General features: G+C 67.6%; 107 protein-coding genes, 2 tRNA genes and 1 riboswitch (2 of these 110 only partly in view). Of the genes, 67 read left to right on the top strand and 42 right to left on the bottom strand.

Features of this window, described 5'->3' with window-relative positions; genetic code table 11:
* On the bottom strand, nt 1-25 hold the 5' portion of the coding sequence (locus ACFY2X_RS04890; RefSeq protein ID WP_389932292.1) for a DUF72 domain-containing protein. Its footprint begins 827 nt before the window's first position; 25 of the gene's 852 nt are visible here — the first part of the coding sequence; the start codon lies at nt 23-25; the stop codon falls past the left edge of the window.
* Nucleotides 26-136: 111 nt separating this feature from the next.
* Between ACFY2X_RS04890 and ACFY2X_RS04885 the strand changes: the two genes are divergently transcribed.
* Nucleotides 137-976, top strand: a complete 840-nt coding sequence (locus ACFY2X_RS04885) for an alpha/beta fold hydrolase (protein ID WP_389932290.1) — start codon at nt 137-139, stop codon at nt 974-976.
* 88 nt (nt 977-1064) lie between these two features.
* Here ACFY2X_RS04885 and ACFY2X_RS04880 read toward each other — a convergent pair whose 3' ends face one another.
* Nucleotides 1065-2021 (bottom strand): helix-turn-helix transcriptional regulator, encoded by a 957-nt coding sequence (locus ACFY2X_RS04880; RefSeq protein WP_389932287.1) that lies wholly within the window; start codon nt 2019-2021, stop codon nt 1065-1067.
* Between the two features lie 76 nt (nt 2022-2097).
* Entirely contained in the window at nt 2098-3198 is a 1101-nt protein-coding gene (locus ACFY2X_RS04875; RefSeq protein WP_389932285.1) for an epoxide hydrolase family protein, read from the bottom strand.
* 222 nt (nt 3199-3420) lie between these two features.
* Here ACFY2X_RS04875 and ACFY2X_RS04870 point away from each other — a divergent pair, with 222 nt between their 5' ends.
* Both ACFY2X_RS04870 and ACFY2X_RS04865 read left to right on the top strand, forming a co-directional pair.
* Entirely contained in the window at nt 3421-4065 is a 645-nt protein-coding gene (locus ACFY2X_RS04870) for a TetR/AcrR family transcriptional regulator (protein ID WP_389932282.1), read from the top strand.
* Nucleotides 4066-4396: 331 nt separating this feature from the next.
* The gene (locus tag ACFY2X_RS04865; RefSeq protein WP_389932279.1) at nt 4397-6010 is read left to right on the top strand and encodes a serine/threonine protein kinase; all 1614 of its coding nucleotides are present in this window, start codon (nt 4397-4399) and stop codon (nt 6008-6010) included.
* A gap of 34 nt (nt 6011-6044) precedes the next feature.
* Here the strand turns inward: ACFY2X_RS04865 and ACFY2X_RS04860 are convergent, their stop codons facing one another.
* Nucleotides 6045-7505, bottom strand: coding sequence for a DNA-3-methyladenine glycosylase 2 family protein (locus ACFY2X_RS04860; protein WP_389932276.1), 1461 nt, complete (start codon nt 7503-7505; stop codon nt 6045-6047).
* 68 nt (nt 7506-7573) lie between these two features.
* Here ACFY2X_RS04860 and ACFY2X_RS04855 point away from each other — a divergent pair, with 68 nt between their 5' ends.
* Nucleotides 7574-8407, top strand: a complete 834-nt coding sequence (locus tag ACFY2X_RS04855) for an isocitrate lyase/phosphoenolpyruvate mutase family protein (RefSeq protein ID WP_389932273.1) — start codon at nt 7574-7576, stop codon at nt 8405-8407.
* A gap of 197 nt (nt 8408-8604) precedes the next feature.
* Here the strand turns inward: ACFY2X_RS04855 and ACFY2X_RS04850 are convergent, their stop codons facing one another.
* Nucleotides 8605-9525, bottom strand: coding sequence for a hypothetical protein (locus tag ACFY2X_RS04850; protein ID WP_389932270.1), 921 nt, complete (start codon nt 9523-9525; stop codon nt 8605-8607).
* Nucleotides 9526-10005: 480 nt separating this feature from the next.
* Between ACFY2X_RS04850 and ACFY2X_RS04845 the strand changes: the two genes are divergently transcribed.
* Nucleotides 10006-11355: a hypothetical protein gene (locus tag ACFY2X_RS04845; RefSeq protein WP_389932267.1), complete on the top strand. Its 1350-nt coding sequence runs from the start codon at nt 10006-10008 to the stop codon at nt 11353-11355.
* 12 nt (nt 11356-11367) lie between these two features.
* On the opposite strand, the gene ACFY2X_RS04840 is transcribed toward ACFY2X_RS04845, so the two are convergent.
* Nucleotides 11368-11994: a TetR/AcrR family transcriptional regulator gene (locus tag ACFY2X_RS04840; RefSeq protein ID WP_389932264.1), complete on the bottom strand. Its 627-nt coding sequence runs from the start codon at nt 11992-11994 to the stop codon at nt 11368-11370.
* 74 nt (nt 11995-12068) lie between these two features.
* Here ACFY2X_RS04840 and ACFY2X_RS04835 point away from each other — a divergent pair, with 74 nt between their 5' ends.
* The 6 genes from ACFY2X_RS04835 to helR all read left to right on the top strand — a co-directional run bounded on the left by ACFY2X_RS04835 (nt 12069) and on the right by helR (nt 19399).
* A complete protein-coding gene (locus ACFY2X_RS04835) occupies nt 12069-12458 on the top strand; it encodes an ester cyclase (protein ID WP_389932261.1) in 390 nt (129 codons plus the stop codon).
* A gap of 228 nt (nt 12459-12686) precedes the next feature.
* The gene (locus ACFY2X_RS04830) at nt 12687-13253 is read left to right on the top strand and encodes an RNA polymerase sigma factor (RefSeq protein ID WP_389932258.1); all 567 of its coding nucleotides are present in this window, start codon (nt 12687-12689) and stop codon (nt 13251-13253) included.
* Nucleotides 13246-14280 (top strand): CU044_5270 family protein, encoded by a 1035-nt coding sequence (locus ACFY2X_RS04825; RefSeq protein WP_389932255.1) that lies wholly within the window; start codon nt 13246-13248, stop codon nt 14278-14280. Before ACFY2X_RS04830 ends, ACFY2X_RS04825 begins: the two co-directional genes overlap by 8 nt.
* Nucleotides 14281-14355: 75 nt before the next feature.
* Nucleotides 14356-15198, top strand: coding sequence for a hypothetical protein (locus tag ACFY2X_RS04820; protein ID WP_389932252.1), 843 nt, complete (start codon nt 14356-14358; stop codon nt 15196-15198).
* Nucleotides 15199-15812: 614 nt separating this feature from the next.
* The gene (locus ACFY2X_RS04815; protein WP_389932249.1) at nt 15813-17048 is read left to right on the top strand and encodes a glycosyltransferase; all 1236 of its coding nucleotides are present in this window, start codon (nt 15813-15815) and stop codon (nt 17046-17048) included.
* Between the two features lie 200 nt (nt 17049-17248).
* Nucleotides 17249-19399 carry an RNA polymerase recycling motor ATPase HelR gene (gene helR / locus ACFY2X_RS04810; RefSeq protein WP_389932247.1) on the top strand — a complete coding sequence of 717 codons (2151 nt, stop codon included), beginning with the start codon at nt 17249-17251 and terminating at the stop codon, nt 19397-19399.
* A 447-nt stretch (nt 19400-19846) separates the two neighbouring features.
* On the opposite strand, the gene ACFY2X_RS04805 is transcribed toward helR, so the two are convergent.
* Nucleotides 19847-20092 carry a hypothetical protein gene (locus ACFY2X_RS04805; protein WP_389932244.1) on the bottom strand — a complete coding sequence of 82 codons (246 nt, stop codon included), beginning with the start codon at nt 20090-20092 and terminating at the stop codon, nt 19847-19849.
* A complete protein-coding gene (locus ACFY2X_RS04800) occupies nt 20093-20425 on the bottom strand; it encodes a DUF6247 family protein (RefSeq protein ID WP_389932240.1) in 333 nt (110 codons plus the stop codon).
* Nucleotides 20426-20942: 517 nt separating this feature from the next.
* Here ACFY2X_RS04800 and ACFY2X_RS04795 point away from each other — a divergent pair.
* From ACFY2X_RS04795 to ACFY2X_RS04785, 3 genes are read left to right on the top strand one after another with little or no spacing between them, the layout of a single operon-like run.
* A complete protein-coding gene (locus tag ACFY2X_RS04795; protein WP_389932237.1) occupies nt 20943-22472 on the top strand; it encodes a nitrilase-related carbon-nitrogen hydrolase in 1530 nt (509 codons plus the stop codon).
* A gap of 59 nt (nt 22473-22531) precedes the next feature.
* A complete protein-coding gene (locus tag ACFY2X_RS04790; protein WP_389932234.1) occupies nt 22532-23746 on the top strand; it encodes a sensor histidine kinase in 1215 nt (404 codons plus the stop codon).
* A gap of 44 nt (nt 23747-23790) precedes the next feature.
* Nucleotides 23791-24381 carry a response regulator gene (locus ACFY2X_RS04785; RefSeq protein ID WP_389932357.1) on the top strand — a complete coding sequence of 197 codons (591 nt, stop codon included), beginning with the start codon at nt 23791-23793 and terminating at the stop codon, nt 24379-24381.
* A gap of 64 nt (nt 24382-24445) precedes the next feature.
* Here ACFY2X_RS04785 and ACFY2X_RS04780 read toward each other — a convergent pair whose 3' ends face one another.
* Complete coding sequence (locus ACFY2X_RS04780) at nt 24446-24607, bottom strand: formyltransferase family protein (RefSeq protein WP_389932231.1); 162 nt, start codon at nt 24605-24607, stop codon at nt 24446-24448.
* Nucleotides 24608-25703: 1096 nt separating this feature from the next.
* Nucleotides 25704-25871 (bottom strand): hypothetical protein, encoded by a 168-nt coding sequence (locus ACFY2X_RS04775; protein ID WP_389932228.1) that lies wholly within the window; start codon nt 25869-25871, stop codon nt 25704-25706.
* 189 nt (nt 25872-26060) lie between these two features.
* Between ACFY2X_RS04775 and ACFY2X_RS04770 the strand changes: the two genes are divergently transcribed.
* Nucleotides 26061-26543 carry a hypothetical protein gene (locus tag ACFY2X_RS04770; RefSeq protein ID WP_389932225.1) on the top strand — a complete coding sequence of 161 codons (483 nt, stop codon included), beginning with the start codon at nt 26061-26063 and terminating at the stop codon, nt 26541-26543.
* On the top strand, nt 26540-27004 hold the full coding sequence (locus ACFY2X_RS04765) for a hypothetical protein (RefSeq protein ID WP_389932222.1): 465 nt from the start codon (nt 26540-26542) through the stop codon (nt 27002-27004). The genes ACFY2X_RS04770 and ACFY2X_RS04765 overlap by 4 nt, the downstream gene beginning before the upstream one ends.
* Nucleotides 27005-27109: 105 nt before the next feature.
* Here ACFY2X_RS04765 and ACFY2X_RS04760 read toward each other — a convergent pair.
* From ACFY2X_RS04760 to ACFY2X_RS04740, 5 genes are all read right to left on the bottom strand, one after another.
* Nucleotides 27110-27182: transfer RNA gene (locus tag ACFY2X_RS04760), tRNA-Ala, on the bottom strand.
* 225 nt (nt 27183-27407) lie between these two features.
* Nucleotides 27408-28148: an HAD-IA family hydrolase gene (locus tag ACFY2X_RS04755; RefSeq protein ID WP_389932219.1), complete on the bottom strand. Its 741-nt coding sequence runs from the start codon at nt 28146-28148 to the stop codon at nt 27408-27410.
* 28 nt (nt 28149-28176) lie between these two features.
* The gene (locus ACFY2X_RS04750) at nt 28177-28296 is read right to left on the bottom strand and encodes a DLW-39 family protein (RefSeq protein WP_253770211.1); all 120 of its coding nucleotides are present in this window, start codon (nt 28294-28296) and stop codon (nt 28177-28179) included.
* 153 nt (nt 28297-28449) lie between these two features.
* Complete coding sequence (locus tag ACFY2X_RS04745) at nt 28450-28860, bottom strand: VOC family protein (protein ID WP_389932215.1); 411 nt, start codon at nt 28858-28860, stop codon at nt 28450-28452.
* Nucleotides 28861-28949: 89 nt separating this feature from the next.
* Entirely contained in the window at nt 28950-29252 is a 303-nt protein-coding gene (locus ACFY2X_RS04740; RefSeq protein WP_389932212.1) for a GNAT family N-acetyltransferase, read from the bottom strand.
* 492 nt (nt 29253-29744) lie between these two features.
* Between ACFY2X_RS04740 and ACFY2X_RS04735 the strand changes: the two genes are divergently transcribed.
* Nucleotides 29745-30131: an STAS domain-containing protein gene (locus ACFY2X_RS04735; RefSeq protein WP_389932209.1), complete on the top strand. Its 387-nt coding sequence runs from the start codon at nt 29745-29747 to the stop codon at nt 30129-30131.
* 178 nt (nt 30132-30309) lie between these two features.
* The gene (locus ACFY2X_RS04730; protein WP_389932207.1) at nt 30310-30708 is read left to right on the top strand and encodes an ATP-binding protein; all 399 of its coding nucleotides are present in this window, start codon (nt 30310-30312) and stop codon (nt 30706-30708) included.
* Nucleotides 30709-30712: 4 nt separating this feature from the next.
* Here the strand turns inward: ACFY2X_RS04730 and ACFY2X_RS04725 are convergent, their stop codons facing one another.
* Nucleotides 30713-31180 (bottom strand): NUDIX domain-containing protein, encoded by a 468-nt coding sequence (locus tag ACFY2X_RS04725; protein ID WP_389932204.1) that lies wholly within the window; start codon nt 31178-31180, stop codon nt 30713-30715.
* 186 nt (nt 31181-31366) lie between these two features.
* Between ACFY2X_RS04725 and ACFY2X_RS04720 the strand changes: the two genes are divergently transcribed.
* Entirely contained in the window at nt 31367-32434 is a 1068-nt protein-coding gene (locus ACFY2X_RS04720) for a polysaccharide deacetylase family protein (RefSeq protein ID WP_389932201.1), read from the top strand.
* Here ACFY2X_RS04720 and ACFY2X_RS04715 read toward each other — a convergent pair.
* Nucleotides 32428-33882 (bottom strand): sensor histidine kinase, encoded by a 1455-nt coding sequence (locus ACFY2X_RS04715; RefSeq protein ID WP_389932354.1) that lies wholly within the window; start codon nt 33880-33882, stop codon nt 32428-32430. The genes ACFY2X_RS04720 and ACFY2X_RS04715 overlap by 7 nt on opposite strands.
* 2 nt (nt 33883-33884) lie before the next feature.
* Nucleotides 33885-34565 carry a response regulator transcription factor gene (locus ACFY2X_RS04710; protein WP_389932199.1) on the bottom strand — a complete coding sequence of 227 codons (681 nt, stop codon included), beginning with the start codon at nt 34563-34565 and terminating at the stop codon, nt 33885-33887.
* Nucleotides 34566-34690: 125 nt separating this feature from the next.
* On the opposite strand from ACFY2X_RS04710, the gene ACFY2X_RS04705 reads away from it, so the two are divergent.
* From ACFY2X_RS04705 to ACFY2X_RS04685, 5 genes are all read left to right on the top strand, one after another.
* Nucleotides 34691-34972 (top strand): metal-sensitive transcriptional regulator, encoded by a 282-nt coding sequence (locus ACFY2X_RS04705; RefSeq protein WP_389932196.1) that lies wholly within the window; start codon nt 34691-34693, stop codon nt 34970-34972.
* A 37-nt stretch (nt 34973-35009) separates the two neighbouring features.
* Nucleotides 35010-35222, top strand: coding sequence for a heavy-metal-associated domain-containing protein (locus ACFY2X_RS04700; RefSeq protein WP_389932193.1), 213 nt, complete (start codon nt 35010-35012; stop codon nt 35220-35222).
* Nucleotides 35219-36169 carry a hypothetical protein gene (locus tag ACFY2X_RS04695; protein ID WP_389932190.1) on the top strand — a complete coding sequence of 317 codons (951 nt, stop codon included), beginning with the start codon at nt 35219-35221 and terminating at the stop codon, nt 36167-36169. Before ACFY2X_RS04700 ends, ACFY2X_RS04695 begins: the two co-directional genes overlap by 4 nt.
* A 30-nt stretch (nt 36170-36199) precedes the next feature.
* Nucleotides 36200-38458 (top strand): heavy metal translocating P-type ATPase, encoded by a 2259-nt coding sequence (locus tag ACFY2X_RS04690; RefSeq protein ID WP_389932187.1) that lies wholly within the window; start codon nt 36200-36202, stop codon nt 38456-38458.
* A 283-nt stretch (nt 38459-38741) separates the two neighbouring features.
* Nucleotides 38742-39656 (top strand): polyprenol monophosphomannose synthase, encoded by a 915-nt coding sequence (locus ACFY2X_RS04685; protein ID WP_389932184.1) that lies wholly within the window; start codon nt 38742-38744, stop codon nt 39654-39656.
* 98 nt (nt 39657-39754) lie between these two features.
* Here ACFY2X_RS04685 and ACFY2X_RS04680 read toward each other — a convergent pair whose 3' ends face one another.
* Nucleotides 39755-40765, bottom strand: coding sequence for a coiled-coil domain-containing protein (locus tag ACFY2X_RS04680; RefSeq protein WP_389932180.1), 1011 nt, complete (start codon nt 40763-40765; stop codon nt 39755-39757).
* 259 nt (nt 40766-41024) lie between these two features.
* Between ACFY2X_RS04680 and ACFY2X_RS04675 the strand changes: the two genes are divergently transcribed.
* Nucleotides 41025-41603, top strand: a complete 579-nt coding sequence (locus ACFY2X_RS04675) for a CGNR zinc finger domain-containing protein (RefSeq protein ID WP_389932177.1) — start codon at nt 41025-41027, stop codon at nt 41601-41603.
* Between the two features lie 40 nt (nt 41604-41643).
* Here ACFY2X_RS04675 and ACFY2X_RS04670 read toward each other — a convergent pair whose 3' ends face one another.
* Nucleotides 41644-42318, bottom strand: a complete 675-nt coding sequence (locus ACFY2X_RS04670; RefSeq protein ID WP_389932174.1) for a GNAT family N-acetyltransferase — start codon at nt 42316-42318, stop codon at nt 41644-41646.
* 161 nt (nt 42319-42479) lie between these two features.
* Between ACFY2X_RS04670 and ACFY2X_RS04665 the strand changes: the two genes are divergently transcribed.
* Both ACFY2X_RS04665 and ACFY2X_RS04660 read left to right on the top strand, forming a co-directional pair.
* Complete coding sequence (locus tag ACFY2X_RS04665) at nt 42480-45614, top strand: BTAD domain-containing putative transcriptional regulator (RefSeq protein WP_389932171.1); 3135 nt, start codon at nt 42480-42482, stop codon at nt 45612-45614.
* A 52-nt stretch (nt 45615-45666) separates the two neighbouring features.
* Nucleotides 45667-46836 (top strand): FAD-dependent monooxygenase, encoded by a 1170-nt coding sequence (locus ACFY2X_RS04660; protein ID WP_389932168.1) that lies wholly within the window; start codon nt 45667-45669, stop codon nt 46834-46836.
* 45 nt (nt 46837-46881) lie between these two features.
* Here ACFY2X_RS04660 and ACFY2X_RS04655 read toward each other — a convergent pair whose 3' ends face one another.
* Nucleotides 46882-47523 (bottom strand): hypothetical protein, encoded by a 642-nt coding sequence (locus ACFY2X_RS04655; protein ID WP_389932165.1) that lies wholly within the window; start codon nt 47521-47523, stop codon nt 46882-46884.
* 180 nt (nt 47524-47703) lie between these two features.
* Between ACFY2X_RS04655 and ACFY2X_RS04650 the strand changes: the two genes are divergently transcribed.
* Entirely contained in the window at nt 47704-48600 is an 897-nt protein-coding gene (locus ACFY2X_RS04650; protein ID WP_389932162.1) for an ATP-binding cassette domain-containing protein, read from the top strand.
* A complete protein-coding gene (locus ACFY2X_RS04645) occupies nt 48597-50192 on the top strand; it encodes an ABC transporter permease (protein WP_389932159.1) in 1596 nt (531 codons plus the stop codon). The genes ACFY2X_RS04650 and ACFY2X_RS04645 overlap by 4 nt, the downstream gene beginning before the upstream one ends.
* A gap of 109 nt (nt 50193-50301) precedes the next feature.
* Here the strand turns inward: ACFY2X_RS04645 and ACFY2X_RS04640 are convergent, their stop codons facing one another.
* Complete coding sequence (locus ACFY2X_RS04640) at nt 50302-50904, bottom strand: neutral zinc metallopeptidase (RefSeq protein ID WP_389932156.1); 603 nt, start codon at nt 50902-50904, stop codon at nt 50302-50304.
* A 613-nt stretch (nt 50905-51517) separates the two neighbouring features.
* On the opposite strand from ACFY2X_RS04640, the gene ACFY2X_RS04635 reads away from it, so the two are divergent.
* The 3 genes from ACFY2X_RS04635 to ACFY2X_RS04625 all read left to right on the top strand — a co-directional run bounded on the left by ACFY2X_RS04635 (nt 51518) and on the right by ACFY2X_RS04625 (nt 54281).
* Complete coding sequence (locus ACFY2X_RS04635) at nt 51518-52165, top strand: DUF305 domain-containing protein (RefSeq protein WP_389932152.1); 648 nt, start codon at nt 51518-51520, stop codon at nt 52163-52165.
* 149 nt (nt 52166-52314) lie between these two features.
* Nucleotides 52315-52496, top strand: a riboswitch (cyclic di-AMP (ydaO/yuaA leader).
* A 215-nt stretch (nt 52497-52711) separates the two neighbouring features.
* Nucleotides 52712-53629, top strand: coding sequence for a CHAP domain-containing protein (locus ACFY2X_RS04630; RefSeq protein ID WP_389932149.1), 918 nt, complete (start codon nt 52712-52714; stop codon nt 53627-53629).
* Nucleotides 53630-53897: 268 nt separating this feature from the next.
* Nucleotides 53898-54281: an STAS domain-containing protein gene (locus tag ACFY2X_RS04625; RefSeq protein ID WP_389932145.1), complete on the top strand. Its 384-nt coding sequence runs from the start codon at nt 53898-53900 to the stop codon at nt 54279-54281.
* 40 nt (nt 54282-54321) lie between these two features.
* Here the strand turns inward: ACFY2X_RS04625 and ACFY2X_RS04620 are convergent, their stop codons facing one another.
* Nucleotides 54322-54822 (bottom strand): MarR family winged helix-turn-helix transcriptional regulator, encoded by a 501-nt coding sequence (locus tag ACFY2X_RS04620; RefSeq protein ID WP_389932143.1) that lies wholly within the window; start codon nt 54820-54822, stop codon nt 54322-54324.
* Between the two features lie 99 nt (nt 54823-54921).
* On the opposite strand from ACFY2X_RS04620, the gene ACFY2X_RS04615 reads away from it, so the two are divergent.
* The 3 genes from ACFY2X_RS04615 to ACFY2X_RS04605 are packed head-to-tail and all read left to right on the top strand — an operon-like array spanning nt 54922 to nt 57639.
* Complete coding sequence (locus tag ACFY2X_RS04615) at nt 54922-55764, top strand: NAD(P)H-binding protein (RefSeq protein WP_389932141.1); 843 nt, start codon at nt 54922-54924, stop codon at nt 55762-55764.
* Nucleotides 55765-55809: 45 nt separating this feature from the next.
* The gene (locus ACFY2X_RS04610) at nt 55810-57210 is read left to right on the top strand and encodes an MFS transporter (RefSeq protein WP_389932139.1); all 1401 of its coding nucleotides are present in this window, start codon (nt 55810-55812) and stop codon (nt 57208-57210) included.
* A gap of 18 nt (nt 57211-57228) precedes the next feature.
* A complete protein-coding gene (locus ACFY2X_RS04605) occupies nt 57229-57639 on the top strand; it encodes a MarR family winged helix-turn-helix transcriptional regulator (RefSeq protein WP_389932137.1) in 411 nt (136 codons plus the stop codon).
* Nucleotides 57640-57695: 56 nt separating this feature from the next.
* Here the strand turns inward: ACFY2X_RS04605 and ACFY2X_RS04600 are convergent, their stop codons facing one another.
* From ACFY2X_RS04600 to ACFY2X_RS04590, 3 genes are read right to left on the bottom strand one after another with little or no spacing between them, the layout of a single operon-like run.
* Nucleotides 57696-58136: an SRPBCC family protein gene (locus ACFY2X_RS04600; RefSeq protein ID WP_389932135.1), complete on the bottom strand. Its 441-nt coding sequence runs from the start codon at nt 58134-58136 to the stop codon at nt 57696-57698.
* Entirely contained in the window at nt 58136-59479 is a 1344-nt protein-coding gene (locus ACFY2X_RS04595; RefSeq protein ID WP_389932133.1) for a carotenoid oxygenase family protein, read from the bottom strand. Before ACFY2X_RS04595 ends, ACFY2X_RS04600 begins: the two co-directional genes overlap by 1 nt.
* Nucleotides 59472-60833, bottom strand: a complete 1362-nt coding sequence (locus tag ACFY2X_RS04590) for an MFS transporter (RefSeq protein ID WP_389932131.1) — start codon at nt 60831-60833, stop codon at nt 59472-59474. Before ACFY2X_RS04590 ends, ACFY2X_RS04595 begins: the two co-directional genes overlap by 8 nt.
* 162 nt (nt 60834-60995) lie before the next feature.
* Here ACFY2X_RS04590 and ACFY2X_RS04585 point away from each other — a divergent pair, with 162 nt between their 5' ends.
* Entirely contained in the window at nt 60996-63716 is a 2721-nt protein-coding gene (locus ACFY2X_RS04585; protein WP_389932129.1) for an ATP-binding protein, read from the top strand.
* Here the strand turns inward: ACFY2X_RS04585 and ACFY2X_RS04580 are convergent.
* Nucleotides 63691-64164, bottom strand: a complete 474-nt coding sequence (locus ACFY2X_RS04580) for a DUF2255 family protein (RefSeq protein WP_389932127.1) — start codon at nt 64162-64164, stop codon at nt 63691-63693. The two genes, ACFY2X_RS04585 and ACFY2X_RS04580, sit on opposite strands and share 26 nt — an antisense overlap.
* 72 nt (nt 64165-64236) lie before the next feature.
* On the opposite strand from ACFY2X_RS04580, the gene ACFY2X_RS04575 reads away from it, so the two are divergent.
* Nucleotides 64237-64419: a phosphoribosyltransferase family protein gene (locus ACFY2X_RS04575; RefSeq protein ID WP_389932125.1), complete on the top strand. Its 183-nt coding sequence runs from the start codon at nt 64237-64239 to the stop codon at nt 64417-64419.
* Here ACFY2X_RS04575 and ACFY2X_RS04570 read toward each other — a convergent pair.
* Complete coding sequence (locus ACFY2X_RS04570) at nt 64416-64541, bottom strand: hypothetical protein (RefSeq protein WP_389932123.1); 126 nt, start codon at nt 64539-64541, stop codon at nt 64416-64418. The two genes, ACFY2X_RS04575 and ACFY2X_RS04570, sit on opposite strands and share 4 nt — an antisense overlap.
* 251 nt (nt 64542-64792) lie before the next feature.
* Between ACFY2X_RS04570 and ACFY2X_RS04565 the strand changes: the two genes are divergently transcribed.
* From ACFY2X_RS04565 to ACFY2X_RS04500, 14 genes are all read left to right on the top strand, one after another.
* Nucleotides 64793-66595 carry a BTAD domain-containing putative transcriptional regulator gene (locus ACFY2X_RS04565; protein WP_389932121.1) on the top strand — a complete coding sequence of 601 codons (1803 nt, stop codon included), beginning with the start codon at nt 64793-64795 and terminating at the stop codon, nt 66593-66595.
* A gap of 34 nt (nt 66596-66629) precedes the next feature.
* Complete coding sequence (locus ACFY2X_RS04560; protein ID WP_389932119.1) at nt 66630-67784, top strand: sensor histidine kinase; 1155 nt, start codon at nt 66630-66632, stop codon at nt 67782-67784.
* Nucleotides 67738-68412: a response regulator gene (locus tag ACFY2X_RS04555; RefSeq protein WP_389932117.1), complete on the top strand. Its 675-nt coding sequence runs from the start codon at nt 67738-67740 to the stop codon at nt 68410-68412. Before ACFY2X_RS04560 ends, ACFY2X_RS04555 begins: the two co-directional genes overlap by 47 nt.
* 130 nt (nt 68413-68542) lie before the next feature.
* Nucleotides 68543-69982 (top strand): alpha/beta fold hydrolase, encoded by a 1440-nt coding sequence (locus ACFY2X_RS04550; protein WP_389932115.1) that lies wholly within the window; start codon nt 68543-68545, stop codon nt 69980-69982.
* Between the two features lie 127 nt (nt 69983-70109).
* The gene (locus ACFY2X_RS04545; protein ID WP_389932113.1) at nt 70110-70229 is read left to right on the top strand and encodes a lasso RiPP family leader peptide-containing protein; all 120 of its coding nucleotides are present in this window, start codon (nt 70110-70112) and stop codon (nt 70227-70229) included.
* A gap of 76 nt (nt 70230-70305) precedes the next feature.
* The gene (locus tag ACFY2X_RS04540; RefSeq protein ID WP_389932111.1) at nt 70306-72105 is read left to right on the top strand and encodes an asparagine synthase-related protein; all 1800 of its coding nucleotides are present in this window, start codon (nt 70306-70308) and stop codon (nt 72103-72105) included.
* Entirely contained in the window at nt 72105-72362 is a 258-nt protein-coding gene (locus ACFY2X_RS04535; protein WP_389932109.1) for a lasso peptide biosynthesis PqqD family chaperone, read from the top strand. Before ACFY2X_RS04540 ends, ACFY2X_RS04535 begins: the two co-directional genes overlap by 1 nt.
* Nucleotides 72359-72781, top strand: a complete 423-nt coding sequence (locus ACFY2X_RS04530) for a lasso peptide biosynthesis B2 protein (protein ID WP_389932107.1) — start codon at nt 72359-72361, stop codon at nt 72779-72781. The genes ACFY2X_RS04535 and ACFY2X_RS04530 overlap by 4 nt, the downstream gene beginning before the upstream one ends.
* Nucleotides 72778-73542: an ABC transporter ATP-binding protein gene (locus ACFY2X_RS04525; RefSeq protein WP_389932105.1), complete on the top strand. Its 765-nt coding sequence runs from the start codon at nt 72778-72780 to the stop codon at nt 73540-73542. Before ACFY2X_RS04530 ends, ACFY2X_RS04525 begins: the two co-directional genes overlap by 4 nt.
* A complete protein-coding gene (locus ACFY2X_RS04520) occupies nt 73542-76100 on the top strand; it encodes an FtsX-like permease family protein (RefSeq protein ID WP_389932103.1) in 2559 nt (852 codons plus the stop codon). The genes ACFY2X_RS04525 and ACFY2X_RS04520 overlap by 1 nt, the downstream gene beginning before the upstream one ends.
* On the top strand, nt 76100-77854 hold the full coding sequence (locus ACFY2X_RS04515; protein WP_389932101.1) for an ABC transporter ATP-binding protein: 1755 nt from the start codon (nt 76100-76102) through the stop codon (nt 77852-77854). The genes ACFY2X_RS04520 and ACFY2X_RS04515 overlap by 1 nt, the downstream gene beginning before the upstream one ends.
* An 8-nt stretch (nt 77855-77862) precedes the next feature.
* Nucleotides 77863-80583 (top strand): type 2 lanthipeptide synthetase LanM, encoded by a 2721-nt coding sequence (lanM, locus tag ACFY2X_RS04510; RefSeq protein ID WP_389932099.1) that lies wholly within the window; start codon nt 77863-77865, stop codon nt 80581-80583.
* Between the two features lie 13 nt (nt 80584-80596).
* The gene (locus tag ACFY2X_RS04505) at nt 80597-81385 is read left to right on the top strand and encodes a class I SAM-dependent methyltransferase (RefSeq protein ID WP_389932097.1); all 789 of its coding nucleotides are present in this window, start codon (nt 80597-80599) and stop codon (nt 81383-81385) included.
* A gap of 26 nt (nt 81386-81411) precedes the next feature.
* The gene (locus ACFY2X_RS04500; protein ID WP_389932095.1) at nt 81412-81804 is read left to right on the top strand and encodes a nuclear transport factor 2 family protein; all 393 of its coding nucleotides are present in this window, start codon (nt 81412-81414) and stop codon (nt 81802-81804) included.
* On the opposite strand, the gene ACFY2X_RS04495 is transcribed toward ACFY2X_RS04500, so the two are convergent.
* Nucleotides 81788-84751 carry a BTAD domain-containing putative transcriptional regulator gene (locus tag ACFY2X_RS04495; protein ID WP_389932093.1) on the bottom strand — a complete coding sequence of 988 codons (2964 nt, stop codon included), beginning with the start codon at nt 84749-84751 and terminating at the stop codon, nt 81788-81790. The genes ACFY2X_RS04500 and ACFY2X_RS04495 overlap by 17 nt on opposite strands.
* Before the next feature lie 1712 nt (nt 84752-86463).
* Here ACFY2X_RS04495 and ACFY2X_RS04490 point away from each other — a divergent pair.
* From ACFY2X_RS04490 to ACFY2X_RS04480, 3 genes are read left to right on the top strand one after another with little or no spacing between them, the layout of a single operon-like run.
* Nucleotides 86464-86931 carry a helix-turn-helix domain-containing protein gene (locus tag ACFY2X_RS04490; RefSeq protein WP_389932091.1) on the top strand — a complete coding sequence of 156 codons (468 nt, stop codon included), beginning with the start codon at nt 86464-86466 and terminating at the stop codon, nt 86929-86931.
* A gap of 54 nt (nt 86932-86985) precedes the next feature.
* The gene (locus tag ACFY2X_RS04485) at nt 86986-87303 is read left to right on the top strand and encodes a hypothetical protein (RefSeq protein ID WP_389932089.1); all 318 of its coding nucleotides are present in this window, start codon (nt 86986-86988) and stop codon (nt 87301-87303) included.
* A 7-nt stretch (nt 87304-87310) separates the two neighbouring features.
* On the top strand, nt 87311-87439 hold the full coding sequence (locus ACFY2X_RS04480; protein WP_389932088.1) for a hypothetical protein: 129 nt from the start codon (nt 87311-87313) through the stop codon (nt 87437-87439).
* Nucleotides 87440-87483: 44 nt separating this feature from the next.
* Here the strand turns inward: ACFY2X_RS04480 and ACFY2X_RS04475 are convergent, their stop codons facing one another.
* On the bottom strand, nt 87484-87975 hold the full coding sequence (locus tag ACFY2X_RS04475) for a hypothetical protein (protein ID WP_389932086.1): 492 nt from the start codon (nt 87973-87975) through the stop codon (nt 87484-87486).
* Nucleotides 87976-88099: 124 nt separating this feature from the next.
* On the opposite strand from ACFY2X_RS04475, the gene ACFY2X_RS04470 reads away from it, so the two are divergent.
* On the top strand, nt 88100-88618 hold the full coding sequence (locus ACFY2X_RS04470; protein ID WP_389932084.1) for a hypothetical protein: 519 nt from the start codon (nt 88100-88102) through the stop codon (nt 88616-88618).
* Nucleotides 88615-89802: an MAB_1171c family putative transporter gene (locus ACFY2X_RS04465; RefSeq protein WP_389932082.1), complete on the top strand. Its 1188-nt coding sequence runs from the start codon at nt 88615-88617 to the stop codon at nt 89800-89802. The genes ACFY2X_RS04470 and ACFY2X_RS04465 overlap by 4 nt, the downstream gene beginning before the upstream one ends.
* Nucleotides 89803-90067: 265 nt before the next feature.
* Here the strand turns inward: ACFY2X_RS04465 and ACFY2X_RS04460 are convergent, their stop codons facing one another.
* Entirely contained in the window at nt 90068-91102 is a 1035-nt protein-coding gene (locus ACFY2X_RS04460) for an IS630 family transposase (RefSeq protein ID WP_389932081.1), read from the bottom strand.
* Between the two features lie 331 nt (nt 91103-91433).
* Here ACFY2X_RS04460 and ACFY2X_RS04455 point away from each other — a divergent pair, with 331 nt between their 5' ends.
* The 3 genes from ACFY2X_RS04455 (at nt 91434) to ACFY2X_RS04445 (ending at nt 94050) form a co-directional block, all read left to right on the top strand.
* Nucleotides 91434-92858, top strand: coding sequence for a serine hydrolase domain-containing protein (locus ACFY2X_RS04455; protein ID WP_389932080.1), 1425 nt, complete (start codon nt 91434-91436; stop codon nt 92856-92858).
* A 26-nt stretch (nt 92859-92884) separates the two neighbouring features.
* Nucleotides 92885-93604: a MerR family transcriptional regulator gene (locus tag ACFY2X_RS04450; protein ID WP_389932078.1), complete on the top strand. Its 720-nt coding sequence runs from the start codon at nt 92885-92887 to the stop codon at nt 93602-93604.
* A gap of 89 nt (nt 93605-93693) precedes the next feature.
* Nucleotides 93694-94050, top strand: a complete 357-nt coding sequence (locus ACFY2X_RS04445) for a hypothetical protein (protein ID WP_389932076.1) — start codon at nt 93694-93696, stop codon at nt 94048-94050.
* A gap of 66 nt (nt 94051-94116) precedes the next feature.
* Here ACFY2X_RS04445 and ACFY2X_RS04440 read toward each other — a convergent pair.
* The 10 genes from ACFY2X_RS04440 to dnaA form a co-directional block, all read right to left on the bottom strand.
* Nucleotides 94117-94190, bottom strand: a tRNA-Ile gene (locus ACFY2X_RS04440).
* 137 nt (nt 94191-94327) lie between these two features.
* A complete protein-coding gene (locus ACFY2X_RS04435) occupies nt 94328-94999 on the bottom strand; it encodes a DUF3566 domain-containing protein (RefSeq protein WP_389932074.1) in 672 nt (223 codons plus the stop codon).
* A 59-nt stretch (nt 95000-95058) separates the two neighbouring features.
* The gene (gyrA, locus tag ACFY2X_RS04430; protein WP_389932072.1) at nt 95059-97545 is read right to left on the bottom strand and encodes a DNA gyrase subunit A; all 2487 of its coding nucleotides are present in this window, start codon (nt 97543-97545) and stop codon (nt 95059-95061) included.
* 42 nt (nt 97546-97587) lie between these two features.
* Nucleotides 97588-99531 carry a DNA topoisomerase (ATP-hydrolyzing) subunit B gene (gyrB, locus tag ACFY2X_RS04425; protein ID WP_389932070.1) on the bottom strand — a complete coding sequence of 648 codons (1944 nt, stop codon included), beginning with the start codon at nt 99529-99531 and terminating at the stop codon, nt 97588-97590.
* A 298-nt stretch (nt 99532-99829) separates the two neighbouring features.
* Nucleotides 99830-100354 carry a DUF721 domain-containing protein gene (locus ACFY2X_RS04420; protein WP_389932068.1) on the bottom strand — a complete coding sequence of 175 codons (525 nt, stop codon included), beginning with the start codon at nt 100352-100354 and terminating at the stop codon, nt 99830-99832.
* Entirely contained in the window at nt 100344-101516 is a 1173-nt protein-coding gene (gene recF, locus ACFY2X_RS04415) for a DNA replication/repair protein RecF (protein WP_389932066.1), read from the bottom strand. The genes ACFY2X_RS04420 and recF overlap by 11 nt, the downstream gene beginning before the upstream one ends.
* Before the next feature lie 98 nt (nt 101517-101614).
* Complete coding sequence (gene gnd / locus ACFY2X_RS04410; protein ID WP_389932064.1) at nt 101615-102556, bottom strand: phosphogluconate dehydrogenase (NAD(+)-dependent, decarboxylating); 942 nt, start codon at nt 102554-102556, stop codon at nt 101615-101617.
* Between the two features lie 32 nt (nt 102557-102588).
* Nucleotides 102589-103326, bottom strand: a complete 738-nt coding sequence (locus ACFY2X_RS04405; RefSeq protein WP_389932062.1) for a 3-keto-5-aminohexanoate cleavage protein — start codon at nt 103324-103326, stop codon at nt 102589-102591.
* 53 nt (nt 103327-103379) lie between these two features.
* Nucleotides 103380-104519 carry a DNA polymerase III subunit beta gene (dnaN, locus tag ACFY2X_RS04400; protein WP_389932060.1) on the bottom strand — a complete coding sequence of 380 codons (1140 nt, stop codon included), beginning with the start codon at nt 104517-104519 and terminating at the stop codon, nt 103380-103382.
* Between the two features lie 573 nt (nt 104520-105092).
* On the bottom strand, nt 105093-106841 hold the full coding sequence (gene dnaA / locus ACFY2X_RS04395) for a chromosomal replication initiator protein DnaA (RefSeq protein ID WP_389932058.1): 1749 nt from the start codon (nt 106839-106841) through the stop codon (nt 105093-105095).
* Between the two features lie 524 nt (nt 106842-107365).
* Here dnaA and rpmH point away from each other — a divergent pair.
* From rpmH to ACFY2X_RS04355, 8 genes are all read left to right on the top strand, one after another.
* Nucleotides 107366-107503 (top strand): 50S ribosomal protein L34, encoded by a 138-nt coding sequence (gene rpmH, locus ACFY2X_RS04390; RefSeq protein ID WP_184543430.1) that lies wholly within the window; start codon nt 107366-107368, stop codon nt 107501-107503.
* Nucleotides 107504-107613: 110 nt separating this feature from the next.
* Nucleotides 107614-107988, top strand: a complete 375-nt coding sequence (rnpA, locus tag ACFY2X_RS04385; protein WP_389932056.1) for a ribonuclease P protein component — start codon at nt 107614-107616, stop codon at nt 107986-107988.
* Entirely contained in the window at nt 107988-108266 is a 279-nt protein-coding gene (gene yidD, locus ACFY2X_RS04380) for a membrane protein insertion efficiency factor YidD (RefSeq protein ID WP_389932351.1), read from the top strand. Before rnpA ends, yidD begins: the two co-directional genes overlap by 1 nt.
* A gap of 4 nt (nt 108267-108270) precedes the next feature.
* A complete protein-coding gene (yidC, locus tag ACFY2X_RS04375; RefSeq protein WP_389932054.1) occupies nt 108271-109221 on the top strand; it encodes a membrane protein insertase YidC in 951 nt (316 codons plus the stop codon).
* Nucleotides 109222-109239: 18 nt separating this feature from the next.
* A complete protein-coding gene (locus ACFY2X_RS04370; protein ID WP_389932053.1) occupies nt 109240-109755 on the top strand; it encodes a protein jag in 516 nt (171 codons plus the stop codon).
* A 150-nt stretch (nt 109756-109905) separates the two neighbouring features.
* Nucleotides 109906-110616, top strand: a complete 711-nt coding sequence (gene rsmG, locus ACFY2X_RS04365; RefSeq protein ID WP_389932051.1) for a 16S rRNA (guanine(527)-N(7))-methyltransferase RsmG — start codon at nt 109906-109908, stop codon at nt 110614-110616.
* A gap of 251 nt (nt 110617-110867) precedes the next feature.
* A complete protein-coding gene (locus tag ACFY2X_RS04360) occupies nt 110868-111734 on the top strand; it encodes a ParA family protein (protein WP_389932348.1) in 867 nt (288 codons plus the stop codon).
* A gap of 71 nt (nt 111735-111805) precedes the next feature.
* Complete coding sequence (locus ACFY2X_RS04355; RefSeq protein WP_389932049.1) at nt 111806-112777, top strand: ParB/RepB/Spo0J family partition protein; 972 nt, start codon at nt 111806-111808, stop codon at nt 112775-112777.
* A 590-nt stretch (nt 112778-113367) separates the two neighbouring features.
* On the opposite strand, the gene ACFY2X_RS04350 is transcribed toward ACFY2X_RS04355, so the two are convergent.
* Nucleotides 113368-113503: the 3' portion of a threonine aldolase family protein gene (locus ACFY2X_RS04350; RefSeq protein ID WP_389932048.1), read on the bottom strand. 923 nt of this gene lie beyond the right edge of the window; 136 of the gene's 1059 nt are visible here — the last part of the coding sequence; its start codon lies beyond the right edge, outside the window — the gene reads right to left on this strand; it ends in the stop codon at nt 113368-113370.

Genomic DNA, 113503 nt, shown 5'->3' with positions numbered 1-113503 from the left:
TCGCGCATCCCACATGAAGCCGCATGGCTTCGACGCTATCCAAGGTCGGCAGGAGAAAGGACCGGTCGTGCCGCAGGGGTGAGCGCTCCGAAAGGCGATTGCCTTGGCCGGGATGCCGCTGGCAGGATCTTCGCCCATGCCTACTTTCTCCGCACATGACGGGACCGGCCTCGCTTACCACGTGTTCGGAGAGGGCGTCCCGGTGATCTGCCTGCCGGGCGGTCCGATGCAGGATTCCGTTTACCTCGGTGAGCTCGGCGGACTGTCGGCCCATCGACGGTTGATCATTCTGGATCCCCGGGGCACCGGCCGGTCCGCGATACCGGAGGATGCCGCCTCCTACCGCTGTGACCGGCTTGTCGATGATGTCGAGGCCCTGCGCGAGCACCTCGGTCTTGACCGGCTGGACCTGCTCGCGCACTCCGCCGGCACGAACCTCGCGGTGCTGTACGCGGCCCGGCATCCGGAACGCGTCGGCAGGCTCGCTCTGATCACTCCGAGCACCGTGGCCGTCGGTATCGCGGCCACCGGGGAGTCCCGGCTCGAAGTCGCGCGGCTCCGCAAGGACGAGCCCTGGTTCGGAGCGGCCTTCGCGGCTCTTGAAGCCATCGTGGCCGGCAACGCCACCGACGACAGCTGGAAGGCCATCGACCCCTTCTTCTACGGCCGATGGGACGCGACGGCACAGGCCCACCATGCGGCCCAGGACGGCCACCGGAACGAGCAGGCCGCAGCCGCCTTCGGGGCCGAGGGCGCCTTCGACCCGGACGCCACTCGCGCGGCACTGGCCGCGTTCACCGCGCCGGTGCTGCTGCTCGCCGGAGAGGTCGACCTGAACACGCCTCCGAGCGTCGCGTCCGAACTCGCCGAGCTGTTCCCGAACGCCGAGTTCGTCGTTCAACCAGGAGCAGGCCACTTTCCGTGGCTCGACGACGCCGACCGGTTCGTGGCGACGACCGCGGCGTTCCTCGGATGAAGGGTGCCTCACGCGGGTCCGATCGGCATGGGCGAGCACCATGTCGCCGAGCACGGCCAGGAGGCGGAACAGCCAGACGAATCGCCCTCTACGGCCAGGCGGCCCGCCGCAGGCGGGTGGTCAGCGTGCGCAGGTGCTCCACCAGTTCGGCCGGCTCGTGAACATCGAAGTCGAAGCCGAAGGTGGCCACCCACACCGCGAGATGGTCGAGGCTGTCCGAGCCGATGCGCAGGGTGCAGGTGTGGTCGTCGACGGGTTCCACCACACCGAGCGTGGGCGGCACCTCGTCGGCTACCTCCACGGCCGAGCCGTACATGGTGAGCACCGCCTGGTAGCGGTGGCGATTCGTGGTCATGCCCACGGCGAGGTAGTCGGCCAGGTCCTCGGCGGGCAACGGCCTCGGGCCGAACCGGGGCCCTGCGGGAACGCGTAGCGACAATCTGTCGGCCCGGAACCTCCGCCAGTCCGACCTGTCGGTGTCCCACCCGAAGAGGTACCAGCGCCGTCCGCTGCTGACCAGCCGGTACGGTTCCACATCTCGCACGCTCGCCGAGCCGTCATGTGAGACGTAGTCGAAGCGCAGCCGTTCGTGGTTGCGCACCGCCGAGGCGATCGCGGTCAGCGTCGACGGATCGACCGTGGGGCCGGACGTCGGCATGGTCACCACTGCCGAGCTGAGCGTGTCGACCTGGTAGCGCAGCCGCGAGGGCAGCACCTGGTCGAGCTTTGCCAGTGCCCGCACGGAGGTCTCGGCGATGCCCGTGATCGCGCCTGCGGCCGCCGTACGCAGCCCGATCGCCACCGCGACCGCTTCCTCGTCGTCGAGCAGCAGGGGAGGCAGTGAGGCACCGGCGCCCAGCTGGTAGCCGCCGCCGACGCCGCCGACCGCGTTGATCGGATAGCCCAGGATCCGCAGCTTGTCGACGTCGCGACGGACGGTCCGCGGGCTCACCCCGAGACGCTCGGCCAGCTCTGTACCCGACCAGTCACGGTGAGTCTGGAGCAACACGAGCAAACGGAGCAGCCGGGCCGAGGTTTCCAACACACGACGATGTTGACAGCGATCGCGGTCAGGAAACGACCGCGATCGCTGTCAACCTCAGACGAGGTTCCCGAAAGTCTCAGGTGAGGTTCCCGAAGAACCGCCGCACGTCCTCGGCGAACACTTCAGGCTCCTCCATGGCGAAGAAATGCCCGCCGCTGTCCTTCTGCGACCAATGCACGATGGTGTGGTCACGTTCCGCGTAAGGCCGGATGCCGTACTCGTGCGACCCGGCGAGCAGCACACCCGTGGGCACGGTGCCGCGCGGTTTGGGCACCCAAGCCATCGGGTCGTTCACCTGCTCGTAGTAGATCTGCGCCGAGGAACCCGCAGTGCCCGTCAGCCAGTAGATGCTGACATTGGTCAGGAGGCGGTCGCGGTCGATGGGCGCCCCGGCCCACCTGTGGAAGATCTCGGCGACCCAGGCCAGTTGCCCGGCCGGCGAGTCGGTCAGGCCGAACGCGAGCGTCTGCGGCGATCGCGACTGGATGGGAACGTATCCGGCGGTGGCCTCCTCCAACTCCGCCGAGCGCTGCCGCTCCACCTCGGACAACCGTGCGTCCTCCTCCTCGACTTCCGCGGAGAACGACAGGACGCCGTTGAGGTGGATGCCGATGACCCGCTCGGGGGCGAGGTGTCCCATCTCGGGGGCGATGAACGCGCCGGTGTCGCCGCCTTGAACTCCGTACCTCTCATAGCCGAGTAGGGACATGAGTTCGACGAACGCCCCGGCCATGCGCGCGGCCGTCCAGCCAGGCTCGGCCAACGGTGCCGAGAACGCGAACCCGGGAAGCGAGGGGATCACCAGATGAAACTCCATGGTCAACGGCTCGATCACATCGAGGAAGTCGGCGAACGAGCCGGGCCAGCCGTGCAGGAGCAGCAACGGCAGCGCGCCGGGATTGTCCGAACGGACATGCGCGAAATGGATGGTCTGCCCATCGATGACGGTCGTGAACTGCGGCAGCTCATTCAGCCTGCGCTCCTGCGCCCGCCAGTCGAAGCCCGTGAGCCAGTGCTCTGCCAGTTCCCTGGCGTAGGTCACCGGCGTGCCCCGGCTCCAGCCGACACCGGGCAGTTCCTCGGGCCAGCGCGTCCGGGTCAGACGGTCTCGCAGGTCGTCGAGATCGGCCTGCGTCATGTCGATACGGAACGGGACGATGGATGGGTTCTGTGTCATGAGCGCGACCGTAGGATCAATCGCGGTCAGGCAGTGTCCGCCAGGAGAACACCGGCCAGACACGCCGGACCTTCGTCGGCACCGGTGGCGGCCCGCTTCGCAACGGCGGCCGCCGGCGCCTCGACCCGCGAACTGGTGGTCCGCATGAGTCACACATGGTCTTCGGCCAGACCCAAATGCGCGGGAGCGCCGGAAGATGTCCGGCTGCTTTAAGGTGAGTGAGTGTCAAGGTCACAGCGGTTGCCCCGAGGGCGGAGCGCGTTGCCGCCCGAAGATGTGGAACGGCTGCAGCGCGAACGTCTCTGCCGGGCGATGGCCGAGGTCATGGCGGAGAAGGGGTACGTCGCCACATCCGTCGAAGATGTCCTCAAGCATGCCCGGGTGTCCCGCCTGAGCTTCTACCGGCTGTTCGAGTCCAAACTCGACTGCTTCATGGCCGCCTTCGACCATGCGTGTGAACTGCTCTCCAAACGGGTCATGGACGTGATTGGGACGTCCGAAATAGGTAGCGACCCGATGGAAGGCTACGAGCGGGCCATCACCGCCTACCTTGAAGCGCTTGAGGCAGAGTGGCCCTACACCCGCATCTACCTGGTCGAGGTCTACGCCGCAGGCCCGGAAGCCGTCGCCCACCGGCGCGAACTCAACGCGTTCATGGTCTCCTTCTACGCCGACGCCCTTGGGGTCACCGACGACCAGGGCCTGCTGACCTGCCGCATGCTCGTCGCCGCCACCAGCGCCCTGGTCACGATCCCGGCCGCGGAGAACGACCGGGAAGGTCTGCGCGCCGTGGCCCCCCAGTTGATCGCCCATGTCCGCACCCTCTGGAACTGCGGCGCCTTCGGCGCGGGCACAGGCCGCGCCTGACTCCGGGGGCCGCGACCGCCTTGACGGTGGGTTCGTGGCCTCGGATCCGCTCCATCGATCGACTCGACGGGTTGGCGACCTGTTACTCATTATAAAAAGACGATATTGTCTATTTACTCTTTGACCATGAACCCGTGAGAGACGAGGTATGGCTGTGGTCGCACCGCTGTCGTGTGCCGAACCCTGCCATATCGGTTCCTACCGGCTCGGAGCCGACGGCCGGAGCGCCGTCTGCTCAACTGGCGCGCCCTCGCTGGATCCGAACCACGCATGATCGCCGTTCAGAGGGTGACCGCACACAAGATCCCGCCCATTCGACGCTGGAGGACATGTGCCCGAGTGGATGGCTCTGCTGCCCTCGGATCCGGAGGCGGTGGGACCGTACCGTCTTGAGGGCCGACTTGGCGTCGGCGGCCAGGGCACGGTTTACGTGGGCAGCGCGGTTTCGGGGCGGCGAGTGGCGATAAAGTTGCTCCACCCCCACCTGGCCATCGACAAGACAGCCCGGTCCCGCTTTCTGAGCGAGGTCGAAATCGCCAAGCGGGTGGCCCTGTTCTGCACGGCAAAGGTGCTCGACAGCGGTTTCGTGAACGAACAGCCCTACATAGTCAGCGAATTCGTGGACGGGCCGTCGCTGCAGGAGTCGGTGCGCGACACGGGCCCGCGCAGCGGGGCGGCGCTGGAACGGCTGGCGCTCAACACCGCGACGGCGCTGGCCGCGATCCACCAGGCGGGTGTGGTCCACCGGGATTTCAAGCCGGGCAACGTCCTGCTCGGCCCGGACGGCCCGGTGGTGATCGACTTCGGGATCGCCCGGGCACTGGACATCAGCCGGTCGATCATCACCAGCCAGGCCGTGGGCAGCCCCGGCTACATGGCGCCCGAACAGATCGCGGATGACGAGATCGGGCCTGCCGTCGACCTGTTCGCCTGGGGGGCGACCATGGTCTTCGCCGCCACCGGGGAGAGAGCCTTCAGCGGTGAATCGATCCCCGCGGTCATCCGGTCGATCCTCCACGACCAGCCGGATCTGGACGGGCTGGACAGGCGGCTCGGCGCCATCGTCCGCGCCTGCCTGGCCAAGGACCCGGCCCGGCGGCCCACCGCCGCGGAGGTCGTGAACGGCCTGTGCGGCATGCCCGGCCCGGCCTGGCGAACCGGAGACCCTTCGGTCAGCGGACCCGACGACAAGGCGGATCAGGAAGGCAGAGAAGAGCCGGCGCCGACCGGCAACGCCGGGCGCCGCCGCTCCGTCCTGGTCGGTGCCGCGGCCCTGGTCCCGGCCCTGGTCACGATCCTGGGCATCGCCTACTTCGTCGTCCCCTCCGATCGGGGAGGAGAGAACTTCAACGCATCACGGGCGCCGCTTTCCAGCCTGTCCTCCAGTTCCGGCCCGCCCTCCAGTGGCATCCCGGTGTCACCCAGCCCGGCCGACGACACGGTGGGCCAGACCGAATCGCCGTCTGCCCATCCCCGGAAAACTCCCAAGGCCGATACCCAGAAAGTTCCAGAAGCCGATACGACGCGGCAGAGCCCACGACGCCCAGAGGACGCGCCGAAACCGAAGAGCACGAGGTCTGCGGCATCCGAGAAGCCACCCTCACCCCCGTACACGGAAAAGCCGTCCTCACCGCCAAGCACGAAGAAACCCTCCTCGTCTCCGGACACGGAAGAGCGGCCACCACCATCGGACAGAGAAGAACAGCAGCGATCGGGTGGAGAAAAGCAGCTTCCTTGGTACCCGAAGACCCTCGGGAGCGTGTCCGAAAGCGACATGAACGGCTACTGCCAGAATCAGGGATACGTCGGCAGCGGGGGCGGCCCGGGCAACTACTGGTGCTACGGCCCCGGTGGGATGCAGGTCAACATGTCGAGCGTGTGCCAGTGGGCTTACCCGGGCTACCCGAATGCCTGGGCGGAAGGAACCGCCTGCAAGTCCTCCTGAACGCCAGACGCCGAGCCACATGCGCCGAGGAAGATCAAGCCCTGGTCCGTCGGCTACGAGGCATGACCGACTGTCGCCGAGTTTCCGCGGAGTGCGCGATCCGCAGGTGCTGCATCGCGTAGGCCCGCCACGGCTGCCATCTCGCCGCGTGCCGCGTCATTTCCAGGGGGGTCTCGGGAAGACCCAGCCTGCGGGCCGCCGCGCGGATGCCGGGATCGGTGGCGACGAAGGCATCCGGATCACCCAGAGCCCGCATGGCGATGGTCTCGACGGCCGAAAAGGTGAGCAGGGGGACGTCCTTCAAGTCGGCGCGTGCCCGCCACCAGTCGCTGCCCGGGTCGAGGTCGAGCCGACCGCGGGTCATGGCCGCGAACATCTCGGAGAGCAGGGCCCGGAGCTCGGGCGGTCCGGGGAGCACTTCAGGGTCCAGCGCGGCCAATGCCAGGACGTCGGGGAACGCGTGGGTGAGCCTGCCTTCCGGGTCGTGGACCGGCTCTCCGTGATCGGTCACCATCCGGGCCAGGCCGCGCTTGAGCACGGTGCGCGCGACGGCCTCCGCGGCGTTCGGCCAGCGAGGGACGCGGATCCCCGGGTTCTTCGCCACCCAGGGCCTGAGCGCCGAGTCGCCACTCAGGATCTCGTCGACGGCGACCGGATCCGCGTCCAGGTCGAGCATCCAACGGCACCGGCTGATCGCGGTGGACAGATCACGGAAGTCGGTCAGTGTCAGCCGGCAGCCGATGTGATCGGGCAACGGGCGCAATGTGACGATGCCGTGCCCGTGGGGAAGCCGCAGGGTACGCCGATAGGCGCCCTCACGCCATTCCTCCATCGGGGATATGGCCGCCGCCGCGAGCCAGGCGAAGAGAGGCTCGGTGCACAGCGGCGCCCGGAACGGCAGCCGAAAGGACAGTGCGCCGGGGGTCGTCGCCACCCGACCTCGGCGGCGCACCTCGGTGGGGGTCAGCCCGAAGACCTGCCGGATGGTGTCGTTGAAGGTCCGGATGCTGGAAAAGCCCGCGGCGAAGGCCACGTCACCCATCGGGAGATCGCTGGTCTCGATGAGGAGGCGAGCCGTCTGGGCCCGTTGCGCCCGAGCGAGCGCCAGCGGGCCGGCGCCCAGCTCCGCGAGGAGTTGCCGCTCGACCTGCCGGGCGCTGTAGCCGAGCCGTACGGCCAGCCCCTGGACGCCTTCGCGGTCGACGAGGCCGTCGGCGATCAGGCGCATGGCCCGTCCCACGAGGTCGGCGCGGGTGTTCCACTGCGGGGAGCCGGGACTGGCGTCGGGGCGGCAGCGCTTACAGGCCCGGAAACCGGCCTGCTGGGCAGCGGCCGCGCTGGGCAGGAAACTCATGTTCTCGACCTTGGGCGGCACCCCGGGACAGCTCGGTTTGCAGTAGATCCTGGTCGTGAGCACCGCGGTGAAGAACCAGCCGTCGAAGCGCGCGTCCTTGGACTGTACGGCGCGCACGCACCGGTCGAAGTCGAGATCCACCCGGCGAGCCTATGGTGATGTCGCAAACCTGCCAGACCGGGCGGGGCACGAGCTGGTGGACTCTCGCCATGACCACTCACCTTGAGAAGGCCTTGCGGTTCCGTTCCCTGCACGTCGCGGGCAGCCCGCTGCTGCTGTGCAACTCCTGGGACGTCGCCAGCGCCCGTATCGTCGAGGCCGCCGGCGCTTCCGCGATCGCCACCACCAGCGCGGGAGTGGCCTGGAGCCTCGGCGCGCCCGACGGCGACCGGCTGAACCGCCGCCTCGCCGTCGACCTCGTCGCCCGCGTCACCGCGGCCGTCGACATCCCCGTGAGCGCCGATATCGAGACCGGATACGGCATCGAGGCCGACGGGGTCGGGCAGACCGTACGGGAGGTGCTTGCCGCCGGGGCCGTGGGGGTCAACCTGGAAGACGCCCTGCACGACGGCTCGGCGCCGCTGCGGCCGATCCGAGAGCAGGCGTCCCGGATCGCCGCCGCGCGCCGGGCCGCTGACGAGAGCGGCGTTCCGCTGTTCGTCAACGCACGTGTCGACACCTATCTCCGCTCCGTGGGCGACCCCGCTGCCAGGTTGGACGAGACGCTGGCTCGTGCCGCCGCCTACGTCGAGGCGGGGGCTGACGGCCTCTTCGTCCCCGGCCTCACCGACCTCCCGACGATCTCGACCCTCGTCGAGAAGGTGGGCGTGCCGGTGAACGTGCTCGCCGGGCCCGGCGCGCCCGATGCGACCGCGCTGGCGGAACAGGGTGTCGCACGGATCAGCCTGGGCTCCTCCGTGGCCGAGGCGGCCTACGCCGTCGCCAGAAGAGCGGCCCTCGAACTGCTCGGCACCGGCACCTACACGGCACTGACGGATGCTCTCGACTACTCCGAGGTCAACGGCCTGCTGGCGAAGATCTGACCGTTCCCACGACGAGACACCGGCCGGCGCTGCCGGCCACGGCCACTGCGCGATCTTCGGAAGTCTTCGCGAACTCCGAATGATCATGCAGTGGCCGTCGTCATGCTCCCCGAACCCCGAAGATCGCGAATCACCCTGGAGTACCAGGCCAGGCTTGCGCACGGTTCGGGTGTCCGCCGGCGGGGGCCAGGCTCACCTCATTCCTGGGGCGCCTTGCCGTTTGTCCACCACTCGTACGCCCTGTCCCCCGGGAGCACCCAAACCTCCACATCAGGCCTGGCAATCGTCCGCAGCAGGGTCGCCTTGCCGGTCGTCTTCGAGACCCGGTAGATCGCCACCCCCGTCCCGGTTTTCGATCGGACGATCACCTGTCCCGCCTGGTCGAAGTCGAGGTCGTCGATGTATTGCCCACGAGGCAACCGCACGGTCATCACACCGCTCGCGCGGCCGGTGCGCAGGTTGAGAAGGCGCAGTTTGCGATACTTGCGCCACGTACCGACAGGCACGGCCGCCGTGACGTAGTCATTCGCCAGCGCCATCGGCGACAGCCGCGTCTTCAGCCGCGTCCGGGCGCGCAGCCCTCGGTCGAACACCGTCAGCCGCTCCCCTTCCAGCAGCAGCCGCTTGCCGTCCGGGCTGAACCCCATGAAGCCCCACGCATCCGTCTTTCCCGGAGGCGGCAACACCTTGCCTTTCCGCAGGTCCACGAAGACCCCCACCCCCGGCGCCGAGGTCGTCGTGACCACGTAACTGCCGTCGTCCGACACCAGCGGCCATTCCTCGTCGATCGTGACTGCCGTGAGCTGCCGTGACACCACCCTTTCCTTGCCGTTCAGGGTCCGTTCGACGAACAGCCCATCCGATTTCCGGAAATAAAAGAAATGCCGCCCGTCCCCACTGACCAGAAACGGCGCCTGCTCACCGGCATTGATCGCGGCATCAGGTGCCTTGGCCAGCGCCTCCGGCACCTCCACCACGTCTCCGTTGCTCAGCACCAGTTCCCAGGTCTGTGTTCGCTGCGCGTACGCGATCGTGACCGGCGTGGCAGCCGCCGCAGGTTGTCCGATCAGTGTTGCGGTGGTCAGGAGAAGTGTCGCGAGAGCTGTACGAAGTCCCATGCATCATTAGATGTCAGAAATTTCCAGAATGTTGCCGACCTCTTCCGAGGTTCGAGACCGGCTACTACTCGCCGCACCCCTTCACTTCCCAGGACAGACGGATCACAGGCTTGGCCTGAAATGCGGTTGTTTCCTTAACTTCGTCACAAAACGTGAGCTTCAGCCCTTAATCGCCAGGTTCCAGCGATTCTTCCGGTCGATGCCGGTCGACAGCCCTCGCACATATGCGCTCACTGTCCGGCTCCTGTCGCCGATCAGGCAAAGCGCTGGACGACACTTTGCGCTCAGCGCCACAGATCGACCGCTTCGGTCATTCATCCTCGATTCGTGGTCGGCTACCGCATTCTCTGTGGTCCCCGACGGGGATGGAAGGAACCCTGCATGCCAGACACAAGAACTTATTCCACGGATTCAGGCGCACATGAGCCCAAGGCGATCGTCCGGCTTGAGGTCGGCATGATTGTCGGCGGACTTGTAGGAATGAGCTTTCTCCTGCCACATCCCCTGCTCTGGGGTGACGGCGGGTGGCGCTATGCATACCTGTGGGACTTGCTGGTCGCGGGAGAGCTGAGCGACAAGAAGTATTCGCTGATCGGCCCCTTGTTCTCGACCCCGCTCTGGCTGCTGGGCAGGCTATACCATTCCCCCGAATGGTGGTGCGAAAAGTACAATACTGTGATTTTCGCCATTGGATTGTTCGTCTTCTACCGGATGCTGCGCAATCACGTGTCGCGTCGCCTGCTCCGCCGATTCCTCCTGCTGCTGACCTTCGCCTCGATGTTCGCCAATCATTTGCTTTTCTACTGGGGCGAAGTGTTCACGGCGGTCCTGGTCGGCATCGGCACCGTCTGCCTGGTCGCGAAACGTCGCGGGTGGACGGCGATCGTGCTCGGGGTCGCCAACACCCCCGCCACCCTGCCCGCCATGATGCTGTTGACCGCCCAACGGATCTGGGACACGCGACGACTCCGATTGGTGGTGGCACTCTTCGCCGCCGTGGCGGTCGTCCTGCTCGAAGCCTGGATCCGCAGGGGCAGCCCTTTCGAAAGCGGGTACGGCGACGACAGGGGCCCTAAAACGATCATGCCGTTCTCGGGTCAGTCCTGGCTCAGTTATCCGATCTTCTTCGGGCTTCTCTCACTGTTGTTGTCGTTCGGGAAAGGACTGCTGTTCTTCGCACCCGGACTGTTCCTGCCCGTACGCCGCAGGCTTGCGGCACTTCCCGGCCGTGCCTCCGTGGATCTGACGGCGCTCTACAACATGTGGATCGCGTTCGTGGTGGGCTTGGTCCTGCTCTACTCCACCTACTGGTCGTGGAGCGGGTCGACCTTCTACGGCCCCCGCTACCTTCTGTTCGCCTCGCTGCCCGCGTGCCTGGCACTCGCGGTCCGCCTGCACCGGCAGGACTCCTCGATCCTGGCGAACACGATCACAGTGCTGGCACTCGGCCTTTCCCTCTGGGTCGGCGTCAACGGAGCCGTCTTCGGCGACGCCCCCGCCCGCGATGTCTGCCTGGCGCCGACCGGCCCCTATCTCGAAGCCCCGCTGTGCTACTACACGCCCGAGTTCAGCGCTCTTTGGGTCCCGTTCGTTTATGCCCAGAAGGTGACCGCCGGGCAGTACGCCTACCTGGTGTACGGCCTGTGGGTGGCCATCTACCTGATGACGCCTCCGACGCGGGCGCTGGCCGCACAACTTCTCACCCGGGCACGGCTCCTGGCGAAGGACTTTCGGGACGACCGCGCCGGGGCGCGGGTCTCCAAGGCGCCCGATCTGGTTCCGCTCGGCCAAGGCCGTCAGCTCGACCCCCAGGAAACGACCAGATCGTAGGAGAGCGGGTGGTCAGCGGGCCGTCGGCGGGGTGCCGACGAGTTTGACGAGGAACCGTTCGACCTGCTCTTCCAACGGCGGCCAGGGGTGGTCGGGCTGGTTGAGGCGCATGGAGACGGCCCCGTGAACGGCCGCTCGAAGGTCGAGCGCAACGGTGGCGGCCTCGTCGGCTGGGGCGAGGCCGGTGTCCATGCAGCGCTGGACCGCGGCGGTGGTGCGGTCGGCCAGCTGCTGCTTGAACGGCATGGCCGTGCGCTGGTTGATGGCGCTCTCGTGCAGCACCTTGTACAGGCCCGGGTGTTGGTACGCCCAGGAGCCGAGGACCAGGGTGCGGGCGCGGAGTTTGGCCACCGGGTCGTCGGAGGAGGCCTCTGCGTCGTCGACGGCTTGGGTCAGCTGGTCGTGGCAGCGATTGAGGACGGCGAGCGTGAGGGCGTCCCGGTCGGCGAAGTGGAGGTAGATCGAGGTCGCGGCGCTGCCGACCTCTCGGGCCACCGAGCGCATCGACAGGGCCTGGTCGTCGCCGAGCTCGTCGAGCAGCCTGGTGGCGGCCTCGATGATGTCCTCGCGCAGCCGGTCGCCCTGCCCTCGCCGGTTGCGGCCGCGTGTCTCGCGCGGGTCGGCTGGGGCGGTGCTCATGGACGGCATTGTATCCCGACATCCGTAGCGCTACAGTCGTAGCGCTACGGATGTTCAGTTATGGAGGTTCCCCCATGGCCACCGGCTCCAGGCTTGAGTCGAACAAGCAGATCGTCCTCGACTTCTACCAAGCCGCGTTCAACGACAAGGATTTCGACGCCGCCCTGCGGCTTGTCGGGCAGAGCTACAGGCAGCACAACCCGCTGATCGCCGACGGCCCCGGCGGCCTGCGGGTGCGCCTGGACCATCTGAAGGACGCGTTCCCCGCGTTGAAGGTCCAGGTCCGGCGCCTCATCGCCGAGGACGACCATGTCGTCGCGCACGTGCACGCGGTGCGCGTGCCCGGGCAGCGCGGCACCGCGATCATCGACATCTTCAAGCTTGAGAACGGAAAGCTTGTCGAGCACTGGGACGTCCTTCAGGAGATCCCGGAAGACGCGCTGAACCAGAACGGGATGTTCTGAGAACGGCCGTGCCGACACCATCTTGAGCAGCCTGCCGTGACGCACCGCGGGGAACCCCAGCCTCCGCGTTCGACCACTTCCTCCTGCGGGCTCCCTGGCAAAGTGAACCCGGGTGGCCCGCGGAGAAACATCGGCGTCGGCGTGAACTCTTCGGCGGAGCAGCGGTAAGTACAGGCGAATCTGCTCACTTGCCGCACTCAGGCACCGCGTGAAGGAGCTGACCAGTCCATGGCCCAACCGGCGATAGCCGAGGCCGCCGACGCCGACCTGATCCGCCGATCATTGCGGGAGCCGGAGGCGTTCGCCACGGTGTTCGACCGGCACGCGCCCGCTCTGCACCGCTACGCGGCCCGCAGGCTCGGTCATGACTCGGCCGAGGACGTGGTGTCCGAGACGTTCCTGGCGGCGTTCGAACACCGGCACCGCTACCAGCTCGGCCAGGCCGACGCCCGGCCCTGGTTGTACGGCATCGCCTCGAACGTGATCGGCAAACGGCGGCGGCGCGAGGTGGCCCGCTACCGCGCGTATATGCGCGGCGGCGTGGACCCGGCGGACATCACCGGCGGATCGGTGGAGGACGGGGTGGGCACGCTCGCGGTCAACAGGCCACTGGTGGCGGCGCTGGCCGGCTTACGCACCGGAGACCGGGACGCGCTGCTGCTGGTGGCGTGGGCGGAGCTGACGTACGAGGAGGTGGCCGAGGCGCTGAACGTCCCGGTCGGGACCGTGCGATCCCGGCTCAACCGGGCGCGCAAGAAGGTCCGCCAGGCGCTGGAAGGGACAGAACATGGATGAGATGGAGGAGCTCGGCCGACTGTGGGCCAAGGTCCCCGAGGCGACCGAGCATGAGCTGGCGCGCTCCCGTGCCGCCTTGGTGTCCCGGTTCGACCGTCCGCGCCGCAGGTGGCGTACCGCGCTGCCGGTCCGGCGCGTCGCCTTGGTCGGCGCGATGGCGGTGACGCTCGCCGCCGGCATTCTCGTCACCGAGGTGAGTCTGGGCGGTTCCGGCCCGCACACCCCCGGGTACCTGATCGCCGCACCTCCGGCCGATGCCAAGGCGCTGCTCAACCTGGCCGCGCAGGCCGCCGCTGACCAGCCCGACATGGTGCCGGCCCGCGGCCAGTACGTCCACACCAAGAAGCTGGCTCAGCGCAGCCTGTACACCGAGGACGAGTCGGGCAAGGCGCAGTACACCAGGGTGCTGGTCAACGAGGAGCGCTGGGAGGCCGCCGATGTGGGCAAGCCCTGGCTGAGCCGCGAGCAGGTCCTGTCAGCCGCGGGACCGGCGCCCCGGTATCTCTGGGACCACGGCCCCGAGGACACCGTGTACGAGCCGGCGGCCTGCCCCGGCCAGCCGTCCTACGCCCGGCTGGGCGCCTGGCCGACGGACCCCGCCCAGGTGCGCGCGAAGATCGTGGCCGACACGGGCGAGGAGCCGCTGCGCATCTGGTCCTCTCTCAAGGGCCTGGTCGCCGAGTCCGTGGTACGTCCCAGCCTGGGCGCCGCGCTGTACCAGGTGGCCGCCGGGCTGGACGGCATCGTGCTCATCCCCGATGCCGTGGACGCCGCCGGCCGCTCCGGCCTGGCCGTCGCCATGGACGAGGGCGACGGCACCCGGTCCGAGCTGATCTTCGACCGGCGAACCTATCACTACCTGGGCGAGCGCACGGTGAACACCAGGGACAGAAAGGTGAAGCTGCCCACCCGCGAGATCACCGAGGGGAAGGGCGAGGCGAACAGCACCGCCGTACTCGCCGTCGATCTCGTCCCTGGGCTGCCCAAGGTGTCGCCGAAGGCGTCCCGCATGAAGATCCCCTGCTGAGACTTCCCCCCGATCCGGCCTTTTCGGCCGGAAGTTCTGTTTCGCATGTCCACAAAAAGATGAAGGAGCATTGCCATGTTCATCGCAGCGAAGGCCGTCGCGGTCACCCTGCTCATCGGTTCGTTCGGCGGTCTCACCTCGCCAGAGACGGATGCCGTGTACGAGAAGAAGGCCGCCATCGAGGAGACGCGGGTCGCCTGCATGAAGGAGAGTGGCCTCACCTACCTCGCCGAGCCGGTCATCAAGCGCACGTGGCAGCCCGGGGAGCGCGAGCGCCTCGCGGGTGACTACAAGGCGCTGCGCGCGTACCGGGCCAAGTACGGCTACGGCGTCTGGTCCGCGCTCGTCTATCCGAACGACACGGTGGTCAACCCCGAGTGGGGGGACAACCCGAACAACGAGAACCTGATGGCGATGTCGGCTGACGAGCTGAAGAAGTGGCGCACCGCCGACGACGGCTGCTTCGCCAAGGCCGTCAAGCAGCACCTGGGCAAGACCGTCACCTCGTCCGACGACTACTACACCAAGCTCGACGCGGCGCTGGACAAGTCCCTGGTCGCGCTCGACGAGGACAAGCAGCTCGCGCAGCTCGGCAAGCAGTTCGCCAAGTGCCTGGGCGTCAGCCAGACCAAGCCCTCGGCCTTGGCCGGGCTCGGTCATTCGCAGTACACGAAGCAGGCCACGGAAGTCGCCAAGAAGCAGCACAAGGGCTCGCTGCCGAAGGTGCCCGAGGGCCGCACCCTGATCATGAAGCCGCAGCTGAAGCCGGAGGAGGCGAAGCCGTACCTGGACAAGGAGATCAAGGCGGCTCTGAAAGACCTGGAGTGCGGGAAGTCCTTCTACGCCGCTTACTCGCCCAAGGAGCGGGCGGCCAAGGAGCGGGTGTACCAGGAGTTCGCCGTGGACTTCGCACTCTGACCGGGGCGAGTACGGGGGCAGTGTCGTTCGGAGCAGGCGAGCGACTCCCACGGTGATGGAGGGGGGGGCGCGCGGGGGGGGGGGGGCCCCCCCGGGTGGGGGGGGGGGGGCGGGGGGGGGGGCGCGCCCCACCCCCGGTAATGGAGGCGGCGCCGCTCGTGACGCGCGAGCGGCGCCTTTTCGATCGTTCTCGGCGGGTTCAAGGGGTCGTTGCGACCTTCCTCGTACGCGGCGAAGAGAAGATGAGCCGGCGCGCAGCCGAAGCATTCGTCGGCTCTGTCCCGCCCGGACCGAACACACAGGCCTGGCAAGGTCTCGTCGGAGGAGACAGGACTCGTCAGGAGAGGCGACACTTACGCCGGGGCGCTGTCTGCTACCGGAAGCTCGGGTTCCAGCTCACAGGTGAGAAGAGCGGAGGCCAGACGCTCGGGGTGCTGGATCTGACGAACCCCTCGTAGAGTTTGCCCGTCCACAGCGGACGATGAAGGGAAAGGGGAGTATCCACTCCTTTCCACTCCCAACGTATAGCGCACCCGGGGGCTTGCGGCAAGACCCGGGTCGTGCCGCAGAATCGTCGGCCGAGGCCAGAACCTGTGGCAATTGGGGGATGCGAAGTGCGTGTGTTGTTGTCGACGTATGGGTCGCGCGGGGACGTCGAACCGCTGGCAGGACTCGCGGTGCGGTTGCGGGAACTCGGCGCGGAGGTGCGGGTGTGCGCGCCGCCGGACGAGGAGTTCGCGGTGCTGCTGGCCGGTGTCGGCGTGCCACTGGTGCCGTTCGGCCCGTCGGTGCGCGCGCTGGTGACCGGCGTGACGCCGCCGTCCACGGCGGGCGCGTTCCGGCTCGCGGCCGAGTTGGTCGCCGCGCGGTTCGACACGCTCACCGCGGCCGCCGAGGGATGTGACGCGCTGGTGGCGACCGGCCTGATGCCGGCCGGCGCACGTGACGTGGCCGAGAAACTGGGCATCCGCTACGTGTACGCGTGTTTCCAACCGTTCGAGCTGCCGTCGCCGCACTACCCTCCGCTGCCTCGGCCGGGCAAGCCATCCCCGCAGGACGAGACCGACAACCGGGTGCTGTGGGAGCTGGACGCCGAGCGCGTGAACGCGTTGTACGGCGAGGCGCTCAACAGCCACCGGGCGGCGATCGGCCTGCCACCGGTGGACAACGTCCGTGACCACGTCTTCACCGACCAGCCGTGGCTGGCGGCAGACCCGACCCTGGGTCCGTGGCAGGGGCTGACGGATCTCGACGTCGTGCAGACCGGGGCGTGGATCCTGCCGGACGAGCGCCCGCTCCCGGACGAGTTGGTGGCGTTCCTGGACGCGGGCGCACCACCGGTGTACGCAGGCTTCGGCAGCATGCCCATGCGCGCCTCGAAGGACGCCGCCCGGGTGACCATCGAGGCGATCCGCGCGCAGGGCCGCCGCGCACTCGTCGCCCGCGGCTGGGCGGACCTGGCCCTGATCGACGACCGGGACGACTGTTTCGTCGTCGGCGAGGTCAACCAGCAGGCACTGTTCGGCCGGGTGGCCGCCGTCGTGCACCACGGCGGCGCGGGCACCACGACGACGGCCGCTCGGGCCGGCGCGCCTCAGGTGGTGGTACCCCAGATCGTGGACCAGCCGCGCTGGGCCGCCCGGGTGGCCGAGCTGGGCATCGGCGCGGCACACGACGGTCCGGCTCCGACCACCGAGTCCATGTCAGCCGCGCTCAGGACGGCCCTGGCCCCCGAGACCCGCGCACGAGCGAAGGCTGTGGCCGGCACGATTCGCACCGACGGGGCAACGGTGGCCGCGAAACTGCTGCTCGACGCGATCAGCCGGGAAAGGTCGCCCGTGTCCGCGTGAACCACGCGAGAGCGTCGAGCCAGAACCCAGAACACTAAGACCTACAAAAACCTACAGACCCTGGCGACCTGAACCGGCAACGGCCACGGGGCCCACGTCAGGCGGAGCATTGCTCGTCATGGCCACCAGGTTCGCCACGCCGGTCCAGACGCCTTGCTACGCGCAATGGTCACAAGCGCCCTCAGATCGGAGCCGATAACGTGAACCCGCTGACTACCAGCGCGTTTGACCTTCCCGACCACCTTGCCCCAAAGGCCGACCCGGCATTGATCGCCGGCGATGAGCGGCACTTCGCGGCCATCGCGGAGAGCCTTGAGCAGTCGATCGCCGACCTGTCCGACCGTCTCGACGCCGAGCGTAAGGCGCCTGGCGGCGGGGGCCGGCAGGCGTTGGACCGGGACCTGGAGATCCACCGGCTGACCGCTCGCCTGCGCGCACTGCGTCGCTTCGGTCTGGACCTGTGCCTTGGGCACATGGTCAGCGCGGACAACCCCGAACCGGTGTACATCGGACGACTCGGCCTCACGGACAGGGCGGGCCGCCGGCTGCTGCTCGACTGGCGCTCCCCCGCGGCCGAGCCGTTCTTCGGAGCCACCCACGCCAACCCGATGGGGCTGGCGAGCCGCCGCAGGTATCGCTGGACCCGCGGCCGGATCAGCGACTACTGGGACGAGGTGTTCACCTCGGACGGGCTTGTCGGGCACGCCGCGCTCGACGACCAGTCCGCCTTCATCGCCAGCTTGGGCAGCAGCCGGTCGCCGCGGATGCGAGACGTCCTCGGCACCATCCAGGCCGACCAGGACGCCATCATCCGCGCGGGATCCCGCGGCGCTCTCGTCGTCGACGGCGGTCCGGGTACGGGGAAGACCGTCGTCGCTCTGCACCGCTCCGCCTACCTGCTCTACTCCGACCCCCACCTCGGTCACCGCCGGGGCGGCGTACTGTTCGTCGGTCCGCACCAGCCCTACCTGGCCTACGTCGCCGACGTCCTCCCCAGCCTCGGAGAGGAGGGCGTGCAGACCTGCACCCTGCGGGACCTCGTCACCGAGGGAGCCACGGCAGCGATCGAGACCGACCCGGACGTGGCCCTCCTGAAGTCGTCCGCGAACATGGTGAAGGCGATCGAGCCGGCCGTCAGGTTCTACGAGAACCCGCCCACCAAGGGGATGACGGTCACGACCCACTGGTCCGACATCTGGCTGAGCACCGACGATTGGGCCGAGGCGTTCGAAGCACCGGAACCCGGCACCCCGCACAACGAGGCGCGCGACCAGATCTGGGAGGCGCTGCTCACGATCCTGATGGACAAGCACGACGACGAGGACGTCTCACCTGATCTGCTCCGCAGGTCGCTGCTGCAGAACAGGGAACTGCTCACGACCTTCAACCGCGCGTGGCCGCTGATCGAAGCTGCTGACCTCGTCGGAGACCTGTGGTCGGTGCCCGCCTACCTGCGGATGTGCGCGCCCTGGCTCAGCCCCGACGAGGTACGGCGGTTGCAGCGCGAGGACGCCCAGGCCTGGACGGTGTCCGACCTGCCGCTCCTGGACGCGGCACGGCAGCGGCTCGGCGACCCGGAGGCGTCACGACTCAAGCGCCGGCAGGAAGCCGCTCTCGCCGCCCAGCGCGAGCACATGGCGCAGGTCATCGACAACCTGATCGAGGCCGATGACGACGGCGAAGGCCTCGTGACGCAGCTGCGCCGCGCGGACCTCCAGCGAAACCTGGTCGACGAGTCCGAGCTGCCCACCCTCGCCACGGACCTGCTCGCCGGGCCGTTCGCGCACATCGTCGTGGACGAGGCTCAGGAGCTGACCGACGCGGAGTGGCAGATGTTGCTGCTCCGGTGCCCGTCCAGGAGTTTCACCATCGTCGGGGATCGTGCCCAGGCCAGGCACGGGTTCACGGAGTCGTGGCAGGAACGGCTCAAGCGGATCGGGCTCGACCAGATCAACCTGGCCTCCCTGAGCATCAACTACCGGACGCCGGAAGAAATCATGGCGGAAGCCGAGCCGGTCATCCGGGCCGCGCTCCCGGACGCCAACGTGCCGACCTCCATCCGCAGCAGCAACGTCCCCGTCGTACACGGATCTGCTTCGGATCTGAACTCGATCCTCGACACCTGGCTCGCCGCACATGCCGACGGGACCGCCTGCGTCATCGGTGATCCCACATTCCAGGAGACGTCCCGCGTCCGGTCGCTGACCCCGGAGCTGTCGAAGGGGCTTGAGTTCGACCTGGTCGTCCTCATCGACCCAGAGGCGTTCGGCGAAGGCATCGAAGGAGCGGTCGATCGCTATGTCGCGATGACCCGGGCGACCCAGCAGCTCGTCATCCTCACGAGCTCCTGACGTCAGCCGGGCGAACGCCCGCTCCCGGCCGAACCAGTGGCGTTCCTGGACGCCGGCGCACCACCGGTGTACGCGGGCTTCGGCGGCATGCGCGTCCCGAAGGACAACGTCCGGGTGATCGTCGAGTGGTGGGCGGGATGATCAGGCTTCCACTTCGGCCGCCTACGGCCCTGGCACTCCGCGCGACGATCATCCCGGAGCCGGAGTGCCCCCGCCGGAGGCTGGGGTTTCGTTGAATCGGATGAGTGTCCATCTGGGGGGTGGCCATTGTGTGGGGTCCTGGTCGGTGATCCATTCTGTTATCGAGGCAGGGAGTCCCCGTGGCGCACGAAGAAGAGCCGAGTTCGCATGTGGTGGATCATGCCAGAGGCTGGTAGTCGGACACCTGCGGCTGTGGTGCGACGGAGCAAAGGTTCGGGCGGCGGCGCGGCGCCGGGGAGCGCAGAATTACGGCCACTCAACACGGATGAGATACACCTCGTGTTGATCGTCCAGGACTACGTATGTCGCGAGACCCCGCTCGCCGAACGCATGAGTAAGCATGTTGGCCTTGGGATTAGCCGAGTTGTACGGCTGGCCGCTCCACGGCGCAATTTCCAGCAGGGTGAGCAGTTCGGCGAGTGGACGTAGCGCTTCCACGGGGATCGCGGCGATCTGCTCTTCGGTGAGGGGATCAAGTGTGACCTGGTACACCTACAGGTCGACCCCGCGGTCGCCAAGCACCTCACGCCACGACCTTCCCGAGGGGATCGGTTCACCGGTAAGGACTTGCTCGGCCTTGGCGTGCATTCGGCGGCGCCCTTCCGGATCTCGCACCGAGTCGCACGCGGAGATCCACCAGCGGTGAACGAAGGCGTTCAGCGCACCGAGATCCAAGCTCACTCGAACCTCGTCGAGCACAGCCTTGAGCCCCTCGTCGAACGCCTCGCGGTCCTGCGGCACGACCAAGACGGCGCGGATGGCCCGCAGATTCTTCTCAGGCATCGGCGAAGTGGACGGCACGAACTCCTGCGGCTGCGCGGTCATGCTGGATTCCCCTCTCCCTGCTCATAGAGCCTACCGACTCCCACAGGAACGGCTCAGGAATCCCGTCACACGGGCATGCGAAAGATGAAGCCAACGTACTGTGATCACACCCGCATCCCGCCAGCCGCGCAAAAGGATCAGGCACGCGACGAGCACGCCGGCCACATCGTCCGGTGGGCCGGGGCTGAGGAACGAAGCCCTGGACCTTCGATCGCCCCCAGCCGGCTACGGCGGCCGGCAGAGATGATCTCCAGCGATTTTGATTGCATCTATCCCATGTGCGGTGTGCCCCGACAAACGAAGCAAACCGCACTCGTGTTACTCGAGCGGGTAACCGAACTGACACTGCAAGCGGCATCAAGCACGGTCGATGGGTGCATGGGCTGGTAGGGCACCTGGGACTCGACTGCCGCCGCGCTGCTGAGCCGGGTTGTAGTGATCGACTTTCGCAACTCCGGCAGAACCGTCTCGGGCTGGGGGTGGAGATAACTACAGGAAGTGTGGAGAGTCAACCGCAGTGGCAGCGGCCGCGCGATCGGACAGCCTCTGGTACATGACAAACACGTCTTTCGTCACCGGCTGGCAGAAATACGCCTGGCTGGCGGCGGGTATAGCACTCGGACTATTCAGCACGAACAGCGAATGGTCGATTCCAATCGCGGGTTGGCTGTTCCCCATCGGCCTTATGCGGTTCACCCGAAGCTCCGGCGTACTCGCCGGATTCGGGTGCGTTGTCCTGTCGGCGACGGCGGTGACGGTTGTTTACGTCGCGGCCGCCGGCCAGCTCGGTGTCCTGCCGATCCTGCTCGGCTGTCTGATACTGAACCTGATCCTGAGTATTCCACTGCTGGTCGACCGGCTGCTTTTCCAGCGGCTGAATCCGTTTCTCGGCACACTGGTCTTTCCAGCGGCTCGGGCGGCGGTCGAATTCCTGGTCGCGGCGATCAGCCCGCTCGGGACGATTTTCGGGCCATTGGCCGCGACACAGTCGGCGAACCTGCCGTTGTTGCAACTGGTGTCCGTCACCGGCATTTACGGGATCAGCTTTCTGATGGCGTGGGTCGCGCCGGTCGTCAATGTCGCGCTGGAACGCAGGCTGAATCGGCCGTTGATCCGGACCGTCACACTGGCCTACGTCTCGGTGCTTGTTCTCGTCCTCACCGGCGGTGGCCTGCGGCTCGCCATGGCGCCGACGGCACCGAATCTGGTACGCGTCGCCGGCATCAGCGCGTCACTCGCTGCCGAGAACCGCATGCGAGAGATCGACAACTTCCATACACCGCAGGTCCTGCCCGAGCAGAAGCCGGTGCTGCGTAAGGCGTTCGCGGTGCTCAACGACGATCTGTTCGCCCACAGCCGGATCGAGGCCGACGCCGGTGCAAAGATCGTCGCGTGGTCGGAGACCGCCGCGGTCGTGCTCAACGAGGACTATGCCGTTTTTCTGCGGAAAGCCCAGGAGCTGGCCAAAGAGAAGAAGATCTATCTCAACATGGGGATAGCCGTCATCCTCGATGGACAGCCGCACTCACGCGACATCGCCGTGCTCGTGGCACCGGACGGCCGGGTGCTTTCGACCTTCGACAAGGCACATCCGGTGCCGGGCATGGAAAGTCTGCGACCGGGTGATGGAGTCGTGCCGGTATCCAAGACGCCGTACGGGAGACTGGCCAACGTCATCTGCTTCGACGCCGACTTCCCCGGCACGCTGCGAACACAGGCCGACATCATGTTCGTCCCCGCCAACGACTGGAAAGGCATCGAGCACATGCACTCGGCGAACGCGGTGTTCCGCGCCGTCGAGAACGGATACGCCCTCGTCCGGCAGACCAGCAGCGGCATCGCGATCACCGTCGACGCCTACGGTGTGAACCTGGCCAGAACGAACTACTTCAGCACCACGCAACAGAGCATGGTCGTGTCCGTACCGACGCGGGGCACCTGGACGGTCTATGGCCTGGTCGGCGACCTGTTCGCCTGGCTCTGCGTCGCGAGCGTCGTCGGGCTGACGATATTTGCGCTGTTCCGGCAAATCGGACATCGGGGCTAATCGTGAGACTTCCGGATGAGAGTGCGATGATGCCACCGGTACGGAATGGGGAGACATGGATGAAGGCGAGACTTGCGACACCGGTTCTCGCACTGGCCATGATCTGCCTGTCGGTCGCCGGTCTCAGCGCGGCCGTCCTGGTCGTGACCGGCGCGGCACTGACGGTGGTCGGTGTCGGCCGGTATGTGTTCCCGCCGGCGGTTTCGCTGCTGCGGAAGGTCGCGGACGCGGCCCGGCGGCTGGCCGGTCAGCTTGGCGTGGACATCGAGCGTCCCTACGGTCCCCAAACGGGCGCGGCCGCGCTGCTGAAGGCACCTGCGACCTGGCGGGACGTGCTCTGGGCCGTCCTCGACCCGATCATCGGTACGTGGGCGGCAGCATTGGCGCTCGGCATGCCGATCTTCGGGTTGTACGGCGTGGCGCAGCCGTTCGTATGGCAGGCCAACGCGCGGGCCGGCGGCACCAACTCCTACGGCGTCATCCATGTGACCTCGACGACCAGCGCGCTGGCTGCGGTCCCGGTCGGGCTCGCGTTGATCGCGCTCGGTCTGTACATCGGGCCGAAGGTGCTGCGGTTGCGCGCCAGTTGGACGCGCGCGCTGCTCGGGCCGTCACGAGCGACCACACTGGAACACCGGGTCGACACGCTGGTGCAGACGCGCGCGGACAGTGTCGACGCACAGGCCGCGGAACTGCGCCGGATCGAACGTGACCTGCATGATGGCGCCCAGGCACGACTGGTCGCGCTGGGCATGGGCCTCGGCAATGCCGAGCGGCTGTTCGACAAGGATCCGGAGGCGGCCCGCGAACTGCTGGTCGCGGCGCGGCAGGCGTCGTCGAAGGCATTGGACGAGCTGCGCGACCTGGTACGGGGCGTGCATCCGCCGGTCCTTGCCGACCGGGGCCTCGCCGACGCGATCCGCGCCATGGCGCTGGACGCCTTGCTCGATGTCGAAGTGTCATCTGATCTGCCCGGACGGCCGATGCCGCCGGTCGAGTCGGCCGTCTACTTCGCCGTCAACGAACTGCTCGCCAACGCAAGCAAACACGCGGGTGCGGCGACCGTAAGTGTCACACTCCACTACCGGAACGGCCTACTGAGCTGCGACGTCATCGATGACGGCGCCGGTGGCGTTGATCCGGCCAATGGCACCGGGCTGCGTGGCATCCAAAGCAGGCTGGCCGTCTTCGACGGGAAGATCGCCGTCCACAGCCCGCCCGGTGGCCCTACTCGCGTCCACTTGGAGGTGCCGTGCGCGATCAGGTCCGAGTAGTTGTCGCCGAGGATCTGTTCCTCATCAGAGACGTGCTGATCCGCATGCTCACCGAACACGGGTTCACGGTCGTGGCCGCCGTCGACAACGGCCCGTCACTGCGCAAGGCGCTGGCCGAGGAGCGGCCCGACCTGGCTGTCGTCGACGTGCGGCTACCGCCGTCGTTCACCGACGAAGGCTTGCAGGCCGCGATCCAGATACGCCGCCGGCAACCCGGCTTTCCAGTGCTGGTGCTGTCGCAGTACGTTGAGCAGCTCTACGCCCGTGAATTGCTCGCCGACGGCGCCGGGGCGGTCGGCTATCTACTGAAAGACAGGGTGTCCAACACCGAACAGTTCATCAACGCGGTCACATCGGTGGCCCGTGGCGGCACGGCGATGGATCCGCAAGTCGTCGCCAAACTGCTGGCCCGAGGGGACGCGCGTGGCCGTACGGCCGAACTGAGCCTCCGTGAACGCGAGGTGTTGAGTCTGATCGCTGCAGGGCGCTCCAACATGGCCATAGCTCATCAGCTGACGATCTCTGCCAGCGCGGTCACCAAACACATCGCGAGCATCTTCGGCAAGCTCCACCTGCCGGAATCCGAGGATGACAACCGCCGCGTCCTGGCTGTGCTCGCCTATCTCCACCGCTGACCGGCCGGAGGCCGGGATGTCCGGGCCACCGATAGCCGACCGGTTTGCCGGCGATGATGCAGGCTCAGGGGGCGTGTCCCAGGGCGAGGGCTTGGGCAGTGGCCGGCAGGAGGATGTGCTCAGCTCGAAGGACCCGAGCAGCAAGGGTTTCAGGGGTGTCGTCGGGCAGGACCGGGACCTGCTGCTGAGCGATGACGGGACCTTCGTCGCTGATGCGCAATCTCATTGCTTCCCTACGAGCTTGACGCGCGCCTGGTTTATGGGGCACGCGCAGGAGTACGGGGAAGGTTCGATGTATTTGAAGGTTGCTGCTCCGCGTCCGATCACCGAGCCGTTTTGATCCCACAAGGTAACGCGAGCGTTGGTCCCCGTCCACCGTGAGAGCTCATAGCTAGTCTGACTCGAAGGGTGGAATAATGCGCTGTTGAAGGCGAATTCTTCCGGGTCACTCTGCGCGTCCCTTTCTCCTGGCTGTGGTCGATACCAAGGGTATTTCTGGCAGGGAGCGACATCGGTGCATATCTCGTATGATCGGCCTCGATTCAACAGATCGACGGACTCAAAGATCAGCACATTGTTGGTGGAGGCACACGGCTTGCAGATCGGCTTTTGTACGGAGCAGCCCGCCACGAGGACGCACAATGCCAAACGAAGGAACAGACGCACGCAACGGTCATCGATGATGACGCCTGCGACGCTGACAGAGTGGGTATTGGGGCGGTCCATAGACGTGTCCCCCGCTTCGGTAGAAGGTACTCCCGATCTCGGTACGCAATCCTCTGAGCTGCTGCATCCCAGGCCAGAAGCACTCCTGCCCTGTCCGCAAGTCTCCCTGATTCCCTCTCGTTTCCCGCCCTTACCGGCACGACCGGAGAACCCCGTGCGGACGCACAGGCCCCTACACCAGCCACCACGAAGTCAGCTCTTGCGATTGGCCGTCATCCCGGAGCCGAGACCCCCGCTGGAGACCCAGAAGACGGCGTGGCAGGTGGTAAAGAGCGATAACGATCACGGCAGCGATCAGGAGGGCGGAAAGCAGCATGGCTCCCAGGACGATCACTGTGCGTACGGCCTCATAGATGAGACCGAAGAGAACCTCACCATAGGTGACGCCGGATAAAGGTGCCTCGGCTGCTTCATCGGACAACAAAGTCGCTCCCCGTCATATGCGCCGTAAATGCAGAGCGAGGGTACATCACCGCACGAAGCGTGTCTTGTGTCCTTGGCGTGTGTACGGCGTGCGACGTGCGGCCTCGGTACGACGGGCGCTGGGTGCGGCGGCGGAGCGCCGCCGCCCTTGATGGCCTTGCCCGTAGGGCACTTCAAAAGAGATCGAGCACGCAACGGGCACGGGAGCGAAAGAAGGTCGAACGAAGATCAAAGCCCAGGTGGCGACCATAGCGCCTGACCTGGGCGTCTCTGCTCGTCGCGCTCGATGTCCATTCGCGCGTGGCGATGTAGATCCTCCGGCACAGCCAGATCTCGGTCACGATGAACATCTACAGCGAGGTCTCGTCCACGGAGACGCGCAACGCGCTCAAACGGCTGGGCAAGCAGCTCGGTTCGTAGCCGTCGCTACACGAAAAGGCCGCTTCTCGATCACGGCAAATGGCCTTTGGCGTGCGGTGAGCCGCCATCACGGGGGCCACGTTGTCATACCTCTTCATTACGATCAGCGCATGTTTGGTCTTGATCAGACGCAGCTAATCCTCCTCCTTTTGATCATCGGAGTAGGAATCCGCAGATGGAGAGCAAGGCCCGGCGTGGTGCGGGTCCACATCGACCTGGGCCTTATTACTCCTATCGAGATCCAGGTCCGAGCACACGACCTCATCGAGGCGGACAGGTTCGCGGACGCCGTCGAGCTGATCAGTGAGGAGAGCCAGGTGTCCCGAGACGAAGCAGATGACGTGGCAAAGGCCCTGCGAGCCGGTCGCGTTCTACCGGACTTCCCGATGCCTTGGGAGGACGACCTTCCCACACGGGTCCCCAACCTGGTCTCTGCCGACCGCCGGAAGGAGGCCGTATTTCTCGTGCGGAGCAAGGAAGGCATGAGCCAAGCCAAAGCCGAAGCCTTCGTTGACTCTCCCCCGCCGGAACCGAACACATCGCCGAGCGTCCACTCCAGACAAGCACACTCTCGAGAAAGGCAGAAGCCATGAGCAGTCTCCTCCGCGCGGTTACAGACGAGGTGAAGCCTGAATACAGGGCCTTCATCGTGGCCGGAGTCATCGACGGCCAGTTGGCGGGATCAGTGCCTGAAGGGGAAATCTCACCACCGCGTGACGGGATCGCCGCGGGTGCCGACGGGCTCATCATCCAGGCGGTGTATGCCGACTACATGCACACGGCTCACGTCCGGTTCGAGCTGTGGGACGGGCCGCCACCGACGGATGCCTGGGAAGAGCTGTGGAGCGGGCGGCTCCTGTTGAAGTCCAGGTTGGTCGGCGCCGCAGATTGGGCGCCGTCCAACGATCCGCCCTGTGTGGAGTTCGACTTGGGGCAGGGTGACACGGCCTGGTGTGCACGGGCGGCCAGCAAGATCCTTCAGACCGAAGAGGATGCCGACTTCCCCTACGCGATCGCCCGGGTAGAGCTATACAAGATCCAGTTCTGGACCTGATGGGCTCGCGTACAGCCGGCCTATTTGAGTCGTTGCTGTATTTCGCTGCTGTACGGACGCGAAAAGGCCACTCCCTGATCATGGGAGATGGCTTCTGACGTGGGGTGGAGCCTAGGAGATTCGAACTCCTGACATCCTGCTTGCAAAGCAGGCGCTCTGCCAACTGAGCTAAGGCCCCCGGATTCGGGTCGTCGGCTTGTGTAGATGATCCGTACGACTCGCTTCAGTCGTACACCGTAGCAACAGAACCCGCTCCCGCGCCACTTGGCCTCTCGGCGCCGTCGGCCGGGCCGCTCAGCTGCCCTGCGAGCGGGTTGTGTTCCATTGCTTCGGTTGTTCATTTCCGTTGAGTTATTTCAAGGATTTCACACCGAGATGGCCGGACGCGGGGTCCGGGCGATCTTCAGTGGGCGGAGGCGCCCACGGGGGTTTCCGCCAGCTCGCTGCCGAGCAGCAGGGTGGGGAGGTCGGCGACGGAGTCCAGGATGTGGGTGGCGCCGCCCTTGACGAGGCGTTCCTTGCTGTGCACCCCGTTCAGGACACCGGCGACCACCGACGCGCCGGAGCGGCGACCGCAGAGCATGTCGTTCTCGGAGTCACCGGCCACCGCGACATGGCGGACGTCCTCGATGCCGAGGCGCAGGACCGCGGTGAGGACCATGTCGGGCGTGGGACGGCCACGGCCGGCGTCTTCCGGGCACAGTGCGAGATCGATCTTGTCGGACCAGTTCAGGGCCGCCAGCACACGGCTGAGCGTGGTCCGGCTGAAGCCGGTGACGAGGCAGATCTTGACACCGGCGTCGCGTAGTTTCTCCAGCGCCTCGACGACACCGGGCAGCGGGACCAGACCCGCGCGTTCGATGGCGCCCTCATAGGAACGCTCGAAGGTGAGGTTGGCCGCCTGGGCCTGGGCCTCGTTGTCCGGGAAGATGCCGCGGAAGACCTCGATCGTGGGACAGCCCCGGGACCGGTGCACGTGCACCATGGCACGTGCGTACGCACCGGTCCCGGGCACGATGCCCTGCGTGGCGATCGCCTCGGCGAACGCTCGTTCGACCATGGCGATATCACCGATCGTGGTGCCCGCCAGATCCAGACAGGCAAGCCTGATGGGTGTTACTCCCCCACCTTGGGCAAGGACCATGAAAGCACCCAATCGGTAGCCGCGTTGATCAGTTCTCGCTGCCGGTAGCCTCGGTCCAAAGATCAAGTTCGGCGCGGTCCGCCTGAACCTTGCGCCAGATCAGCAGCCCCCCAAGGGCGACGAGCGCCAGAACGACCAGCTTCTTCACGGTGTGACCCCACTTCTTGACGGTCTCACCTGCCGGGGTGAGACTACGCCCGGTTCCTACGGTTCCCTGCAGCCTAGCAAGGGATCGGGCCATGATCCGGTTTGCGCGGTAGACCGACGTGGCCAATCTGCGCCAACCAGGTGATTCTAATTATCATGACGTACGGCTCACGCTCAAATGATCGTGAGCCGCGACGAGTTCGACTTCGAAGCCGTCCTCGTTCTCAAGATAACCCGCGTAATGGCCCATTCCGCCCGCATACGGGTGCCGATCGGTGAACATCAACGTCCATCCGTGCTCCGGCGCCGCCGTGACCAGCTCGTCTACCCGTTCCGGCCCGACCACACGGAACGCCAAATGGTTCAAACCCGGCCGGCATCGTTCGTGAACGGGAGCGGTCAGGGCGGGCGACTGTTCGACGACGACATATACGCCGTCCAGTGCCCAGCTCCGGCCGTCGCTCCACTCCTGGAAAGGCTGATATCCCAGCTCGCCGAGTAGCCATCCCCATGACTTCACCGCACGACCCAGATCGGGCACCCAGAGCTCGATGTGATGCAACATGGTCGTTCATCCTGCCAGCCGTGGGAGTGACGGCCGGGCCGGTTCGTCATGCCACCTGGTCGTGGTCTCTGGGCCGCCTCCGGCCCCCGTCACCCTTCGTGTCCGGCCGAACGGTCGTTGAGAAGATCGCCGTACTCGGGGTGCTTGCCGATCCAGTTCTTCACGAACGAGCAGAGCGGCACGATCTTCGCCCCTTCCGCGCGGGCCGCGTCCAGCGCCGTACGGGCAAGCACGCCGCCGACTCCCTTTCCCTCGAACTCCGGGTCGACCTCGGTGTGCGTGTAGACGATGGCACCGTCACGCCGGAGGAACTCCAGCTGCCCCGCGTGCTTGCCGTCCACCTGCGCCTCGAAGAAATCACCGCCGGGTGAGAGCCTGACATCGACCTGCATGGGTTCTCCTTCTTCCTTCCTCCGGCCGCCTCAGGCGACTTTCCTCCGGCCGCCTCGGGCAACCCATCGGTCAGCCGATTCCTGGCCGCGTTCATTCCCGGAGACCCGCCGACGATCCATGGATGATCGAGATGTACGGCTGGACCGGCATGCTCGCGGCAGGCTCGGGCATGACATCGTCCGGCGAGGCAATGGCTGGTCGTTCCCCCGATGCGTCGTAGCCATACAGGTATTTGATGGGACTTTGGGGGTCGGTAAACTGAATACGATCAAGATGGCGTTGATCCACAGGAACATCGCAAGCCGGTCGACGTCCTCGCGAGGAAACGCGAGGTCGCGGCTGAACGACGTCGACCTCCGGCAGATCGCCTCGACTTCCGGGACGCCGCGCCCGACGGTCGTGCGGTGCCACAGCATCCGGACATCTCTCCTGGCGCGGAACTCTGACAGCGCCGCGCCGTCCCCCCGCCCCGACATCTGTAGAGGTTCCTCGTGAGCGCTGCCGTCACTGTCACCCTCGCCTCCGAAGACGCCCTGGAAAACACCTCCCCGCGACAGGTGCGCCTCCTGGCCCTGGCGGGCGAGCTCGACTACACCAACGCCGAACGGTTCCAGCATGATCTCCGAAACGCCATCGGCTCGGAGGAATGCGATCTCATCGTCGACCTGACCGAGCTGAGCTTCTGCGACTCCACCGGAATCCGGGTCTTCGTGGCCGTTCGCAAACTCGTCAACGACCGTGGCGGCAACATCGTCCTGACCAATCCACACCCCCGACTGGAAAGGATCTTTCATCTGACCGGTCTCGCCCAGGCCTTCGCCGTACAGCCCACCATCGCCGACGCCGTCGAGATCCTGCGCGCACGCCAGTCGTCGTAGGAGCCTCGTGATCACGGCGGACAGCCCCCAGCGGATATCCCATTCACCCATACGGTCGTAAGCTGGCAACGACCGGACAGGTCTTCAGCATCATGGAAATCCTCAGCAACGCCCTGGTTCTGGAGCGAGCCGTTTCGTCTCCCGCGGGTGCCGGACAAGACGACGTCAAGGGGGTGTCGTGACCGGCGACCACGGTCAGTATTGGCCGATCGACGACGATCTCACCGCGCTACGGGAGCGCCTCCTCCTTCATGCGACCCAGGCAGGCATGCACGGGGAACGTCTGGACGACCTGCTCATCGCCGTCAACGAGGCCGTCATCAACGTCCTGGAACACGGTGGCGGCCAGGGCACCGTGAGCGTCTGGCACAACGACACCAGCATCACCGTGGACATCACCGACGCCGCCGGCCATCTTGCCGCCCAGGACGTCCCTCCGAAACGCCCCACGAACACCACGCGGGGTTTCGGCCTGTGGCTGATGAGCCAGCTGTGCGACGAATTCACCATCCACCAGGCCGAGGGAAGCTCGCGCGTCCGTCTCCGGATGCTCCTGTATCCCGTCCATGTCCGGTAGCGCGTCAACCGGGCACTGCCCTGCCGTGTTCCAGATAGACCAGGCCACCACGGTCACGGGCGGCCGCGGCCGCCTTGACCCTCAGCGCCATCCTTTCGGACAGCAGATCGTCCACGTCCTCGACGGGATGGAAGCCGAAGCCCGTCAGCTCGTTGTCGGCGAAGGTGATCCGCTCAAGCGCGCCCGCGTCGAGCACCCCGCCGTCGAAGACGAAGAGGATCATCTCGCCTCTCTCCGGGTGAGGTGCCCAGTCGACCGCGAGAAGACGCCCGATCGGCGGCTGGATGCCCAGCTCCTCGCGGACTTCGCGGACGCAGGCTTCGTACGGGGTCTCTCCCCGCTCCACGGCCCCGCCGGGGATCTCGCGGTTCACCTTGTATGACGGCTGGACGATCATGACCCGGCCGTCCTCGTCGAAGAAGAGTGCGCCTGCGGCGGCCCTGGCCACCGTGAAGGTCTCCTGGTCGCTCACGGTTCGACCCTACGGGAGTCCTCCCCGCACGATATGAGACCGACGGGCCAGAGGTGCGATTCCCCACGCGCCCCCGCACCAAGGTACGAAGCCTTTGCCTCAACGAAGCCTTTGCTTCAGGTGGAGGTCGGGCCACAGGTCGGCGGGGGATGAGATGCGTATCGTCCGTGCGCTGGGGGGAATTCGATGGACCATCTGAAGGTGGGCAGAGTCGGCTTGGTGGTCGCCACGGCGAGCGCCCTACTGGTCGGCTGCATGCCGTGGCAGAGCGAACCCGAAGAGAAAGACACCAAGATCACTGCCGCGGCCAAGGCATCCGCGGCCGCGGCCCAGCAGGCCGCCCTCCTCAAGACCAAGCTGGCGAACGCCGCCAAGGTCAAGGCCAACGAGCTGGGCCAGATCCCCGTGCTCATGTACCACCGGGTGGTGGAAAAGCCCACGACCCAGGACGATCGCACCCCCAAGCAGTTCCGCGAGGAGTTGGAACGGCTGGCCCAGGAGGGCTACGTTCCCGTCACGGCGGCCGAGTACGTCACCGGGCGCATCGACATCCCGGCCGGACGGCACCCGGTCGTCATCACCTTCGACGACTCGTCCCCGTCGCAGTTCGACCTGGACGGGGTGGGCACGCCCAAACCGCAGACCGCCGTCGCCATTCTCCAGGAGGTCGCCCAGCGCCACCCGGGTTTCCGTCCTGTGGCCACGTTCTACGTGACACGCGACATGTTCGGGAAGGCGACGCCGGAGGAGCAGGCTCAGATGCTGACCTGGCTCCGCGACAAGGGATTCGACATCGGCAATCACACCCGCGACCACCAGAACCTGCGCGGCAAGCCCAAGGAGCAGGTGGCCACCGAGATCGCCGCGGGACATCGGCTCATCACCCAGCTGATCAACACCAAGCCGGTCACGCTGGCACTGCCGTACGGCAACCAGCCGAACACCAAGGAGTGGGGCCTCAAGGGCACCTCGGGGGACGTCTCCTACGACTACGGCGGGGTGTTCCTCGCCGGATACACCCCCGCGCTGTCGCCGTTCAGCAAGAAGTTCGACCCGCTCGGCATCCCGCGCATCCGCTCGATGGACAAGAAGGGCGATTGCGCCCGTTTCTGCTCCGTCGCCTGGCTCGACTGGCTGAAGATGAACAGCGACGAGCGCTACACCTCCGACGGGGACGTGAAGACGGTCGCCTATCCGAAGTTCAAGACGCCCTTCATGGCCAAGCGGTACACCGATCGCTCCCTCGCCTACTGATCGGCGGTGCGGCGAAATCCCGGTGACCATTCCAGCCAGGATCGGGGGTCGGAGTGCCGTGCCGGACGGCCTGCCACCGGCAGGCGCACGTCGACGCGCGCCCCCGCGTCCCGGCGTGGGTCGGCCACGGCGGCGGTACCGCCGTGCAGCACCGCCTGCTGGCGGACCAGGGTGAGGCCGAGGCCAGAGCCGGGGCTGCCGGCCCGGCGGTGGAACCGGGCGAAGACCGATTCGCGGTCGGCGGACCCGATCCCGGGACCGGTGTCCTGGACGGAGAGAACGACGACCTCGGCGTCCGCGGACAGGGTGACGACGATCTCGGCGTGGCCGTGATCGTCCGCACCGTGGGTCGCGGCGTTGTCGAGAAGATTGTCCGCGATCACCTGAAGCCCCTCCGCCCAGCCCCGCACGAGAAGGTCGTCCGTCAGTGAGGCGGTGATCGTGGCACGGGGGTGGCGTCGCCGCGCGTCCTCGATCGCGGTGACGACGATCTCGGTCAGGTCGACGTCGGCGAAGGTGGCGGGGTCGAGCAACTCGCCACGCGCCAGCCGGCGCAGCATTGTGATCAGCCGCTGTATCCGGCCGTGCTCGGCGCTCAGGTCCGCGATGACCTCGGCCCGGTCCGCCGGGTCCAGATCGGGACGGCCGAGCAGGCTGAGGTTGGTCCCCATGCTGGTCAGCGGGGTCCGCAGCTCATGCGCCGCCGTGGCCGCGAAGGCACGCGCGGTCTCCAGCGCCTCACCGGTGCGCGCCACCGCCGCGTCGCGCCGGTCCAGCAGGTCGTTGAGCAGGCCGGCCAGCTCGTCGATCTCGGCGACTCCGGAGCCGGTCGCCAGCCGGGTCCCCGCGCGGGCGGGCATGTCGATCACGCGTGCCTGCCGGTGGAGCACCGCCAGCGGTCGTACCGCGAACCGGCCGAGACCGAGCCCGGCCACGGCCCCGACCCCCGCCGCGACCAGGGTGGTCACCACCACCCGGCTGCGGAGCAGGCCGCGTTGCGCGGCGAGGTGTTCCTCCGGCTCGAACACCCACAGCCGGGCCTTTCTCCGGAGCCAGCCCAGATCCGCCGCCGCGTACCGCCACTGCCGCCCGCCCCCGGCGAAGTCGGCCGGTCCCGGCGCACCGGCGGCGGGCAGTACGGCGGGCACGTCCCCGATGGCGAGCGGCTCGGCGCCGATCACGTCGAGATATACCCCACCTGGGCTCTCGGCCGCGGTGGCCGCCACGGCCAGCCGCTGCCCGAGGAAGTCCGGCGTGATCCCCAGGCGGGCCTGCCGCGCGTACAGGGAGGCCACCGGGGTCAGCGCGCGCAGCCGTACCGTCAGCCGCCGGTCCCGTTCGGCGTACAGGTCGTGCGACGCCAGGCGCAGCACGAGCAGCCCGGCCAGCAGCACCAGCAACGGCACCAGCGCGGCGAAGCAGACGGCGAACCGGGTGGACAGCTTCATGGTCACGGTGCCCGCAGCACGAATCCGACCCCGCGCACCGTGTGCACCATGCGCGGCTCACCCGCGGCCTCCAGCTTGCGCCGCAGGTAACCGACGAAGGTGTCCACGGCGTTGCCGGTCACCTCGAAGTCGTATCCCCAGACCCGTTCCAGCAGCACCGGCCGGGACAGCACGATGCCGGTGTTGCGTGCCAGGACCTCCAGCAGGTCGAACTCCCGCCGGGTCAGTTCGACGTCGCGGCCGTTCACGGTGACCCGGCGGGCGGCCGGATCGAGCGCGAGCGCGCCCACCCGGACCGTCGCGCCGGGAGCGCGACCGGCCCGGCGCAACAGCGCGCGCAGCCGTAGCACCAGCTCTTCCAGCTCGAACGGCTTGACGACGTAGTCGTCCGCGCCCGCGGCCAGCCCGGCCACCCGGTCGGCCACCTCGTCCATGGCCGAGAGCATCAGCACCGGCACCTCCGACCCCTGGCCGCGCAGCCGGGAACACACCTCGATTCCCGACAGCCCCGGCATCGACACGTCGAGGACGATCGCGTCCGGCGGGGAGCCGTCGGCCAGCGCGAGCGCCTGCCGCCCGGAATCGGCGGTCTCCACGCCGAACCCCTCCAGCCGCAGGCCACGCCGCAGGGAACGCAGAATCGCCGGGTCGTCGTCGACGACGAGAATCCGGTGCCCGGTCATCGAAGGGCTCCTGTGCGCATCGGGGAGATCAGTGTACGGAATCCGGCGCGGTTCCCATGGGTCATCGGAATACCATAGGGGGGTATGGTGTTATGGTGGTCGTGAAGCGGGGCGAAGGAGGAGAAATGGCCGGATACACCGCAACCAAGCAGGACCACCTCCGGCGACTGCGCCGGGCCGAAGGCCAGGTCCGTGGCCTGCAGCGCATGGTCGACGAGGACAAGTACTGCATCGATATCCTCACCCAGGTCTCGGCGGCCACCAGCGCCCTGCAGTCGTTCGCCATCGCCCTTCTGGAAGAGCACATGGCGCACTGCGTGGCCGACGCGACCGCCAAGGGTGGCGCCGAGGCCGAAGCGAAGCTCAAGGAAGCCTCCGACGCCATCGCCCGCCTCATCCGATCCTGATCCCCATATGAACCAGCGAATAAGAGGAATGATCGCTATGACCACCACCACATACACCGTTCAGGGCATGACCTGCGGCCACTGCGTCAGCTCGGTCAAGGAAGAGGTCGGCGAGGTCTCCGGTGTCACCGGCGTCGAGGTGGACCTGGCCACCGGCCTGGTGACCGTCGACAGCGACGGTCCCGTCGACGGCGCGGCGATCGTCGCCGCCGTCAAGGATGCCGGATACGAAGTGGTGGCCCCATCGTGAAAACGCCCGTGAAGCTCGGAGCCTACGTCCTCGGGCTTGCTGTGATCTTCGGCGGAGCTTTCGGAGCCGGAAACGCGGTGGGATCCGTCGGCACACCGCCCGTCGCGGACGGCCATGGAGCCCACACGGAACCCACGACCGGCAAGCCGAGTGTCACGACCGCAGCACCCAACCCGGGAGGGCTTCAGATGTCCCAGAACGGCTACACCCTGACCCCGGAGACGACCTCCCTCAAGCCCGGCGAGGCGACGGATTTCCGGTTCACCGTGACCGGGCCCGACGGCAGACCTGTCACCGGCTACCAGGTGCAGCACGACAAGAAGTTGCACTTCATCGTGGTCTCCCGCGACCTGGGCAGCTTCCAGCACCTACACCCCGAGGAGACCGGCGGCGGCGTCTGGTCCGTGAAGCTGACCCTGCCGGAGGCAGGCGTCTACCGGGCGTTCGCCGACTTCGCCCCCGAGGGCGGCAGCGGTCTCACCCTGGGCGCCGACCTGCACGCCGCCGGTGACTACGAGGCCAGGAAGCTTCCCGCGGTGAGCCGTACGTCCACGGTCGACGGATACACCGTCACCCTCGACGGCGACCTGATTCCGGGCGCCTCCAGTAAGCTGACCCTCAAGGTGAGCAAGGACGGCAGGCCGGTCACCGACCTGCAGCCCTATCTCGGGGCCTACGGCCACCTGGTCGCCCTGCGCGGCGGAGACCTGGCCTACCTGCACGTGCACCCCGACGGGGAGCCCGGCGACGGCAAGACCCCCGCCGGCCCGGAGATCACCTTCTACGCCGAGGTGCCCAGCCGCGGCGACTACCGCCTCTTCCTGGACTTCCAGCATGAGGGGACCGTGCGCACCGCGAGCTTCACCGCTCGCGCCGACTCGGCCACCCCCTCCGCGCCCGCACCCACCCCCTCCGAAACCGGCTCGCACGGCGAGCACACCCACTGACGCCCGGCATGACGCGAGAAAGGAGAGATGATGTCCTCCGTCACCGATGACCGGCCACCGGCGGCCGGCGGCGCGGTCGAACTCTCGATCGGCGGCATGACCTGCGCGTCATGCGCGAACCGGATCGAGCGCAAGCTCAACAAGCTCGACGGCGTGACCGCGACCGTCAACTACGCCACCGAGAAGGCCAAGGTGACCTACGCCGGGGACGTCAGCCCCGAGGACCTGGTCGCCGAGGTGGAGAAGGCCGGCTACACCGCCACGCTCCCTCCGAAGGAGGACCGCGGCCCGGAGCCGGACGGATCGCCGGGCGAGCCGCAGGACGAGCTTCAGCCGCTGCGCAACCGGCTGATCACCTCCGTGGTGCTCGCCGTACCGGTGATCGCCATGGCGATGGTCCCGGCGCTGCAGTTCACCTACTGGCAGTGGCTGTCGCTGACCCTGGCCGCCCCGGTCGTGGTCTACGCGGGCTGGCCGTTCCACAAGGCCGCCTGGACCAACCTGCGCCACGGCGCGGCCACGATGGACACCCTCGTCTCGCTCGGCACGATCGCGGCGCTGGGCTGGTCGCTGTGGGCGTTGTTCTTCGGCAGCGCGGGCACGCCGGGCATGACCCACCCGTTCGCGTTCACCATCGAGCGCACCGACGGCTCGGGCAACATCTATCTTGAGGCCGCCGCCGGTGTGACGGCGTTCATCCTGGCCGGCCGCTACTTCGAGGCCCGGTCCAAGCGCCGCGCCGGCGCCGCCCTGCGCGCCCTGCTGGAGCTCGGTGCCAAGGATGTCGCCGTGCTGCGCGAGGGCCGCGAGGTCCGCGTCCCGTCCGCTGAACTCAAGGTGGGCGACCGGTTCGTGGTACGGCCCGGCGAGAAGATCGCCACCGACGGCGTGATCGAGGAGGGTTCCTCCGCGGTCGACGCCTCGATGCTCACCGGCGAGTCGGTTCCGGTGGAAGTACGGCCCGGCGACGCGGTGACCGGCGCGACCGTCAACGCGGGCGGCCGCCTGGTCGTCCGGGCCACGCGGGTCGGCTCCGACACCCAGCTCGCCCAGATGGCCAAGCTGGTCGAAGACGCCCAGACCGGCAAGGCCCAGGTGCAGCGGCTGGCCGACCGCATCTCGGGGATCTTCGTCCCGATCGTGATCGCGCTGGCCGTCGGCACACTCGGCTACTGGCTGGGCACCGGCGGCGGCGCCGGTGCGGCCTTCACCGCCGCGGTGGCCGTGCTGATCATCGCCTGCCCCTGCGCCCTCGGCCTGGCCACCCCGACCGCGCTGCTGGTGGGCACCGGCCGGGGAGCCCAGCTCGGCATCCTGATCAAGGGTCCCGAGGTGCTGGAGTCCACCCGCACCGTCGACACCGTCGTGCTCGACAAGACCGGCACCGTCACCGAGGGCAGGATGACCCTCGTCGAGGTCCACACCGCCGACGGCGAGGACGCCGCGGAAACGCTGCGCCTGGCCGGAGCGCTGGAGCACGCCTCCGAGCACCCCATCGCCCAGGCCATCGCCCGGGGCGCCGCCGAGCGGGTGGGGCAGCTGCCCGTACCGGAAGACTTCGCCAACATCGAAGGACTCGGCGTCCAGGGCATCGTCGACGGGCACGCCGTGCTCGTCGGGCGGCCACGGCTGCTGGCCGACTGGTCGCAGCACCTGCCCGCCGAGCTGGAACGGGCGCTGGAGGCGGCGCAGGCGGCGGGCCGTACGGCGGTGGCCGCCGGCTGGGACGGCAAGGCCCGCGCGGTCCTCGTCGTCGCCGACACCGTCAAGCCCACCTCCGCCGAGGCCGTCGCCCGGCTGCGCGCGCTGGGGCTGACCCCGGTGCTGCTCACCGGCGACAACGAGGCCGTCGCCAGGTCGGTGGCCGCCGAGGTGGGCATCGACGAGGTGATCGCCGAGGTGCTGCCCGCGGACAAGGTGGACGTGGTCAAGCGTCTGCAGTCCGAGGGCCGTACCGTGGCCATGGTCGGCGACGGTGTCAACGACGCCGCGGCACTCGCCCAGGCCGACCTCGGCCTGGCCATGGGCACCGGCACCGACGCGGCCATCGAGGCCTCCGACCTCACCCTGGTCCGCGGCGACCTGCGAGTGGCCGCCGACGCCATCCGCCTGTCCCGCCGGACCCTGCGCACCATCAAGGGCAACCTGTTCTGGGCCTTCGCCTACAACGTGGCCGCCCTGCCACTGGCCGCTCTCGGCCTGCTCAACCCGATGATCGCCGGAGCCGCCATGGCGTTCTCCTCGGTCTTCGTGGTGAGCAACAGCCTGCGCCTGCGCGGCTTCAAGTAAGCCGGGCCGAGCAGGCCGGGCCGAGCAAGCCGGACTCCGAGGGCCTCCAGCACGGTGCTGGAGGCCCTCGCGCGTGCCCGCACGCCACGTGCCGGCGCCGTCGCCGTCGCCGTCGCCGGATTCCCCGGGCGCCTCGGCCCACGGCACACGGGCCGCGCCGATCGCCGAGGCCGCCGGATAGGCTCGATCGTGTACCGGTTGGTCCTGAAAACCGATTGGTCCCGAACCAGTTGGTCCCGAACCGGTTGGTCCCGAAACACGAAACGCCGCGACGGGACCACCCGTGAACGCACGCCTCGAACAGAAACCGGACCTGATGACCCAACGCGACCCGCGAGCCATATCGGAGGACGGCACCCCCGCGGGCGTGCGCGCCGCGAACGCCGTACGCCTGCCCGAGCCCTGGGCGTCGGCGGCCGTCACCGTGGTGATACCCACCTACAACGAGGCCGACAACCTGCCCGTCGTCCTGGACGCTCTGTTCGCCCTGCCCCTGCCGGCCCTGCGGGTGCTCGTCGTGGACGACAACTCGCCCGACGGCACCGGCGGCCTCGCCGAAGACCTCGCGCGGGACAAGTACGGCCCTGATCGCCTGTCCGTTCTGCACCGCCCCGGAAAGCAGGGCCTCGGCCGCGCCTACGTCCACGGCATCGGTCACGCGCTGGACCAGGGCGCCGCCTACGTGGTCCAGATGGACGCCGACCTCTCCCACCCGCCCGAGGCCATCCCGCAGATGCTGGGCACGCTGCTGTCCACCGAGGCGGACGTCGTCATCGGCAGCCGCTACGCCACGGGCGGCAAGCTCGCCGAGAACTGGGCACTGCACCGTAAGGCCCTGTCGGCCTGGGCGAACTTCTACGTTCGCGTGCTGCTCCACCTGCGTATCCGCGACGTCACCGCCGGCTTCAAGATATGGCGCCGCGAGACCCTGCGCTCGATCGACGTCGGCAGCATCACCAGCAACGGATACTCCTTCCAGGTCGAGATGAACTACCGCACCGTCAGGCGCGGCCTGAAGATCGTGGAAGTCCCCATCCGTTTCGAGGAGCGCCACGACGGCCACAGCAAGATGAGCCTCGGCGTCCAGTTCGAATCCGCCCTCATGCCGTTCAGGCTCCGGCGCCACATGCGGCGGCTCGGCACCGGACGCCCCCCGTCCGATCGTTCGACGGCGCCGGAGGCCCGGGAGACTCCCTGAGGGGGCGGCCCCGCGAAACCGCAGGGCAAACCGCCAGGCGCTGCCTGGGGTCTGTTTTGTGGATCTTTCCGCTACGGCGAAGATCCACAGAACAGACCCTAGTAGACCGAGATGTGGGGATGGTCGAAGTGGTTGGCGGTGGTGCCGCCGCGGTCGGACATCAGGCGCCAGCTGCCGGTGCGGACGTGCCAGATGCGCTGGCGGAAGATGATGTACATGATGCCGAGCCGCCGGGCGTTCTTGATCGCCCAGGCTGCGATCTCGTACCCGCGCTTGGTCTCGGCCGCCGACGGCATGGCCCCTCCGCGGCTGAGCATGAAGTCGCAGGCGCGTCCCAGCGGGTGTTCCCCGCCGCCCGCGATGCCTCCGTCGGCCCGGTAGCAGCCGATCCCGAACCGGGGGCCGAACCGTTGCGCGATCAGCTGCCGGATCAGGCGCATCCGTGGCGTGATGTTGTCGGGCCCCGACGGCAGCTGGGGAACCCACGTCCCGTCCGCCCTCCGGAGTCCCGGGGTGGGATAGACCCGGTCGATCCTGTCCTTGATCTTGTCGATCAGCTTCTCGGCGCGTTTCTTCTGCTCGTCGAGCTTCTTGAGGGACGCGCGCAGCTCGGCCGAACGCCTCTCCGCCGCCTCCTGCGCCCGCCGGTAGGCGTCCCGGACGTTGACGAACCCCTGGAGCTTGGCGTCCTGCTCGCTCGTGATCTGCTGGGTGAGCGCCAGGCGACTCATCAAGGTGGCCGGGTCGACGTCGCCCACCAGAGAGGAGATCACCCCGAACCCGCCGGTGCGATACTGCTCGGCGGCCAGCAGGCGGATCTCCTCGGCGGCCCGGTCGAAGTCCTGCTGTGCCCGCCGCAGGTTGCCGCGGGCCACCTTCTCCACCTTCTCGATCTTCTGCAGCTCGACCCGCCCCGCGTAGTACTCGGCGATCATCGTCTCCGACTGCTTCTGCAGCTGCGCGAGTTCCTTGCGAAGCTCCTTGGCGGTGGGCTTGGGCTTGGCCTGACTCGCCGAGGTCATGCCGGTGCACAGGATCACCGTGACGAGCGTCAGGACCAGGGCTCGGAATACGCCGTGACGCCGGATCCCGGAGGATGCAGCCGTCACGCTTCTCCCTTCGCGAGGTACGGGCGCACACCGTCGCGTATCGAGCCGGGATGCCCTGTGTCCGGTGGACGATAGTAGAGGATGGCGCGCCAATCACACGCATTGCACTAAATCAGGCATTTATCGGTCGGCAGGGTGAGATCGCGGAAGACCGAATCGAAGCGTGCCACCGGAGCTGCAGAGGGGACGCGAGTCGAGAGCGGTATGACTCGTTGTGGAGTGCCTGGCAATGCTCTGCGGGAGTCGCGATACTTTCCGGATGGACGTCACCGGTCACCTCAGGGCCTCCCTTGACGCCGCGATCGCCCTGGCCAACCACTTCGGCGCCAGGCAAAGCCAGGGACGCGACCGGGATCTGGGCGACGAGGCGGAGAAACGCTCTGCGATCGGAGACGCCCTGAGGCTGGCCACGCGACGCATGCCCCCCGTCGACGAGAAGGCGCTCGGTGACCTGGAAAGCGGGGGCGCGCAGATCTACGCGGCGCTCGAACTGCTGGCCGACGGGCATGAGGACTCCGGGGCGCGGGCCGTCAACGCCCTTCTCAAGGAGACCCGGGCCACTCCCTCTCTGGTGCGCCACGACGGCGATCCGTGGCACCTGCACTTCGCGGCTTCTGACGCCTCCGAGGCCGGCGGGTGGCTCGCCGACCTGGTCACCGCCGTGGCCGTGCTCGTCGGCAGCGCCGACGTGAGCCGGCTGCACCGTTGTGGCGCCGAGCGCTGCGACAACCTCTTCCTCGACGCGACGCGTAGCCGTACGCAGCGCTTCTGCTCCACCGCGTGCCAGAACCGCACGAAGGTCGCCGCCTTCCGGGCGCGCGAGGACCGCCCCGGCTGATCAGGTGTGCCGGGCCGGCCACCGGCGCCTGGATCGAGGATCAGACCGGCACGGGCATCCTCGCGGTGAGGATCGCGGCCTGGGACGTCCACCCCAGCGACGAGTAGAGGCGCTCGCCCTCCGGGCTCGCGATGAGAAGGCCCGTCACCGCGCCACACACGACGGCCCATTCGCACAGGGAGGACATGATCACGCCGGCCAGGCCACGGCGGCGGTGAGCGGGGACCGTCTCGATGGCGTGCGCGACGGCGTCGCGATTCACCACGGCCATCACACCACGGGCGACCGCCTCGCCCGCGGGGAGTTTGACATGGGCTTCGGCCACCGATCCGGTGACGGTCGTCTCCGCCGTGTAGGGCTCCGGCGGCGTGCGCGAAGGACGGCTCCGCAGGTCGACGGTCATCAGCCGCTCCGGTGCCGCGACGAGCTCCAGCCCCGCCTTTCTCAGGGTAACCTCGATCGCCTCGGGGTTGCGCGTGGGGACGGTGAGCCACGTCGGCTTCGACGCCTCGGACACCTCGGCGACGAGCCCGCGAAGAGATTCGGCGTCGTCGTCGGCGTGGAGCGCGATGATCTCCCGGTGCCGGTTGGGCAGTCCGAGAGTGACGTGCAGCGCTCCGCGAGCCTCCTTCGCAGGATCAAGCCCCCGGCACCGGCCCCAACCCGCCTGCCAGCGACGTACCAGGCCGGGCAGCGGATGCATTTGTTGATCCATGATCCAATCGTAACTCTCTTTTTAGAGAATGTCAGTTACATGCCCGCGTCCTTCCCGTGGCTGCGGGCCCACAGGCGGGTGTCCCGGCGGTGTCCGGGCGGTGTTCGGGTGGTGTTCGGGTGGATGTCGCGCGGCAGCGGGCATGGGGGACAATCAACGCCATGCAGTTCGGCATCCTCGGGCCGTTGGACGTCCGGTCCCCCGCCGGTGAGACGATCATCGTGGGTGGGCCCCGGCCGCGCGCCCTTCTGGTGATGCTGCTGCTGAACGCGGGCCGGGTGGTCGGCATGGAGCAGCTGATCGACGGCCAGTACGGCGACGCCCCTCCTTCCGGTGCCGCCAACGCGGTGCAGGCACAGGTGTCCCGCCTCCGCCGCAACCTGCCCGCCGAGCTGATCGAACTTCACGGGGCCGGATACCGGCTCGCGATCGACCCCGACGACGTCGACGTCCACCGGTTCGAGCGGCTCGACCGCGAAGGGCGGCGGCTGCTGACTGCGGGCCACCACGCCGCCGCCGCGAGGCTGCTGCGGGAGGCGCTCGACCTGTGGCGGGGACCCGCCCTGACCGACCTGCCTTTCGGGCAGGCGCAGGTGGCCCGGCTGGAGGAGCTCCGGCTGACGGCGACGGAAGATCTCGTCGAAGCGGAGCTCGCCCTTCCCGAGGGCACGTCGGTGGCCGAGTTGCAGCGGCTGGTGGCCGCGCATCCGCTGCGGGAACGGCTCAGCGGGCAGCTGATGCGCGCCCTGCGGGCGACGGGGCGGCAGGCCGAGGCGCTGGCGGTGTTCGAGGAGACCCGGCGGCTGCTCGCCGAGGAACTCGGCGCCGACCCCTCGCCCGAGCTCGCCGCGCTCCACCTGTCCCTCCTGCGCGCCGAGCAACCGCCGCCCGCGCCACGGCAGCGGCTCGCGGCGCAGCTCACCAGCTTCGTGGGGCGTGAGCGAGAGCTCGCGCAGATCGACGCGCTGCGCGGCTCCCGGCTGATCACGATCATCGGCCCCGGCGGCACCGGCAAGACCCGGCTGGCGATCGAGGCGGCCGGACGCGCACCGCACGACGTGTGCTTCGTCGACCTCTCCCCGCTCGACGGCGGCGCCCAGGTGCCCCAGGCGGTGCTCGGCGCGCTCGGGCTGCGCGAGGCCGGGTTCCAGCCGTCACACGCGCCCGACCCCGCGCAGCGCCTGGTGGCGGCGCTCGCCGAGCAGGAGCTGCTGCTCGTTCTCGACAACTGCGAGCACGTGATCGCCGACGCCGCCACCCTGACCCGCAGGTTGCTGGGCGAATGCCCGGGGCTGAGCATCCTGGCCACCAGCAGGGAGCCCTTCGGCATCACCGGCGAGACACTGGTGCCGCTGACACCGCTCGCCGTCCCGCCACCGGACTCCGCACCGTCCGACGCGCTGGGCTATCCGTCCGTGCGGCTGTTCGCCGACCGGGCGGCGGCCGTACGGCAGGCGTTCGAGGTACGGCAGGCCAACGTCGAGACGGTCGCCCGGATCTGCGCGGCACTGGACGGGCTGCCCCTGGCCATCGAGCTGGCGACGGCGCGACTGCGGTCGTTCACCGTCGAGGAGATCGCCGCCCGCCTGGCCGAGCACGGCCGGTTCCTGCTGCTGTCGCGCGGTGACCGTACGGCGGCGGCCCGCCACCAGACGCTGCGCGCGGTGGTGGAGTGGAGCTGGGGCCTGCTCACACCGGACGAGCAGGCGCTGGCCAGGCGGTTCACCGTGTTCTCGGCGGGCGCGTCCCTGGAGGCCGTCGAGACGGTCTGCGACGTGGACGACGCCGCCGGGCTGCTGGCCGCCCTGGTGGACAAGTCGCTGGTCGAGGCCGACGGTGACCGCTACCGGATGCTCAACACGATCCTGCTGTTCTGCTCGGAGAAGCTGGCCGAGGCCGGAGAGCACGAGCTCCTGTCCGCCGCCCACGCCCGCTACTTCCTCGACCTGGCACAGCTCGCCGGCCCCCACCTCCACCGGGCCGAACAGCTCCAGTGGCTGGACCGGCTCTCCGCCGAGCACAGCAACCTGATGGCCGCGTTGCGCTGGGCCGTACGCGACGACCAGGAGACGGCGCTGCGGCTGGTCGCCGCGCTGGCGGCGTACTGGTGGCTGAGCGGGCGGCGCAGCGAGGCCGCGGAGGCCGCCGCGGAGCTCCTCCGGACGATCGCCCAGCCCGTCCCGGGACTGGAGGAGGAGTACGTGGCATGCGTGGCCTATGCCATCCCCCAGGTCCTCCCCGAACACCGGACACAGGCCGAGGCGATCATTCAGTCGTTCGACCGGCCACTGCGCAATCCCTTCGTGGCCGTCCTGTGGGGCATGATCGCCGGGCCGCCGGAGTCGGTGGAGTCGGTGGACCCCGAGCTGCGCCGGATGCTCGGCACCGATCCGTGGAACCTGGCCCTGGGACGGCTGAGCCTGGCCCTGGTGAGGTCGCTCAACGGCGAACTGGCCGAGGCGGAGCGGGAACTCGGAGAGGTGCTGCCCGACTTCCGTTCCCTGGGGGAACGCTGGGCGACGGCGCAGGCGCTCGACTGGCTCGCCCTGTTCGCGAGCTGGCGCGGGGAGTGGGCACGCGCCCGTGACCTGTGGCGGGAGGCGCTGGAACTGCTCGAAGAGCTCGGCGCCCTTGAGGAGAGGACGGAGATGCTGGGGCGCCGGGCCGAGGGGCTGGTGCGCAGGGGCGACCTCGCCGCCGCCGCCGTCGACTACCGGCACGCCGAAGAACTCGCCCACAGGGCGGGGCAGCCGGGCGCGCCCGCCGCGATCCACCTGGGGCTGGGGCAGATCGCGCGGTTCGAGGGCGACCTGGCCGAGGCCCGGCACCGGCTCCAGCTGGCGCTGTCCGCCTCGGAGACCGGGGGGTTCGGCGCCGAGGGGACGCGGGCGCGCGTGCTCACCGCGCTGGGTCGGCTGGCCGAGGCGGAGGGCGACGTCACCGAGGCCCTGCTCCGCCATCGCGAGGCGCTGGCCACCGCGAGAAGGCCGCCGCCGTCGTCGGACCTCGCCGACGCCGCCGAGGGCGAGGCCGGAGCCGCCCTGCTGGCGGGCGCGGAACAGCGGGCCGCGGGCGCGGAACAGCAGGCCGCGGGCGCGGGACAGCGGGCCGCGCTGCTGCTCGGCGCGGCGGTGGTGCTGCGCGGGACGGCCGTGACCGGAGACCGGGACGTCGCCAGGATCGCCGCGGACGCCCGGGATCTCATCGGCGTGGAGGCGTTCGCGGCGGCGTTCGCCCGGGGGGCCGCGATGAGCCGTGAAGAGGCGTTGACAGTGCTCGACGGCGAGGGCGCGTGACTGTCAGCCGGTAGTCGGCGAGCTGTCAGCGCCCCCCGCGAAGCTCGTGGACATGAAGAACGCCACGGTCCTCATCTCCGGCGCGAGCATCGCCGGCCCCGCGCTCGCCTACTGGCTGAACCGCTACGGCTGCACCGTCACCGTCGTCGAGAAGGCACCCGCCCTCCGCCCCGGTGGCCAGAACGTCGACTTCAAGGGCGCGGTCCACCTCACCGTGCTGGAGCGCATGGGAATCCTGGAGGAGGTCCGGCGGCGCCAGACCGGCGGGACCGACCAGGTCATCGTCGACGCGAACGGCACAAAGCTGGCGGTCATGCCGGGTGAGTTCACCGGCGGCGCCATCGAGATCTCCCGGGGCGACCTGGCCGCCCTGCTGTACGAGAAGACCGCGGGGAACTGCGAGTACGTCTTCGGCGACTCCATCACCTCGCTGACCGAGACGGCCGGCGGCGTGCACGTCACCTTCGAGCGCGGCGCACCGCGCACCTTCGACCTGGTGGTTGGCGCGGACGGCATCCACTCCAACGTGCGGCGGCTGGCCTTCGGCCCCGAGTCCCAGTACGTGCGGTTCCTCGGTTACCACTACGCGCTGGCCGACCTCGGCATCGACTCCGGCAGCATGATGTACAACGAGCCGGGCAGGATGGCGGCGCTCGGCGGTCCCAAGGCGCCCGCGTTCTTCGTCTTCGCCTCCGAGCAACTGGACTATGACCGATACGACGTCGAGCAGCAGAAGCGGATCCTGATCGACGCCTACCGGGGCGGGGACTGGCGCATCCCCGAACTCATGGCCAAGATGCCGAACGCGCGCGAGCTCTATCTCGACTCGATCAGCCGGGTCGAGATCGACCACTACGCCAAGGGCCGGGTGGTGTTGCTCGGCGACGCCGCCTACGGCAACACCCTGGGCGGCTTCGGCACCGGGCTGGCCCTCGTGGGCGCGTACGTGCTGGCCGGCGAGCTGGCGGCGGCCGGCGGCGACCACCGGGTGGCGTTCCGGAACTACGAGGAGGCCTTCCGCGGCTACGCCAAGGTGTCCAAGCAGGGCAACGGCGCCGGTTCCTTCCTCGCCCCGGCGACGCGGAAAGGGATCAGAATGCGGAACTGGATGTTCAAGCGCAGGCTGCTGTTCAAGGCGCTGATGAAGATGACCGACATGTTCGCCACGAACATCGAGCTCATGGACTACACGTCACTGGGCATGTCCTCCTCCACGAGATGAGGGATCGCCTCGGGATGCCGGAGCGTGCGCCGATATGGCGTCTCCTCAGACCCTGCGCCGCCTGAGGAGACGCCACCCCGCGAGGGCGAGACCGAGTGCCGCCACGGCGGCACCTCCGTAGATCCAGAACGGGCTCGGCCCGTCCCCGGCCGCATCCGGCGGAGAAGGCTTCGCGACCGCCGTCGGACGCGTGGCCGTACCGAGAGCGGCGAGAAGCTCGGCGGTGAGAGGCTCCGCGTTCTGAACCCCGTCCCCCATGCGCAAGGGGGCCTCGCCCGCTTGGACCCTCCGGTTTCCCGAGCACAGCGTGGTGCGCAGCGGAACGCCCGGGTCGATCTCGAACGTGCCGGACTCCCCCTCGGAGGCGAACACCAGATAGCGGGACCCCGTGTCGAAGTCATACCCGCAGGACGCCCCGTCGGCGTTGGTGGCGACGTCGAACTCGACGCTCGCCTTCCCCTTGTAGACCTGGTCGACGCGGAAGGTGTAGACCATCGGCGGCCGAGGCCCGGAGAGAGTGCCCTCGACCTGGCGAACGGCCACCACCGTCCCGGTGAAGACGGCGGCCGACTGCCCCACCTGGGCCTTCGGCTCAAGTCGGGCGCACGAGCAGGCGCATGCCGTACCGGGGGCGATCGCGAGGGTGGCGGCGAGAAACAGGAGAACGGCGAGAATCCGGTGCTTCATGCTCTCACCACGTATCGCTCCGAACGGCGGTTCGATCAACCAGGCGCCAACGGGAGAAGGACCGGCCCGCGACGGTGAATCCGGGCCTGGATAAGCCCGTCCGGCGCTGTTACTGTCAAGCCCGGAGCGCCGGGAAGCCTGGTCGGCAACGACATATCGGACCGGCTTCGAGGAGGTCCCATGCCAGGCGGTCCTGCCGTCCTCATCAGTGGCCTGACCAAGCGTTTCGGCACCGTCCACGCCCTGAACGGCCTCGACCTCACCGTCCAGACGGGCGAGGTGCACGGCTTCCTCGGCCCGAACGGCGCGGGCAAGACAACGGCCCTGCGCATCCTGCTCGGGTTGCTGCGCGCCGACTCCGGCCACGCCGAATTGCTCGGCGGCCGCCCGTGGGACGACGCGGTCGAGCTGCACCGGCGGCTGGCCTACGTGCCGGGCGACGTCGTGCTCTGGCCGACGCTGTCCGGTGGGGAGGCCATCGACCTGCTCGGCCGGCTGCGCGGCGGGCTCGACCCCCGGCGCCGGGCGACGCTGCTGGAGCGCTTCGACCTCGACCCGACCAAGAAGGGCCGCACCTACTCCAAGGGCAACCGGCAGAAGGTCGCCCTCATCGCCGCGCTGGCCTCCGATGTGGAACTGCTACTGCTGGACGAGCCGACATCCGGACTGGATCCGCTCATGGAGGCGGTATTTCGCGACTGCATCGCCGAGGAGCGGAGCAACGGCCGTACCGTACTGCTGTCCAGCCACATCCTGTCCGAGGTCGAGGCGCTGTGCGACCAGGTGACGATCATCCGCGAGGGCCGGGCGGTCGAGAGCGGGACGCTGGCCCAGCTGCGCCACCTGACCCGCACCTCGATCACCGCCGAGCTCGTCCGGCCGCCGGCCGGGCTGGCGGCGCTGCCGGGCGTGCACGGCCTGGCCGCCGACGGCTCGCGCGTGCGCTTCGAGGTGGACGCCGACAAGCTCGACGGCGTCCTGCGCGTGCTCACCGAGGCCGGCGTGCGTGGTCTGACCTGCCGCCCGCCCACCCTGGAAGAGCTGTTCCTACGGCACTACCAGATGGCCGAATCATGATCTCCCTTACCGGGGCCGGCACGCTGATCCGGCTCGCCCTGCGCCGCGACCGCCTCCTGCTGCCGATCTGGATCGCCACCGTCACCGGGATCGTGACCGTCACCGCCTCGGCGATCGCCGAGCTGTACCCGGACATGGAGCAGCGGCTCGCGCTTGGTGTCACCATCGGCGCCAACTCCGCGTTGCGGGCGCTCACCGGCCCGGTCTTCGACCCGGCCTCGGTCGGCGGCCTGACCGCCTGGCGCGTGACCACCATCGCCGCCGTCCTCGCGAGCCTCATGAGCATCCTGGTCGTGACCAGGCACACCCGCGCCGAGGAGGAGACCGGCCGCGCCGAGCTGATCGGCGCCGGGGCGGTCGGCCGCCACGCGCTCCCGGTGGCGGCCGTGGCCGTGGTGGGCGGGGCGAACCTCGGCATCGCCCTGCTCGTCACGCTCAGCCTGGCCGGGCAGGGACTTCCCGCCTCCGGCGCGCTCGCCTTCGGCCTCGCGGTCGCCGGGACGGGCTGGGTGTTCACCGGGGTCGCGGCGCTGGCCGCGCAGCTGACCGAGAACGCCCGCACGGCCAACGCCGTCGCCTCGGCCGCGCTCGGCCTGTCCTTCCTGCTGCGGGCGGCGGGCGACTCGACCGACAACGCCGCGCTGTCCTGGATGTCTCCCCTGGGCTGGGCCCAGCGGGTGCGGGCCTTCGCCGGCGAACGCTGGTGGCTGCTCGGCCTGTTCGCCCTGGCCGGGCTGGGTCTGGTGATCGCCGCCGACCTGATGGCCAGGCGCCGCGACGTGGGCGCGGGGCTGCTGCCGCCCCGGCGCGGTCCCGCGACCGCCGCCCGGCACCTGGGCAGCCCGCTGGCGCTGGCCTGGCGGCTGCACCGCGGCACGCTGCTCGGCTGGACCGTCGGCTTCGCCGTCGTGGGAACGGTGTTCGGCTCGCTGGCGGCGAGCGTGGGCGACCTCGTGGGCGACAATCCGCAGCTCGCCGACCTGATGGCCAGGCTCGGCGGCGAAGGTGCGATCGTCGACGCCTTCCTGTCCACCGAGATGGGCCTGCTCGGCCTGGTCGCCGGCGGCTACGCCGTACAGGCGACGCTGCGCCTGCGCGCCGAGGAGACCGCACTCCGCGCCGAACCGATTCTGGCGACGGCGGTTCTCCGCCGTCGATGGCTGGCCGGCCACCTGGTGTGGGCGCTGGGCGGCGCCACGGTGATCCTCACGGCGGCGGGCCTGGCCGCCGGTCTCGCCCACGGGCTGCGCGTCGGCGACCCCACCCAGGTCGTGCGTGTTCTCGGCTCGGCCATGGTCCAGGCGCCGGCGGTGTGGGTGCTGGCCGGCATCACGACGCTGCTGTTCGGGCTGCTGCCCAGGCTGACCGCCCTCGCGTGGGCGGCCCTGGTGGCGTTCGTCCTGCTCGGCCAGCTCGGCGAACTACTCCGGATCGACGAGCGCATCCGCGACCTCTCGCCTTTCGCCCACCTGCCGCGGGTCCCCGGCGGGGAGGTGACCGCGGCGCCCCTCCTCTGGCTGGCCGGCGTCACCGTGGCGCTGGTCCTGGCCGGGATCGCCGGATTCCAGCGACGTGACCTGGCCGGCGGCTGACGAACGTCCGGCCGCGGACGTGCCCGCTTCCCTGGCGGGAGTTCCGACGACGAGACAGGCGTGTGCCCGCTTCGGGCCCCGGCCGTGCTCCCACGGGTGTTTCCACCGGTCAGGACACCATGGACGGCACGGCGGTCCATGTGTCGCAGGCGGTGGGAGAGACCGCGTGGTAACCGCGATTGAACCAGCGGACCCGGTTGGCGCCGGTGCCGTGGGTGCGGTACTCGCCGTCGTCACCGCTGGCGCGAAGCATGTCGGACAGCGCCTCCCAGTCCTGCCCGGTGCGTGGCAGGGAGCGTTGCACGCTGCCCAGGAACACGCCCGACAGGCAGTCCGCCTGAAGCTCGTAGCGGCGGCCGAACTCGGCCTGGCGGGCCCGATCGGAGCGGGCACGAGCCTCGTAGTCGTCTCTGACGCCGGTGAGGCTCTGCAGGTGGTGGCCGTATTCGTGGGCCGCCACCTTGAGGGGGTACAGGTCGGTCCGGTCCTCGATCCAGTTGCCCGTGAGCGGGAACACCAAGGTGGCCTGCTCCGTGCAGTAGAAGGCCGCGGCGTTGGCGGGCCAGCGGACTCCGCACACGCGCTGCGCGGGCTCCTCGTAGAAGCGGACCGCGGGTGCGCGGAACCTCAGCCCGGCGCGAGCGAAGTGGGCGGACCATGATTTGTTCAGACATTTCATGGCCGCCGTCAGATATTCACGCGTCCGAGGCATGCCTCCGTCGATGATCGGCGGCTCCGGGCACGACGTGACCGCCAGCTTCCCCGTCTTCAGCAGCGGGCTCTTGGGCGAGGCGGACGGGGCGGATGGGGCAGGCGAGGCGAACGGGGCGGATGGGGCAGGCGAGGCGGACGGGGCGGCCCATGCGGCTCCCGATGACAGGACCGTCAGGCACACGGTCGCCAGGGTCGCCATAAGGGCCCGTCGCGGGAGGGCAGCCGAGCGTCGGAGAAGCGGGGAGCCGGCACCGGGCGGGAGGAAGCGCACGATCAGACAGCTTAGGACTCCTGGCGCGTCCAGCCGAGGCGACGCCGCACAGCGCGTGAGAACCGCCCTCCGTACCCATCGCCGGCGAAGGGCGGACGGCATGGCCGGGCAGTTCATAATCACTTGTCTCCGCACTTTCCGGTCAAAACGTCAAGCTTTCTTCGGCCCTGTCAAAACCTGTAGGTCACCCCGTATGGCCAGGTCGTCTCCGGGCACATACGCGCTACGTCTGGCACGGCTTCCGGTTCTCCGTACACAGGCCGGGTGCACGCGCGGGAGCCCGGGGCCTGCCCCGGCAAGGCGTGACGGGATTCGAGGATCCGGAAAGGGAACGACGCCCATGTTCATCAACCGACCCGTCACGCACGGGCTCGCGCTGGCCGTCACGGCGGGAGCCGGCGCGCTCGTGTTGCTCACCGCCTGCGGAAACGGCGACGGCGCCATGGCCGGGCTCGTCGACACGCCCAGCAGCTCGGCCACCTCCCCGAGCCGGCAGGCGGACACGTCCTTCAGCGACATCGACGTCATGTTCGCGCGGATGATGATCGAGCACCACAAGCAGGCCGTGGAGATGGCCGAGCTGGCCGAGACGCGCGCCAGGAGTCCGGAGGTCAAGGATCTGGCAGCCAGGATCAAGGCCGCCCAGGAGCCGGAGATCGCCACCATGACGGGCTGGCTGTCGGAGTGGGGTGAGCCCTCGGCGTCCTCCGGAGGAGAGGGGCACGGCATGTCCCCGGGAATGAAGGGCCACGGCGTGCCCGGGATGATGAGCGATGAGGACATGGAGGAGCTTGAGGCGGCCACGGGCGCGGAGTTCGACCGCATGTTCCTGCGGATGATGATCGCCCACCATGGGGGGGCGATCGAGATGTCGAAGATGGAGCAGGCGCAGGGAGCCACTTCTCGGGCGAAGGAACTCGCCGGGACCATCGAGAACGCCCAGCAGGCGGAGATCCAGGAGATGCAGAAGCTCCTCGACCGGCTCTAGATCGCGTGATGGCCGAGTTCGAGGGCGAAGCCGTGGGCCGATGAGGAGGTAGATCTTTTGTCCTTTATGTGGTGATTTATTTACCTTTGCGAGATTTTACTACTACATTCCACCGTAATGACCGGCGACCTGCCTTCACCCGGAAGGCAGCCGGTCTGCCGCTGAATCCCACGCGTGACGGAGACGGCTCCGTCACGGGAACCGGGGACCCATATGCGAGACCGAAGACTCTCCCGTCTCGCCCGGGGTGAATCCGCCGCGCACGCGGCGGTAGGGCAACTCCTGGCCCGAACCCGTCAGCTAACCCGGTAAGCGGTCAAGGAGAGGAGAGACGGGTGGAGCACCCCACTCGCCCCATCGGACGCCGCGCTTGCGGCAGTACCCCATCGGATGGCGGGCCGTGAGAGACCTCCGGTCCGGGACAGCCTGACCGGACCCACGACGTGATCCCCCACCGCGCCGGCCACGGACCCGAGCCGTCGGCCGTCCCCTCGCGCGGTCGCTCCGTCCGATAGCTCCGTCCGATAGAGGAAGACCCCCATCCCCGTGCGTTCCATCCCCGAGGGGCTGCTTGAGGCTGCCCGAAAAGCTCTCGGCTATCGCGAGAAGAACAACGGCTCCACCAAGTTCGGCCGCTGGTACTACACCAACGTCGACACCAGCACGCCGTCCTTCAAAACCGCACCGTGGTGCGACATGTTCGTCACCTGGGCCGCCCACCAGGCAGGCATTCAGGACTACGTCGGAGAGTTCGCCTACACCGTCGACCACGCGAAGTGGTTCCGGAGGCATGACGCCTGGAGCGACAAGCCCGAGCCGGGTGCCCTGGTGTTCTACGACTGGTCGGGCTCCAAGAACATCAATGGCATCGACCACGTCGGCATCGTGGAAAGAGTCAACGGCAGAAAGATCAAAACCATTGAGGCCAACGTCGACGGCGTATGGCTCAAGCGAAAGGTGCGGGATCAGAGCAAGGTCGTGGGCTACGGCCTTCCCCGCAAGGTCTGGAAGGCGAAGGACGGGCAACGCAAGGTCTGGGAGGTGAAGAACGCACCTCAGGAGATCCGGGAGATGGAGAACGACCTTCAGGAGATCCAGGACACGGATAACACACCTCAGGAGACCTGGGAGGTGGAAAACGCACCCCAGGAGGCCCAGGAGGCGAGGGACGGGGATCAGGCCGTCGCCGGCCTCCCGAAGCCGAACGATCCGGCGAAACCGCAGGCCATGGCGGCGGGATCCGACGCCGCGCCGACCGTGCGGGCTTTCGCGAGCACGAGCGGCGCGCTCAGTGGATCCGACTTCGGCGATCTGCCTGTCATGCAGGAGACCACGGTTTCCGCGGTGGCTGTGACGGCATTGCTCTGCGTCGTTTTTCTCGTCAGGTGGACCAGAGGCAGGACGTCGTCCGCCGGTCCGGCCACGGGACGGCACCGCCAGGCCGCGTTCGGCCTGCCGGCCTGATGACGCCGGTCCTTCTCGGACCGCGACGGCCGTCCATGGTGGAGTCGCGCCCCCAGCGGGCGCGAATCTCCATGGTCAGGCAAAAAGACCCCTCCGCTCGTTTCGATCCGTGGGCGTGGGGAGGTAACCGGTAAGGACAGCGGCCGGTGGTGAGGGAACCCTCGGTGAATACCAGTGATCACAATGTGGACGAGGACGGGTTTGACGCCCTCCTCTCGCGGTGTCGAGCGGATGCCGACCTGCGAACCGCGACGATGAAGAGCCGGCCATGACATCACAGTGGCAACACCCGCCGATGTTCCGCGTCTCATCACACCAGTGCGACGGAGTGACCGTCATCTCCGTCAGCGGCGAACTCGACCTGATCACCGCGCCGACGCTGCGCAAGCACCTGCGCGCGGCGGCTCTGCCTCCCGCCACGCCGGTGCTGATCGTGGACATGTCGGAGGTCTCCTTCTGCGACTCGGTCGGGATGAGCGAGCTGGTTCTGGCGTTGCACCGCAGCCAGACCGACGGGGTACGGCTGATGCTCAGCGGCGTTCACGGGAACCTGGAACGGCTGCTGTATCGCACCGGACTGCACAACGCCTTCGAACAGCACACCAGCCGCGATGAGGCCCTGCGCCAGGCGGGCACCGAAGCCGGCCGGTGATCCCACCGGAACCGGCGAGTTCCGCCGTGTGGCGCCGTGCTCAGGAGGCCGGGGTTCTTCCCTTCGACGCGGCCCGGTGGCGCAGGCTGTCCTGGGCGGCGACGTATTTGAGCATGAGGCGGGCGAGTTCCAGACGGTCCTGCTCGGACCAGTCCGCGGTGATGTGCTCGTAGGTCGCGCGCTGGTGGCGGCGGAAGCGCGCCATCAGGTCGGTGCCGCCTGGGCTGAGGTGGAGGACCGTACGGCGCCCGTCCTCCTGGGAGGCGGCGCGGACCAGGTAGCCGGCGGAGATGCAGTCGCTGACCATGCGGCTGGCCACCGAGGGGTCCACGCCGAGGTGCTCGGCGATCGCGCCGACGGTCATCTCGCGCCCACCGTCCTGCTCGGCCTCCAAGACGATGTTCAGCACCAGGGTCCGGCTCAGGTCCTTGGCGGAGATGGGGCTCTCCACCTCCAGCAGGGAGGAACGGCGTAGCTTCCCGAACGCCGGCCCGACCGCGTTCAGCAGCTCATCGGCTGTTTTCGGCTCCTTCGTCGTCATGCGCACATGCTACATCCACCACATCACACATACATGTGTTGACATGAAAACGTGTGCATGTAAGCATGCATATGTCCTCACCGACGAAAGGAACTGAACGTGACCATCCTCATCACCGGCGCCCGCGGCAAGGTCGGCCAGGCGATCATCAAGCGCCTGCACACCGCCGGCCACAGCGTCCGCGCCGCCAGCAACAACCCCGCCGAGCTGACCGTCCCGGACGGCGTCGAGGTCGCCGAGCTGGGCCTGTCCCGGCCCGAAACCTTCGAAGCCGCACTACGGGACGTCCGCCAGGTGTTCCTCTATCCCGAGCCGAGCGGCATCCATGACCTGATCAAGGCCGCCGAGGCCGCCGGCGTCGAGCACGTCGTCCTGCTGTCGTCGTCCTCGGTCCTGGCCCCCGGCGCCGAGAGCGACCCGCTCGCCGGCCACAGCCTCCAGGTCGAGCGCGCGCTGGCCGGCTCCGAGCTCACCCGCACGTTCCTGCGCCCGGACGCCTTCGCCAGCAACGCGCTCGGCTGGGCCTACTTCATCGGGCAGGGAATGCCCATTCAGCTCGCCTACCCCGACGCCCACATCGCGCCCATCCACACCGACGACATCGCCGACATCGCCGTCGAGGCCCTCACCGGCGACTCACTGACCGGCCGCGAGATCACCCTCACCGGAGCGCGGTCGCTCACCTTCCGCGAGCAGCTCGTCATCCTGTCCGACGTCCTCGGCCGCGACATCCCCGTCGAGCAGATCACCCGCACCGAAGCCGAACAGCAGATGAGCCAGTACATGCCGGCTCCGATGGTCGGCTCGCTGCTCGACCTGTGGGCGGCCGCTTCCGCCGGCCCCGCCGTCATCGCCGACACCACCGAGACCCTCCTCGGCACGCCCGCCCGCGACTTCGAGCAGTGGGCCCGCGAGAACGCCGCGGCCTTCACCCAGCATTGATCCGGACGGGCCGCACAGCCCGTCCCTTTCCCCCTAGGCATCTCCATGACCACCGTTTCGCCCCCGGCCGGACCGCAGACCACCGGCCGCCGCCGGTGGGCCGTCCTCGCCGTCGTCCTCTTCGCCTCGATCCTCGACCTGCTGGACGCGACGATCACCAACATCGCAGCCCCGACCATCGCCGCCGACCTGCACGGCGGGGACGCCCTCGTCCAGTGGCTCGGCGCCGGCTACGCCCTGGCCATGGGCGTCCTGCTGGTGGTCGGCGGACGGCTCGGCGACAAGTACGGCCGCCGCCGCCTGTTCCTGACCGGGATCACCGGATTCACACTCATGTCCATCGGCTGCGGCCTGGCCTTCGACCCCACGTCCGTCGTCGTCTTCCGGCTGCTCCAGGGGGCCTTCGGCGCCCTGCTGATCCCGCAGGGGTTCGGCATCCTCGGCGCGGTGTTCCCGCGTGACGAGATCGGCAAGGCCTTCGGCGTGTTCGTCCCCGCCCTGGGCCTGTCCGCGATCAGCGGCCCGGTCCTGGCCGGGTTCCTCATCAACGCCGACCTGTTCGGCCTCGGCTGGCGCCCCATGTTTCTGATCAACATTGTGCTCGGCGGCCTCGCGATCGGCATGGCCGTCCGGCTCCTGCCCCGCGACACCGGCGACCGGACGGTCACCGTCGACGGTCCCGGCTCAGGCCTCCTCGCCGTCACGATGCTCGGCCTGCTGTACGGGCTGATCGACGGCTCCAGCCACGGCTGGACGATCGCCCCGATCCTGTCCCTGATCCTGGGCGTCGTCTTCTTCGGCCTTTTCTGCCGCCGTCAGCGCACCGCACCGAACCCGCTCATCGAGCCGTCGCTGCTGAAGAACCGCGGCTTCACCTCCGGCCTGATCCTCGGGCTCGTCTTCTACGCCGCGGTCTCGGGGCTGCTCTTCATCCTCTCTCTCTTCGTGCAGGACGTCCTGCGCCACACACCGGGTCAGGCGTCCCTGGATCTCGCGCCCATCGCGGCCGGCATCATCGTCGCCTCGATCGCCGCGCACAACCTTCTCGCCCGCCTGGGACGCACCCTCATCATGATCGGCCTGGCTCTCGTCCTGGCCGGTACGGCCTCGCTGCTCATCCTGGTCCACGCCCAGGGCGCCGCCCTGACCACCTGGGCGCTCATCGTCCCGGTGTTCGTCTCCGGCCTCGGCCTCGGCGCCTGCTTCGGCAGCGTCTACCAGGTCACCCTCGGCGACATCGACCCGAAGGAGTCCGGCAGCGCCAGCGGCTCGCTCTCCGCGGTCCAGCAGCTGGCCAACAGCATCGGCGCCGCCGCCATCACCACCGTCTACTTCCACTCCTCCCACGGCACGGAGCGGAGCCTGGCGGTCGTCACCGCCCTCGCTCTTGCCTGCTGCGCTCTCGTCCGGCTTCTGCCGCGCAAGGCGCAGTCCAACCACCACTGAGCACCCTCAGGAGCAGCCATGAACACCGCCAAGCCCATCGGCTACTGGCTCAACCGCACCGACAAGGCCCTCACCGGCTACATGAACTCGATGCTGGGCGAGTTCGGCCTCACCCGGATCGCCTGGCAGGTCCTCAACGTCGTCGAGGAAACCCCCCAGGCCACCGACGCCGACGTCCTGGCCGTCCTCGGAGCGAACGCCGACGCGCCCACCCTGACCGCCGCCATCGACACCGTACTCGCCGGCGGCTGGGTGTCCCGCCCCGAACCGGCCCTGCTCGCCCTGACCGACGACGGCAGAGCCCGCCTCGCCACGGTCGCCGAACGCGTCGACGCCTTCCGCGACCTGTCGATGCGCGGCATCTCCCTCCAGGAGTACCAGACGGCCGTCAGTGTCCTTGAGCGCATGACCCACAACCTCTCCGAGTGACCCGTGTGGCGGCGGGATGCCGCCACACGGTGCCGATCAGCCGCTCTCCGCGCTGGTCAGGCGCTCTCTGCGGCCTTCTTGAGGTGTTCGAGCCAGGCCGCCAGCGAGCCGTCGAGCGCGACCCGCAGGCCCTCGACGTCGGCGCGGACCGGGTCGCCGTCCCACGACTCCTCGGTGCGCACGTGCACCGCACCGTCTTCCTCGTCGAACGTCCACTGGTGGATGCCCGTGATGCCGTGCGCGGGGCCGCCCCAGAGGATGCGGGAGGGAGCCTCGACCGCGTAGACGGTGGAGGCGATGTCCAGCCCGGCGGTGTGCCAGTGGAAGACCGCTCCCGGCACCAGGGGCCCATCGGCGCGGGCGGCGGTGATGTCCGGCTGCCACGACGGCCAGGACGACACGTCGGTGTGCAGGTCCCAGACTCTCCCCAGCGGCGCGTTGACCATGATGCCGCGACGTACGACGACGGCCGCTTCGGTGTCGATTCCAGTGATCATCAGAACTCCTCCGTGTCGGGGATCCAGTGGCCGTGAATGCCCGCGGGAACCCGGCGGGGCAGCTCGACGACGGCGACCGGGTCACGGCGGATGTCGCTCGCGTCGAGGACGAGCAGCTGGGAGGCGTCGGCTTTGAGGTCGCTGACGATGGTGAGCAGGTATCCGTCGTCCTCGTTGACGGCACCGGCGGCGGGGACGAAGACCGCCTCGCCGGGCATGCGGTCCTCACCGTGGCGAAGCAGCTGCTGCCGTCCGGTGGCGGTGTCGAACTTGATGGTCGCGTATCCGGAAAGGCCCGCGCCGGGGAAGGCGACGGCGTAGCTGTAGCGGTTGACCAGACCGGTGTGGGCGTCGTTGATCGAGGGGAACTCGGTGGCCAGGTCGTCGAGGGGCTCGTCGGTGGCCTTGCCGGTGGCCGGGTCGAGGACCCAGCGGTGGAAGGTCGATCCGGCGTCGGGGCTGGTGCCGTAGCCGGGCGCGCCGACCCACCACTTCCACGAGTTCTCCCAGGAGGCGCGGTCGTAGCGAGGGCCTTCGAGCACCACGCGCCCCTGCGGATCGACGTAGGAGTTGGTGACGTGAAGCAGCGCCGCCTGCTCCACCTCGAACCAGGTGACCTTGGCCGGCCCGGTGCGCGGCATCACGCCGATCCGGAACGGGACGTCGTCGTGCCAGCGGTAGGGGATTCCGGAGTGCTCGGCGTGGTCGAACACCACGGGAGAGTTGAGGAAGACCACGTGCTGCTCGGTGATGGCGAAGTCGTGCATGAGCGACGGCCCCGAGCCGTCGATGATCTCCGTGCGGATGATCTCACCCGAGGCGGCGGCGACGTAGTAGGTCAGGTACGGCGGGAACGGGCTGTAGCTGAAGAAGTGCAGCTCCCCGGTGACCGGGTCCTCCTTGGGGTGGGCGGTCATCGCGCTGGTCAGCTTGCCGCCGAAGTCGTAGACGCCGATCGTGTCGAGCTCGGCGCTGACCTCCCAGGGCAGGTTGGCCTCCTGCAGCGCCAGGTAGCGGCCACCGTGAAAGATGATGTTGGTGGCCGCGGCGCTGACCTCCAGCTCCGTCCCGGTGAACGGCACACCGTCCAGGAACGGGGTGCGCACCCAGCGGTTGCGGTACCACTCGGCGCGGCCCTGGGTCAGGCGCACACCGTGGATCATGCCCGCGCCCCTGAACCAGTGGGTGGGGGTGATGCCCGGCTTGGGATTGTGACCGTTGCGGAAGTAGCGCCCGTTCAGCTCCTGCGGCAGCGTGCCATGGACGGTCAGCTCATGTGCGGTGATCTCGTCGGTGACGGGTGTGAAATGGCCGGTGATATACGGCACGGGCAGATCACTCACGGATCATGTCCTTTCGGTTTCTGACAGTGACAACGGAGAGCAGTGCGGTCAGCAGGGCGAGTACGGCGGAGGCCAGGAAGGCTCCGCCGTACCCGCTCGTGACGGAGACGACGGTCAGGACGGCCAGCCCGATCGCGCCCCCGATCTGGCGGGTGGCGTTGATCAGGCCGCCGGCCAGGCCGCTGTCCTCGGCCGGGACACCGGCCGAGGACAGGGTGGTGAGCTGGACGAAGGCCACCCCCAGGCCGGCGCCGACCAGCAGCGAGGGGCCGAGCAGGTCGATGAGGAAGGTGCCGTTCTCGGGGGCCGGGGACAGCCAGGCGAGCCCGGCTGCCAGCACCAGCAGGCCGCCGGCCAGCAGGGTCCGGGCGGACATCCGCCTGGCCAGCCGTGGTGTGCTCCAGGAGGAGATGGTGATCATCAAGGCGAGTGGCAGCTGGGTCAGGCCCGCTTCCATCGGCGTGTATCCGAGAACCCGCTGCTGGTAGAGCGGCAGGAAGAAGAACAACCCGAGCCAGACCGCGCCGAGCACCGCCATCAGCGCGTTGGCCGCGGCCACCGAGCCCACCGCGAAGATCCGCGCGGGCACCAGCGGGTCGGCTGCCCGCCGCTGAAGAACCACGAAGGCGCCGAGAAGCACCGGCCCGGCGCCCAGCGCGGCCCAGGAGGTGAGCGTGCCCAGGCCGGACAGGCCGTAGGTGAGGGCGACCAGGCCACCCGTCACCATGAGCGCCCCCGGCACGTCCAGGCGGCCGCCGCGCGGCCGGTCGGCGGCGACCAGCAGCCAGGTGGCCGCCATCACGGCCACCGTGAAGGGGATCATGACGAGGAACACCGACCGCCAGCCGTACGCGTTCCCGAGCATGCCGCCCAGCAGCACGCCCGCCGCGCCGCCCGCACCGGAGACCGCGCCCCAGACACCCAGCGCGGTCCCGCGCCCCTGTCCGGCAGGGAACAAGGTCAGCACCAGGGCCAGGGCGGTCGGCGCCAGCAACGCCGCGCCCACGCCCTGGGCGGCCCTGGCCGCGATCAGCACCCCTGCCCCGTTCGCCAGGGCGGCGCCCAGCGAGGAGATCGCGAACAGGCCCGCACCGATCAGGAAGACGCGGCGCAGGCCGTACACGTCGCCGGATCGGCCACCGAGCAGCAACAGCGCGCCGAAGACCAGTACGTAGGCGTTGACCACCCAGGACAGCCCCGCGGGAGACAGCCCCAGGCCCGCGCGGATCTCCGGGAGCGCGACGTTCACGATCGAGGTGCTCAGCACGACGAGGAACTGGGCGGTCGCCAGGACCGCCAGCGGCAGCCAGGGGCCGGACCGCGGGGCCGGCCGTTCGAGGTGGAGACTGTTCACGCCGATCACGTTCGCATCGGCGCGTCGACGCTCGCGTCGGTAGAAATCGCCTATCCCGCCCAGACCGCCGACCCTGGACTCCGCTCGGCCGGCGTCCGCCTAACGTTTCCCTGCAGCAGGGGCAGATATATATGAAGCAGACATGATTGGACGTTTTTGGATATGCGAACCGGCACCGGGCGATCGGTGGCACAGCGCTCACCTCTCATCGGCCGGCACGATGAGATCCGGCAACTCGGCACACTGATCGACGCGGCCGGACAGGGCCGAGGAGGAGCCCTGGTCCTGCGCGGCGAACCCGGCGTCGGCAAGAGCGCGCTGCTCGGCCACATACGGGAGACCGCCGCCGGGTTCCAGGTCGTGCACGCCTCCGGCGCGGAGTTCGAGATGGAACTGCCGTTCGCCGCCCTGCACCAGCTGTGCGCTCCGGCGCTGGACCATCTGGCGGCGCTGCCGGCGCCCCATCGCAAGGCCCTGGAGATCGCCTTCGGCTTGGACACGGGCACGCCCGACCCGTTCCTTGTGGGCATCGCCACCTTGGGGCTGCTGGTCGAGACGGTGCGCGAACGCCCGCTGCTGTGCGTGGTCGACGACGCGCAGTGGCTGGACCACGCCTCGGCCAAAGCGCTGGCCTTCCTCGCTCGCCGGGTCGCCGCGGAACGGGTGGCCGTGGTGTTCTCCCTGCGCGAGCCGAGCCGACTGCCCGAACTCGACGGGTTGCCGAGCCTGACCGTCGAAGGGCTGAGCGAGGCGGACGCGCGCGCGTTGCTGGCCGCCGAGATCCGCGCCCCGCTGGACGAGCGAGTGCGCGACCGCATCCTGGCCGAGGCACGCGGCAACCCCCTGGCGCTGCTGGAGCTTCCCCGAAGCGTGGGACTGACCGGAATGGCCGGCGGATTCGCGCTTCCCGACACGCCACCCCTGTCGAGTCCCCTGTCGAGCAGGATCGAGCAGAGCTTCCAGGCCCGCCTGGAACGCCTGCCCGCCGGCACGCGGCTGCTGCTGACCGTCGCGGCGGCCGACCCGGTCGGTGACCCGGCCCTGCTGTGGCGGGCCGCCGGGCTGCTGGGCCTGGACGTGACGAGCGCCGGGCCCGCGGAGGCCTCCGCCCTGGTCGAGTTCGGCACCCGCATCCGCTTCTGCCATCCCCTGGCGCGATCCGCGGTGTATCGGGCCGCCGGACTGGACGAGCGCCGGAGGGCGCATCACGCGCTGGCCGCGGCCACCGACCCGATGGCGGATCCCGACCGGCTGGCCTGGCATCGAGCCCAGGCCGGCGCAGGCCCCGACGAGGACGTGGCGGCCGAACTCGAACACTCCGCGGCTCGCGCACAGGCCCGCGGAGGAGTGGCGGCCGCCGCGGCCTTCCTCGAACGATCGGCGGAGCTCACCCTCGACCCCGAACGGCGCACCGAACGCGTGCTCGCCGCGGCACAGGCCAAGCTCATAGCCGGCGCCTTCGACGCCGCGGCCGAGTTGCTGACCGCCGCGGAGACCGGACCGCTCGACCAACGGCAGCTCGCCAGGATCGACCTGCTGCGCGGCCGGATCTCGTTCGTCCGGCACAGAGGTGGCGACGGCGCCACCACCTACCTGCTCCGCGCCGCCCGGCGCCTGGCCGATTCGGACCCGAAGTGGTCGCGCGCCTGCTACCTGGACGCGCTGGAGATGGGCATGCTCACCGGCGGAATGGACACGATCATTGCGGCGGCCCGGTCCGCGCCTCCCGCTCCCCAGCCGCCGGACAGCGCGGACGCGGTGCTGGACGGCCTGGTCAGCCTGGCCACCGACGGCCACCGGGTCGCCATCCCGCCGCTGCGGCCGATCGTCGCCGACGTGCACGACGAGGTGTGGGTCCGACGGCCCTCGCTGGCGTCCCTGCTCTCGGTGGAGGTGTGGGACTTCGACGCCTACATCGGCACCGCCGAACACCTCGTGGAGGTGGGCCGCTCGTCCGGCTCGTTCCATCTCCTGCCCATCGGGCTGGCCATGCTGGCCGCCGCTTCCGCGCACGCGGGCGACTTCGGGGCGGCAATGGAGCTGATCTCGGAAGGGGAGGCGATCGCCGAGGTCACCGGTGCCTCGCCGCTGGTCTACTCCCGGCTCCACCTGGCCGCGCTGCGGGGACGCCGGCAGGAGGCCACCGAGTTGTTCACGGCCGTGCTCGCGGCGAGCCAGCGCATGAGCCTCAGCGTTCACTGGGCGACGGCCGTACTGAACAACGGCCTTGGCGACTATCCGGCCGCGCTGGAGTCGGCGCGGCGGGCCGTCGAGCTCGACGACCTGGCCCTCAGCGGGCTCGCGCTGCCGGAACTGGTCGAGGCGGCGGTCCGGTGCGGCGAGCACGACCTGGCCGCGTCGGCACTGGAGTCGCTGGCCGAGCGCACACGCGCCGGAGGCGCCGCCTGGGGACTGGGCGTGGAAGCGTACGCCAGGGCGCTGGTCACCGACAACGAGGACGCCTACCGCGAGGCCGCCGAACACCTCGACGGCTGCCGCGCGGCCGTCTACCGCGCCCGAGCTCACCTGCTGTACGGGGAATGGCTGCGGCGCCAGGGACGGCGCCGAGACGCGCGCGAGCGGCTGCGCCTCGCGCACGAGCTGCTGTCCGGCATGGGGGCGGAGGCGTTCGCCGACCGGGCGGCCGGTGAGCTGCGAGCCACGGGCGAACACGCCCGTAGCCGCTCGTCGCAGGCGAGCGAGCAGCTCACCATGCAGGAGGTGCACATCGCGCGCCTGGTCGCCGACGGCGCGACCTCCAAGGAGGTCGCCGCAAGGCTGTTCCTCAGCCCCCGCACGGTCGACGCCCACCTGCGCAACATCTTCAGGAAACTCGGCCTCACCTCACGTAAGCAGCTCAGGAACCTGCCCGAGATCCGCTGAGGCTCCGTTCTTCTCCAGGCGGGCGATCAGCCGGGCGGCCGGGGAGGTCTTCGCCGATCGCGTGGGAGGTTCCGGGGCGGCCCTCGCCGATCGCACGGGAGACGACAAGCACGCGCATCGTGGTGGCGCACGCTTCGCCTGCGGCCATCGTCTCCGCCGGGCCGGGCCAGCTGAGCGCGTACTTCGCCCGGTAACCGTCCGAGACCCGCTGAACCAGCGCGGGGTCGCTCACCGGTTCCAACCGCACGGGAAGAATCATCCCGGCCGCTTCGATCTCCGCCGCGGCACCGGCGCGGACCTCGCGGTACCAGGCGCCGCGGTGTCCGAAGGCGGAGCGGACGTAGGCGTCGCCGTCGACCGCCACCACCCAGATCGGCCTGGCCGACCAGGAGCCGTCCTCGCGCCGCACCCGCATCACGATCTCGGCGAGGTCCACGAAGGTGTTCATGGATCCACGTTCTCCCGCGCCGGACGCGGATCGCGTCGGCGATGTTCACCTACCTCGCCGCCTCGCCGTACATTGACCAGGCGAGCACGGCCCGGACATCACCCGCCGCCGGATCTCACCGGCAAGATCGTCATCGTGGTGGACGACGGCCTGGCGACGGGCGTGAGCATGCGTGCCGCCATCCACGCCCTGCGCCGCTTCCGGCCCGCCGCCATCGTCGTCGTCGCCGTGATTCCCGAGCGCCGAAGTAGTTAGTCCCAGGGAGTGTCGGTGAGGGTGGATGAGGGTTGAAGAGGGTTGGCGTGGGCGGCGGTAGTGGCGCAGAACAGGGCGGCGACAGTGATGATGGCTGTGATGATCAGTTCCTTGACCGACATGGTTCACACTCTTTCGCCTCGGTTGAGCTCGCTGACTGCGACGCCAGAAACGTAGGGAAAAAATCCTTTATGGGCCTATCTCGTGTCTTACTCGCCTGCATGAACCATCCGCGATAGAGCGGCGATAGGGCCATGACAGCCGTTTGCCCATCGTGGATCTCGAAAGGGTTGCCACCGGCTGGAGGCAGATCATGGTAAAAGGGGCAGGCAGTCAAGAGATGGAGCGGGCCCGAGGGCAGGTACGCGCGAGGATGAGTCGGTCCGCCGACGTTCCCGGACAAGGCCAGGAAGCGAGGCGCTTCGGCTTCCTGGGCGTCGTAGCGCTGTGGAAAGACGGCGGGGAGGTCAGGCTCTCCACCAGACGGTCGAAGACGGTCATGGCCCGGTTGCTTCTCTCTCCGGGCCGGTTGGTGAGCGTGGATGCCCTGGTGGATGGGCTTTACGGCGAGCATCCCGTCAAGAGCGCACGCAATCAGGTCCACCGCGGGGTCGGTGAGCTTCGCCAGCAGGGCGTCTTCATCGTCGAGCGGGATGGTTCGTACCTGCTCGACATCTCCACAGAAGTGATCGACGCATGGCAGTTCAGGAGCCTGACCGAGTCGGCCAAGGCCGCCGCACAACCTCGGGACAAGGTCAGGTTCCTGCAGGAGGCACTGAAGATTTGGCGTGGCCCAGCCCTGGCCGGGCTGGATAGCCAGGTATTCCGGACTGCGGCGGAAGAGTGGGAGGAACGACGCCTGACGGCAGTTCAGGAGTGCATCGGAGCCGGCCTGACTCTCGGCAACCACAACGAGCTGATCCCCGAACTCCGTCGCCTGACCAGCGAACATCCTCTGCGCGAACACTTCTCCTGGCAGCTCATGGCGGCCTGTTACCGGGCCGGCAGAGCCGGGGAGGCCATCGCCGCCTACACCAGGCTTCGCGAGGAGCTCGCCGACCAGCTGGGCATCGATCCCTCTCCCGAGTTACGGCACCTGTACGAGCAGATCCTCCGCCAGGAACCCGTACTGGCGGAAGAGGCGCCGCTTCCCCGGCAGCTCCCACCTCGCCCCTTGAAGATCATCGGCCGGGACCGGGAGCTGAAGCAGGTCCAGACGGTGCTGGAACACGGCAGCCGCGTGGTGGCGATCACCGGAGCGAGCGGCTCGGGCAAGACGACACTCGCTTTGGAAGCGGCCCACAGAGCGGCGGAGCTCTTTCCCGACGGCCACCTTTACAGTCCCGAGCCAGGTGACGTGTTGCCGGGCATGCTGCGTGCGCTGGGTGACAGGCATGTGCCGAAGCGGCAGGACGAACAGAGCGGTCGCCTGCGCACGCTCCTGGCCAGCCGGCGAATCCTCATCGTGCTGGAGAATGTGATCAGCGCGGCGCAGGTCCGCTCGCTCCTTCCGGCCTGCCGGGAGTGCGCGCTCATCGTGACCAGCCGTTCGTCCCTGGCCTCATTGCGCGAAGCCATCCACGTCACGCTGGGCGGGCTATCCGTCGATGACGCGTGGGCGCTCCTTGCCGGCAGCACGGATGCCCATCGCCTGGTAGCCGATCCGGCGGCCACCCGCCGGGTGATCGAGCTGTGCGACGGCCTGCCCCTAGCACTGGACATCGTCGCCGCAAGGCTGGCCGCCAAGCCGCACTGGAGTATCGCCACCCTCGCGGCCCGCCTGGAGGGCCGCGACAGGATCCTGTCCGAACTGCACCATGACGACCTCGACATCCGCGCCGCCCTCGACTGCGGCTACCTCGCCCTGACCTCAGAAGCCAGGGCACTGCTTCGGAAGATCGGCTACTACGGAAATCAGGAGATCTCGGCCTGGGAGGTCTCGCGCCTGGAGAAGATTTCGCCGACCGAAGCGGAATGGCGGATCGAGGCTCTCGTCGACGCACGGCTGCTCACGGTTTCCGGGGTGGGAACCGGTGGTCAGTTCACCTATCGCTGCCCCACCATGGTGCTAGCACACTCAAGAGAACGGGCCCTGACCGAAGATCCAGTCGCCGAGCTCGACGCGGCCGTCAGCCGCGTTCTCGCAGGGGTGGAGAGCTCGATCGGTCCCCGGTGACCCTCAGATCGGCGGAGAGGCAGAGTGCAGAGCGGTGCGGCGTAGGCATTTCAGCGAATCGCGGACTGCAGACTGCCTGGTGGTCCTGTTCGCCTGGGTGCTGTCCTCCTCCGGAGCAAGCGGGTCTGCTCTCGCCGTCCAGGTGCTCATCGGCGGGCTGGCTTCCGTCGCTCTGTTCTGGCGACAGACGCGGCCCGTCCCAGTCCTCTCCTTCAACCTCGTGTGCACCCTGGCGATGCAGCTTTTGGTGTCGCATCCGGTGTTGCCAGGGGCGTTGGCGGTGGCCCTGTATGCCATCGGCAGGCACGCCCGGCCCAGTGTTTCCTGGGTAGTAGCCGCGATCGCCGGTCTGATCTACGGTGGCATGCTCGTGGTCTTGCACGCCTTGGGCTTGCCGGTTCTCAGCCGGGATGCGAGCGGGCAGCTGCCCATGGCCTTCATCATCGCCGCGCTGCTGCTGTTTCCACTCTTTCTGCTGGTCGCTCTGGGGACTCTGGTACGGCTGCGCCACGAGCTAAAGGAACGCGATCGGGCCGAGCTGGAGGCGGCAGCCGTACGGACAGAGCGGATGCGTATCGCGCGGGAGCTTCACGACGTGGTGGCCCACCACATCAGCACGGTGAACGTCCTGCTCGGCGCGGCACGAACGATTATGAGAAAGGATCCCGAACGAGCCGAGGCGACGCTCGCCACGGCTGAACGGAACGGCCGTGACGCCATAGCGGAGCTGCGGCACCTGCTGTATGTGCTGCGAGCCGAGCAGACGCGCAGGCCTCAGAGCGAGGATCACGCGGCAGGGGTCGCCATCCTGCCCGCCTTGGTGAATCGAGCGCGGGAGACCGGTCAGCAGGTCCGTCTGGAAATGACCGGAGAGCCCTTCCCGCTGGGGACCACCGTGGACAACGCGGTCTATCGGATCGTCCAGGAAGCGCTGACCAACTCCCGCAAACACGCCGTCGGAGCCACGGCCACCGTCACGGTGGCGTACCTGCCCGGAGCGGTCGAGGTTCAGGTGAGTGATGACGGCCCAGCCGTGCAGCACACGACGGAAACAGGCGGCTTCGGGCTGCGGGGGATAGCCGAGCGTGTCGCCCTGTGCGGCGGGGAACTGCAGATTGGGTCCGTTCCAGAGGGAGGTTTCCGTGTTCGCGCTCGCATCCCGGCCGATCAAGGTGTTGATCGTCGATGACCAGGCGCTGATCCGTGCGGGTTTCGGGATGATTCTCGAGGCTCAGGAGGACATCACCGTGGTGGGCGAGGCCGAGGATGGTGACGCGGCGTACCAGCTGTGCATGCGATCGGCTCCGGACGTGGTGCTGATGGACGTCCACATGCCCAATGGCGTCGACGGCATCACCGCCACCAGGCGCATCACCAGCGAGCATCCCGGCGTGCGAGTGGTCGCGATCAGTACCTTCGATCTCGACGAGTACGTCATGGAGGCGCTGCGCGCCGGAGCCTCTGGCTTCGTCTCCAAGGAGATCTCCCCCGAAGAACTGGTGCGTGCGGTACGGGTCGCTCACGAGGGTGAATCCGTGGTGGCCCCCCGGCTGCTGACCAGATTGATCGAGGCCTTCGTCCGCTCACCGCTACCACGACACCGTCCCCGGCTGGCAGGTGTCACCGACCGTGAGCAGGATGTGCTGGTGCTGATCGCACGTGGTTACTCGAACGCCGAGATCTCGGCCGCCCTCAAGGTCACCAGGTCAACCGTCAAGAATCACGTGACCAGCCTCTTCGCCAAGACCGGAGTACGCGACCGAGCCCAGGCGGTGATTTTGGCCTACGAGGTGGGACTCGTGAAACCGGGGGACTAGGCTCCCACGGCGTCCGATCCCTGGGAGCCTAGTCCCAGGGCGAGGACCCTCTTGACGGGGGAGGAAACCCCACCGGCCGACGGCAATCCTGAAGAAGTCCGCAGAACACGGCTTCTCCATGGAGAGCACTATGAAACTGTTGGCCGCCGGTTTCCTCATGGCTGCGACGACCTTGTCCATGGTCACGCCGGCTTCGGCGGGCCCTGTGACCGTCTGGAAACCATGCCCGGACAACGCAGCCGCACAGTGCGCGAACCTGCGGGTTCCCGTGAACTGGGCACGCCCGGACGGCCGGACGATCACGTTGGAACTGACCAGGCTCCCGGCCCTCGCGCCAGAGAAGCGCATCGGCACCCTGTTCGACATCCCCGGCGGGCCAGGGGAACCCGGCGCGGAGGCGCTGAAGCGGCCCGCGGCCATCTATACGGCACTGCGTCAACGATTCGACGTCGTCAGCTACAACCCGCGCACCGCCGTGGCCCTGTCGGCTCTGCCCGCCTCGTGCACCCGGACCTGGTCCTCGCTCACCGACCCGCGCAGCCGCGACGCCTACGCCGGCCAGGCCAGGAGCCTGAGCAGGGGGGTTGCCGTCTGCAGGCGTGACGACCGCACCGGCCTGCTCACCAACCTTGACTCGATCTCCGTAGCCAGGGATATGGAGGCGGTCCGCCAGGCCCTCGGTGAAACCCAGCTCACCTTCACCGTGAGGTCGCACGGAGGGGTGCCGATGACGGCCTACGCTCGCCTGTTTCCCCAGCGCATCCGCGCCGCCTATCTCGACGGAGTGCCCGACCACATCGACGCGTGGGACAACAACGGCCGTGAGTGGCTTACCGGCACCGAGAAGGCCTTCGACCGTTTCGTCTCCTGGTGTGCCGCCACCACCGCCTGCAAGCTGCACGGCAGGGATGTTCGGGTGGCCTGGCGCCGGCTGATCCACCGGGCCGATGTCTCCCCCATCCCGGTGATGGAGGGAGCCTTTGCAAAGCGGAAGCTCACCGGATGGCACTTCAAGATCTCAGCTCCGGTCTTCTTGCTCCCCGGCGCCGCCGGAGACTTCTCCTGGCGCGCCTTCGCCGCGGCCGTCGACAAGGCTCTGCGTGGAGATGCCTCGGGGTTCGGAACGCCAAGCCTCGGAAATCTGCGGCACTGGACCAGGCCGGTCATCCTCGCCCTGCAGTGCCCGGACGGCCTCTGGGGCAGGACCGGCTACTTCGACCTCCGCAGAAGCCGTGGTCTCTCGGAACGACTCTCCCCCGACTTCGGAGCTCTGTCCTATCCCACTCTGGCGTGTACTGGCTGGACCGCTCCTCTCGCCAATCCACCTCAGTCGCTGCCTGCGGGGAAGCTTCCCGCCTTTCTCGGAGCCGGCACCCATCCAGGCGACTACGAGCCGACCCGCGACCTGCTCGCGCACATCCCAGGTTCGGCAACCGTGCGCTACGACGGCCCGGGTCACGTCATCTATCTGGGCGGAATGCCGGGCGCGCATTGCGTGATCGAGCACGCCGTCCGCTATCTGACCAGCCTGGTTCTGCCCTCCGGCGCCGTCTGCCGGGCGAAGAAGTGACGGGGAAGCGTGCGGGAAACGGGGCCTGCGAAAGTTTCAAGTGTCAGCAAGAGCGGGGCGAAACAAAGAAACACTCCGCTCAAGAAAATCGAAAATCACGCGACCCGCGTAAATGAAAGGAAGAGCCATGAACGAGGAGATCTACGAGGTTCCGGCGCTGGCCGAGGTTGGCGACTTCTCTGAGCTCACCCAGCTCACCAACCGCGGCAAGTGGGCCGACAGCATCTGGGGCTACTACTTCGACTAATTCAGATATCTAATCGCGACGGTGTTCGGCGGAATTACCGCCGAACACCGTCCCCAACACGGAAGAGGAGGCCGGGATGAAATTCGTCGTATTTCCGGACAGCCCGGAGGCGGACAGGATCAGGAACATCCTTCCCACCGCACTCGGCGAGAAAGTCCTGACGCATCGTTCCGGCCGGTCATGGCTGCTGGGTCAATGGCCCGGCTCCGACATCGTCCAGGCCGAGTCGGCACACGCCAGAGTCGCTCTCCTGGGCACCGCGGCCATCACCGAAGCCACGCTGGCCGAACGGCTCCGCCAGGTTCGTTCCGTGCGTGACCTCGATTCCCTGGCAGGCTCGATCCCGGGGTCGTTTCACCTGATCGGCTCCGTGAATGGCAAGGTAAGAGCACAGGGCAGCATCTCGACCGCCCGGCAGATCTTCTACGGCACGGTCATGGGCATCACCGTCGCCGCGGATCGCCCGCAGAGCTTGGCCGAGCTCACCGGGGCCGGGATCGACGAAGAGCGGCTGGCGCTGCACCTGCTCACCCCGTTCGGAGCTCCATGGCCACTGAACGAGGTGAGCTTGTGGAAGGGCGTTCGCGCCCTGACGCCCGGACACTACCTGGAGATCTCCGCCGATGGTGCCGGACGCCAGGTGGGCTGGTGGACGCCTCCGGAGGCTGAGGTCTCCCTGGCCGACGGCGCGGCCCGGGTCCGCGATGCCCTGGAGGGCGCGATCGCGGCCAGGAGCCGGGAAGCCCGCGTCATCAGCTCGGACTTCTCCGGCGGCGTGGACTCCACCAGCCTGTGCTTCCTGGCTGCCAGGAAGCACAGCGAGCTGGTGACCATCCATTACGAGGCCTCGGGCAGCTTGAACGACGACAAGCTCTGGGCCGACCTCTGCAAGAGTGACCTTCCACATGCCCGGCATCTGACCGTACCGCGCGGCACGGGCCCCACCCTGTATTCCCCGTTGTCCGAGACCCGGCTCGACCTCGAGGGACCCGCCCCCCTGGCCCGCCCTCGCGCGCGCATCGAGCACGTGCTGCGGCTGGCCGCCGAAGCAGGTGCTACCCGACACATGCAGGGAACGGGTGGCGACGAGCTGTTTTTCGCCACCACCACCTGCCTGCACAGCTTTTCACGCCAACATCCGCGGCGGTCCATCCGGCACATCAGGGCCACCGCGTCACGATATCGCTGGAGCCTGGCCACTACGGTGCGCCAGTTGTCTGCCATCAAGCCCTACGCCCGCTGGTTGGCCCAGAGCACCGACCAGCTCACCGACCAGCGGGTGTGGGGATATGAGACCGGATGGGAACCGTCCCTCCGCATGCCGCCCTGGGCGACCAAGGAGGCCGTTCAAACCGCGCGGAGGCTGATCCGCGAGGCGGCGGCCGCAGATCCCGAACCGTTCTCTCCCTTGCCGGTCCAGCACGAGATGATTCGCGCTGTACAGGCGAACGGCTGGATCATACGCGGGCTCTCCCGGATCGCGGAGCAGTTCGGCATCCTTCTGGAAGCGCCGTACACCGACGACCGTGTTCTCGAATCGGCGCTCTCGATCCGCCTCGAAGACCGGATCTCGCCCACTCATATGAAACCCGTCCTCGCCGCCGCGATGCGGGGACTGGTTCCCCATGTCCTCGATCGCCAGACCAAGGCCGACGGAAGCACCGACTTCTACGAAGGGCTGCGCAAGCACCGGCAGGAGCTCTGGGCCTTGTGCGAGGACTCGCATCTGGCCCGGATGGGGCTCATCGACCTGGAAGCGATCCGTCCGGTTCTCTTCGGAGAGCACGTGGACGCGCGGCCGTTCATGCCGTTTGATTCCACGCTGGGCGTCGAACTCTGGCTTCGATCCACAGCCAATCGTGAAGGAGCAATGTGATGGCCTGGCGCCTGCCCGCACATGTGACGTTCACCGAAACCGATACCGGAGCCGTTCTTCTGGACAACCGCCGCGGCCGGTACTGGCAGACCAACGACACGGCGGCGATCGTGCTGAAGTGCCTCCTACACGAGGGGGAGATCGGACCGGCGGTCGCAGCGCTGCGTGAGCGGTATCCGGACGCGGCCGAACGGGTTACTGCCGACGTCCAGCACATGATCGAGAAGCTGGCCGCAGCCAAGCTGGTGGTCCCATGAGTCCCAAGATGGTGGCGCTCCAGAGGGCCGCCGCTCCCCCCTGGCGTCTGCGCCCCGTGGTGCTGCTCGTTATCGCCCTGGCCTGGCCGCTGGCTCGTTGCGCCCCCTATCGGTTACGCGCCGTGCTCCAGTTCCTGAGCAAAGGAGCCAGAGCGGCGACGGTGGAGGAGGCGGAACGCGCCCGGAACGCGATCGTGGGCCTGAGCGTCCGGCACAGCGGCCCACGCTGCCTCGAACGGTCCATCGCGATCGCCTTGATGTGCCGGTTGACCGGCAGCTGGCCGGACTGGTGTACCGGAGTGAGCACCCATCCCTTCGAAGCCCACGCGTGGGTCGAGGCGGAAGACAAGCCCATCGGTGAGAACCCCGACGAGATCATTCACTTCTTCGTCACCATGAAAGTGTCGGCCCGCTCATGACTGTGCAGAAGATCTCCACAGGACAACGGCTGTCGCCCGCCGTGAGCCTGACGCAGGTACGCCACGTCTACGGCGTGAAAGAGACCGCCGTCACCGCGCTGAATGATGTGACCTGGAACTTCACACCCGGCACCTTCACCGCGGTGATGGGTCCATCCGGGTCCGGCAAAACGACCTTGCTGCAGTGCGCGGCGGGGTTGCTCGAACCCACCACCGGCTCGGTTTTCCTCGGCGACCACCAACTCAATGGGATGCCGGAGAAGAAGCTCGCGATCATCCGCCGTGACCTGGTCGGCTTCGTCTTCCAGGCCTTCAACCTGATGCCGGCTCTCACCGCCGCCGAGAACATCACCCTCCCTCTCCGGCTCGCACACCGTGCAGCGGATCAGGCCTGGATGAATGAGCTCGCCAAGCGTGCGGGCATCGCCAACCGCCTGAGCCACCGGCCGCACGAGCTGTCCGGCGGGCAGCAGCAGCGGGTGGCCATCTGCCGGGCGCTGATCACGAAGCCACGCGTCCTCTGCGCCGACGAACCGACCGGTGCTCTGGACAAGGCCTCGAGCAAGGCAGTGCTGTCGGTGCTACGCGACGCTGTCAACGAGCTCGGCCAGACCGTGATCATGGTGACCCACGATCCGGTTGCCGCGGCCCACGCCGACCAGGTGCTCTTCCTCGTGGACGGAAGAATCGTCGACGTCATGGAGACACCCACTCCTGAGCGGGTGGCCGCCACCATGACACGCCTGGCGGGTGAAGACTGATGCTGGCCATTGCATGGCACACGCTACGGCGCCAGCCGGGTGTACTGCTCGGGGCATTCCTGATGATCGCCATCGGGTCTGGCCTGATCAACGCGTTCACCGTCATCCAGCGCTCGGCAACCCAAGCAGAAGCACCGGTCGAACGGTACTCGGCCGTCCCCGTCGTGGCGGGAGGAGCCGCGGGGCTGTTCACCCCGGATGCGATCAAGCGGGTTCAGCCGCTTCCGGCGGTCCACAAGGTCGTCCCAGAGCTGACGTTCATCGCGATCGTGTTGGACGAGCACGGGCAGCCGGTGCTCTCGCCCACGAAGATCGCGCAGTTCGGTCACGCCTCGACAAGCGCGAAGCTCACTCCCTTCGCTCTCCGCGAAGGGCATTGGCCCACCAGCCACGACGAGGTGGTGCTGGACCAGGAGCTGGCCAAGGCGGCCGGAGTGTCGCTCGGCAAGCAGGTGCGGGTGCTCGTCGCCGGCGCGAGCCATACCTACCGGCTTGCCGGGATAGCCGAGCCAGGCGCTTCCACCGGCCCATTGGCCTACCAGCGCACGCTCTTCTTCACCGACAAGCGCGCCGTCGAGTTGGCCGGGCGCGGCGCCGGACGGGTGGACGCACTGGGAATCTTCGTCAACGCCGGATCCGACCCCGCAGCCGTCGCGGCGGAGGTCCGTTCCCTGCTGGGCCAGACGATCCAAGGTGACGCTCCCGGACCGGCGGGTCTGCCGACCCTACACGTGGCTGCGGGGACCGACCGCGGCGAGTTGGAAGGCAGCCTCCCCAACGATCGGGCGACCGGTCAGACCATGAGCATGCTGACCGCGATAGTCGCATTCATGGCCATCACCGTGATCAGCGGCGCGTTGATCACTTCGATCCGCCGCCGTGCCAGGCAGCTCGCCCTGCTCAGGGCGATCGGCGCCACCCCTCACCAGATCAGATCGCTCTGCCACGCCGAAGCACTGATCCTCGCGCTGGTGGGCGGGGTCGCCGGAAGCGTTCTGGGGCTGGGGCTGGCCGAGTTGCTCGTCATCGCCCTGCGCTCCAGAGAGATCTTCAATCCGGCCTTCCGGGTGAGCTACAGCGTGCAGCCGATGGTCCTGGCTCTCCTCATCACCATCCTGGCCGGCCAGGTGGCCGCCTGGCTGGCCGCGCGCGCGGCGTTGAAGATCAGACCCGCGGAGGCGCTCACCGACTCCGCCGCAGTGGCTGAGCGCACCGGGAAGAGCACGTTCAAGATCGTGACGGGTGTCCTGGCGCTGGCCGGTGCAGGCACCATCCAGGTCCTCGGCATGGCCGGTCTGATGCCTCCCGCCCTCCGTGGTGTCTATGGCGTGCTGGCGAGCGGACTGGTCATGATCGGCATCGGGCTCATCGGCTCCTGGGTCGTCTATGGGCTGACCTATGTCAGCCGCGCCCCCGTCGCCGCGCTCTCCTCGGTCAGCGGCTATCTGGCCGCCGCCAACGTGCGGTTCCGGCATCGCCGGTACGCGGGGGTGGTGGCGCCGCTCGCCGTAGGGGTGGCGATCGCAGGATGGGCTCTGAGCAGCCTCCCGCTCTACACGCTCAGCACAACGGAGGAGGCGGTGGAGCGGGTCAGTGCGGACTACATCCTCAGGACGCCGCTGATCCGCGACGCCTACATCGGACTCAGTGAAGAGGTACGGCAGGCGGTGTCGGACGTTCCCGGCGTCACAGCCGCCGTCGGCCTGTGGGACGCCTGGGCACAGGCCACGCCTTTGCGTGCGGGTTCGGACAAGGGGATCCAGGACACCGCGGCCACCTACGCGACCGTGACCACGGGCGTGGCCGACCACCTGCTCGATCTCCAGATACAGCGGGGCAAGCTCTCCAACGAGGGCGTCGCCGTGGGAGCCGCCTACGCGCGGCAGCGCGGCATCTCGCTCGGAGACCAGGTGGAAGTGCGCATCACGGGTGCGTCGGACCCGGTCGTCCTGCCGGTTACGGCCATCTTCGGCCGAGACAAGGGCGGGCAGGAAGGCCTGGTACTGCCCAGCAGCGCCCTCTCCGGTCATGTGGCCATGCCCGCCTACAACCGGATCCTGGTGCGGGCCGGATCCAGCCCGCAGCTCCACAGCGTCGCCGGACAGAGCGGACTGGTCAGGGTGGAATCGATGGACGAGTTCCGCCAGCAGTACGTAGCGGAGCGCGTAGTCGGCACCTCCACCATCGGCATCCTCGCCGTAGTACTGGTCGGTGGTTTCCTGCTGCTGGCCGCGGTCAGCGCGCTGGTGCTGAGCGCGGTGGACCGTGCCGGGGAGTTCCACTCCTTCCGCCAGATCAGCGCGGCTCCACGGCAGATCACCATGATGGTCGTCTGGGAGATGGTCCTGACGGTCGTTCCGGCCTGGTTGCTCGGGGTGGCGGCGACCGCATGGATGACCTTCCTCATGGCAGGCGGGGATGTCACGGCAGCCGTGAAGGCGCTGCCTGCGGGCACCCTCGCCGTCTTCGGGCTGGTCGGACTGATTACTGCCGTTGCCGGGTGCCTGGTGGCCTCTCGCACGGCGATGAGAAGCCTCAACCGATTCGAGATGGTCTGATGAACGCGACAACGGGTGGCACCCAGATGCACCCTTCGGCCTGGCGACTTTTGGCCGGTCACAGCCGCCCGCACCGCGGGCCGCTTCTAGCAGGCGGTGCCCTGAACCTCGCAGGAACCGTGGCCGGGCTGGCCCAGCCGCTGGTCGCCAAGCAGGTCATCGATTCGATCAGCGCGGGCGGGATGTCGTGGAGCCCGGTGCTGGCGCTCGTCGGGCTCGTCTTCCTCAGCGCGCTCTCGGCTGCGTGGGGCACCTATCTGCTGGAACGAGTGGCGGCGGCTGTCGTGCGCCAGGCCCGCGGCAGGCTCATTACGAGGATCATGCGTTTACGGATCGACGCGCTGGACCGCCCGGGCGACCTGATCTCCCGGGTGACCTCCGACACGACGCTTCTGAGCGGCGCCGCCTCGCAGGCCCTCGTGGAGCCGCTCAGCAGCGCTCTCATGCTCATCGGCGGAATCACGTTGATGGCCGTCCTCGACTTTCCGCTGCTCGCCATCACCTCGGGCATCCTGGTTCTCATTCTGGGAGTGGCCGGCCTGTCCATGCCCAAGATCTCCCGCGCTCAGCAGGGTGTGCAACGGTCGGTCGGGGAGATCGCAGCGGCGCTGGAACGAGCACTGGGCGCCTTCCGCACAGTAAAGGCGAGCGGCATGGAGGGTGCCGAGATCTCACGGTTGGAAGCCGCCGTTGAGCAGGCCTGGAGGCACACCACCGGCGCGGCAAAGTGGGCCGCGCTCGCGCGGGTCTCCTCAGGGCTCGCCATTCAGGTGGCCTTTCTCGTCGTGCTTGGAGCCGGTGCCGCCCGGGTCGCCTCCGGCGATCTCGCCGTATCGTCGCTGGTGGCGTTCCTGCTCTACCTGTTCAACATGGGCCAGCCAATCGCGACCCTCGTGCAGAGCGCCACAGAGGTGCAGGTGGGCCTGGCCGCTGTGCATCGCATGCGTGAGGTGGACGACCTGCCGGTTGAAGCGGAGGAGCAGCCCTCGACGACGGCTGAGGAGCCGATCTACCAGCAGGCCACGGCCGCCTTCCACAACGTCTCCTTCAGCTACGGCGAGGAGCCCGTCCTGCGCGAGGTCACCCTCACCGTCGCAGGCGGTGAGGTCACGGCGATCGTGGGCGAGTCCGGTGCCGGAAAGACCACCCTCTTCTCACTGCTGGAACGCTTCTACGAGCCGTCGTCGGGAATCATCACGATCGACGGAAAAGATGTACGGCAGTGGCCATTGGCCGAGTTGCGCCGCCAGATCGGCTACGTCGAGCAGGATGCCCCCGTCCTCGCCGGCACGCTCAGGGAGAACCTGTGCTACGCCGCACAGGCGGTCTCGGAACAGGGGCTGGAGCACGCGCTGGCCAGGACAAGGCTCACCGAGTTCGTCGCGAGCCTGCCCGACGGCCTCGACACGCGGATCGGCCACCGGGGAACGACACTTTCCGGCGGTCAGCGCCAGCGGATAGCCATCGCACGAGCCCTGCTGCGCCGTCCGCGGATACTGCTGATGGATGAGGCGACCTCACAGCTCGACGCGGCCAATGAGCTCGCGCTGCGGGAAACGATGGCCGCCGTGGCGGAGACGACCACGGTCATAATGATCGCCCATCGGCTCTCCACCGTGGTGGGAGCCGATCACATCGTGGTCCTGGAGGGCGGGCGGGTACGCGCCAGCGGAACCCACGAGAACCTGCTCGCGACAGACGGCTTCTACCGAGAACTCGTCGGCAGCCAGCTCCTGTCCGACCGGCGCGGTTGAGGAAGACCATGATCGAGGAGATATGCTCACGTCGCGCTCCGCGGGCATGGGGTCCGATCTCGGTGAGACTCTATGGAACCCGTTATGACCAGATCCCGTTCAGCGGGCTGATGGGAAAGTTCGCCGACCATTACCAGGTGCTCCTGAGGTCGGAGGCAGCAGCCTTCCAGAGTGTGCTCACACGGGAAGCCTGGGACTCGCTGACGGCGAACCTGATCGGCGACCTGGTCTCCATCAGCCACCGGACGCTGATCTTCGAGCTCAACGGGTCACGGGCCAGCGGGCGGCTCACCGGGGACACACCCGGAGACAGATATCGCCACTACAGCGACCACCTGCTGAATGACCCGTCGTACCTGGCCTTTCTCTTCGGAAAGTACCCCGTGCTCGGTCCCGCGCTGGTGCGCTGTGCCCGAAACTGGCTGACGAACTCTCTGGAGCTGCTTTCCCGGCTCGCTGCCGACCTGCCCCTGCTACGGCGGCATGGATGGGTATCGGAAGACATAGCGACAGCCAGCTCGCTCCGCTCCGGCCTGGGCGATCCGCACAACGGTGGCCGATCTGTCACGGAGGTGACCTTCTGCAGCGGGGAGCAGGTCATCTACAAGCCCCGGCCGCTCGACGCCGAGGAGCTGTACGGCCAGGCCGTCACGCTGCTCAACAGCCTCGACGACGAGATCAGCCTGAAGGCGATGCGGGTCATCAACCGAGGTTCATACGGCTGGTGCGAGTTCATCGGCCACAGCCCCGCTCCCAGCCACGAAGGGATCGGCCGGTTCTACCACCGGATTGGCTCCTGCGCCGCGCTGTTGACGTGCCTGGCAGGCTCCGACATCCATATGGAGAACCTCCGGGCCGCCGGCGAGTTCCCGATTCCGATCGACCTTGAAACCATCCTCCAGCCCTCACCCGCCTCCGCGGCCGGCATGGATTCTGCTGCGGACAAGGCCTTCGAGCTGCTTTCTCAAAGCGTCCTGGCGACCGCGTTGATCCCCGGGCGTCAGCTCGCCTTGGAAACCAGCGCGATAGGCGGCGGCCTGAGCAGCCCGGAGTCGCTGAGAAGGCTCGCTCTGGTCGCGCCGTTCACCGACGTGATGCGGACAGAGCTGGTGCCCGCAACCTTGGAGAAGGCCGAGAATCTGCCCTTTCTGAACCATGGGCGGATCCAGCCGGCGGCCCATGTCCCCGACATCGTCAAGGGATTCCTGGACGCCTACGACGCCATCACGGCGAACAAGCCGGCCTTCCGCGAGCTGATCCGCCGGTTTTCCGACGCCGAGATCCGCTACCTGGTCCGGCCAACCGAGGTTTATGGCTTACTGCTGAGCGAGCTCCATCACCCTCGTCGTCTGCGGGAGACCCTCGAAACGGAAAGGCTCTGGCCCGGACTGGCCGAGGCGGAGCGAAGCCAGCTGCTGGTCGGAGACATTCCCCGCTTCTTCACCAGAGCCTCGGCGACCTCGCTCCGTTTCGGGGATGACGGTGAGATCAGCGGCTTTTTCAGCGAGACGGGCCTCGAGGTGGTCGAGCGCCGGCTACAGATGTTCGGTGAAGAGGACCGCGCCGCTCAGCTGGATATCCTGACGGCCGCTCTCAGCACCTTGCCGCACTCTTCGCCTTCCCTTGCACGGGTGCCAGACCAGCGGAGAAATCTCCGAGACAGCACGCGTGAGGCCGTTGACGCGCTGGCCGATGAGGCGATTCATGGAAGGGCGGACTGCACCTGGATCGGTCTGGCCGGAAACAGCGTGGGCGACGAACCACGCACCTACGGGGCACTCCCAACGCGACTGTATGACGGGCTGTCCGGCATGGCGCTCATGTTCGGCTACGCGGCGAAAATATACGCAGATGAACGCTATCTCCAGCTGGCGTTACGGAGTATTCACCCGGTTCTCTCCGAGCTTCGGAACGAACAGCGGGTCGGCGCTTACTCGGGAATGGCGGGCACGTTCTATGTTCTGGGGCACCTGGCCGTCCTGACCGCCGATGAGACCTACATCGACATCATCGATCGATGCATCCCGTCCTTTGTCAGGAACATAGGCGAGCGGCAGGAGTTCGGCCTGGTCTCGGGTCTGGCCGGGGCGGCTGTGGTGGCCTGTGACCTCTACGAGAGGCATGGTCTCTCTGAGCTGAAGGCGGCGGTCGCCCTCTGCGCCGAGCGGTTGACGCGGAGTTCGTCATGGGATGGCACAGGCGACGGCTTCGCCCATGGGAAGGCCGGAATCGGGTGGGCGCTGCTTAGGGCGGGCCGGGTCCTGAAGGACGCCGAGATCGAGGAAACGGGGATTCGAGCCCTGGCCTCTGGCCGGAATGTGGCGATGCCGGAGCCTCATTGGTGCCGTGGCACCGCGGGAACGGGGATCTCGCGACTACTCGCCCACCATCTGTGTCCCTCCGCGGCCTTCGTCGAAGAGGTAGCCAGAGCCCTGTCGGCGGTCACGGCGAAAGGCTTACTCACCGGCCCCGGCCTTTGTCATGGAGAGCTGGGCAGTCTGGAGTTCCTCGGGCTCGCCGCCGAACGCCTTCCCTGGCTCGGACGAGAGCCGTACCGGCAGATGAGGCGAGATCTCGTGGCGGGCGGCACTGTCGTCACGCACGCACACAGTAGTCGTTTTCCTGGGCTGCTCACAGGAAGGGCAGGAGCCTGTCTGTCCCTGTTGAGGTTGGTGGCCCCGGGAGAGGTGCCTTCCGTGCTCTGGCTGGAAGGACCGAACAAGACATGAAGGGATGATCACTATGGATGTCACCGACAGCCGCTTACGACGCCGTGAGCTTTTCGATGAGGATGCCGATGGCTACCGCTCATCGCGGCCCGGCTACCCTGGCCGTGCCTTCGAGCTTCTCGAAGAGGTCGATGCGCTGCGCCCGGGTGCCAGAGTCCTGGAGATCGGCGCCGGCAGCGGGCAGGCCACCCGGGAACTTCTGGACCGCGGCGCCAGCGTCTGTGCCGTGGAGCTAGGCGCCAACTTCGCAGCCCGGCTCCGTGCCGAATTCAGCGACCGGCCGCTCACCGTGATCGAAGGTGACTTCGACTCCCTCACGGAGATCGACGCGGATTTTGATCTTGTGGTGTGCGCCTCGAGCCTGCACTGGCTGGACAGATCCACCGCTCTGCAAAAGATCGCGCGACTGCTCCGCCCTGGGAGTTGGATCGCCGCGTGGTGGACCGTCTACGGAAACCCCGCAAGACCCACCCCTTTTCGCATGGCACTCAATGCCATTCTCCAGCATCACCGTCCCGCCGGAGTTTTAGGGGTTCTCGGGCCGTTCGACCGCGATGCCTGGATCGGCGCGCTGAGCGCCGCCTCCTTTGGGAACGTCCGAGTGGAGACCATTCAGTGGTCGATAACGATGTCGGCCCAGCGGCTCATCCGGTTGTATGCCACCTTTGCCGCAGTCCGGGAACTCTCCGAGCCGGTCCGGGCCGCCCTGCTGTGCGACATCGAAGCTGCGGCAGGAGCGCTCGGCGGTCAGGTAACAGAGCATTGCATCACCGTCGTCTACCTGGCTCAGAAGAGTCGTTGAACCGATCTCCGGAGAGAAGCAAAGCCATGTCACACGACAAGCAGCCCCTCAGGAGTACGCGCAGCGCCTACCTGGCATCTGTGGCGGCCAACCACGCTCGGCTGAGCTACGAGTACCTCAATTCCGGTGATGTCGATGCCTACGTCTCCCTCTTCGAGGAGGACGCCGTGTTGCGTCGCCCGGAGTTGACTGTCTACGGGAGGGACAAGTTGGAGCGCTATCACCAACAGCAGGTCGGCCTCCATCATCACTCGGTGACCACGGTCATCACCTCGGGGTCGGGGGAGCATGTTGTCGTCATCGGCAACACGATGGGGTCGAACGCCGGCGAGCAGGTGAGCTTCGCCGACGTGTTCACCGTTTCGAGCTGTGGGCTGTTCACCTCCCTGCAGGTCTTCTATTTCACGCCTGGGCGATGAGCGTCGCGATGATTTCTTCGGCTTTTTTCGCCCACTGCTCCACCTCTCGCTCCTGAAATATCTCCCGAGCCTTCTCTGCCAGCTCCCGCGCCTGGATGATGTCACCCTTGGCGGCGAAAACCTGGGCCAGGTCGAGCTGCACCTGTGCGGCACCGAGGTCGTCCATGACGCTTTCACGGATCTCCGCCGCGTGACGCAGGGCCTGCACGCTCAAGTCGAACTTCTGGCGCTGGCCGTAGACGACGCCGAGGCTGTGCAGGGCGTAGCTTTCGCCGATGATGTCGCTGTTCTCGCGCACCATTCGCAGGACCGTACTCTCTATCTGTTCGGCCTGCTCGTAGTTCGCACTCAGCAGGTACGCCTTGCCGAGTTTGTGCATCACCTGGGCCTCCACGCGGAGGCTGCCCGTCTGCCTGGCGATGTTCAGCGCGTGGCCCAGCTGTGTCTCCGCTTCGCCGTACCGTTGCCTGTCGAGTTCGATCTGGGCGAGCTTGGCCAGGACGTGAGCTTCCCCGACCAGGTCCCCGACCTGCCGGAAACCGGTGAGCGCCTGCTTGTACAGGTATTCGGCCTTCTCTGGCGAGCCTTGGTGGTATTCGAGCATCGCCAGGTTCCGCGATGCCAACGCTACTCCGTGAATCTCCCTGAGCTCCTGGAACTGAGTGAGTGCCAGCTCCAGCAGCGGCCGTGCCAGGGTTGCCCGCCGCTGGTTGAGGTGCATCGAGCCGAGCGAGCACATGAGCGCCGCCATACCTCGCTTGTTGTCGGCCAGCCGGGCGGCGCTGAGAGCGTTCTCGTGAGTGTGCTGCCAATCCTCGAAGTAGTTGCGTGTTTCGAAGAGAGTGACCAGGGTGACTGTCAGATCCCAGCACGCCTCGACCAAGCCGTGCTCCCCAGCCAGGATCACCGCTGCGCAGAGGTTGGCCCGCTCTTGCTCCAGCCAGTCGAGCGGGCTCTCCAGGAGCCGGTCAAGCTGGTCGTCGGGCAGCTTCCAGCGGGGTGCGCACCCGTGCAACAGGGTGTAGTCACCGCCGTAGAGCCGGCGATGCGCCTCCTCAGCGAGGTGCACCCAGCAGCCCATCACGCGCTCGAGAGCGGCCATCTTGCTCGCGTCGTCTTCGTGCTCGTACAGCCGCTCCCGCGAGAAGGCACGGATGAGACCGTGGAACTTGTACCGCGGGTAGCCGCCGTCATCGATACCCGCCACGTCCAGCAGCCGGGCGTCGACGAGTTCCTCCAGCCGATCCACGGCTCGATGCGCCTCACCGTCGAGCACGGCAGCGGCGAACCAGTAGGGGATGGTCTCGCCTTCGGCCAAGCCGAGCAGGCCCAGCAACCGACGGGCCGTCTCGCTCATTCCGTCGTAGGTGAGCGACAGGCTCTTCCTGACGACCATCTCACCGTGGGCCAGCTCGTCGAGGCGGTACCGCTCGTCAGTTAACCTGCGCACCATCGAGATCAGCGACCAATGAGGACGGGCGGCCAATCGGGCCGCCACGATCCGCAAGGCCAGCGGCAACCCCCCGGTCATCTGGGTCAGGGTGACGGCGGCACGCGGCTCGGCCGCCACCCGATCGGCTCCGATGACCTTGGCGATGAGTGCCAGGGAGTCGGCCTCGTTCATGACGTCCACCTCGAGCTGCAGCGCGCCGGGCAGACCAGTCAAGCGGGTCCTACTGGTGATGATGACGGCGCAACTGGCGCTGCCCGGCAGCAACGGCGTCACCCGGGCCTCACTGACCACATCCTCAAGAACCACCAGCATCCGTTTGTTGGCCAGCAGACTGCGGTACATGGCGGTCCGTTCTTCCACACTGCTGGGTACGGCGGGACCATGAATCCCCAGCGAGCGCAGGAAGGTGCCGAGCACGTCGGCCACAGGCACGCTCTGCGACTGGTCGCCCCGAAGGTCCCGATAGAGCTGGCCGTCGGGGAAGGCCTGCGCGAGGCGGTGTGCGACATGTACGGCCAAGCAGCTCTTTCCAGCGCCGGCCTTGCCGCTGATCACTACGACCGGCATAGCGGTATTACCGCTGACGCGCAGGAACCCCTCGGCCGCGCCCACCAGGTCATGATGTCCGGTGAAGTCCTGGATATCGGCTGGCAGCTGATGCGGGGTAATCGGCAGGAGCATCGCCGGCTGATCCGGCGTGAGCGTGATGGAATCCCTCGGCGAACCGGCGAGCAGCAGCGAATCGTCACCCTGCAGGATGGCCATCTCCAATTGTTGCAGCTTCTCACCCGGCTCCAGGCCGAGCTCGTCCACCAACTGGGCACGCCCCACGCGGTAGACCTCCAGGGCCTCGGCCTGCCGTCCCGACCTGTGCAGGGCGAGCATGAGCTGACCGCGCAGCCGCTCGCGCAGTGGAGTGTGCTCCACCAGGTCGGTAAGCTCGCCGACCAGTTCGCGATGCCTGCCCAGTCCCAGTTCGATGTCGATACAGGACTCCAGCGCGGCCAGCCGGGCTTCGTCCAGCCGCAGCGCCTTGCTCTCCAGCACACGGCTGACGACGCCGCTGAGAGCTGGGCCGCGCCATAGCGCGAGCGCCTGCCGTAGCGAGGCTGCCGCCTCGACGGGATTTGTCTGTGTCAGATGCCTGGCCTCTCGCACCAGCATGTCGAATCGGTGAGAGTCCAGGTCTTCCAGCGATACCTGCAAGCAATACCCGGGCGGACGCCGGATGATCTCTCCCCTGGCCGGGATGAGGGCCACCAGTCGCCTCAGCGCCGAAATGCAGATCTGCACTTGGCCGCGCGCGCTGGGTGGAGGATCTTCGTCCCAGACGGCGTCGATGAGATGCTCGGTACTGACAATGTGATTGGCTTCCAGCAGCAACGTTCCGAGGATGATCGGTTGCCTGCCGGGCGGAATGGAAATAGGTGCTTCGCCGTTATGTAATTCAATGGGGCCAAGGATGCGGAATGGCGCCGTCACATTTGCTGCCATAGCTCACCTTTGCGTTACAGTAAATAGCCCAAATGGATGAGTACAGTTCGCATGCTCTCGGCATCCCAAAGGTCCTCCAGTCGATTCGATCAATGTATATTGCGATATAGCAAAGGTCGACAGCATTCCCTCGGTTACCCCCGATGACTCACACCTTGATCACCCCGAGTAACCGGTTCGGCGCGAAATTTCCGACCGATCATCCTGTTCGACCATCTGGCGTGGCGTACCGCCCGAGGATCTCGGATAGGCGCCGGCTTTCACGGGGCCGCGGGTCCTTCGTCTTCCATTCGTCAACATCGAGCCCGTCGCGCAGGCTCAGAGAAGCCTGCCGCGTCAATACCGTGCTGTCGGATGAAGCCGACCTTCTCCTTTCTCGCATGGGCTGTCGCTGGGCGTTTCGGGTGGTCTTGAAGGTGTCACCGGTCCCAAAAAGCTGAGCGAGAAGGGCTGGGTACGGCCCGACCTGAGCGAAGGGGTTCCTGAACGTGAATGACGGGTTCGGTGCGGGCACAGCGCAGTCGATCCCTGGGATGGTGGTGCATCAGGAATGAGCGGTCGCGGTGGAAGCATTGTCGTCTGTTCATGGGTTCACTAGGGAAAGTGCAGATCGGACGTAGCATCCACCGCGTCGTCGGCGATGGCCGGGCAGGGCATCGATCGGCTGTGAAGGGCAAGAAGACGTTCAAGTTGGCGTGGGGTATCAGCGGCCAGCGTCCGCCACACATCCGGATCGCTTCTTTGCGCAAGGACCCGTGTGGCAACCCAGGATCCGGGGCTTCCGTCATCTTGGCGTGCTCGCCAAATCGTCCAGTCCGGGTATGTGGCCTGCAACACAGATATGGCCGATTCCCGCCTGACCGCGCTGTGTTCTTGTGATGCGCACATGCCGCTCCCGTCTGCGCCTTGGCGGGGGAGTCGGGCCGGCGTCCGCGCCGAGGTGGATGTGTGTTCGTTGTCGGCTTGAGAAACTCCCTCCACAGTTTTCTGGCGTGATGAGTTAATCGATGTTGCCATCGGTCTGGCGCCTTTCCTGTCCGAGGTGACGTGCTGCGACTTCACGAGTCTGAAGAGCAAAGATCGCTTTGCCGAGTCGACATAGTCGAGGAGGACAGCGAACGCAGCACGATGGAGCGTCGCTGAAGCTGCCGAATGCGATGGTTGATCTCAGTCGGCACCCTCCACAAGAGTTTCTTATTTGTAGGTCATGCCCGGTGAGCTGACGTCAGCCTATGATCTACGATATTAAGAAATGGGTCACCGTTCGGCACCGTTCGGCACTGTCCGGCACTGTCCGGCACTGTCCGGCACTGTCCGGCACACTCGAATCTCCTAAATGCGTACGCCGCAATCCCCTTAGATGGGCGACGCGGCAGAAAGCCTTTCGAGGAGAAAAACCCCAATGCATATGTATGAGATCGACTCCATATTGTTCGATTGAACGGTCGCGACCTTTCGCCAAGCCGCCCCCCTCGGACTGGCTTCGTTCGACCAGAGGGCAGCGTCCCTCAGTCGCCGATAGCCAGGGGCCGGCGCGCCGGTTTGGGCCGCCAGGTGCTTGGGGCGAGGGCAATGAATAGTCATACGTCCTAACATCATGGTGATCCAAGGGAATTTCCATATCTGGGGTGTTATGAACGCACCGAAAGCTTGCACCTCACGACATAGGGTGTCAAGCTTGCGTGAAGTATCCGGAGGAGTCTCACTCTCACGTGCTACAGCTGGAGGCAGCCATGCCTGTGAGGGCCTACCGCCGGCCGCTGGCGGAGCTAGTTGATCATCTGTTTCGGACCGTTCGCCAACAAGACGGAACCCCGTACAGCTATGAGCAGGCCGCCAAGGAGATCACCGAGCGAGGCACCGCGATCTCACACACGACACTCTGGCGGATACGCACCGGCAAGACCGACGATCTGTCGGTTTCCCACCTGGCCGGCATCGCCGACTTCTTCGGTGTTGACCTGGCGTACTTTTTCGATGAGATCTATGCCGCCAAGATCGACGCCGAGCTCGAGCTGCGGGTCGCGATGCAGAACGTGGGCGTGCGCAAGGTCGCGATGCGGGCCATGGGGTTGTCGTCAATGGGGGTGGAAAGCCTCACGAAGATCATCAACGTGATTCGTGAGATGGAAGGTTTGCCGCCATTCGAGTCCGAGGCGGACACCAACACTCAACCGTAGTTGACCTGTGACCTGCTTAGACAGGCACCTGCAATGGGGGCGGGAGAGTGACAGGTGAATCTGCTGGTCTCGGCCGGGCGGGTACTCACTGGTCCGGCAGGCGAGTGGATCGACAACGGGGCAGCGTTGGTGGAGGGCGACGTCATCACGGCGACCGGCCCGCGAGAGGAGGTGGCGTCGCACACCCCGGCTGACGCGCTTGGCCTGGCGGTTCCGGGCGGGATCGGGTTACCAGAACTGATCAATCGTCATGTGCGTCTGGTCGTTGATGCCGGGATAGACCCCGCGGGCTCGCTTCGGGCTTCCGGCGATGTGGAGCTGCTGTTGGACGTGGTGGCCACTGTTGTTTCTGGACGGGGACGTCGACGGTGAGCAGGCCATGCGCGAACTGATCCAGCGTAACGCTCGCGACGGCGCCGATGTGATCAAGGCGATGGTCGCGAGTGGGCAGATGCCCTCGGGCGACGCCTCCATTTTCAGCCTGTTTGAGGAGCTGACCGCACCCTGATGGCGCCCAGATGCGGTCCAAGGCACGCTTCCGGTAAGCGAGATTCAGGCGTCCGCGGCGGGGCAGCCGGGAGCCACGTTCTCCGCGCCCTCCGGTGGCTCGAGGCGGAAGACGGCGGTGTGTGTGGTGTGAGGAATGATCGTCTCCAGGCTGTCGTCCGCGCCAAACGGAAACGCCTCGATCGCGAAGGGAAGGTCGAGCACAGACAAGTACGCTTTGATGACTCTGGCCGCCTCCTCACCTTCGACAAGGATAGCCCGCGACGGACCGCTCTCCTCGCCGTGAATATGGCATTCGCCGGAGACGAAGAGATTTTGGACCCATTGCCGTTGCCGGTTCGGTGCGGCCAAGTACTTTTTTCCAGCGAGCTGGACAATGGCGATGGGCGTTTGCCGGAGTTGCCCGGTGTGACGGCCGCGCGTCTGGATAACGCGCAATGCATATGCCTCTTCACTGTAAGGCTGAAGGGGCATATGCATAATCTTCTCGATCATCATAGTGTTGATGTCACGCGGGTGCATGGTCGGATGGTTCATGACCCCTCATTCACTCATGCTCAACGGCGGATCCCACGCAGGACTGGGGGAAAGCCCACAGTCCATGATCGGGATGGTAGCCCCTGTCAATCATGGAGAACAAGACAGATATAGGGACGGCGATATGCGGGAGCGCACAGTACGACGGAGGTGCCGTGAACTGCTCCGGCAGCTCGGCATCCGCCCTCCGCTTGATGTTGCTGACCTGTGCCGGCGGTTCGGTGAGTGGCGTGGCCGACCGGTCAAGCTCGTGCCCTACCCTTTCGAGGTCCCGGGCCCCTCAGGGTTGTGGATACAGATTGAATCGGCCGACTACATCTTCTACCAGGAGAGAACCTCCGCCCCCCACCAAGATCACATTATTTTGCATGAGCTGGGCCACGTCTTCGCCGACCATCCAAGCGATGAGCTGGACATCGCCAGCTACGAACTGCACACGTCAAGCCCGCCTTCCCACATCAGGCGAATATTGCGGCGGACATGCTATGAGACGGACCATGAGAGGGAAGCTGAACTTATCGCCACCATCATCCTTGAATGGGCCAGTGTCCTCAACGTCACCCACACCCTCCTCCTCGATGAGAATGCCCCTCACGGGGAGCAGCTGAATACATCGCTGATCAACCATCAGGGATGGCTATGAGCACCTCCTTCATCCTCCTCATCGTCACCCTCGTCACCTTCGCGATCCTGGCTGTCAACGTCGTTCAGGTACGCCGCGCCCCGGAAGACCTGCCGCTACGAGCCGCCACCGCCGGAGTGAGCTGCATCTTCTTATCCGCCCTCGTGAACCTCCCAGGCGTTCGGACAATTCTCGACGGCATGCAAGCCGGCGTAGCGAAGCTGTTCGTCAATCTCATCACGCTTCTGTGCACGTATTTTGTGCTCGCGTTCTTCTTCTACGCGATTTACGGTCAGACTGCCATTCGCCGCATGCGGCGTGAGCGCGTTCTGCTACTGCTGACGTGCGGCATACTCGTGACTACTTGGTTCATCGCCCCGCCCGGGGTGCGTGAGGCACCCGCCGATCTTCAGAACGGCTACAACCTCCAGGCCAGGATCTTTCTCGTCACCGCCTTGGCCTATATGGCATATACCCTCACGATGTCGCTGGGTCTGGTGAAGGAGTACGCCCGCACGGCAGCCAGCCGCCATGTGCGTTTCGGGATGAGGATCTTTCATGTCTCGCTCTATCTCCTCATCGCTGGGGCGGTTCTCAAAGTCGTCGTCCTGCTCCTGCAAGGATGGGGAGTGGCGGTGGGGTTGCCTCTATTGGAGATCTCGAATACCGGCTATCTGCTGTTTGTCGGAATCGGGATCGCTGTGTTCGCGCTTGGGCTTGGCTACCCGCTGGTCGCCGGCATGATCCTGGAGGTGCCCGTCTGGGCTCGGCACAGAGACCTGTACCGGCAGTTGGAGACGCTGTGGCGCATTCTGCATAGAGTGTTTCCCGATCTTGCCTTGATTGCGGGCGAGAAGTCGCGGTGGCGCGAGGCACTGGGATGGCCGCGTATCCATCGCGGCTACTACCGTCGCGTGATTGAGATTCGCGACGGGCTCGTCCAACTCGCCCCTTACTACAATCACGAGGTCGCGCAGCAGGCACGGACGATCGGGGTCGGACAGGGCTTATCCGAATCGGATCTGGAAAGCTTCGTGCAAGCCACCCTCATCGTGCATGCCCTAGAGTCCAGAGCCTCCGGAACGCGGTCGGAAGACACCGATCTCATCCCGCTACGTGGCGGTCATGACTTGGATTCGGACGCCGAATGGCTGGCAGGGCTGTCCAGGTGGGTCCAGCAGTTGATGAAAGAACCCGCGCCCTGATCCGAACCTCGCCGGCCGGCCCTGAGCCCACACCACATGGCGACAACTGACGGTTTGCGGTGCTGCTCCCGGCGAATAAGCGAAACCCGATCCCAACCGCGCGACCCAGCCATGCACCGCCTGGGCCATGCGATCCGCGACGCCGAGCTGCACCCTTGACGGCCTCGGTCAGATCGATCAGACCACAGTGACCCACCGACGACGCGGGCTGTGAGGCAGACGTTGAACTGGCGGCAGACCTCTCCGTCGCTGTAGGCGATGAGGTCTAAGCGGCATTCCAGAAGTTTCGCTTGTAACCGGCGGGGAGCCAGGGGCTGGTCCACGGAGCCGCAGCGGCCAGTAACCGGTCCGGTGAACGGGCACGGAAGAAGGCATGGGTCTGTCTGAGACGGCCGGGCCAGGTGACGGCGGTGTTGGCGATGAACGCCTTCAGCGCTGCCCAGATGCGTTCCACCGGATTGTCGTGCGGGCTGTAACGCGCCCCGTACAGCAGCTCCAGCTGGGGATGCTCTTTCAGATAGCCGGTGACGATCCTGGCGTGGTGGACGCTGTCGTTGTCGCAGATCACGATGATCGCCGGGGCGGCGGGGAACGCGGCGATCACCTGATCGAGCAGGCGCAGGAAGTCGGCCGCGCACCGGCGCCCCAGCCGATACGCCCACCGCCCCGTGGTCATCTCCAGCGCGCCGAGCACGGTGACCTGCCGGTTCTTGCCCGGCGTGGCGACCTGCGGGCGGCGCGGGCGCAGCGTCCAGCCGGAGCGGATGTGCGGCAGCAGGTGCGCGTGGGTCTCATCGGCGGCCCACACCACCGCCCCGCGCGGCAGAGCACACAGCCGCGCGGTGATGTCGGCCAGCACGCGCCAGCGGTCGGGATCACCCCGGGCGATCAGCTTGGGCCGCCGCCAGATGGCCACCCGCCGCACCCGCCGATACAGGGTGCGCCTGCTCAGCCGGGGTCGGTTCAGCAACCGCCACAGCCGTGGAATCGTCCACGGTCCCGGGCGCGCCAGCAAAGCGGCGATGCGGTCGGTCAGCCGCCGGCCGCCCAGCCTCGGGCGGCCCGGGCGGGGACGGTCGGCCAGCCCCGCCGGCCCCAGCCGGTTGAACCGCCCGATCCAGCGGCGGACCGTGCCGACGTCATACCCCAGCAGGTCGGCGATCTGCGCCGCTGACAACCCATGCAGCGACAACAGCACCATCACTGCGCGCGTCGCCTGTCGCCAACGGCCCCGTAACTGCGTCTGCAGATGCTCGATCGAGGCGGCCGGAGCGTTGGCGAACACGACAGGAGGGCGCATACTGACCACGACCTCGCCGGTGGGTGGACGTTGTGGCAACCTCGATCCAACCCCCGGCGAGGCCCGTGTCAATGCCCAGCTGCCCCGGCGATCTCACGCCCTGTTACGCGCAGAACTTCTGGATAGGCGCTTAGCTGTTCACACTTCACACCCGACCTTCTATCTGGGCGAGAACCGCATGGCGTCGAGATGACTTGGAGCCCCTCGTCGACGAGCTCAGCGTCACGCGTCGCTCACTCGGTTCGCCGCTGGCGTCCGCTGCTCCGAACTCGCCGTTTTCTTTCGTCCTGGGCTTGACCTTGCCCCTAGGTCAACCTTCGACGATGGCTCCATGACCAACAACGCGCTGTACACCATCGAAGCCCCGATCCGCGAGCAGGTCGCGGCCCACTGCGAGGCCAACGGCGTCCCCGGGTTCGTCACCGGCGTCTACCACGCGGGCGAGCAGATCATCGTCTCCCACGGCACCGCGAACGTCGCCACCGGCGCCCCGATGCTCCAGGACACCGGATTCCTCCTCGGCTCCGTCACCAAGGTCCTGACCACCACCCTGGTCCTCCAGCAGGTCGACCGCGGACTGCTGGACCTCGACTCACCGGTCGTGAAATATCTTCCCGACTTCGCGCTGGCCGTGCCGGGCGCCGCGGACAAGATCCTGGTCAGGCACCTGATCTCACACACCAACGGCATCGACGCGGACCTGTACTTCCCCGACGACAAGGGCCGCGACGCACTGAAGGCCTACGTCGAGGGCCTGGCGATCAACTGCGGCACCCTGTTCGAGCCCGGCGAGCAGCTCAGCTACTCCAACGGCGGCATGATCGTCGCGGGCCGCCTGCTGGAAGTGGTGACCGGCCTGCCCTTCAACGACCTGCTGGCGCGCGAGATCTACGCCCCGGTCGGTATGAAGGACTCCGGCACCTCCGCCGAGCAGGCCATCCTGCGCAGCACGGCGGTCGGCCACTTCCTGGACCTCGAGACCATGGCGCCCAAGCCCACGAACATGTTCACGCTGCCCGACACCTGGGGCCCGGCCGGCGGCACGCCGATCGGCACCATCGCCGACCTGCTCGCCTTCGGGCGCACCCACCTCGCGGGGGGCGTGTCCCCTTCCGGCACGCGCGTCCTGTCGGCCGAGTCGACCGCCCTGATGCAGCAGGTCTCCTACGACATGGAGAGCCCCAACACCCCGCCGATCGGCCTGGGCTGGGTGCTGTACCCGTTCGGCGACACGACCGTGCTGGCCATGTCGGGCGCCTCGCCCGGCGGGGTCTCGCTCCTGTGCGTGCTCCCCGAGCACGACCTGGTCCTCGCCGCCTACGGCAACAACCCGGGGGCGATCATGCTGCAGGACCAGATCCTGCAGTGGCTGCTGAGCGAGCACCTCGGCGTCCAGATCCCCAAGCTGGTCACCGAACTGGAGCAGGACGTCGACCTCACCCCCTACGTGGGCACCTACCGCTCCAACCAGCTGCGCATCGACGTCAGCATCGTCGACGGCCAGCTGGAGGAGCGGACGACCTACGAGCCGGCGGACGAATCGCAGGAGCGGATCTTCACCGAGTTCGCCGGCGGCACGACCTCCGCCCCGCCGCAGCGCTACGTGCCGATCCGGCCGGGCCTCTTCGCACCCGCCGGATATCCGCTGGAGGCGTTCGACGGGTACCTGCGGCTGCTGCTCGTCTCCTACCACGACCTCCGCGAGGGCCAGGCGCGCTTCCGCAACGGCGGCGGCCGCCTGACCCGACGGGCCTGACCCTTCCGAGTGGAAGGATGTCCTGCATGCTCACGATTGGCCAGCTCGCGGACTACGCCGGAGTGACCATCAAAGCCATCCGCCACTATCACGAGCGCGGTCTGCTCACCGAGCCCGGCCGCGACTCGTCCGGCTACCGGCGCTACACCGCCAAAGACGCCGTCGACCTCGTCAAGATCAGGACCCTGGCCAATGCGGGCGTGCCACTGGCCCGCATCAGGGACCTTCTCGACGCCGACCCGGACGCGCTCACGGCAGCCATCGCCGAGATCGACGGCAATCTCCAAGACCGCATCGCGCAGCTGCGGCGAACCCGCGATCAGCTCGCCCAGCTGCGCGGCGGCGACCGGCTCTTCGTTTCTCCGGAAGTCGCCGACTATCTCGACGATCTGCGCGAACTCGGCGTCGGCGAGCGCCAGATCCGGGTGGAACGGGACGGCTGGATCCTCATGCAGACCGCCTCACCCGAGGACGCCTCCCTGTGGATCGCCGAAAAGCGCGACCTGATGACCGATCCCGAGTTTCGTGCCCTCTACCTCGACCATGACGCCGCCTACGACTGGTCGCCGGACGATCCCCGCCTGCCCGTCCTCGCGGAGCGTACCCGGAACTGGTTCACCGATCACCACAGCCGATCCGAGACCTGCTCCGTCCAAAGCCCGGCCATCGCCCGGTTGGCCGCGCAATCCCAGCCGGGAGCCTCATCGCCGGCTTGGGATCGCCTCGCCCAACTGGTGAACGGCTGAAGATGTCTCTGAACCATCCAGTGATCGTGACCAGGTCGAGGGCCGGCGTCTCGTCCTCGCCGCGACACGGGCGTTCCACCTTGACCCGCTTGCACGGCCGACGGATGGTGGTGGGTGCCGGAGAAGAGAGCGATCAGGTTGTTCTGCGCCTGCTCCATCCGCATCCCGCCTCCGAGGACTTCTCACGCGTGCTGGCGTGGGTGCCGGGAGCGTTCGTGTTCCTCGGCTCGCGCCTGGCGCGTCTCCGTCCTGACGAGGCGGAGGAGAACCACTCACCGCGAGCGGAGTTCGACGACGTGGTGCTGCCCGACGGCGTACGGCTGCTGGCCGAACTGGCCGCCCGGCGGCTGCGCGGATCAGGGAGTCCTCTCCCTTGGTCGTGTGACCCCGAACGGGGCATAGCCATAGGGGAAGAGGGTGAACGGGCTCTTTGGGTGAGAGTGTGAGTCCATTACAGTACCCGTTGCAGCAAAAAGCCCCGGAGCTTGATCGCTTCGGGGCGTTTATCGATGTGGGGCTACCAGGACTTGAACCTGGGACCTCTTCCTTATCAGGGAAGCGCTCTAACCGTCTGAGCTATAGCCCCTCGTTACGCGCTAGAACGGTACCGCATCCACTTGATGGAAGCGAATCCGCTCGCTCGAACAGGGAAAAGCTTACCCTGTTCCGGCACCCACTTGCGCCATGTCCCCGGCCTGAAGCCGGGGACATGGCGCCGGGTGGTTATTCGGCCTCGCTGAAGGTGACCTCCACGCCGCCGACCAGGTCGGCGGCGACGTTGTAGATCACTGAGCCGAGGGTGGACAGGGCGGTGATCAGCACCACGTTCACCGCGCCGATCAGGGCGGTGTAGCCGAGGATGCGGACCGGCTCGAACCAGGAGGCGGCGTCCACGCCGTTGGTGGACTTGCCGTCGGCCATCGTCAGCTGGTTCACCGTCTGGATGATGTTGTCGAACACCCCCAGTCCGGACAACACCATGTAGAGCACGGCAACCGCGACGAACAACACCACGAAGCAGACGAGCGACACCACGAAGCTGAACTTCATGGCCGACCAGGGCTCGATCCTGCGCAGCACCAGGTGTGCCTTGCGCGGCGCTCTCGCGGAGCTGTCCGAACCCTTCTTGCCCGGCTTCTCCTGTGCGAGTGACGGCGCGGACGACGACAATCCTCCCGGCGCCCAGGAGGAGGCGTCGGCCTCCGCGGACGCGGGACGAATCCGCATCGTGGAATCGCCTGGTTTGTCTTCCTCGATAGCCGTCACGCTCTGCCTGCCCTTGTGCTCGTCGGTTACCGGCCTGTCGGTCTCCGGCGTGGACTCGCTACCGTCGACCGGCGACTCGGCCCCCTCGGCGGCGTCCGCTTCGGTGGCCTTGTCTATCTTCCCCGTCACCTGATCGCGTGTCGATGAAGAGGCCGGGCGTGGGCCTGGTCTGGCCTGAGCGCACACGGCTACTCACCTTCCCCGTTTTCCTCGGTCTCCAACGCCTCGGCATTGCGGGCGAGAGCCACGACGCTGTCCCCCTCCGCGAGATTCATCAGACGCACCCCCATGGTCTGGCGACCAGACTGCTTGATCTCCCCTGCGCTGGTCCGGATAACCCCGCCGGCGGAAGTGATTGCGAAAACCTCATCCTCAGGCCTGACCATGACGGCCCCGACCAGCTTGCCACGAGCACTGACGATCTTCGCCGTCAGAACGCCCTTGCCGCCTCTTCCCTGGACAGGGTAGTGATCCGCAGGGGTGCGCTTGGCATATCCACCCTCGGTCGCGATCAACACGTCGTCGCCGTCGGCCATCCGGTTCATCGCCAGAAGCTCGTCCCCTTCGAGGAACCGCATGCCGATCACACCGCTGGTCGCCCGGCCCATCGGGCGCAGAGCCTCGTCGGAGGCCGTGAAGCGGATGGACTGGGCACCGCGGGAGACGAGCAGGAGGTCGTCCTCCTCCGACACCAACCTGGCGGCGATCACCTCGTCATCTTCTCTCAGGTTGATGGCGATGAGGCCACCTGAGCGCGGCGAGTCGTACTCCGACAGGCGCGTCTTCTTCACCAGGCCGCTGCGGGTGGCCAGCACGAGGTACGGCGCGACGTCGTAGTCACGCAGGTCCAGGACCTCCATGACGACCTCGTCCGGCTGCATGGCCAGCAGGTTCGCCAGATGCTGGCCGCGCGCGTCCCGGCCGGAGTCGGGCAGCTCGTAGGCCTTGACCCGGTAGACCCGGCCCTTGTTCGTGAAGAACAGCAGCCAGTGGTGGGTCGTCGTGACGAAGAAGTGGTCGACGATGTCGTCCTGGCGCAGCTGGGCGCCGCGCACACCCTTGCCACCGCGCTTCTGGGCCCGGTAGAGGTCGGTGTTGGTGCGCTTGGCATAGCCGCCGCGGGTGATCGTGACGACCATGTCCTCCTCGGCGAGGAGGTCTTCGATCGACATGTCGCCCTCGTAGGCGATGATCTCCGTCTTGCGCTCGTCGCCGTACTTCGCCGTGATCTCCGAGAGCTCCTCGAAGACGATTCCCCGCTGCCGCTCCGGCGAGGCCAGGATCTCCTGGTAGTCGATGATGTGCACCATCAGCGCGTCGTACTCGTCGGTGATCTGCTGCTGCTCCAGGGCGGCCAGCTTGCGCAGCTGCATGTCGAGGATGGCCTGCGCCTGGATCTCGTCGATCTCCAGCAGCGTCATCAGGCCGCCCTGGGCGGCGGACGCCGACGGCGACCGCCGGATCAGGGCGATGACCTCGTCCATCCGCTCAAGCGCCTTGAGCAGTGCGCGCAGGATGTGGGCCCGCTCCTCGGCCTTGCGCAGGAGGTAGCGCGTCCGGCGGACCACGACCTCGATCTGGTGCGCCACGTAGTGGCGGACGAACTGGTCCAGCCGCAGGGTCCGCGGCACGCCGTCGACCAGGGCCAGCATGTTGGCGCCGAAGGTGGTCTGCAGCTGGGTGTGCTTGTAGAGGTTGTTCAGCACGACCTTGGCGACCGCGTCGCGCTTGAGCACGATCACCAGACGCTGGCCGACCCGGGAGGAGCTCTCGTCGCGGACGTCGGCGATGCCGGTGATCCGGCCTTCCTTCACCGCCTCGGCGATCGACAGCGCGAGGTTGTCCGGGTTGACCATGTAGGGCAGCTCGGTGACGACCAGGCACTGGCGGCCCTTGGCGTCCTCCTCGACCTCCACGATCGCCCGCATGGTGATCGAGCCTCGGCCGGTCCGGTAGGCGTCGTCGATGCCCCGGCGGCCGACGATCAGCGCGCCGGTCGGGAAGTCGGGGCCCTTGATCCGGGCGATCAGCGCCTCAAGGAGCTCGTCGTCGGTGGCGTCGGCGTTCTGCAGCGCCCACTTGACGCCTTCGGCCACCTCGCGCAGGTTGTGCGGCGGGATGTTCGTGGCCATGCCGACCGCGATGCCGGCCGACCCGTTGACCAGCAGGTTCGGGAACCGCGACGGAAGGACCAGCGGCTCCTGGGAACGCCCGTCGTAGTTGGGCTGGAAGTCGACGGTCTCCTTGTCGATGTCACGGATCATCTCCATGGCGATCGGCGCGAGCTTGCACTCGGTGTATCGCATGGCGGCCGGCATGTCGTTGCCCGGCGACCCGAAGTTGCCCTGGCCGTCGACCAGGGTGTAGCGCAGGGCCCAGGGCTGTGCCAGCCGTACGACGGTGCCGTAGATCGACGAGTCACCGTGCGGGTGGTAGGAGCCCATGACGTCGCCGACGACGCGGGAGCACTTGAAGTAACCCCGGTCCGGGCGGTAACCGCCGTCGTACATGGCGTAGAGCACGCGGCGATGCACCGGCTTGAGCCCGTCGCGGACGTCGGGCAGCGCACGGGACACGATGACGGACATCGCGTAGTCCATGTAGCTGCGCTGCATCTCCGACTGGATGTCGACCGGTTCGATGCGCTCTGCGGGCGGAGTGTTCACATCCGTCACGGGTGAATGATCCTTTTCAGAGAGAAGTCTGTACGGCTGCCGCTACACATCGAGGAAACGGACGTCTCGCGCGTTCCTGATGATGAAGGAGCGGCGAGCCTCGACGTCCTCACCCATGAGAACGCTGAACAGCTCGTCGGCCTGGGCGGCGTCGTCGAGGGTGACCTGGCGCAGGAGGCGGCTGTCCGGGTTCATCGTGGTGTCCCACAGCTGGCCGGCGTTCATCTCGCCCAGACCCTTGAACCGCTGGATGCCGTCGTGCAGGCGCGGGTCGCGCTTGCCCCGGGCGATGCCGTCCTCGATGATCGCGTCACGCTCGGGGTCGGAGTAGGCGTAGGAGGCGTCCTCGCCCCGGCGGTCCCACTTGATCTTGTAGAGCGGGGGCTGGGACAGGTAGACGTGCCCGGCCTCGATCAACGGCCGCATGAAGCGGAACAGCAGCGTCAGGAGCAGCGTGTTGATGTGCTGGCCGTCGACGTCGGCGTCGGCCATCAGGATGAGCTTGTGGTAGCGGAGCTTGGCGATGTCGAACTCGTCGTGGACGCCGGTGCCCATGGCGGTGATCAGCGCCTGGACCTCGGTGTTCTTCAGCACCTTGTCGATGCGCGCCTTCTCCACGTTCAGGATCTTGCCGCGGATGGGCAGGATCGCCTGGAACCTGGAGTCGCGGCCGCCCTTGGCGGAGCCGCCCGCCGAGTCACCCTCGACGATGAACAGCTCGCACTTCTCCGGATCGCTCCACTGGCAGTCGGCCAGCTTGCCGGGCAGGCCGGAGCCGGACTCCAGCAGCGACTTGCGCCGGGTCAGGTCGCGGGCCTGACGGGCCGCGATGCGGGCGCGTGAGGCCTGCAGGGACTTGTTGATGACGTCCTTGGCCTCGCCCGGGTTGCGCTCGAACCAGTCGCGCAGGTGGTCGTTACAGGCCTTCTGGACGAACGACTTGGCCTCGGTGTTGCCCAGCTTGGTCTTGGTCTGGCCCTCGAACTGGGGGTCGGCCAGCTTCACCGAGATGATCGCGGTGAGGCCCTCACGGATGTCCTCGCCGGTGAGGTTGTCGTCCTTGCCCTCCTTGAGGAACTTCTGCTCACGCGCGTAGCGGTTGACGATCGACGTCAGCGCGGCGCGGAAGCCCTCCTCGTGGGTACCGCCCTCGGCCGTGTTGATCGTGTTGGCGAAGGTGTAGACCGACTCGCTGTAGGAGTTGTTCCACTGCATGGCGATCTCGACCGAGATCCCCTCGCCGTGCTCCTCGAAGTCGATCACCGAGAGGTGCGCGGGCTCCTTCTTGGAGTTCAGGTGCTTGACGAAGTCGGACAGACCGCCCTCGTAGTGGTAGACCACCTCGACGGGCTCACCGTCGATGTGGTCGGGCCGCTCGTCCCGCATGGAGATCGTCAGGCCCTTGTTGAGGAAGGCCATCTCCTGGAAGCGGCGCGAGAGCGTCTCGAAGCTCCACGTCGTGGTCTCGAAGATCGTCGGGTCGGCCCAGAAGGTGATCGAGGTGCCGGTCTCGTCCGTCGGCTCGCCCTTCTCCAGGGGCGCCGTCGGCCGGGAGTCCGCGTAGGACTGCCGCCAGTAGTGACCGTCGGTGCGGATCTCCACCTCAAGCCTGGTGGACAGCGCGTTCACCACGGAGACGCCGACGCCGTGCAGACCGCCGGAGACCGCGTAGGACTTGCCGTCGAACTTGCCTCCCGCGTGCAGCACGGTCAGGACGACCTCGACCGCGGGACGCTTCTCGACGGGGTGCATGCCGACGGGGATGCCTCGGCCGTTGTCGACGACCCGGACCCCGTTGTCAGCGAGAAGTGTGACTTCGATTCTGTCGGCGTAACCGGCCAGGGCCTCGTCGACGGAGTTGTCCACGACCTCGTAGACGAGGTGGTGCAGACCGCGTTCTCCGGTCGAGCCGATGTACATGCCTGGGCGCTTACGGACCGCCTCGAGTCCTTCGAGAACGGTGATTGAGCTAGCGTCGTAGGACAAGTGTGAAATCCTCCTGCCGCGGACACGCGGCGGGAACACACTCAGCCCCACCGTGCCCGTCACCGTCGTGAATGCCCCGATGCGTGCACCCAGGGGAGTCCGGCTTACGTGCCGGGGGTGACACGCAAACGGACGTGTCCGGAATTCAGCTTCATTCTAGCGGCTCAAGGCTCATGATGTGGCATTGAAGAGCGCTGAAAGGCCCTTCTGGCGCGTCGACCCTCCACTCAAGGATCCCCCTACGCGGGAGGGGGTCGTCGCGCCAGAAGGGCAACTGATCCGTTTCGCGGCTGGCCGATCAGCCGTAGGTGTCACCCGGGCCGCGGCTCCCGGCGACCCGCAGGCCTCCGCTGGGACGCGGTCCGTGCTGCGGGCCCCGCACCTTCACCCGCTGCACCGTTCCGTCCCCGAGCTCCTCGTTCAACCGTCTGATCAGCGTTCTTGCCAGCAGTCGCACCTGGGTCGCCCATGCGGTGGAGTCGGCGACCACCAGAACCTCCCCGTCGGCGAAGGTCTCCGGCGTGGTGTGCGCGGCCAGGTCCGGCCCGACGATCTCGTGCCAGCGGCCGAACACCCCGCCGACCGCGACAGGCTGCTCCCAGCCGCGGTCGGCCAGCAGGTCGGCGATCGCACGTCCGAAAAGCTGGGGATCCCCGGAATCCCTGCGCGGCCCGGCCGCCCGGAGCCGGGGCGCGCGGCGGGGAAGCTGCCCCCGCTTCGCCGCGTCCGCCTTCGCCTGGGCCAGCTTCTCCCTGGCCATCGCCGCGCCTCTGGCCGCCGCGCTCTTCGCCGACCCGAGGTCCGGCGGTCTCTCATCGGACACGGTTCACCTTCCCCTCGGTGACGTCGAACCGGGCTCCCACCAGCTCCGCGGGGACGTCGTCGGCGACCGCGGCGGTGATCAACACCTGTTCGGCCGGGGCCACGATCTCGGCCAGGCGGCGGCGTCGCCGGTTGTCCAGCTCGGCGAAGACGTCGTCGAGGATCAGCACCGGGTCGCCGCCGTCGGCCCTGAGCAGGTCGTAGGCGGCCAGCCGGAGCGCCAGCGCGAACGACCACGACTCGCCGTGGCTGGCGTAGCCACGCGCGGGCAGCTCTCCCAGGCCGAGGAACAGGTCGTCGCGGTGCGGGCCGACGAGGGTGACGCCGCGTTCGAGCTCGGAGCCGCGGACCTCCAGCAGGGCGGCCCGCAGGTGCTCCTCCAGGACCGCGCGGCCGGCTCCCGCCTCTGTGGACAGCGTGCCTCGGTAGGCGAGGTCGGCGGGGGCGGAGTCGGGCGCGAGGGCCGCGTAGGAGGCCGAGACCAGCGGGCGCAGCGCCTCGATCAGCTCCAGCCTGGCCTCCAGCAGTTCGGCGCCGTGCCTGGCCAGGTGGGCGTCCCAGACATCCAGGGTGCTCAGCGGGTCTCCGGCGCCGGCGGCGGCGAACGCCGAGTCGTTGTCGGCCCGCCTCGCGCTCCGGCTGCCCCGCCGCGCCTGCGCCGCCGTACGCAACAGGGCCCCGCGCTGCTTGAGCACCCGGTCGTAGTCGGCCCGGACCCCTGCGAAACGGGGTGTTCTGGCCACCAGCAGATCGTCGAGGTAGCGACGCCGCTCCGAGGGGTCGCCCTTGACCACGGCCAGGTCCTCGGGGGCGAACAGGACCGTGCGCAGCAGTCCGATGACGTCACGCGGGCGGGACACCGGCGAGCGGTTCAGCCGCGCCCTGTTGGCCTTTCCCGGGTTGATCTCCAGCTCGACCAGCGCCCGCCGGTCCTCCCGGACGATCACGGACCGGACGATCGCCCGCGCCGCCCCCTGCCGCACCAGCGGCCCGTCGTTGGCGACCCGATGACTCGACTGCGTCGCCACGTATCCCAGCGCCTCGACCAGGTTGGTCTTGCCCTGCCCGTTGGGCCCCACGAAGGTCGTGACGCCCGGCTCCAAGCCGAGGTCGGCGTTGTCGTAGGACCGGAAGTCGGTCAGCGAGAGATGGGCGACGTACACCTCAGGAAGATTAGTCGCCTCCGCCCGTCACCGGGGCCTCGTCGCGTTTGTACGGCTTGCGCCCTGTGGGCGGGCGCAGGCCGTACGCGCGCCTGGATCTACTTGCTGACCTCCACCGGCGGGACGACGTCGGCACCGGGGGCGTCGGCACCCTTGTCGACCTGCCCCTCCTTCGCGGTGACGGCGTGCCCGCCGAACTGGTTGCGCAGGGCCGCGACGACCTTCATGGCCGGCGAGTCTTCCTGCCGGGAGGCGAACCTGGCGTACAGCGCGGCGGTGATGACCGGCAGCGGGACGGCGTGGTCCACGGCCGCCTGGACCGTCCACCGCCCCTCGCCGGAGTCTTGCGCGTAGCCCTTCAGCTCGGCCAGCGCCGGGTCCTCGTCGAGCGCGCGGACCAGCAGGTCCAGCAGCCACGACCGGATGACCGTGCCGTGCCGCCAGCTCTTGAAGGCTCCGGCCACGTCGGTGACGACGTCTGAGGCTTCGAGCAGCTCCCAGCCCTCGGCGAAGGCCTGCATCATGCCGTATTCGATGCCGTTGTGGACCATCTTGGCGAAATGCCCGGCGCCGACGTCTCCCGCGTGGACGAAGCCGTCCTCCTCGGGCTTGAGCGTCTCGAAGATCGGCATCAGCTTCTGGACGTTGTCCTTGGTGCCGCCGACCATCAGCGCGTAGCCGTTCTGCAGGCCCCAGACGCCGCCGCTCACGCCGCAGTCGACGAAACCGATCCCCTTGGCAGCGAGCTCGGCGGCGTGCTTCTGGTCGTCCAGATAGTGCGAGTTGCCGCCGTCGATCACGATGTCCCCGGGCGACAGCAGATCGCCGAGCTGTTCGATCGTCGCCCGCGTCGGCGCCCCCGCGGGCACCATGACCCACACCGCCCTCGGCTCCTGGAGCCGGTCCACGAGCTGTTTCAGGCTGGAGACGTCACTGACCGCGGGATCGCGGTCGTAGCCGACGACGTCGTGGCCCCCGCGGCGCAGCCGCTCGGCCATGTTGCCGCCCATCTTGCCCAGCCCGATCATGCCGATCTGCATACGAGCACCCCCTTCAGGGTTCCATCATCCACCTACACCAGTCGTGCCAGCGCATGCCGTACCAGATCGGCGTTTCCGTCAACAGGATCGCCCTCCGGGCTGTGGAGGACGTCCTCCAGGCCGATACGCGTGGCCAGACCCGACTGCCCCGCCTCGTCCACAAGTATCCAGGCCGGTTCCTCCTCCCCGTGGAGGAGCCGCGGGCCGGGGACGGCCAGCTCGTCGAGGCGCCCGAGCACCGCGCGCGCACGGGAGACCGCGGTGTCCGCGGGGCCGCCGATGATCTCGACGAGCACCCGCACGCACTCCAGCCCGGTCGCGGCCAGCGCTTCGGCGTCGCCGGTGGACCAGACCCCGGCCTCGACTTCCACGCCGAGCCGTCGCAGATCGTGCCACAGGTCGGAGAAACCGGGCTCGGAGAGGTTCACGGACGCGAAATCCGGCCGGTCCTCCACAGGCAGCACGGCCCACCCACGGACGGCTTCGCGCCGCGCCTCCACGTCCCCGCCCGATATCCACAGGCCCGTGCTCACCCCGACGGGAAGGCCGGGGCACGCCCGCCGTACCGCGCCGACGGCCGCCCCGATGTGGGCGGCGCTGAGCGACTCTCTGCCCGCCTCGTCGCGAGGGTGCATGTGAACAGCCGCCGCACCCGCCTCACGGGCCTCACGGGCCGCCTCGGCGAGCTCCAGAGGGGTCAGGGGAAGACCGGGGTGCTCACCGGGCTTCCTGCTCCCGTTGAGGCACGCCTTGACCATGATCCCGCTCATTCACGGCCCCTTCCCGGTCTCGCCGGGTGTTCACACCTGTGGACCGGCAGGCGTCAGCTGGACAGGCGGATGGGCATGATCAGGTAGCGGTAGTCGGGGGTGCCCTCGTCGTCCACAGGCTTTCCACCGGTGAGGATGGCGGGCTTGGTGGAGGTGGTCATCTGCAGGCGGGCCACGTCGGAGTCGATCGCGCCGAGCCCTTCCAGCAGGAATTGGTGGTTGAAGGCGATGTTGATGTCGTCGCCCTCGAAGTCCACGGGAAGCACCTCGACCGCCTGGGCCTCGTCGCCGCTGCCCGCCTCCAGGACGACCTCGCCGCCGCGGAAGGCCAGCCGGACCGGCGTGTTGCGCTCGGCGACCAGGGCCACACGCTTGACCGCCTCGACGAAGGCGCTTGTGGACAGATCCGCGCGGGCGGAGAACTCCGTCGGCAGCAGCGAGCGGTATTTGGGGAACTCCGGGTCGAGCAGCCGGGTGGTGGTACGGCGACCGGCGCTGGAGAAGCCGATCATGCCTTCGCCGGTGCCGCCGACGGAGCTCATCGCGATCTCGACCTCGGCACCGGTGCTTCCCAGGGCCTTGGCGGCGTCGGCGAGGGTCTTGCCGGGGATCATGGCGACCGCGGAGAAGTCGGGCTGGCCCGGCTGCCACTTCAGCTCTCGTACGGCCAGGCGGTAACGGTCGGTGGCGGCGAGGGTGACGGTGTCGCCCTCGATCTCCATGCGCACACCCGTCAGCATCGGCAGGGTGTCGTCCTTGCCCGCGGCCACGGCGACCTGGCTGACGGCAGAGGCGAACACGTCGCTGCCCACCCGCCCGGCGGCCGGGGGCATCGTCGGCAGGGAGGGATAGTCCTCCACAGGCATGGTGAGAAGTGTGAACCGGGCGCTGCCACAGGTGACGACCGCCTTCGCGCCCTCCACGACGAAGTCCACAGGCTGTGCGGGGAGCGCCCTGGTGATCTCGGCGAGGAGCTTGCCCGAGACGAGGACCACGCCCGCCTCGCCGCTCTGCGGTTCGAGGGTCACCTCGGCGGAGACCTCGTAGTCGAAGCCGGAGAGCTTGAGCTGACCGCTCTCCGTGACCTCAAGACGCATGCCGGCGAGCACCGGCACGGAAGGACGTGCCGGAAGGCTGCGTGCCGTCCATGCGACCGCCTCAGCGAGTACGTCCCGCTCGATCCGGAACATCACGTGGATCTGCCTCCTGTGTGTCGAGCGCTCTTCGCTCGGTGCCTTGGGTTCAAGTGTTCACTGTCCCGCACGTGCGCTCCCCGGAACCCCTCTATGGGTCTTGAGTTTCTTAGTTAGAGATACAAGGGGTCATCGTCATAGGGGCGGTGGAAACTGTGGAAGGTCGTTATTTTCGCAGGTCAACCGCTGTTTTTTCATCCACTGGTGGTGTGGGTGGAAGGTGTGGAGAACTCATGGGGCTGGGGAGAACCGAGCTGTACACACAGGCCGTCCCCAGATCTTGGGTCGTTCATCCACCGGTTATCCACGAGGTTTCCCCAGGTTCTCCACGGGGTAAGAGGTCGTTTTGTCCTTGGGGAAAACTCTCCCCACAGGGCGTCCCCAGGTTGTCCACGAGTTCTCCCCAGGTTTTCCTCAGGTTCTCCCCAGAGTTGTCCCCATGCCGTCGGAGCGCCTCGAACCCCCCGATCCAGTGGTGATCATGGTCGGACGCGTCGATCGCACCCTCCCGTCGGGCTCCTACCACTGATCCACAAGGTTTTCCACAGCCTGTGCATCGTGCGAGGTGGATTCTCATCCATTGCGCGACTGCTGCTTGATCCTCGTGGTCAGTTCGTTGACCTGGTTGTAGATCGATCGGCGCTCGGCCATGAGCGAGCGGATCTTCCGGTCGGCGTGCATGACCGTGGTGTGGTCGCGTCCGCCGAACTGCTGGCCGATCTTGGGAAGCGACATGTCGGTGAGTTCCCGGCACAGATACATGGCGATCTGCCGGGCGGTGACCAGCACGCGCGAGCGCGACCCGCCGCACAGGTCGTCGATCGACAGGCCGAAGTAGGCCGCGGTGGACGCCATGATCGTGGCGACCGTTATCTCGGAGCCGGCGTCCTCGGTGATCAGGTCCTTGAGCACGACCTCGGTGAGCTGCAGGTCCACCGACTGCCGGTTCAGGCTGGCGAAGGCGGTGACCCGGATCAGGGCGCCCTCCAGCTCGCGGATGTTCGTGGATATCCGGCTGGCGATGTATTCCAGCACCTCGGGCGGCGCGGCCAGGCCCTCCTGGATCGCCTTCTTGCGCAGGATCGCGATGCGGGTCTCCAGCTCGGGCGGCTGGACGTCGGTGATCAGGCCCCACTCGAACCGGTTGCGGAGCCGGTCTTCCAGTGTGACCAGCTGCTTGGGCGCCCGGTCGCTGGAGATGACGATCTGCTTGTTGGCGTTGTGCAGGGTGTTGAAGGTGTGGAAGAACTCCTCCTGGGTCTGCTCCTTGCCCTCCAGGAACTGGATGTCGTCCACGAGCAGGATGTCCACAGCCCGGTAGCGGGCGCGGAAACCGTCGGCCTTGTGGTCGCGGATGGAGTTGATGAAGTCGTTGGTGAACTCCTCCGAGCTGACGTATCTCACCCGCGCGCCGTCGTAGAGGCTCTGGGCGTAGTGGCCGATCGCGTGCAGCAGGTGGGTTTTCCCCAGGCCCGAGTCGCCGTAGATGAACAGCGGGTTGTAGGCCTTGGCCGGTGCCTCGGCCACCGCGACCGCGGCCGCGTGAGCGAACCGGTTGCTGGAGCCGATGACGAAGGTCTCGAAGGTGTATTTCGGGTTCAGCCGGGCGGGTTCGCCCTGGGTACGGCCGCCGCGGCCGTCCCACCTGTTGGCGACCTGGCCGGAGGCGGGATTCGGCGTGGGACGGTCGAAAGTGTCTGATTCCGGGCGGGGCGGAGCGGGCCGGGGGGTGTAGCCGCCCCGGCCGTATCCGGTGTTCTGCTCCACCGGCGGAGCGGCCGGGGAGGGCTCCGCCGGGAGGTACGGCTGGGCCGGCTCCTCCACGTGCTGGTAGGGGTAGGAGAACGACGGAGCCTGTGGCTGGTGCTGTGGATATTCGGTGGACGGTGGAGCGGTGGTGCCGGGTGCCGGATAGGGGTTCTGGGCACTGGAAACGTTGTGGTGCTGGGGAGTCACGGGCTGTGCATAACCCTGCTGCGGCCCACCACCCTGTGCATAACCCTGCGGGGGCGCCTGGGGATAAGAGGGCTCCGGGCGGGGCATGCCGCCGGAGGTGGAGCCCGCGGCGCTGGGGTCCACCATGACCGCCACGCGCATCGGGCGGCCGAACTCCTGGGAAAGCGCGTGGCTGATCAGGGGGCGAAGCTTGTTTTCCAGGACATCCCTGGCGAAATCGGTGGGAGCCGCGAGCACCACGGTGTCGTTCATGAGGCCGAAGGGCCGGGTCATGCCGAGCCAGACGCGCTGCTGGGGCGGGACGCTCTCGTTGAGAGAGTTCTCCAGCGCGCGTGTCCACGCCTCGCCGAGGTCGATTCCATCCATGGCCCGGCTTACCTCCTCCGACGCGGCCCCCGCCCGAGCTCACCGCGATCTGTTTATCCACACCGATGGCCGCCGGGCGCATCGGAATTCCCCGTTGTCCACATGCCGGCGTACCCGCGGTCTCTTCGAGATCCTTGTCAGGAATCCACATCGAATCCACATGGTGTGCACAGGCCCGCACTTGCCGCCTGGCGCGTTCTGGCAGCGGAGAGAGGGTCTGGAAGGGCCGACAGTAGCCCTGTCCACAGCTGTGTTCAAGACGTTGTCCACAGCCTAGTGGCAGTAGGAGGGAGGCTGAGTGCACATCCTGTGGACGGCGGGGCATCGGTGGAAAAAGAGGCTGTGGATTCGTGGATAACCTATATTCGCGTGCCCGCCGGTTTGACCTGGGACACGCGTGCCCCGTAACGTACGACGGTCGGCTTATCACGCGGCGGCTCTTTCGCATGCCCCGCTTCCGGTAGGCCAGTCAATGTCGAGCATCCCCATGTGCTGGGGATGCGCCTTGAGCCTGGAGCCCACTCGTGAGCAAGCGTACTTTCCAGCCGAACAACCGTCGCCGCGCGAAGACCCACGGCTTCCGGCTGCGTATGCGAACCCGCGCCGGTCGCGCCATCCTGGCCGCCCGCCGTCGCAAGGGCCGCGCCGAGATCACTGTCTGACGCATCCGCCGCGCCCGGTTCGCCGGGCCAGGCAGTAGCGTCTTGTCGCCCGTCGGCCGTGATGTCGGCGGGCGATAGCCGTACCTGCCCAGGGTCGCCAAGGTCCTCTCGTGTTGCCGTCCGGGTCCCGCATGCGCCGGGGCGAGGAGTTCGCCAACGCGGTCAGAAAGGGAAGCCGTGCAGGCCGTCCCACCCTGGTCGCGCATTTGAGCGTGCCTGATGACACGGATGGGATGCCTTTGGTGGGGTTTGTGGTGAGTCGCGCCGTGGGTGGCGCAGTTGTCCGAAATCGAGTCAAACGCCAGCTGAGACACCTCATGCGAGACCGTCTGCATCGCCTTCCGCGAGGTAGCCTGCTGGTTGTACGCGCCAATCCACCGGCCGCGTCCGCGCGAAGCGAGCGCCTTGCCGCCGAACTCGACGTCGCGCTGGATCGTTTACTCAGGCGGCGAGAGCCTTCCACGGCTCGCATGGATGGGCGATGATGACGGCGCAGCAGATCGCTGGAACCTCTCCGGCCGCCAAGGCCCTGATGGTTCCTATCCGGTTCTACCGGGCCTACGTGAGTCCTCTGCTGGGTCCCCGTTGCCGCTTTCATCCCTCGTGCAGCGCCTATGGTCTTGAGGCGATCGCCGTCCACGGTGCGTTGCGCGGCATATGGTTGACGGTCCGGAGAGTCGGGCGTTGCCACCCATTCCATCCCGGAGGTTTTGACCCGGTGCCCCCATGCCCGGGCCAGTCCAACGAAATGCAAGGGAGCTAGCTCGGTGGAGCTGTCCTGGCTGAACTGGCTGTATACGGCCGTCGCTCAAGTAATCACCTGGATTCACCAGGTTTATAGCAGCTTCCTCAACCCGAACGGCGGGCTGACCTGGGCGCTGACCATCATCACCCTGACGGTGATGATGCGGTTGCTGATCTTCCCTCTCTTCCTCAAGCAGATGCGCTCGTCGAAGAAGATGCAGGAGCTGGCCCCCCAGGTTCAGAAACTGCGCGAGCGCTACAAGAACGACAAGCAGCGCATGAACCAGGAGATCATGGCGCTGTACCAGGGTCAGGGAGCCAACCCGCTCGGCGGCTGCCTGCCGGTCGTGGCCCAGTTCCCGATCTTCATCTCGATGTTCACCGTGCTGAACGCGATGGCCCACGGCCAGCTCAAGTTCGGCATGTCGCAGGAGCTCGTCGACAGCGCCCGTGCCGCGCACATCTTCGGCGCGCCCCTTCCCGCGACGTTCTTCACCAGCGCGGAGCACATCGAGGCGCTGGGCGCGAACTCGATCCAGACGAAGATCGTGCTCGCGATCTTCGTGGCGATCAGCTCGCTGACCACGTTCCTCACCGTCCGGCAGAGCGTGAGCCGCTCGATGGCGCAGATGCCGGACAACCCGATGGCCCAGCAGCAGAAGATCCTGATGTACATCTCGCCGCTGTTCGCGGTCTTCTCGCTGAACTTCCCCCTCGGTCTGATCCTCTACTGGGTCACCACCAACCTGTGGACTCTGGGACAGCAGCACTGGTTCTACAGCCGTCACCCCGCTCCGGTGGCCGACGCCAAGGGCAACCTGGTGACGCCCGAGCCCAAGCCCAGCCTGCTGAACAAGGTCAAGAAGACCACTCCCGAGCCCGAGGCGCCCCCTGCGGAGCCGCAGCCCAGGCAGGTGCGCCAGCAGCCGACCCGCCAGCCGCGCAGCAAGCGGACCGGTAGCAAGAAGTCCTGACGACTCATCCCCGACAGCATGAAGGAGTGGCTGGACGTGACCGAGGCCCAGAAGGAGACCGTGAAGGCGGCTCCGGATCTCGCTGCGCTGGAGCAGGAGGGCGAGATCGCGGCGGACTACGTCGAGGGTCTGCTCGACATCGCCGACATCGACGGTGACATCGACATGGACGTCGAGGGTGATCGCGCCGTGGTGTCGGTCGTGGGCGTCAAGGGCAGTGACCTCGTGGGCGCCAACGGCGAGGTCCTGGAGGCGATCCAGGAGCTGACCCGGCTCGCGGTCCACCGCCAGACGGGGGAACGCTCCCGGCTCATGCTGGACATCGGCGGATACCGTGACCGCCGCCGGGCCGAGCTGAGCGATCTCGGCAGCAAGATCGCCGCAGACGTCAAGCGCAGCGGTGAGCCGAAGTCGCTGCAGCCGATGACCCCGTTCGAGCGCAAGATCGTGCATGACGCGGTCGCGGCGGCGGGCCTGCGGAGCGAGTCCGAAGGCGAGGAGCCCCGGCGCTTCGTGGTGGTCCTGCCCGCATAGCGGCACAGCCGAGACACGACCGGCCGTCGCCCCTGGCTCGCCAGGGGCGACGGCCTTTTTCATGGCCCGCCTTTGTACATCGCTGCGGAGAGGGCCGTTAGCCTTAGAACGCCCTGACCCAGCCAGTTCCCCGAAAAGAGTGAGCGTCGAGTGAGTGACCAAATCCCCGAGCCGCCCGAGGTCGCGCGCGAGGTGTTCACCGGCGAGGCCTGGTCCAGGGCGGAGGCGTTCGCGGAGTTGCTGGCCGGCCCGGGAGTGGTGCGCGGGTTGCTGGGGCCTCGCGAGGTGCCCCGCATCTGGGACCGCCACCTGCTCAACTGCGCGGTGGTCGCCGAGGCCGTCCCCGCCGAGGTGAGGCTGGTGGACATCGGATCGGGAGCCGGTCTGCCCGGCCTGGTTCTGGCGATCGTACGGCCTGACATCAAGGTCACGCTCCTGGAGCCGCTCCTGCGCCGGACGGTGTTCCTCGAAGAGTGCGTGGACACGCTGAAGCTCGACAACGTCGAGGTGCTGCGCGGCCGAGCGGAGGAGTTCGCGGGGAAACGGGAGTTCGACGTGGCCTCCGCCCGCGCGGTGGCACCGCTCACCCGGCTGCTGACGTGGTCGCTGCCGTTGCTGCGCGAGGGCGGGGAGCTTCTCGCGATGAAGGGAGAACGGGCAGCGGAGGAGCTGGCGGACGCCGAGGAGCAATTGCGGTCGAGCGGGGTGCAAACCGCCGAGCTTGTATCGGTCGGGCACGGTAAGGTCGATCCGCCCGCAACTCTCATCCGAGTGGTCGCCGGTCGGGCCCCCGAAGGAACGCGGCAGACCTCTCGCCGGAAGGATCGCGGCTCGCGAGCGAAGCGAGCACGAGGCCAGTAGATATAACGAGCAAAGCGAGTACGAGGCCAGTGGAAGACCGTGGAAATGCGATCGTCAGCGCGATGTGCGGCCTCGGCTGGCCTGCGACCTCCGTCGCCTTGCCACCGGGAGAACACTCCTGCGGTCTGGGCTGGCCGACGGTGCCGGCTCCCGCTGTCACCATAGCCAGGCCGGTTGAAAGGACGACGACCGTGACCCAGCCCCCCCTTCACCCCGGCGACTCGCCGCTGGTACGAGAGGCACTCAGTTCAGTGGTTTCACGTGAAACATCGACCCAGACGACTACGGCCGCTCCTGGAAACTCCACGGGGACCCGGGACGGGGACTGGCCCCGGCCGCCCAAGACTCGCATTTTCACGGTCGCCAACCAGAAGGGCGGCGTGGGCAAGACCACGACGTCGGTGAACCTGGCGGCGGCCCTGTCCATGCATGGGCAGCGCGTCCTCGTGGTCGATCTCGACCCGCAGGGCAACGCCTCGACGGCGCTGTCCATCGAGCACCGTGGCGATGTGCCGGACATGTACAAGGTGCTGGTGGAGGACATGCCCCTTGAGGAGGTCGTGAAGGAAGTCCCGGACATGCCCGGGCTCTACTGCGCCCCCGCCACGATCGACCTGGCCGGTGCCGAGATCGAACTGGTCTCCATGGTCGCGCGTGAAGCTCGCCTGCAGCGCGCGCTGGCCGCCTACAAGGCGACCGAGCTCGACTACGTCTTCATTGACTGCCCTCCTTCCCTCGGGCTGCTGACCGTCAACGCGCTGATGGCCGCGACCGAGTTGCTGGTTCCCATCCAGTGTGAGTACTACGCGCTGGAAGGCCTCGGCCAGCTGCTGAGGAACGTGGATCTGGTCCGTGCTCACCTGAACCCCTCGCTCAACCTGTCCACCATCCTGCTGACGATGTATGACGGACGGACTCGTTTGGCATCCCAGGTCGCCGAGGAGGTGCGCTCCCATTTCGGTGACTCGGTGCTGAGCACCCTGATTCCTCGGAGCGTCCGTGTCTCCGAGGCTCCCAGCTACGGCCAGTCGGTCATGACCTATGACCCGGGTTCGAGCGGTGCGATGGCTTACATGGACGCCGCACGTGAGATGGCACACCGCGGCGCGGCTGTGTGAACGCCGGGAGATTTTCGGCATCATCGTCGTGGAAGTCGCTGAGGGCGGAAACCTGAGCCGGAGGAGAGGCAGTGAGTAAGCAGCCGAGAGGGATGGGCGGCAGGGGCCTGGCGGCACTCATCCCAACGGGCCCGCCGGTGGTGCGTGGCGCGGCGCCATCGGTGGCCACGACGACAGTCGCCCCGGAGCCGGGAGAGTCGTCCGGCCTGAAGCCGGTCGCGGGTGCCTATTTCCTTGAGGTGCCGATCAAGGACATCACGCCGAACCCTCGCCAGCCTCGAGACATCTTCGACGATGAATCCTTGAAAGAGCTGGCCACTTCGATCCGAGAGGTGGGCCTGCTCCAGCCCGTCGTGGTGCGCTCGGTGGGCGAAGGCCGCTACGAGCTCATCATGGGCGAGCGCCGCTGGCGTGCCTCCAAGCTCGCAGGACTCTCCGAGATCCCCGCGATCGTGCGGAACACCCAGGAGGACAAGCTCCTCCTGGACGCGCTCATCGAGAACCTTCAGCGGGAGCAGCTCAACGCCCTGGAGGAGGCCGCGGCCTACCGGCAGCTGCTCGACGACTTCGGCGCGACCCACGAGCAGCTCGCCGCCCGCATCGGCCGTTCCCGCTCCCACGTGACGAACACGCTGCGCCTGCTCGGCCTGCCGCCCAAGGTCCAGCTCCGCGTCTCGGCGGGCACGATCAGCGCCGGGCACGCCCGGGCCCTGCTGCCCCTGAACGACCCGGTCGCGCAGGAGCGCCTTGCCGAACGGATCACGGCCGAACTGCTGTCGGTCCGCGCGGTCGAGGAGATCGTGATCATGGGCGACGCCAAGGCCGCCCCGGCGCCCACCGAAAGAGCGCCAAAGGTTAGGCCGGCCGAGGACCCGGCTCTCCGTCAGCTGGCCGACCGTCTCTCCGACCACTTCGAGACCCGGGTGAAGGTGGACTTCGGGCGCCGCAAGGGGCGCATCGTGGTGGAGTTCGCGACCATCGACGATCTGGAGCGCATCATCGGAACGATGGCGCCGGGTTCCATGCAGATGGTCGAGGAGTAGCCTTCTCGCCGACGGATCCGATGAAGCGGCCTCCGTGTTTCACGTGAAACACGGAGGCCGCTTTCATGTGCACGCCAGGCGGCCACGTTCTCAGAAGGCCTTTCATGCAATGGTGGAGGGCCTGGGCGCCACGTCCCCGGAGATCCGCGTGCGGTCTCCGGAGGGCACCCATGTTTCACGTGAAACATGGGTGCTTCCGGGAAGTCGCGTGAATCTCCAGGGGCGCGGCGCCGGGGCGCACGAAAGCCTCTCCGAAGGCGTGGCGTCCGGCGCGCATAGAGGTGGCCTCCGTGTTTCACGTGAAACGCGAGTTCTCCCCGAAGGCCGCGTACGGTCTCTAGGGATGCGGCATCGGGGGCACGCGAGAGGCTCTTCAAGGGCGCGGCGCGCGGCACGCGTATCGAAGCGGCCTCCATGTTTCACGTGAAACATGGGCTGCCTGAGGGGCGGCTTCTTCGCGGGGGTGGGAATCTCGTGTGAGCCGCTCCTGGTTTCACGTGAAACATGGCGCGCCCGGAGGAGCAGCCTCTCCGCCAGGCGGGTCCGCTCAAGGGCGGGCCACCTTGTGTTTCACGTGAAACAGTCGCCTTCTAGACGCCCATCGGTCCGAGTACGGCGAGGCGGATATCGGCGATGAAGGTGTCGACGTGCTCGGGGGTGGTGTCGAAAGCCGTCACCCAGCGCACCACGTTCTCGTCCGCGTCCCAGGAGTGGAAGAGGTAGCGC

This window comes from Streptosporangium sp. NPDC000396, from assembly GCF_042898655.1.
Taxonomy (GTDB): Bacteria; Actinomycetota; Actinomycetes; order Streptosporangiales; family Streptosporangiaceae; genus Streptosporangium.
The sequence above is the reverse complement of the archived record's forward strand: the minus strand, read 5'-3'. Positions and strand labels throughout refer to the sequence as shown.

Coding starts and splice junctions, on each gene's coding strand:
- ACFY2X_RS04885 (WP_389932290.1), top strand. CDS start 137: ATGCCTACTTTCTCCGCACATGACGGGACCGGCCTCGCTTACCACGTG.
- ACFY2X_RS04875 (WP_389932285.1), bottom strand. CDS start 3,198: ATGACACAGAACCCATCCATCGTCCCGTTCCGTATCGACATGACGCAG.
- ACFY2X_RS04855 (WP_389932273.1), top strand. CDS start 7,574: ATGACCACTCACCTTGAGAAGGCCTTGCGGTTCCGTTCCCTGCACGTC.
- ACFY2X_RS04850 (WP_389932270.1), bottom strand. CDS start 9,525: ATGGGACTTCGTACAGCTCTCGCGACACTTCTCCTGACCACCGCAACA.
- ACFY2X_RS04845 (WP_389932267.1), top strand. CDS start 10,006: ATGAGCTTTCTCCTGCCACATCCCCTGCTCTGGGGTGACGGCGGGTGG.
- ACFY2X_RS04840 (WP_389932264.1), bottom strand. CDS start 11,994: ATGAGCACCGCCCCAGCCGACCCGCGCGAGACACGCGGCCGCAACCGG.
- ACFY2X_RS04835 (WP_389932261.1), top strand. CDS start 12,069: ATGGCCACCGGCTCCAGGCTTGAGTCGAACAAGCAGATCGTCCTCGAC.
- ACFY2X_RS04830 (WP_389932258.1), top strand. CDS start 12,687: ATGGCCCAACCGGCGATAGCCGAGGCCGCCGACGCCGACCTGATCCGC.
- ACFY2X_RS04825 (WP_389932255.1), top strand. CDS start 13,246: ATGGATGAGATGGAGGAGCTCGGCCGACTGTGGGCCAAGGTCCCCGAG.
- ACFY2X_RS04820 (WP_389932252.1), top strand. CDS start 14,356: ATGTTCATCGCAGCGAAGGCCGTCGCGGTCACCCTGCTCATCGGTTCG.
- ACFY2X_RS04800 (WP_389932240.1), bottom strand. CDS start 20,425: ATGACCGCGCAGCCGCAGGAGTTCGTGCCGTCCACTTCGCCGATGCCT.
- ACFY2X_RS04790 (WP_389932234.1), top strand. CDS start 22,532: ATGAAGGCGAGACTTGCGACACCGGTTCTCGCACTGGCCATGATCTGC.
- ACFY2X_RS04785 (WP_389932357.1), top strand. CDS start 23,791: ATGCTCACCGAACACGGGTTCACGGTCGTGGCCGCCGTCGACAACGGC.
- ACFY2X_RS04780 (WP_389932231.1), bottom strand. CDS start 24,607: ATGAGATTGCGCATCAGCGACGAAGGTCCCGTCATCGCTCAGCAGCAG.
- ACFY2X_RS04770 (WP_389932225.1), top strand. CDS start 26,061: ATGTTTGGTCTTGATCAGACGCAGCTAATCCTCCTCCTTTTGATCATC.
- ACFY2X_RS04765 (WP_389932222.1), top strand. CDS start 26,540: ATGAGCAGTCTCCTCCGCGCGGTTACAGACGAGGTGAAGCCTGAATAC.
- ACFY2X_RS04755 (WP_389932219.1), bottom strand. CDS start 28,148: ATGGTCCTTGCCCAAGGTGGGGGAGTAACACCCATCAGGCTTGCCTGT.
- ACFY2X_RS04745 (WP_389932215.1), bottom strand. CDS start 28,860: ATGTTGCATCACATCGAGCTCTGGGTGCCCGATCTGGGTCGTGCGGTG.
- ACFY2X_RS04740 (WP_389932212.1), bottom strand. CDS start 29,252: ATGCAGGTCGATGTCAGGCTCTCACCCGGCGGTGATTTCTTCGAGGCG.
- ACFY2X_RS04720 (WP_389932201.1), top strand. CDS start 31,367: ATGGACCATCTGAAGGTGGGCAGAGTCGGCTTGGTGGTCGCCACGGCG.
- ACFY2X_RS04715 (WP_389932354.1), bottom strand. CDS start 33,882: ATGAAGCTGTCCACCCGGTTCGCCGTCTGCTTCGCCGCGCTGGTGCCG.
- ACFY2X_RS04710 (WP_389932199.1), bottom strand. CDS start 34,565: ATGACCGGGCACCGGATTCTCGTCGTCGACGACGACCCGGCGATTCTG.
- ACFY2X_RS04705 (WP_389932196.1), top strand. CDS start 34,691: ATGGCCGGATACACCGCAACCAAGCAGGACCACCTCCGGCGACTGCGC.
- ACFY2X_RS04700 (WP_389932193.1), top strand. CDS start 35,010: ATGACCACCACCACATACACCGTTCAGGGCATGACCTGCGGCCACTGC.
- ACFY2X_RS04690 (WP_389932187.1), top strand. CDS start 36,200: ATGTCCTCCGTCACCGATGACCGGCCACCGGCGGCCGGCGGCGCGGTC.
- ACFY2X_RS04675 (WP_389932177.1), top strand. CDS start 41,025: ATGGACGTCACCGGTCACCTCAGGGCCTCCCTTGACGCCGCGATCGCC.
- ACFY2X_RS04670 (WP_389932174.1), bottom strand. CDS start 42,318: ATGGATCAACAAATGCATCCGCTGCCCGGCCTGGTACGTCGCTGGCAG.
- ACFY2X_RS04665 (WP_389932171.1), top strand. CDS start 42,480: ATGCAGTTCGGCATCCTCGGGCCGTTGGACGTCCGGTCCCCCGCCGGT.
- ACFY2X_RS04660 (WP_389932168.1), top strand. CDS start 45,667: ATGAAGAACGCCACGGTCCTCATCTCCGGCGCGAGCATCGCCGGCCCC.
- ACFY2X_RS04655 (WP_389932165.1), bottom strand. CDS start 47,523: ATGAAGCACCGGATTCTCGCCGTTCTCCTGTTTCTCGCCGCCACCCTC.
- ACFY2X_RS04650 (WP_389932162.1), top strand. CDS start 47,704: ATGCCAGGCGGTCCTGCCGTCCTCATCAGTGGCCTGACCAAGCGTTTC.
- ACFY2X_RS04645 (WP_389932159.1), top strand. CDS start 48,597: ATGATCTCCCTTACCGGGGCCGGCACGCTGATCCGGCTCGCCCTGCGC.
- ACFY2X_RS04640 (WP_389932156.1), bottom strand. CDS start 50,904: ATGCCTCGGACGCGTGAATATCTGACGGCGGCCATGAAATGTCTGAAC.
- ACFY2X_RS04635 (WP_389932152.1), top strand. CDS start 51,518: ATGTTCATCAACCGACCCGTCACGCACGGGCTCGCGCTGGCCGTCACG.
- ACFY2X_RS04625 (WP_389932145.1), top strand. CDS start 53,898: ATGACATCACAGTGGCAACACCCGCCGATGTTCCGCGTCTCATCACAC.
- ACFY2X_RS04620 (WP_389932143.1), bottom strand. CDS start 54,822: ATGACGACGAAGGAGCCGAAAACAGCCGATGAGCTGCTGAACGCGGTC.
- ACFY2X_RS04610 (WP_389932139.1), top strand. CDS start 55,810: ATGACCACCGTTTCGCCCCCGGCCGGACCGCAGACCACCGGCCGCCGC.
- ACFY2X_RS04605 (WP_389932137.1), top strand. CDS start 57,229: ATGAACACCGCCAAGCCCATCGGCTACTGGCTCAACCGCACCGACAAG.
- ACFY2X_RS04600 (WP_389932135.1), bottom strand. CDS start 58,136: ATGATCACTGGAATCGACACCGAAGCGGCCGTCGTCGTACGTCGCGGC.
- ACFY2X_RS04585 (WP_389932129.1), top strand. CDS start 60,996: ATGCGAACCGGCACCGGGCGATCGGTGGCACAGCGCTCACCTCTCATC.
- ACFY2X_RS04580 (WP_389932127.1), bottom strand. CDS start 64,164: ATGAACACCTTCGTGGACCTCGCCGAGATCGTGATGCGGGTGCGGCGC.
- ACFY2X_RS04570 (WP_389932123.1), bottom strand. CDS start 64,541: ATGTCGGTCAAGGAACTGATCATCACAGCCATCATCACTGTCGCCGCC.
- ACFY2X_RS04565 (WP_389932121.1), top strand. CDS start 64,793: ATGAGTCGGTCCGCCGACGTTCCCGGACAAGGCCAGGAAGCGAGGCGC.
- ACFY2X_RS04550 (WP_389932115.1), top strand. CDS start 68,543: ATGAAACTGTTGGCCGCCGGTTTCCTCATGGCTGCGACGACCTTGTCC.
- ACFY2X_RS04545 (WP_389932113.1), top strand. CDS start 70,110: ATGAACGAGGAGATCTACGAGGTTCCGGCGCTGGCCGAGGTTGGCGAC.
- ACFY2X_RS04540 (WP_389932111.1), top strand. CDS start 70,306: ATGAAATTCGTCGTATTTCCGGACAGCCCGGAGGCGGACAGGATCAGG.
- ACFY2X_RS04535 (WP_389932109.1), top strand. CDS start 72,105: ATGGCCTGGCGCCTGCCCGCACATGTGACGTTCACCGAAACCGATACC.
- ACFY2X_RS04530 (WP_389932107.1), top strand. CDS start 72,359: ATGAGTCCCAAGATGGTGGCGCTCCAGAGGGCCGCCGCTCCCCCCTGG.
- ACFY2X_RS04525 (WP_389932105.1), top strand. CDS start 72,778: ATGACTGTGCAGAAGATCTCCACAGGACAACGGCTGTCGCCCGCCGTG.
- ACFY2X_RS04520 (WP_389932103.1), top strand. CDS start 73,542: ATGCTGGCCATTGCATGGCACACGCTACGGCGCCAGCCGGGTGTACTG.
- ACFY2X_RS04515 (WP_389932101.1), top strand. CDS start 76,100: ATGAACGCGACAACGGGTGGCACCCAGATGCACCCTTCGGCCTGGCGA.
- lanM (WP_389932099.1), top strand. CDS start 77,863: ATGATCGAGGAGATATGCTCACGTCGCGCTCCGCGGGCATGGGGTCCG.
- ACFY2X_RS04505 (WP_389932097.1), top strand. CDS start 80,597: ATGGATGTCACCGACAGCCGCTTACGACGCCGTGAGCTTTTCGATGAG.
- ACFY2X_RS04500 (WP_389932095.1), top strand. CDS start 81,412: ATGTCACACGACAAGCAGCCCCTCAGGAGTACGCGCAGCGCCTACCTG.
- ACFY2X_RS04495 (WP_389932093.1), bottom strand. CDS start 84,751: ATGGCAGCAAATGTGACGGCGCCATTCCGCATCCTTGGCCCCATTGAA.
- ACFY2X_RS04480 (WP_389932088.1), top strand. CDS start 87,311: ATGCGCGAACTGATCCAGCGTAACGCTCGCGACGGCGCCGATGTGATC.
- ACFY2X_RS04475 (WP_389932086.1), bottom strand. CDS start 87,975: ATGAACCATCCGACCATGCACCCGCGTGACATCAACACTATGATGATC.
- ACFY2X_RS04470 (WP_389932084.1), top strand. CDS start 88,100: ATGCGGGAGCGCACAGTACGACGGAGGTGCCGTGAACTGCTCCGGCAG.
- ACFY2X_RS04465 (WP_389932082.1), top strand. CDS start 88,615: ATGAGCACCTCCTTCATCCTCCTCATCGTCACCCTCGTCACCTTCGCG.
- ACFY2X_RS04460 (WP_389932081.1), bottom strand. CDS start 91,102: ATGCGCCCTCCTGTCGTGTTCGCCAACGCTCCGGCCGCCTCGATCGAG.
- ACFY2X_RS04455 (WP_389932080.1), top strand. CDS start 91,434: ATGACCAACAACGCGCTGTACACCATCGAAGCCCCGATCCGCGAGCAG.
- ACFY2X_RS04450 (WP_389932078.1), top strand. CDS start 92,885: ATGCTCACGATTGGCCAGCTCGCGGACTACGCCGGAGTGACCATCAAA.
- gnd (WP_389932064.1), bottom strand. CDS start 102,556: ATGCAGATCGGCATGATCGGGCTGGGCAAGATGGGCGGCAACATGGCC.
- ACFY2X_RS04405 (WP_389932062.1), bottom strand. CDS start 103,326: ATGAGCGGGATCATGGTCAAGGCGTGCCTCAACGGGAGCAGGAAGCCC.
- dnaA (WP_389932058.1), bottom strand. CDS start 106,841: ATGGATGGAATCGACCTCGGCGAGGCGTGGACACGCGCGCTGGAGAAC.
- yidD (WP_389932351.1), top strand. CDS start 107,988: ATGACGGCGCAGCAGATCGCTGGAACCTCTCCGGCCGCCAAGGCCCTG.
- ACFY2X_RS04370 (WP_389932053.1), top strand. CDS start 109,240: ATGAAGGAGTGGCTGGACGTGACCGAGGCCCAGAAGGAGACCGTGAAG.